Source organism: Mucilaginibacter sp. FW306-07-L (assembly GCF_058782065.1).
Genome location: NZ_JBYSXI010000001.1, coordinates 1,901,227 through 2,016,569, shown reverse-complemented (window position 1 = coordinate 2,016,569; position 115,343 = coordinate 1,901,227). Strand labels below are relative to the sequence as shown.

Sequence of the window (115,343 nt, the reverse complement as noted above, 5' to 3'; positions counted from 1 at the left end):
TTGTGTATACACAACAGGGTGATTATCAGCAGCAAAATTATAAGCCGGGTTCTGTTACCATAATTGCTTATGGTTTCTATCATTTATCTGGGCCTGTCATCGCTAACAAGCTCGTAAGCAACCTACCCATCCTGACGGCCGGCCCTAAGACCGGCACGGAAGCGAGCAACTTCACTGATCAGGACCTATTTGGTCTTTCAACTCCTGAGGTTTACCGCGATCCCGGTTACCCGGAAAAGCCGTGAGCTCTTACCTCACGTTTTCACCCTTACCTTTGCAGGCGGTATATTTTCTGTGGCACTTGCTGTCGCCGGCTGCCGGCGCCTTCCCGTTAGGAAGCAGGATGCTCTGCGTTGCCCGGACTTTCCTCCCCGCTAAAAGCGAAGCGATAGAACGTTTTGCAGGTGTAAAGATAGGGTTTTAGTTTGGTTCGTAGTTCATAGATGATGGTTCATGAGTTGTAAAATCAAACCGATAAACCCTATTTCGATGTACCATTAGCTATGATCCATAATCAAAAAATTATTCACACACCTTCAAATCCTTCTCAACCTGCTCTACGCTGATCAAGCCATTTTTATTGCCGAATGAATTGCCCAGGTAGGTAGTAACCTCAGCTATTTCAATAGGGGAAAGGCCGGATGGGGGCATTTTGTTATCATACATTTTGCCGGATACGCTGATAAAACCACTCATGCCGTTTTGTATGATGCAGGCTAACTTATTTTTGTTTTTGCTGATGTAAGCGGTATCGGTAAGTGGCGGTATCAAAGCCGAAAGGCCTTCACCTTTGGTGCCATGGCAGTTCTGGCAGTTTTGCTGGTAAAGCAGCTTACCGCTGGTATAGTAGCGGGTATATTCTATTTGACTCTCGTTTTGGCATGATACAGCTATGGTTAATATAACCATTAAGCCCGAAAGAATTATACCGGCTTTTTTCATTTGCCTTGCTGTTCAGGGTCGGCACGCAGGGTTTTAATATCTTTAATCAATTTGGCAACTTCCTTTTCATCAGTGCCGATATATGATCCGCGAATGCGTTTTTGTTTATCAATCAGGATGAAATAACCATCGTGAATAAATTTTTCTTTGGCATCCTCGCGCGGTGTAGTTACTAAGTAGCTTCTTGCTAAATTATAAGTTTGCTCTTTTTGCCCTTGCACCAGCCACCATGTATTGCCGGTTATATCAAGCGCGTCGGCATATTTTTTCAGCACGGGTACGCTGTCATATTTAGGATCGATGGTAAACGAAAGAATACTTACATCACCGGCATCTTTAAACGCTTTGTATACGTTAAGCATATTACGATGCATCACCGGGCATATAGAAGGGCAGGTGGTAAAGAAAAAATCGGCCACGTAAATTTTACCATCCAGGCTTTTATCCGTAATGCTATCACCATATTGATTTACGAAGCTGAATGAGGGTATGGTATGGTAAACCGTATCAGTTTGTTGCTGCCCGTTAACCGTTTTGGTTACTGCCTCGCGTTCGCCATATATAGGTAGTTTTTTATCGCCGGAATTATTGAACTTGCACGAGCTTAGTGCAACTATCGCTATTAAGGGTATAAATAAATACTTCATTATTATTTATGGGTTAATAAAAACTGCCAGGATGCTTTAATGGCTTTTTTAGTTACTGAATCCACTTCCGCGATCTTTATTTTTTGGCCTGCCAGGTATTTTATCGCTTCATCATGTGTTTTTTTGGAATAGTCCGGCTCAAATTTATGCATCCAATCGCCCATGGCTTCATCGGCATTTTCAAGTTGTTTGCTCAACAGCGAAGCCGAATCTTTAACCGCTGGCATAGTACTTACCTTGGCCATACTGTCCAGCTTGGTTCTGTTCTCCATAATCATACTCTCGTAATTCATTACTTCGTTATGGATATCCATCACCTCATTAAACAATATTTTCTCCTGCGCTTTATTTTTCTCAGCATCGGTGCATCCTACACCTAAAAAAACAGGCATCAGCAAATAAATAATCTTTTTCATCATAAATAAGTTAAGCAAATATAGGCAACTTATTCTCTGATAAAAGCAATGTAATCTGTAGTTGGTAGCTCAATTATCCCGGTGCTTTTTAATAGCTGGCCTATTTGCGCCCGGTGATGGGTGCCATGGTTTACAACATGCGTTATAATATTGAACAGGCTATCCGCATAAGGTACGCCTTTAGTGGTTTTGTAATGAATAACCTCATCCCACTGATCGTCTTTTATGTTGGAGAGAAATACCGTCCAATCATCATGGTTTTGGTTAAGGGTAGGGCCAAACATCATAGGTTTCCAGCCGGGCCAGATTTGCAGGTCGGGTGAATTATCAAACCCTTTGCAGCGGTTTAACCAGCTTTGTTGTGTAACCAGCAGGTGTGCCATTATTTTTATAGCATGTTGCGGCGCGGCCGGCCGGATGAGCATATCATTGAACAACTGGTTGCAATGATAATCATAGTCAAAAAGAGTTATAAAGTGCTTTTTTAAATTTGGCATAACACAAATGTACTTCACACATAATGCTGTAATAGCCTTCATAATGTCAGTATTACCTAATTAACAATCTGATAACAACAATTGTACAGTAATTTGACAATACAAAAGTAGATTTACTAAACCAAAGCGAACTACTTATGAAAACTTTAAAATTCATCAGCTATCTGTTTGGCCATCTGCGCGAATGGATGGTAATTAAAAGCATGCGTTCATCCTTTATCCATTAATGTATTATAAATTGCTTTGTAAATACAATTTAAATACACATTTTGAGCTGCGTTTTAGCTCAAATTAATGGAAGTATCTGCCTCAAATTCTAAACTGCTCCGGCAATCATTTGGTGATGATTTTGCATGGGGGGTGTCAACCGCCGCTTTTCAAACTGAGGGCTCCTGCGCTCATGATGGAAAGGGTGAGTCTATCTGGGATAATTTTACAGCCCGGAAAGGCAAGATATTAAATGGCGACCATGCCCAAACCGCCTGCGATTTCTACAATTCTTACAAACAGGATATTGACCTAATCAAGCAACTCAACATCCCCAATTTTCGTTTTTCTATCGCCTGGACCCGAATATTACCCGATGGTATCGGCCAGGTTAATCAGCAGGGGATCGACCATTACAACCGGGTTATTGATTATTGCCTGGAAATAGGTATTGAACCCTGGATCACCCTGTATCATTGGGATTTACCCCAAGCGCTTGAAAATAAAGGCGGCTGGACTAACCGTGACGTGGTAACCTGGTTTAGCGAGTATGTTAGCATTTGCGCTAATGCTTTTGGCAAGCGTGTAAAAAACTGGATGGTAATGAACGAGCCTGCCGTGTTTACCGGCGCAGGCTATTTCCTTGGAATTCATGCACCCGGCCGTACCGGGTTGAGTAACTTTTTACCGGCAATCCATCATTCCGTACTAAGCATAGTTGCAGGCGCGAAAATTTTGCGGGAATTATGCCCGGGTATAAATTTAGGCACTACATTTTCCTGTTCGCATATTGAGCCTTATTCAGTTCATCCGCGTAACGTTAACGCTGCCAAACGTGCCGATGCGCTGATTAACCGCTTGTTTATTGAACCTATACTTGGATTAGGGTACCCGATGGATGATTTACCGGTACTGAAAAAACTGAAAAAATACTTTCATCTGGGTGATGAGGATAGATTGAGCTTTGATTTTGATTTTATCGGTATTCAGAATTATACCCGCGAGATTGTTAAGTATTCGTTTTTTACGCCGTATTTAAGTGCAAAGTTAGTTAAAGCTGAAAACAGGGGAGTACCCTTAACTGATATGCGGTGGGAGGTATACCCGCCTGCTATATACGAGGTGGTTAAAAAGTTTAATGCCTACAAGCAGATCAAAAAGCTAATAATTACCGAAAATGGGGCGGCGTTTCCGGACAGGGTTGAAAATAATACTGTAAATGACACTAAGCGGGTAGCGTATCTGCAAACGCATTTACAGCAACTTTTAAAAGCTAAAAATGAAGGCTATAAAGTTGATGGTTACTTTGTTTGGACGTTGACCGACAATTTTGAATGGGCCGAGGGTTATCATCCGCGTTTTGGATTGATCTATATTGATTTTGCCACCCAAAAGCGTATCATCAAATCATCCGGTAAGTGGTATGCTGATTTTTTAAAAGATATCGTTTAGCAGTTCTTCGGAATTCTTACAAAAAAAACAGTACCTGCTGGTTTGGCTTCTTCAAACCAGATTTCGCCATTGTGTTTTTCGATAATCTGCCTGCAAATGGACAGGCCTAAACCCGATGATGCCTCGCCGGAGGTACCTTGCCTTTTTGCATCGGTAAAAGGGTTGAAAATATGGTATTTTAAATTATCAGGAATGCCAATGCCTTCATCCTGAACACTTATTAATACATGATTTTCCAAGGCGGAAACCGTGATTTTTATTGTTTTATTATTCCCGGTGAATTTAATGGCATTGCTGATGATATTGGTAACAACACGTGTAATTTGCGCCCTGTTTATCAAGGCCTTAGCTTCATTAATACTTGGTTCAAAAAATAATTGTTGTTCTTTTTCTAAAGCCTGGTATTTAAGGGTGTTTATCGATTCGCTTAAAATATGATTGATATTGGCTACCTGAGTGGCGTTCTCCTGAGAATCAAGGTTAGCGGAATAAATAACATCCTGGGTAAACTCCAGCGAACTGGCTGTGATGTTGCGTATATGGTTAATGTATTCTTTGATCTCGTCAGTAAGTTGGCCGCGCCGCAATATCAGTTCTGTAAGCGAAAAGATAGTAGATAATGGGTTTTTAAGATCATGCGCTATGGCATATAGTGTTTTGCTGCGGTCTAAAGCTTCCAACTGCTCTGCTGCCTGTTTTGATCCTTTAATAATTTGAGGAGTCGCGGATAAATTACCATCATTGTGGCCCCTGGTGTGCTCAAAGTTATTCCCGGTCTTGTTTAAAGCCGACAACGGATTGATGAAATTAGAATCCATAGAGATCCAAGGGGTTCAAATTGTTTTTAAACGGATACTTTAATTTAGCGTATACGTTAAACCTGTAACCAAAGTTTAACCAACGTTAACTAAACGTATTGTTTTCAGATAAATTTTAGGCTACAACCTTAGAATTTAACAATTTGATATAAAAGGTGGTACCACATTCTTCATTGCTTTCAAACCAGATGCTTCCGTTATGCTTTTCAACTATTTGTTTGCAGATGGATAAGCCTAACCCGAATGATTTTTCGCCACCGGTTCCTGGCCGTTTGGCATCGGTAAACATATTGAATATCTGATTTTTTAGTTTATCGGGAATGCCGATGCCACGGTCATTAACCGATATTTTTACACCTTCACTATCTTCAATAACCCTAACATTAATAGTTGAACCGAACAGGCTGAACTTAATGGCGTTGCTGATAAGGTTACTGATAACGCGCCATATTTTTTCGCGGCTGATGTATAGCTCTTTATCATGCATGAGCAATTCCATGGTGATGTCCTGCTTTTTTTCGGCTGCTTTAAAACGCAGTAGTTCCACACTATTACTTACCAGCGCGTTAATTTCAACTTGCTCCATTTTAAGCGGGGCGCTGGTGTTGTTTGCAATTTCCATAATCTCGTTAATCAGTTCTAACGAGTTATAGGAGGTTTCTTTTATCAATTTGACCAGATCCTGCTGCTCCGGGGTAAGGTTGCCATCATCAATCATGGCCGTAGTTAATGATGCAATGCCGCCAAGCGGGTTTCGCAGGTCATGCGCCACGGTGCGTAATATCCTATCCTTTTCACGGCTGTTGATATTTAGTTCAGTAAGTGCATTGGCAAGCACCTGGTTTTGCTCATTGATCTGCTCGTTGAGCTTATTAACTACCCGGTACTCGTTGCGGGAGCGTTTCCAGTTTCTATAAGTTAAAAATATAATCAGCAATAATAAAGCACCGGCACCAAATGCAACTATGAGGTAAACGCGTTGTAAATTATTGTTATTACTAAGCAGGGTTATTTTACGTTCATTTTCATAACTTACAACTTGTTTGGTAATATCACTGGCTATAAGTTCGCTGAGTTTTTTATTGATGGAATCCTTTTTAACATCATAAGCCTGCAGGTGCATTGATGCCTTTTCAAATTGCTTTTGCTTTAAGTAATACTGCGCAATTAAATGGTTCCATTCGGCAACGGCTTCTTCATTTTTTAAAGTATCAAATTGCGATTGTATCGTATTTAAAACCGCTTTAAGCGAATCAATGTAATTACGTTGTAAGTATAGCTTGGCCAGCTTGATCTCCGTAAGCTGAGCGTCGCTATTGTCATTCCCCTTACGTAAGTTAATAGCGATGCTCTTTTTTAGTAAAGATGACGCTTCAGCCAGTTTGCCCTGACGCTGGTATATTTCTGCAATGTTACCATAAACAACACCGCGGGCAACATCGAAATAATCATTCAATACTTTTGGGCGATAAACAGGCTCTTTATCATTTATATATTTTAAAGCCCTATTGAAATAAATTAAGGCGCTATCATTTTTTTGGAGCTTTTTATAGCACAGGCCTATATTATCCAGAACCTCTTGCCTGCGGTAAAACTGAACAAATTCACCTGTTTCATGGCTTTGGCTAAAGCTCTCCTGAAAATATTTGCGGGATAGCTGGTAATTACCCTGCCTAAACATGATAAGCCCCATGCGGTAGGTAAATTCACTTAGCGTGATTTGGTTAAGGGTGTTTTGAGCAGCAAGGTAGGCCTCATAATATTGCTGGTAGGCTTCGGTATAACGTTTCAGGTCAAAAAGCGCGTCGCCTTTTGAAAAGGTTGCCTCTGCTAGGTTCTCCGCGTAATGTTTATCCTTTTTGTTTTTATTAGCATAATACACCATGGTATCAGCATAGGGGAGGCTCTTTTCAATTTCGCCCTGGCCGCGGCGTAACACCATATAGTGCACGCCGTATTTGCGTACATAATCACCAATGGTGGGGTTCACTATGGTTTTAAATCCTGAATCAATATACCGTAAACCCCCGTCGTTTTTACCCATTTGTAAAAGCTTGTTGGCTTTGTTTAGTACGGTATTAAATTCAGGAGTAAACCTGTCATTTTTAGGTTTAGGCTTTTGCTTGCACGAAGCCATTAAAAAAAGCGCTATAATACAAGCCTGCCAATAAAAGCCGTTTGCTTTAAGGTTTAAAGGTTTAAAAAAAATAATCAAGGGGATGTGGGCAATAGTTTATAAACAAATATATATAATTATGTATAAGTTAATCATATTAACAATTAAAAAATACTCAATAATAATTGATCCAGTGTATCAATTATTGTTAAGTAAAAATAAACGTTTGCACCGGGTATGGTATTTATACTAATTTTGGTGGATGGTTACAGTTAGTTTAAACGGAGCTGAATTTTTTGCCTACCACGGCTTTTATCCTGAAGAGCAACTTATAGGTACTAACTATGAGATAGATATTTCGGTAACCTTTGATCCTGTTGCTGAATTAAACGAGGATGAGCTCAGTAATACCGTTAATTATGAAGTGCTGTATGATATTTGCTGCACCGAAATGAAAAAGCCCCGCAAGCTTTTAGAAACGGTTGCCACTTCAATTATCGACCGGTTAAAAGAGCAATTTCAATTTGCTGAAATAATTGATATTACCCTGAAAAAAATGAACCCACCTATGGGCGGGCTAATTAATCATTCGGCCGTACGCATTGCTTATAAAAAAAAGTAGCATCAATTTGTATTGAGTATAAGCGGCGGCTCATCATATTCTATCATACGCTGGCGCTCGTGCAAGGGGATAGGTATTGATTTGTTTGCCGAATAATCATAACTGATACATACAGTTTTGCCTGTTGTGCATATCTCTTCACCGTTTGGTGTTTGTTTAACCAACACATGCATCATATCAAAACTACTGTTACCAATGCGCGTGGTGCGAACATAGCATGATATTTTATCATCAAGCATTAATGGCTTCAGGTAATTAATTTCCGAACGTCCTAAAATAACACCTGCATTTTTTTGATCCCAGTTAATAGCTTCGCGCCAGTAGCTTGAACGGGCTATCTCAAAATAAGTAAGATAGATGGCGTTATTTACATATCCGTAAGCATCCAGATCTGAGAAACGAATAGGTATATCGGTTTTAAATCGGTAGTATGATAGATTTTCAGTCATTATTTGTCAAAAAGTCAGTTAAAGTTTATTAAAAGCGACATATTGTCGCTCGATTTTCCGCTAAAGTGCATTGGTACAACAGTTGAACAGGTTGCAACGAAGTTAATACTTTAAAAAAAATTAAAAACACTTAGGAGGATATAAAAATGACTTTAGTAAAATTTGGTAACAACAGGAACCGTTCAGTTAGTCCATTTTTCAGTGATGTATTCGATTCATTCTTGAATGATTCATTTGTAAGCGACCGTTTAACATCTCGTGTACCGGCTGTAAATATTGCCGAAACAGAAGCTGATTTTCATATTGAGCTGGCTGTACCCGGCCTTAAAAAAGAAGATTTTAAGATCAACCTCGACAAAAACGTTTTAAGCATTGCGGCTGAAAAGAAAGTTGAGGGTGTTGATGAAAGTAAAAAATACAGCAAGCGTGAATATAGCTACAACTCGTTCGTGCGCTCATTTACCTTACCGGAGTCTGCCGATCAGGCCCGCATCGAAGCTGATTATGTTGATGGCATCCTGAAACTTAATATCGCTAAGAAAGAGGAAGCTAAATTACAATCAAGAGAGATCGCTGTAAAATAAGTAAGTTTTGTTTTTCATAATAAAGTTGGTTTGATGTGAGGGCCGCCTGTAAGGGCGGCTTTCTTATTTTATGCTAAGTGGTCATGTTAATATCATTATAACAGGAGCATTGAAAAATATCTATCATTTTAATAGATATTTTATTTAAATCCATCTAACTTAGTATTCATAATTATATAAATAAGATAACATGAGCTTACGATTAGGAGATAAGGCGCCAAACTTTAAAGCGCAAACATCAGAAGGTGAAATAGATTTTTATGAATACCTGGGCGATAGCTGGGGTGTATTATTTTCGCACCCGGCAGATTATACGCCTGTTTGTACAACCGAACTTGGGCGCACCGCATCATTAAAACAGGAGTTTGATAAGCGCGATGTTAAGGTAATCGCGCTGAGTGTTGATGGTGTTGAATCGCACAAAGGCTGGATAAATGATATTAACGAAACGCAGAATGTTGAAGTGAACTTCCCGATAATCGCGGATGAGAACCGGGAGATCGCAGAGTCGTACGACATGATCCACCCCAATGCATCTTTAACCGCTACGGTGCGCTCCCTGTTTATTATCGCGCCCGACAAAACCATTAAACTGATCATTACTTACCCTGCATCTACAGGCCGTAACTTCCAGGAAATATTACGTGTGATAGATTCATTACAGTTAACTGCCAACTACAGCGTAGCCACACCGGCCGACTGGAAAGAAGGGGAGGATGTAGTGGTAGTGCCTGCTATAAAAACCGAGGATATTCCGGCAAAATTCCCTAAAGGATTTACTGAAGTAAAACCGTATTTGCGCTTAACGCCGCAACCAAATAAATAATTTTATTTGGATTAATTATTTTTTATATTTGAAAAGATAGATTTTTCTATTCCGCTCTGATTATCAATTCGTTTTATATTCAGTTTGGTTTTAGTAAATGCTTATTATCAACTATAACTTAATACGAATTTTATATGAAAACTGGAAAAGTAAAATGGTTTAACACACAAAAGGGCTACGGTTTTATTATCACCGATGATGGTAAGGATCTTTTTGTGCATTTTAAGGATGTTCAGGGCGGTGTTAACGCCATAAAGGATAACGACAGCGTGGAATATGAGATAGAAGATGGCAAAAAAGGCCCGCAGGCTGTAAACGTAAAAAAAGTATAAATATTCCATTTCATATTTTAAACCTCTGTGCTACAAGTACAGAGGTTTTTTTATGGAAAATATTTTAAGTTTACTGCCCACAAAACACACCAACTTATTATCTCAATGGCCAACGATATTTCAAGCAAGCAATCGCGCAATGTTGTATTCCTGGTACTGGTAGCCGCGTTAGGCTACTTTGTTGACCTGTATGACCTTATTATATTTTCAATAGTACGCATACAAAGCCTGAAGGATATTGGTGTGCCCGAAGCCGATATACAACACGAGGGTGTGTTTATTATTAATATGCAGATGTTGGGCTTATTGTTGGGCGGTATAATATGGGGCGTTATCGGCGATAAGTTTGGCCGGATCAAAGTATTGTTCGGATCAATACTATTGTACTCTCTGGCGAACATAGCCAATGGTTTTGTGCACGATGTTAATACATACGCTATCATCCGCTTTATAGCGGGTATCGGCCTGGCGGGTGAACTTGGCGCGGGCATAACGCTGGTTACCGAAACATTAAGTAAAGAAAAGCGCGGCTATGGTACCACCATAGTAGCGGCTATAGGTTTGTTTGGGGCGGTGGTAGCATCATTAGTAGGCAAGGAGGACTGGCGTACGGCGTACTTTACCGGCGGCGGACTGGGCTTTGTATTACTGCTGTTGCGTATGGGTACCTTTGAGTCAGGAATGTATAAACGGGCAGAGCAAAGCAGTGTATCCAAAGGCAATTTCCTGATGCTATTTACTAACCGTAAACGCTTTTTCAAGTATATCTGCTGCATTCTTATCGGTGCGCCGCTATGGTATGTGGTTGGCGTTTTAATTACCCAGGCGCCTGAGTTTGGTAAGGAGCTTGGCGCAACCGAACCGCTTAGTGCCGGTACAGGTGTTATGTTTACTTATATCGGCCTGTCCATTGGGGATATTTTCGCGGGTATTTTATCGCAGGTCACCAAGTCGCGTAAGCTAACCATGCTGATATTTCAGGTGGCATCAACTATAAGTGTTGTGGTTTACCTGAGCGCTAAAGGCATAACGCCCGATAAATTTATGTGGCTAAGCTTTATTATTGGCTTTTGCATTGGTTACTGGGCCACGTTCAACACCATTGCGGCCGAGCAGTTTGGTACTAATATACGCTCAACAGTAGCTACTACCGTACCTAATTTTGTTCGTGGTGCATTAATACCTATCAATTTCGCGTTTGATGCTTTGGTTAAACATTACGGCCGTATCACCAGCGGCTATATTATGCTATTTATATTAATCGGCCTTTCGCTTTTTGCATTGAGCCGGTTAAAGGAAAGCTTTAATAAAGATCTGGATTATATGGAAAGCTAACACCCCAACGGGTTAAATGCTTATTCAATTAACAAAATAATTACTTTTGCCCTGATGATAAGCAAAGAACAAGTAGCGGCAGATTACCGTATCATACAAAACGAAATATGCCTTGCACTGGAAGCTGTTGATGGCAAAAGCCGCTTTGAAGAGGAGCAATGGCAGCGCGATGGCGGCGGCGGTGGGCTTACCCGCGTAATACAAAACGGCAACATCTTTGAAAAGGGCGGAGTCAATTTTTCGGCAGTATACGGTCAATTGCCTGATACCATGAAGAAGGCTTTAAAGGTAGAGAATAATGATTTTTTCGCTACAGGGGTATCTATAGTTATTCATCCTAACCAACCGTGGGTGCCTATTATCCACATGAACATAAGGTATTTTGAAATGCCTACCAATGATCCGGAAAAACAACCGCTGCGCTGGTTTGGCGGGGGGATAGACCTTACTCCCCATTACGTGATCGACGGTGATGCGCAATATTTTCATGCTTACCTTAAATCGGTTTGTGATGCTACGCATGCTGATTTTTACCACCGCTTTAAGCAGTGGGCCGATGATTATTTTTTTATCAGGCATCGTGATGAAACGCGGGGTATAGGCGGTATATTTTATGACCGGTTAATAGCAAATGATGAGGTAAGCTGGGATGATATATTTGAGTTTTCTAAAAATCTGGGGCGTTCATTTATTCCTATTTATACCGAACTGGTAGAACGTAACCGCAATACACCTTTTACAGAGCAGCATCAGCACTGGCAATATTTGCGCCGCAGCCGTTATGCCGAGTTTAACCTGGTGTATGATGCCGGTACTAAATTTGGCCTGGAAACCAATGGCCGTATCGAATCAATATTAATGAGCTTACCGCCAACAGCCAAATGGGTATATAATTACACCCCCGAAGCGGGCAGCAATGAGGAGCGCACTTTGTCGTTATTGAAAAAAGGAATTAACTGGACCGAATAATGATAAAACGACTTTTAGTTTCAGCAATAGTGATAGCGTTATGCAGCTCTTTTAACGATACATCATTAAAAGGCCTGTGGCAATACTGTGGCGGCATGTTTAACGGAAAGTTATCCGGCGCGCCAACAGAATATATGTTGCAGCGAAAATACAAAAAGTCGAATTTTGAGGCATTTTTGCTTGAGCCGGGCCAAAAGGCTGTTAAATATGAAGTGGGCGACTATCAGTTAAAAGCCGACACCTGCTTTGAAACGCAAACTTATTGCAGCCAGCCCTCACAAACCCTCAATAAAACCATTACCTACACCTATACCATCAGTAATGATACGCTGAAATTTAAAGGTACTCTACCCAACGGCGCTATGGTAGAGGAGTATTGGAAAAAGGTTAAATAATCGTAACTAAATGCTTAACAGCATATTGTGCACATCGGCTGTTTTTACTAACATCAGTATCAAAAACCATATAAATTCTTAACTTCGCAGGTCGCTTGAGGTGCTCATAACCTAAGGCGGATCAGAGAAGATTTGTACTTTTTATAATATATAATGGCTGACGAAACAGGAAACGACAATCCACAAAGCGAAGACCGTATAATTTCGATTAATATTGACGAACAGATGCGATCCGCCTACATTGATTATTCAATGTCGGTTATCGTATCAAGGGCCTTGCCTGATGTACGCGATGGTTTAAAACCGGTTCACAGGCGTGTACTGTATGGTATGCTTGATCTGGGTTTGGCCAGCAATAAACCCTATAAAAAATCAGCACGTATCGTGGGTGAGGTATTAGGTAAATACCACCCACATGGCGATACCTCGGTATACGATGCCATGGTACGTATGGCGCAGGACTGGAGCCTTCGCTACCCTTTTGTTGAAGGCCAGGGCAACTACGGCTCAATAGACGGTGATCAACCGGCGGCTATGCGTTATACCGAAGCAAGGCTGCAAAAAATTGCCGAGGAGATGCTGGCCGATATCAATAAGGATACTATTGATTACCAGTTAAACTTTGACGACTCGCTGGAAGAGCCTACCGTTCTTCCTTCAAAAATACCTAACCTGCTGGTTAATGGTGCATCGGGTATTGCCGTGGGTATGGCAACCAATATGCCGCCGCACAACCTTACCGAGATAGTAAACGCTACTGTAGCGCTGATAGATAACCGCCAGATAGAAGTTTCGGAACTGATGCAATACATCAAAGGCCCGGATTTCCCTACTGGTGGCATTATTTATGGTTACGAAGGTGCCAAATTAGCTTTTGAAACCGGCCGTGGCCGTATCGTGATCCGCGCACGTGCCGAGATCGAGACTTATAATAACGATCGCGAACGTATTATTGTTACCGAGATACCTTACCAGGTAAACAAGGCGGTAATGATAGAGCGTACCGCCGAGTTAGTGAATGAGAAAAAACTTGAAGGTATATCGGCTATTCGTGATGAATCAAACCGCGAGGGTATCCGTGTAGTTTATGAAATTAAACGCGATGCTAATGCCGCTATCGTACTAAATAACCTGTACAAATATACTTCACTGCAAACCTCGTTCAGCGTAAATAACATCGCGCTGGTACAGGGCAGGCCAATGCTGCTCAATTTGAAGGACATGATCCATCATTTTGTTGAGCACAGGCATGAGGTGGTTATCCGTCGTACCAAGTATGAACTTGCCGAAGCTGAAAAGCGCGCGCATATATTAGAAGGTTTACTGATCGCGCTCGATCACCTGGATGAAGTTATTAAACTGATACGTGGTTCATCAACTCCCGATGAAGCACGAGAAGGCTTAATGGAGAAATTTGGATTAAGCGATATTCAGGCTCGTGCTATTTTGGATATGACCCTGCGCCGTTTAACCGGACTGGAGCGTGACAAAATTAAGGACGAATATGCCGCCCTGATGGAGCAGATCAATTACCTGAAATCAATACTTGCTGATGAAGGCCTGCGCATGAAAATCATCAAAGATGAACTGCTTGATGTTAAGGAGCGCTTTGGTGATGAGCGTAAAACCGAAATGGTGCATTCATCTGCCGAAATGCAGACCGAAGACTTTATTGAGGATGAGGATGTTGTAATCACTATCTCTCACGAAGGTTATATTAAGCGTACGCCGTTAACAGAATATCGTACGCAGGGCCGGGGCGGTAAGGGCTCACTGGGCAGCAACAGCCGCGATCAGGATTTTATTGAGCACTTACTGGTGGCATCAAACCACAACTATATGCTCTTCTTTACAGAGGCCGGGCGTTGTTTCTGGCTGCGTGTGTTTGAAATACCTGAAGGTACCCGTATATCAAAAGGCCGCGCGATACAAAACATAATCAATATTCCGAAAGAAGAGAAAATTAAGGCCTACATTAAATTAACCAGTCTTAAAGATCAGGAATACCTTGAAAATAACTACATTATTATGTGTACCCGTAAAGGTACCATTAAAAAAACCTCTCTTGAGGCCTATTCCCGTCCACGCGCTAATGGTATAAACGCTATCAATATTAATGAGGGCGACTCGTTATTAGAAGCAAACCTGACCAGTGGCAGCAGTGAGATTGTAATGGCGCTTAAATCAGGCCGTGCTATCCGCTTTAATGAGTCGACCGTAAGGCCGATGGGGCGTACCGCTACAGGTGTTCGTGGTATATCACTTGATAATGATAATGACGAGGTTATCGGCATGATTAGTATTGACAACCCTGAAACTACGGTACTGGTAGTATCGCAAAAAGGTTATGGTAAACGTACAGATATTGACGATTACCGTGTTACCAACCGGGGTGGTAAAGGTGTAAAAACACTAAACATTACTGAAAAAACCGGAAACCTTGTAGCCATAAAAGGTGTTACTGATGCAGAGGATCTGATGATCATTAACCGTTCGGGTGTTATTATCCGTATCGCTGTAAATGAACTGCGGGTTATGGGCAGGGCTACGCAAGGGGTGAGGTTGATCACCTTTAAAGGCAATGATGAAATTGCATCGGTAGCTAAGGTAGACCATGATCCGGAAGAAGAACTGACCGCTGTGGAAGGAGCTGAATTAGAAACTCCGGAAACAACTGAGACAGAAAATTCTGAACCACAAGCAGGAGCGGAGGACAAAGCCCCTGAAACTGATAACGAAGAATAATTTGGATGCATTGCCGTAAAGTAATACTAACCGTTTTAATAACGCTGTTTGCCACGCCGTTAGCCTTTAGCCAGTCTGAAGCGCTAAAGACGGTGGCAAACAGCCTTGGTTTTTTTCAGCAGACCAAGGATGTTAACTGGCTCGGCAGGGCAAAAAAATCAATAGACAGTTTAGTTACCAGCCGCAGGGATTCAAACAATATTGAAAAAATAACTTACAGAGGGCTTGTTTACGCAACCATTTTACAGGTTGATACCACAAACCAGCTTAACCAGCCAGGCGATTTTTTTAATACAACGGCGGATTTTGTAGATAACAAACTATCCAGGCATCCCAAGATCAAGCGCTATCCTGAAGAACTGAAATTCATCAGGAAATGCCTGGCGAACGCGGCTATACGCATTGGGTTCAGCTACATGAACAAATCTGATTTTACCAATGCCGAACAATACTTTAGCCGTGCACATTTTTACGACCCATCGTACAAGCCATTAAACGCTTACCTGGCATACTCCAACACAAAACTGGGTAACCTCCAGCAAGCCGCGAATTTTTATAATTCGTTGATTGATGGGGATAATATCAAACCTGAGTATATACAAACCGCTGCCAATATCAATATGGCGGTGGGGGATACCGCAAGGGCACTCTCTATTATTAAACGCGGAAAAACCTTGTTACCCGGTGATAAGTATCTTTTAATGGATGAGGCTAACATCTACAACAACAAAAAAGATTATAAAGCGTTAGAGCCATTATTGCCGAATTTGATTGCCGAGTATAAAAATAATCCGGATGTTATATTTGTAGCTGCCAATTGTTACGATCAATTATCAAAATACAACAAGGCCGAAGAACTTTACCTGCAAGCCATTGAGCTAAATAGTGTCGCATTCGACCCGGTTTTTAACCTTGGCGTGCTATATTACAAAAAAAGCGCTATTGACAAAAAAGAAGATGATGTATTAAAAGATATATATTACGCTTCAAAATGGTTGCAAAAGGCAACCGAAATTTTGCCGACGGATGTTAAAAGCCTGCAATTGCTACAGCAAATTTACCAGCGTACCGGTAACGCAAGGCAACTAAATAAAGTAAGTAATAAACTTAAACAGTTAACTGATAAAGTATCTTATGAAAATTAAATTTTTAACGGCCGGTTTACTGGCCCTTGCTACAACCACAGCCTTTGCACAAAAAGGCGAGCTTAACAAAGCTCAGGAAGAGTATGATAAGTATGAAAAAACTAAAGACGCTATGGCTACTGTTGCTTTAAGCAGCCTTAACAACGCCAAAACATCTATAGACAAAGCTGCCGCCCATGAAAAAACAGCTAACCTACCTTTAACTTTTGCGGTTAAAGGTGTTGTTTACGCGGCATTAGCCTCACGTGATAGCGTGGAAACAACTGCTGCACCTTTGCAAGCTACAGCGGCCGAAGCCTTGAAAAAAGCAAAAGAACTGGATACCAAAGGGGAGGCCAAAGAATTTATCGAGAATGGTAACCGTTACCTGGCTCAATATTCATTAAACCAAGGTGTTAAGCAATATCAAAGCGGTAAGTATGATTTAGCTTATGCCGCTTTTGATAAATACCGCCAGATTTTACCTGAAGATACCAGCGCGATATATTATACGGCATTATCGGCTGCTAACGCCGGCAGAACAGATGCTAAGTATTTACCGATGGCTATCTCCGGTTATCAAAAATTATTGACTACTAATTACACCAAAAAAGAAGATATATACAATGATTTAGCAAGCAGCTACTTAATGAGTAAAGATACTGCCGGTGCTTTAAAAACAGTATCAGAAGGTGTACAAAAATATCCAACTAATGCTAACCTGCGTTCCCGCGAAATAGAGATTAGCCTGGTGCAAGGTAAAGAAACTCAAGCGGTATCAAAAATTGAAGCTGCTATAGCTAACAGCCCTAAAGACAAGGCTTTATACTACTACGGCGGTATAACTTATGCCAAGGTTGCCGATATGGCCGACAAAGATGCCAAGAAAGCAAAAACCGCTGCTGCCAAAGCACCTTTCTTAGCTAAAAAAGAAGAATCTTATGCAAAATCAGCAGAAATGTATAAAAAGGCACTGGAGATAGACCCGAACTATGCTGATGCTGCTTTGAACTTAGGTTTTGTTATGGTTAACCCGGCTATTGATGCTTATAATGCAGCCAATGCATTGCCAGTTAGCAAACAAAAAGAATATGATGCAGCCGTTGCTAAAGCAAACAAATTATTTGATGCGGCAAAACCATATTTGGATAAGGCGGTAACTTTAAACCCGAAATCGCCTGAGGCATTAACAAACCTTAAAACTTATTACTTAGGTAAAAAGGACACAGCTAACGCTAACAAAATTCAAAAACAAATAGAGTCGCTATAATAGCACCAATAGAAGAGGCCATTGAATAAATGGCCTCTTTAAAAATTGCATTACTTAACATAATATTAATTATGAGAATTATAACTTGTTATTTAATATCAAGTTTGAGATGAAAACGCTAATATTTGAAACGCTATAATTATAAGGTATAATCACAATATATCATCTTTGCCATTCAATTATAACCTGTAATGAGTGAGATAAAAACGGAACTGCTAAAAACCAAACAGCATTTTAAAATATTAGACGGACTTAGAGGAATTGCTGCTGTTGCTGTAGTAGTTTATCATTTTATGGAAATTGCCGTACCCGATTATACCAAAAACTTTATTGCTCATGCCTATCTGGCTGTCGATTTCTTTTTTTGCCTTTCAGGCTTTGTAATTGCTTACGCTTACGACGACAAACTGATGCAAATTGGCTTAATTAATTTTTTCAAGCTCAGATTGATCCGTTTGCATCCGTTGGTTATTATCGGTTCCGTAATTGGTTTAATCGCCTTTGTATATGATCCGATGAGTAATCTTCATGAATTATATAGCGGAAAATTGCTGCTGATGTTTTTAGCCTCATGCTTTATGATACCGTATCCGTTGGTGCACGAGCGTTATTTTAACCTGTTCCACTTAAACCCGCCATCATGGTCGCTGTTTTGGGAATATGTAGCCAACATTGTTTACGCGCTTGTAATAATCCGTTTAAAGAAATTCCCGCTTTGGATATTGACTGTAATCGCTGCTATTGCATTGGTCTATGAATCATATCGCTCAGGATTTTTAGGCGTTGGCTGGGGCGGCGATAACATCATCGGCGGTGCTATCAGGGTTTCATTCTCATTTTTGGTTGGCGTGCTGGCGTTTCGTTCCAAATGGATCATTAAGTCAAATTTAGGTTTTATAACAATCAGCTTACTATTATTAGCATCGTTCTTGATTCCGTTTATTGAAAAAATAAACTGGTTTGTAGATCCGTTGGTAGTAATATTTTACTTCCCGTTATTGATAGCTTTAGGTGCCGGTGCGAGCTTGGGTAATTTGACAGAGCGTATCTGTAAATTTTCGGGCGACATCTCCTACCCGCTTTACATGGTTCATTACCCTTTTATCTGGCTGTTTATGAGTTATGTTGAAACTGATAAACCTACCATTAACCAAATGATACCGGTTATAATAACGGGTACTTTAGCAATGATCGCTTTGGCTTATATGGTAATGAAAGCTATGGACATACCTTTACGCAGGTATCTTAAACTGAAATTTATAGATAAGGCGTAAAAAAACTCCCGGTTAATTGCCGGGAGTTTTTTTATTACATTTTAGTAGTATCCTTTTTGGAGGTGTCTGCCGGTACTGGTGCTGACGCGGTATCCGTAACCGGTGTAGCTGCTGAAGTATCAGTTACGGCCGTGGTTGAGTCGACAGCGCTGGTATCTGAACCTGTTGCCTCGCCTTGCGAGTAACAACCTGTAGCTATAGCGCCAACAGTAATGGCAGCCATAGCAAAATTTAAAAATCGCTTTTTCATAGGTATTTTGCTGATATTTTACGTAATAAACAATTACCAGCATAACGCCTGTTATAATTTATTGTTTAAACTGTTATTCAAAAAATACAAAGTTTTAAATTTTTAGTGATCGTTTAGATATATAACAAACACTTATTTAACAGTTTTTTTTGACAAATTATAGCACGTTGTTTAATCTGTTAATGCTATATTTATGCATTATGGTTGTGAGCGAAAATACCCTCAAATGGGCTATGCGTTTTTACCCCCCTCTCCTCTTTCAGCGTATCTGGCTACAAAAAGTTGAACCTGGTTTTACCGGCTTGAGTGTGCGCATTAGCAAAAGCTTTTTAAATATAAACTACAACAAATCTATATTTGGCGGAACGATTTTCGCTGCCGCTGATCCATTTTACCCGGTGCTTTTACATCAGTTATTTACCCATAAAGGCTACAAGGTTATTGCCTGGCTTAAATCATCGGCCATACAATACTTAAAACCGGCACGTACGGCTTTAAACTTTAATATCAGGTTATCCGGTGATGATATTGCTTTAATAGAATATGATCTGATCAATCAGGGTAAGCATGTAAAAAGTTATTCGGTAGATATGTATGATGTTTATGGTGAGCTATGTGTATCGCTCACCAACGAGATCTACCTGCGCAACCTGAACTTTGTTTTTGAAAAGGAGGCTGCTAAATGAGTGTTATGATGAATGATGCCTACTTTACTAATAAAGGTTATGAAATTTCTACGGATAAAACCCGCATCGATATTGAGGGTGTATACAACTACCTCAACACTGAATCCTACTGGGCAAAAGGAATGCCTTTTGAGAAATTAACCACTGCTATTGATAACGCTGTTTGTTACGGTATTTACCACCATGGCATCCAGGTAGGTTTTGCACGTGTGGTTACTGATAAGGCTACATTTGCTTACTTATGTGATGTTTTTATTTTGAATGGGCACCGTGGAATTGGCTTATCAAAGTGGTTGGTTCAAACCATCTTGAACGATACGGAATTACAAGGTTTGCGCCGCTGGTTATTAGCTACCGCTGATGCACATGGCTTATACAAACAATTTGGCTTTGAGCCGATAACTACCCCTGAACGCTGGATGGGCATTTATACCCCTTACACCTTAAAGGCTGATAACATAAAGGAAGTGAAATGAACATTAAAAGATTGATCCTGGAAGGTGAAGGTGTTTCGCTCGATTTTAAAAAGACGATTACCCGATATGAAAAAATCGCTAAAACAATGGTTTCATTCGCTAATAATAAAGGCGGAAAACTATTAGTCGGTGTTGCTGATAACGGGGCCATACTGGGCGTAAAATCTGAAGAGGAAGAAAAATATATGCTTACCAAGGCCGCGCATTTTTATTGCCGCCCGGCTTTGGAGCCTGTATTTGAAGAAGTATACATCGACCATAAAATTGTGCTGGTAGCTGAAATTTTGCCGGGTGATAACAAGCCCCATTACGCACTTGCCGAGGACGGAAAATGGTGGGTTTACATTCGCGTAAAAGACAAAAGCGTGCTGGCAAGTAAAATTGTGGTTGATGTGTTAAAGCGGTCAAATGAAGATCAGGGTGTACTGATCGAGTATTCATCAAAGGAGAAAGCATTGCTTGAATACCTGGATGAAATGGGCCGTATCACTGTAAAACAATTTTGCGCATTGATCAATATCGGCCGCCGCAGGGCACAGCGCATTTTGGTTGATCTGGTTCTGTCCGGCGTTATCTTGGTGCATACCAGCGAAAAGGAGGAGTTTTATACCGCAGCGTAACGAATAGCTTATTACCGGCGTAATCACTATTTTTGCCGGCCCATAATTCCATTCGTTATGAAACAGATCTACCTGAAGTTTAAGCCACACTACCGGGATACTTTAAAACTGGCTATTCCTATTATAATATCACAGGTAGGCCACATCGCTACTCACTTGGCAGATAGCATTGTTGTGGGGCATTTTGTGGGTACGGTAGCGTTAGCGGCGGTATCATTGGTAGGCAGCATATTTATTATTCCGATGCTGATCGGTATTGGCATATCGTATGGCATAACGCCGCTTATTTCGCAGGAGAATGGCCGGGGTAACTTTGAAGAATGCGGCAGGCTGCTTTCAAACAGCCTCATCATAAACATAATTACCAGTTTAGTGCTTTTTACGGCGATGTATTTCGGCTCGGTATACGTGCTCGATCATTTAAACCAGTCGCCCGCTGTTGTTGCCGAAGCAAAGCCCTTTTTTATATTGCTTGGCTTCTCCATCATTCCCCTGCTTATATTCAGCACATTCAAGCAGTTTGCCGAAGGGCTTGGCTTTACAAAACAAGCCATGCAAATATCAATATGGGGTAACGTAATCAATATCATTCTGGGTTTAACCTTTGTTAAGGGCTTATTCGGTATCGAGCCTATGGGCATCCGAGGTGTGGGTTACAGTACTTTGATTGACCGCAGCCTGATGGCGATAGTGATGGCCGTTTACGTTTTACGTGCGCCACGGTTTAAAAAGTATCTTAAAACATTTGTTATTACCCATATTGATAAGGCTCGTGCCTTTAAAATATTAAAGATCGGAATACCTGTATCACTCCAAAGCACCTTTGAGGTTAGCGCGTTTGGCGGCGCAAATATCATGATCGGCACCATCGGCGCTATTGAGCAGGCCGCGCACCAGGTGGCTATTAATATGGCCGCGGTAACGTTTATGGTAGCCACGGGGTTATCCTCCGCGGCTGCTATAAAATCGGGCAATAATATCGGGGCTAAAAATTATAATCAGCTCAGGCTTTCGGCATTGGCAAGCTATCATATTGTACTGATATTTATGGCCTTTACCGCGGTGTTATTTGTTGTAGCTAACCCTTGGTTACCCTGGATAATTACTAATGATGTACAGGTAATCGCTATTGCCTCGCAATTGTTATTGCTCGCAGCCGTGTTCCAGGTTTTTGATGGTGCACAGGTTGTTGGCTTGGGAATATTAAGAGGCATGGGCGATGTAAATATACCTACCCTTATCACTTTTATAGCTTACTGGATTATTGGCTTACCCATAGGCTACCTAATTGGCATCCGAATGGGATACGGTGCTAATGGTGTATGGTGCGGTTTAGTATGCGGACTTGGAGCGGCGGCGATTATGCTGTATTATCGCTTCAATAAAATAAGCAAGAAGCTGGTGCTAATCCCTTAATTCAGAAGTAGATATTGTTAGCAATGCGGTAGGTATTACAGTGTGCTTCAACTATGTCCCGTATTTGAGGTGAGTAGCCCCCACCCATACTTACCTGTACCGGTATACTCCTGCTATGGCATTGTTCAAGTACAAAACGGTCACGCTCCATACACCCTTCACGTGTCATGGCCAGGCGGCCTAATTTGTCGGTTGCTAATACATCAACGCCCGCCAGGTAAAATATAAAATCAGATTTTTGCTGATCGATGATCTGCGGAAGTGTTTGTTGCAAAATGCCCAGGTATTCTTCATCCGTAACTGCATCCGGCAGGCCAATGTCCTTATCAGACCGTTCTTTTCGGTACGGAAAGTTATTAGCTCCGTGCATAGAGAAAGTAAATACGTTTAGCTCCTGTTCAAAAATTTCCGCAGTGCCATTTCCCTGATGGACATCTAAATCAATAATTAAGATAGATTTTGCTAATTTTTTGTTTAATAAATAGTTAGCTGCTATAGCCTGATCGTTCAACAGGCAAAATCCCTCACCCCAATTGCTGCCGGCATGGTGTGTACCACCGGCAACGTTGAAGGCTATGCCATATTCAAACGCGTACCGGCAACCATCAATGGTGCCTTGCGCTATACGGATCTCTCGCTTTACCAATTCGGCAGAAAGCGGGAAACCTGTACGCCTGATCTCCTTTGGAGTTAGCGTTAAATCGCGCAAGCTTGTCCAATAGCCGGCCTCATGCGTAAGCAGGATAACATCCTCCGGGCATTCTCCTGGTGAAAACAGATTGTCCTGCGTGATAACACCTTCATGCAGCAACTGCCCCGGTATAAGCTCATATTTAAGCATCGGAAACCGGTGCCCTTCAGGCAAAGGGAGAACGTATCCGGGATCAAAAGCTATTTTCAGCATTAGTAAAATATTTCGGCAACGTGTTGTTTAATATTATCACTAATATTTTGCAGTGGCAGGTCATTAGCATCAAGGCCAAAAGGGTTTTCTATCTCTTCAGCTATCAACTCTACGCTGGCAAACACAAACAGAATGAACGCTATGAAAGGCACCAAATAATAGCCTAAGGTAAATGCCCAGGCAAATGGCAACGTCATGATGTAAGTAAAGATGAACTTTTTGATGAATACGCTATAGGAAAATGGTATGGGTGTTTTTTTAATACGCTCACAGGCCCCGCAAATATCAGTGAACGAGGTTAGCTCCGCATTTATGCTTATTAGTTGCTCCTGGTTGATAACACCCACCTTATTCAATTTAAAAGCCCGCTCAATAATAGCCGATGCTATCTGATTTGGTACATGTTTATTCGGATTGATATAAATAATATCCTGCTCTTCCGGTTGGTATTTATCGCGCAAATGGTGCATCAGCGAACGGGCGTATAAGGGTATAACAAAATTAAAGAATGCGATATCTTCAGGATTTTCTACCACATGTTTCAGCTTGATGGCCAAATTACGGCTGTTGTTGGTAAGGCTTCCCCATAGTTTACGGCCTTCCCACCACCTGTCATAAGCTGAGTTGATACGGAAAGCCAGTAACAAAGAGAACAAAAACCCTATGGTTTGGTGCACATAGGTGATTTTCGTCAGGGTGTTGTCCTGCGTTATTTTAAACAGATCGGTAAGTATAAATTCTATTGCGGCCGCATATGCGCTCACCGCAACTATCAGCGGAAAAAGCTCACGAAGCGTATCCGCACGATGAAAGGTAAATATAAATCGAAACCACTCCTTCGGGTTATAGTTTATCATATACTTGATTAAATATTAATTACTTTGATTGCTTCACCTAAAGCCTGACAAGCGATATAAACATTATTATATGTATTATACAATGGTACAGCACTGAGCCTGATCACATCCGGTTCGCGCCAGTCGCCTATGATGCCTTTGCTCACCAAATAGTTGAAAATCTCCTTAGCCTTATAGTTACATATTACCGATAACTGGCAGCCACGCGCTTCAGCATCACCAGGTGTAATGATCTTGTAAATTTCACGGCCTTGTGATTGGTTTATTTCATTGATCAAAAACTCAAAATAACCTGTTAACAACAAGCTCTTTTCTCTGAGCACATTGATGCCGCCGGCTTTTTTAAATATATCCAACGATGCTTTATGTAAAGCTAATAGCATTATGGGGCTGGTGCTCACCTGCCAGCCTTCGGCACCGATGGCGGGATCAAAGCCGGGTTGCATTAAAAATCGCTTGTCTTCACGGTATCCCCACCAACCGGCAAAGCGTTTAAGCGCTGTATTTTGATGGTGCTTTTGATGTACAAAAATGCCGCTGATACCACCCGGACCTGAATTCATATATTTATAGGAACACCAGCACGCAAAATCAACATCCCAATCGTGTAATTGCACCGGCACATTACCTGCCGCATGTGCCAGGTCAAACCCGGCATAGGCCCCTACCGTATGGGCTGCTTTGGTGATAGTTTGCATATCAAACACCTGGCCGGTATAATAATTAATGCCTCCAAAAAGCAATAAAGTCAATTCATCTTTATGTTGATCAATAGCGTTTAGTATGTCCTCAGTGCGTAAGGTATGTTCACCGGCTCTCGGTTTAATTTCAATAATTGCATCTTGCGGCTCTCTGTCGTAAAATTTAACCTGGCTTTCAATGGCATATTGGTCTGATGGAAAAGCACCGGCTTCCATCAGTATTTTATAACGTTTATTTGTTGGATTATAAAAACTTACCAATAACAAATGCAGGTTTACTGTAAGTGAATTCATCACCGTAACCTCGCTGGTTTCGGCACCAACTATGGGCGCTACAAGTGCCGCAACCTCTTTATGATAGCTAAGCCAAGGCTTTTCACCATCAAACCAACCCTCAACGGCTTTGCTTTGCCAGGCATTTAATTGTTCTGTTAGATAGTGCTGTGCTGATTTGGGTTGTAATCCCAAAGAGTTACCGCATAGGTAAATCGCGTCGTGTCCGTTATGCTGGGGTATTAAAAACTCATTTTTAAAGCCTCCCAACTTATCAGCGGCATCAAGCTCATGAGCAAATTCTGCGGTAGTTTGATATTTCATTTAGGTCAATAATAGTAAAATCTGCTAATAAATGTTTACTTATTCGGTTTGCTAACATAAGGGTTTCCCTTTACATAAAACCGGTACGGCAGCAAGGCATCATCACCGGCATAAGCAACCCCTATCCTGGGTGCGGCTTGTACTTCTTCGTCTTTGAACGTCAACCCTCTGTCCTCAATCCATATCGTATCGCCCGATAAGCTAGCCGCATTTATTTTGCGGGATATGCCTAACGCCTTTGCCACAGATCCGGGTCCGGCGGTAATATTGGGTTTAACCACAGGCATATTACGCCTGGCCTGCATAATGTCTAAACCTTCTGTAGGTACAATCGCACGGATCAATACGGCATGTGGTATACCCTCAATTGCTGTTACCACATTAAACATTTCGTGGATGCCATAGCATAGATAAACATAAGCTCGTCCGCCCTGTTGAAACATGGTTTCTGTACGGCCGGTGCGCCTGTTGCCATAAGCATGGGATGCTTTGTCTATAATGCCATTATAGGCTTCTGTTTCAACAATATATCCACCTGTAATTAAACCATCTATATTGGTAAAAAGATACTTGCCCAACAGCTTGCGGCTGATATCAATTACATCGCCCCCTAAGTAAAATGAATGCGGCAACTTCATGCTGAAAGGATGTTTTTTAGCATTAGGTTTATCTCATCAGCGCGGTTAAATATCATAATGTGAGTTCCGTTCTTAATAATTTGTGAGCCTGCGGCTTTGCGGCAATCAAAAAGTACATCACTGCTGCCGGTTATATGATAAACATTGTCAGGAATGTTTCTGTTTTGCCAATTGAGTATAGCACCTATTGCCCACTTCATAAATGTGGGCGATGTTTTCCTGAGCATATCCTGAAACAGCATCTGATCATCCCGCTGCATCTTACCAAATGCTATCCTCACCAGGAAGCCCATCGACGTAAATAATTTAGCCGGAATTATTTTATAGAGAGGCACTGCCCTGAAAAACGAAAAGTATGCTGAAGCTTCGTCGCACGACTTAATGCTTGATATTAAAATGGTTTTTCGCATAGGCATGATGTTGGCTATTTCAATAGCAATCATACCACCCATTGAGTTACCAATCAGTATTGACTCCGGCTGTATATTATATTTATTTATAAGCTTTTGTGAATAAGTAGTTAAAATATCTGTAGCGGTTGGTTCAATCCAGTTTACGTAAGTAACATCATGCCCATCAAGATCAATGTTTTTATAAATACGGCAATCGGCACCCAAGCCGGGAATTAAATATACCCGGCTCATTAAAAGCGGATCAGCTTAACTATCTGCTCTAGGTAAAGGGCATCTGTTTCATCAAATTCATTAAGTTCGGCGCTATCAACATCAAGTACACCAACTACATTATCACCTGATAATAGCGGTATAACGATCTCTGAACGCGATAAGGAACTGCAAGCGATATGGCCCGGGAATGCTTCTACATCCGGCACTATTAAAGTATGCTGTTGAGCCCATGATGACCCGCATACACCCCTGCCTTTGGCAATGCGCGTACAGGCTACCGGACCCTGGAACGGGCCGAGTACTAATTGCTCATCCTTAACTAAATAAAATCCAACCCAAAACCACTTAAACTGTTCTTTTAAAGCGGCAGCAACATTGGCCAGGTTGGCAACAAGGTCTTTTTCACCATAAAGTAAAGCTTCAATTTGCGGAATCAGCGTTTCGTATTGTTCCTGCTTGGTTCCCTGTTCTGTAATTTTTAAATCCTCAGCCATAAGGCAAATGTAAATAAGCTTGTGGTAAAGTAAAATAAGCCGATTATCATATTTATAAAGTTTAATTTAGCCACGATGATTGTAAGTATTACCATTGTTAGATACAAAAAAGCCTTTATGCCCCTGGCTTTGTTTGCCATGGCCATACACCGCTTACCCTTAATGCTGCAACAGGGCTGTACTTTCTGGAAGTTATTAGGTACGGGCCGTAACGGTACATTTGACCTTACACCCGATTGGCGGCAATGGGGATTGCTGGCTGCATGGAATAACCCTCATGATTTTGAACGTTTCCGAAAAAAATCCTTTATTGCAGGCTGGTGGCGGCGTTTTTGCAGCGAAAGCTGGACGGTGGTATGTGAACCCTTGCAAAGTCACGGCAAATGGGATGGCAAAGACCCCTTTAGAAGCAGTATTCCTGTAAAAGAGTATAACGGGCCGGTCGTCGTGTTAACAAGGGCTACAATACGCCTTAATCAGCTTAAAAGTTTTTGGGCTAATGTTGATGGCGTAGCTAAGCTGATGAAAGACGCGTCTGGTTATATTACTTCTGTTGGCGTAGGCGAAGCACCGGTTTACCGCCAGGCCACTATCTCTTTTTGGCAAAGTGAAGAACTAATGAAAGCCTTTGCCTATAAAAGTAAAGAACACGCCGAAGTGATCAAGAAAACGAGAATGGAGAACTGGTACAGCGAGGAGCTGTTCGCACGCTTTAGGCCGGTTGCCAGTTACGGTACAATTAATGGCATTAACCCTTTAAAAGATTTATTATAATATGAGAATTATCGCGGAATTACCTCATCCTGAGTTTAAAATATCCATTCTTAATATGAACAACAAGTTCATTGTAAAAATGGAGCAGGGCAGTTTAGAACAGAGTTACAAGATACCCGAAATGGATTTGACCGATGGTGTTAACAGTGTTTTTGAAGTGCTTGATGAGGAGTTTTTAAACAAAGTTGCCGCCCGGTTTTTAGAAATGCGCACTGATTTTAAGGATGCATATTTCAGATATAATTATTAAAGTAATAGTTTTTATGTTAAATGTATCTCATTGAATATAAATTATTAATGAATTTAAAAATATCAAAGCCAAATTTTATTTGGCACTCTTTAATAGCTTATCTACAACCCCTACTAATCCTGTTGATGCCTTCTCTGCAATAGGTATTACATTACGGATGTGCACATCGGGTAATTTAGGATCGATGATATATTTGACTACATCATGCTTAACGTAATTTACTAAGCCTGCTGCCGGGTAAACTGCGAGGGATGTGCCAACCAAAATAAATATATCGGCTTGTGCACAAAGTTTGGCAGCGGGACCGATCATCGGTACATCTTCTCCAAACCATACTACATGCGCGCGTAGTTGCGAACCCAATTCGCACTTCTCTCCCATTTTTATTTCCCAACCATTTATGGGATAGGTAAGATCAGGGTTAAGGCTGCTTTGCGATTTGGTAATGATGCCATGCAAATGCATCACATTAGTTGACCCGGCACGCTCATGCAGGTCATCAATATTTTGAGTAATGATGGAAACCTTATACTTCTCCTCTAAAGCGGCAAGCGCGTAATGCGCGGCGTTAGGTTTAGCTTCTAAAACAGATTTTCGGCGCATGTTATAAAACTCCTGTACCAGTTCTGGGTTACGCCGCCAGGCTTGCGGTGTGGCCACATCCTCAATGTTATGCCCTTCCCATAGTCCATCACTATCTCTAAAGGTTTTAAGGCCGCTTTCGGCGCTTATTCCTGCCCCGGTTAATACTACAATATGTTTCATCATCTCAAATATAAATAAACAAAAAAAGCGGCCCTTAAATGGAACCGCTTGTAAATTATTATTGCTACAATTTACATGGCAAGCTCGTGCCTGCCGCGTAAAATGGTGTATTTGTTTTTCGCTAATTCAAAGCCGCCGTAAAGCAATAATCCGAAAATAACATCACTCATAACCATGTTACGCAAAAATGGTAAGGCACTGGTTAATGAAGTTATGTAACCGCTTATATCATGCGTGTAAAAAGTACCGTAAAGAAAAGGCAGGTCTGTAATCAGCCAAAATATTAATGCCGAAGCTACAGAGCCGGCCAATACATTGAGCACATTCACTTTTTTGATAAATGAGCCGATGAAAACGGTTAACGCAAAGCACAAATAAGTTACCACATCAAACCATGAAAACAGCGTAACATGCCTGGTATAGAGGTAATTAATGCCAATATTACTTATAAACAACACCAGCAAAGGTACCAGGTACGATTTCCATTTATCGTTAAAATAAGTACCGGCAAAAAGGGCCACCGCGCCAATGGGTGTAAAATTACTTAACTCCTGAAAGTTGTAGGTAACAAAACGCATGGCAATAGCGCCAATTATCATTAATATAAGTACCGTGTTACGGGTGTTCATGTTTATTTTCGGCATTGTAATTATTTATATGCGAAATTAGCGATAATATAGCAATTAGTATACTGCAATGTTAGTTGCTTGTGAACACTATTTTGCCTGGTATCAATCCTGTTGTTACACTGTCCTTGCGTACACCGTTGGTGCCGAAAATATATAGCTTACCGTTTGAAGAGTAATCTTTAGCATCAGCAATATAAACCTCGTTGTTTATAGGGTTAACTGCAAGGGCATAAGGAGCGCCCAAAGTGGTATTATCAGTTACAAAGCTAGGATTAACAATCGCGTCAGTAGCGGTGTTATAAACCTGGATCTTGCCTGAACCTGAAATTATATAAGCTGAATTGCCTGATACAGTAATCGGGCTTCCATAACCTACATCAGCCGTTTGGCTTGATTTTACTACATCGGTAGCACTGTTTATGATAGTAAGCGCCGGTAAAATTTTGTCGTAATCACCGTTCGAAATAACGTAAATATCACCCCCTGCATCAGCAGCGAGGCTAACCGGGTTAGCGGGCACCTCAATTTTTTTGAGCTCCGTGTTTGTATTCAGATTAATAACCGAAACCGTTTTGTCCGGATTGCCAAAATCAAGTCCGCCGGAATTAGCTACGTAAAGTTTACCATTGGCGATAGCCATTTGCTCAGGATTGCGCCCAACATTAATGAATTTTTCAATTTCAAGGCTGGCTGTATCCAGTACGGCTACCGTGTTATCATAAGAAGTGATGTATGCTTTGTTTTTGTAAAAGGCCACATACCTCGGCTGGCGATTTACGCTGCCGTTTTTTATGTCGATATGTTTGATCAGCTTGCCTGTTTTAGGGTTGATGATTTCCAGCGTGCTTGATATGTTAACAGTAATATACATCTTTGATCCGTAAATAGCGGCATCATTAGCTATTGAGCCGATGTTTGTGCCGTTAACCGCTGAAAATACATCCGCGATGGCTTTCCGGGTATCGGTATTATAAAAGGTTAATGAAGCATTACTTGCCGACGGGGAGCCTTGATTTACAACGAACACACCATTGCCTAACATAGGTGTTTGATCTATAGGTTCGTCATCCTTACTACATGATGCAATAAGTAATGACAGTGCGGATAAAAGTAATAAGTAGCTGTGTTTAAATGATTTCATATTGATATATTAAATTGTTAATTGAAAGGTTAAACGTAGGGATCGCGATGGCATGGGGTAGCTATTAACGATCACATAGTTGCTGTTAAACAGGTTGTTTACTTCGGCAGCAGTATGTATGCTTTTGCCATACAAACTAAAATCATAAGTAACCGAAGCATCGCCAACCTGGTAGCCTGCCACATAATAAGCCGGTATGTTATTGCTTAAATAGTATCTCGGTGATGACAGGATGTGGTTATAAAATATGCCGAAGCCATGATGCTTTACACTAGCGTTCAGGGCAAGTGTATGCCGCGGCGTGTATGGTATCTGTTCACGGTAAAACGAATCATTTACGTTACTTACATCAATAGCTCTTTGGTAAGTATAAGCCGCAGAGAATGATCCAGCCCATCCGTATACCGGCGTAAAGGTCGATTTTAAATTCAGGTCAAGCCCGCGCATATCTACCTTGCCTATATTACGCACACTGATAATTTCGGCGGAGCGGCCCGGAAAAGTGAATAGCTTGTTTTTAATGTTGTAATAATAACCATCGGCACTAACTGATAGATGTTCCAGAAAGCCGTCGAAATTCTTTGAATACACGGCACCAAAATCATACTGCCTCGCCTGCTCGGGTTGAAGATTGCGTGGCTGCACAGCGTAATAATATTGTTCGGATAGGTTTGGATAGCGGTACAGGTTCTTATAAAATGCCCGTAGCGTTAACGCGTCATTTTTAAGCACCCTATAGTTAACTACAATTGTCGGACTAAATGCTGATCTGGATTTGGCAGCGGCCGCCGTCTGCGTATCATCATTAAGATAAGTATTGAGCAAGCTGCCCTGCAACGTAAATCTGCCCGCGCTAAAATTACTGGCGAGTACATTGTATAACGATAGCCGCTTAGGAAATGCGTATTGGTAAACATCAATATCCATATCAACCAGCGATATATCTGACGCGTAGGATACTTCCCAGTTTTTTAAAGGCTTGTATGATAGCGCTGCCGATTGGTACAACTCACGCTGGGTATAATGTTCGTTTGCGCCGCCGTTATTGTTTAAAAAGTAGGCATCGGTGTAATGCTGATAATTATGCGATGCCTTAGTGCTTAACAGCAAGTGCAAACTGTTTTTCCATAAGCGCTCATAAGCGGCTTGGATAAAGGCATCCTGGTTTACCAAATGCTGATCCTGGTAAACGGCATTCAAAATTACGGGACCGGGTAAGCCACGGCTGGTATTGGTATAATTAAAATGGAGGCGAAATTTGCTGCTGTCGCTATTGCTGTAATAAATACCGCCATCAATTTGTTGTGCTGCCACAGTACTGTTAACACGCCTGCCAATGGTATCGCGCCCGCCAAAATTACTTTTAAAGCGATAGTTTCCATTAGCATTCTGGGTATAGCCATTTAAAACAAACGACCAGCTATCGCTTAAACGTTGCTGCCATTGCAGGTATGGGTTTACCAAGCCGAAGCTGCCTGTACGGATACCGGTGATAATTTTATAAGGTTTTGATGCGCTTAACTGAGGTCGTGTTGTTACCAACGATATTATAGCAGAGTTGGTGTATGAGCGTGCTGGTAAGCAAATCTCTAAAGGCTGAGCTATGTATAACGCAATTTGCTGCAGATTGAGTAGATTAAACCTGCCCAGGTCTATCTGCCCTGTTTGCGCGTCATTCAGCATAATACCATCGTACAAAACGCTGGTATAGTTAGCCCCCATCCCTCTTACCGATACGGTTTTCAGGCCGCCGATGCCGCCATAATCACGTACATTAACGCCCGAAAAATTGCGAACCGCATCAGCTACGCTAAAGGCGCTGTATTTTGAAAAATCAGATGAGCTGACAATCTGCACCGGCAGTGTTGCAGGTACCAAAGTTGTGGTATGGCCTTGTATGTTAACTTGGTTCAGTTTGGTAGTTGTATCTGTTTGCCCTGTAGCGGTTAAGCAAAACAAGCTGAATATGCAGGCCATTGTTACCGCTTTAACTGAGCGGTTGTATTTTAAAACAGATAGTATGTTGATCAGCATTTGGGCTACACAGTATATTGCAGGGGAATGCGACGGATGAATACACCACCGTACAGCGGTATACCATTCAAGCTCCAATCCCCGAAAGCTTTGAATAATTATTACTTATGGCAGGTCTTCTGACTTACTCCCCTCTTGCCCCGGCCTTCCCACAGTTAAACTACAGTGGCATTTGATGGGGCTTTGGTTACAGAGCTTACAGCTGCGGGACAGTTGCGGAGTTGCACCGCATTCCCTTTTAATTTGTGAAGCAACAGATGATGCAACACAAAACCAAAAGCGCACAAATGTACAATAAATAGCCGCATGTTTAAGCGGTAATATACATTAGTGCCATTCATGTTTTTTAATTTAAACAAAACTCATTTTCTTACAGGTTGTTATAGAGTTATCTACTTAAAAAACAAACAGCTATGTCAAACACAGCATTACAATTAGCTAATCGCTATAAAGGCCCGGTCCTTGAGGAAGAGCCTATAAATTTAACCTGGCCCGAGCGTTATATCTCAATTGCTACAGGCGTAAAATTGGGTATATCAGGATTTAAAAATTTATTTAAAAGCCCTTTTTCAAGTATCATAAAGCTTGGGGCGGGTGGTTACTTACTTACACGAGGGGTTACCGGCCATTGTGAGCTATATACCCGCATAGGCAAAACTACTACTGATGATGTGGTGAACGTTAACATACGCTCGTCATTTGTGGTTGATAAACCACGTGTACAGGTGTATGAGTTTTGGAGGCAACTGGATAACCTGCCTTTATTTATGAAGCATTTGGAAAGTGTGCAGATACTGGATAACAACCGCTCGCACTGGGAGTTAAAATTACCGGCCAATGTAGCTAAAGTAAGCTGGGATGCTGAGATAGTAAAGGATGAACCCGGCTACATGATCGGCTGGAACTCGTTACCCGGATCAATTATTGATAATGCCGGCAAGGTACGTTTTAGAGATGCCGAGAACGGCGGAACGCTGATTGATGTAGTAATTACTTATCAGCCACCAGCAGGAGGATTCGGCGCTGCTATCGCACACGTCATAAATCCTGTATTTAAAAATATGGTTAATGCAGATGTGCAAAACTTTAAGCAATACATGGATATTGACAACGATACTCGCGAGATATCTTCAAAAGATGATTTCGTTGTATTATCATAGTAAAAAAACACATTAGTAAAAAGTCAAACTGTTATTTACGGTTTGACCTTTTTTATATTAAATTAAAAGCGCGTGCGTATTCAGTAAACTCAAAGCTGCTTGAGATGTTGAGTTTTTGCTTAATGTTACGCCGGTGTGTTTGTACGGTTTCTGCGGAGATAAAAAGCTCTTCAGCTATTTCAGGTGAGCTTTTGCCTTTGGCTACTAATTTCAGGATACTTACCTCCCGTTTACTTAATGATGAAAAGCGCTCCGCATGCTTCTTCAGAAACTGATTTTCCTGTAATAAACGTTCGGCTTTGGGCTCCACTTCCTTCATGTTTTCAATTGGTAGCGCTATGGTTATGGTGAGCAAAGGCTTGCCATCATCATCGCGCATAAATATACCTGTTGATGTAATATGCCAGGTCCACTCATTCTTTTGCGCGAACTTTACCTGCTGAAAATAACTAAAACTTTCATTCAGCTTGTTTTCCTGCAACAGCAATTCCATTTTTGGCAGTAAGCCTTCCATGTATTCCATATTAAAATACTGCGGATAGTAAGCAGTACCCATTTCCTGTAATTCGTTAAGGGTAACACCTAACAAATTCAGGCCTTTGGTACACATGTATACCACTGAAAAGTCGGCAATGTGATGAATAATGGTTACACCCGGCATCATTTCCGCATAAGGTGCAAATTCATTGATCTTATCAATAACAGGTTTGGGCAGCTTCAAATTGGTTGGTGGGCTTAAATTTGCCTTAATATGTAAATAATATTTATAAACTAAAATATCAGGCAAATAAAAAACGCCCGGTATTTTACTACCGGGCGTTTTTTAATGTAAAACGTTGCTAAACAGAACTATTTTACTGCGTCAATAATTGCTTTGAATGCATCAGGGTTGTTCATAGCCAAGTCAGCTAATACCTTACGGTTTAAACCGATCTCTTTAGCGGCTAATTTGCCCATTAATTGCGAATATGAAATTCCGTGCTGACGGGCACCTGCGTTAATACGCTGTATCCATAAAGCCCTGAACTCTCTTTTTTTGGTTTTACGGTCGCGGTAAGCATACTGTAAACCTTTTTCAACTGTGTTTTTTGCAATGGTATAAACCTTGCTGCGTGAACCCCAATAACCTTTGGCGAGGTTCATGATTTTTTTACGCCTTCTTCTGGAAGCTACGGCGTTTACTGAACGTGGCATGTGTTGTTGTTTTTGGTAGTGAGTGCCGCTTAACGCGAACTTTGTACTCTAATACCTGGTTAAAAAAAATAGTTAATTACTTGCCGATACAAAGCATACGTTTTACGTTACCCATGTCAGCATCAGAAACTAAACTGGTGTGACCTAAGTTACGCTTACGTTTGGTTGACATCTTGGTTAAGATGTGGCTTTTGTATGCGTTTTTTCTGGCAATTTTACCGGTTCCAGTAAGCTTAAAGCGCTTTTTAGCACTGGAATTGGTTTTCATTTTTGGCATAACTCTTATTTATTTGTGTTTAGACGTTTTCGCAACGTTTTATTTTTATTTCGAATATCGAATTTGCGATTTCGAATATATTTTTTTCATCCGCACATCTGCATATTCACGCATATGTACATTAAAGCCTTATTTTTTAGCGCCTTTAGGTGCAACGGTTAAAAACATACGTTTACCTTCGAGTTTTGGCAATTGCTCTACTTTACCAACCTCTTCAAGTGCTTGTGCAAATTTCAGCAAAAGTATTTCACCCTGCTCTTTGTAAACAATTGAACGGCCTTTAAAGTGTACGTAAGCACGCACCTTCTCGTTCGACTCCAAAAACTTCATCGCATGCTTGAGTTTAAATTCAAAGTCATGATCATCAGTATTAGGGCCAAAACGTATCTCTTTAATAACGGTTTGTTTGGCGTTGCTTTTTATCTCCTTCAGCTTTTTCTTCTGCTCGTAAATAAACTTATTATAGTCTGTTACTTTACAAACAGGCGGGTTGGCGTTTGGCGATATTTCAACAAGGTCAAGCTCCTGCTCAGTGGCAATGGCGAGTGCGTCACGTAGTGAATACACGCCGTTTTCTACATTATCACCAACAAGACGAACCTCTTGTGCCTTGATGAACTGATTGATGTTGTGTTCGGCCTCTTTTTTCTTGAAAGGGGGCCTTGGTCCTCTGTTGAACGGTCTGTTTAAAGCCAAGTTATACTTTTATTTCTTTAGTTATCTGTTTTATAAATTCCTCTACACTCATGCTACCCAGGTCTCCCTGGCCATGTTTACGAATTGAAACCACATTCTCCGCAGCTTCCTTTTCGCCAACAATTAGCATGTAAGGGATCTTTTTAACTTCAGCATCGCGGATCTTTCTACCGATCTTCTCATCTCTGAAGTCAATTAGCCCGCAAATATCGGAATCTTTTAACACATCCGAAAGTTTTTTTGCATATTCTTCATATTTTTCAGATATAGGGAGAATTATGTATTGCTCCGGAGAAAGCCATAGCGGAAAGTTACCGGCACAGTGCTCAATAAGCACGGCTACAAAACGTTCCATTGAACCAAAAGGTGCACGGTGGATCATTACCGGGCGGTGCTTCTGGTTATCGCTGCCGGTATATTCAAGTTCAAAACGCTCAGGCAGGTTATAATCTACCTGTATAGTACCCAGTTGCCATTTGCGGCCAAGGGCATCCTTTACCATAAAGTCAAGTTTAGGGCCGTAAAAGGCCGCTTCGCCAAGTTCAACTACGGTTTTTAAGCCTTTTTCGTCAGCCGCTTCTTTTATCGCGTTTTCGGCAAGTGCCCAATTCTCGTCAGTACCTATGTATTTGGTTTTATTTTCCGGGTCACGCAGTGATATCTGTGCTGTGTAGTCCTCAAAACCAAGTGCGCCGAAAACGTATAATACAAGGTCAATAACCTTTTTAAATTCTTCCTTTACCTGGTCAGGGCGGCAAAATAAGTGGGCATCATCCTGCGTAAAGCCGCGCACACGGGTTAAACCATGCAACTCGCCGCTTTGCTCGTAACGGTATACGGTACCAAACTCCGCATAACGTACCGGAAGATCCTTATACGAACGTGGTTTTGATTTATATATCTCGCAATGGTGCGGGCAGTTCATGGGCTTTAACAGGAACTCCTCTCCTTCCTGCGGTGTTTTTATAGGCTGGAACGAATCGGCACCATATTTTTCATAATGCCCCGAGGTTACATACAGGTTTTTATGCCCGATGTGCGGGGTAATTACCTGCTCATAACCTGCTTTGGTTTGTGCCTTTTGCAAAAAGCTGGTCAAACGTTCGCGCAGGGCGGCACCTTTAGGTAACCACAATGGCAAGCCCATGCCTACCTTTTCAGAGAAGGTAAACAGCTCCAATTCTTTACCCAATTTGCGGTGGTCGCGCTTTTTAGCTTCCTCCAGCATGTGCAGGTATTCGGTAAGCTCGCTTTGCTTGGTAAAAGTTACACCGTAAATACGGGTAAGCTGTTTACGGCTTTCATCGCCACGCCAGTAGGCACCGGCAACGCTCATTAATTTAACCGCTTTTACAAATCCTGTATTCGGAATATGAGGGCCACGGCAAAGATCGGTAAAGTTGCCCTGGGTGTAAAAAGTAATGGCACCGTCGGGCAGATCCTTGATCAGGTCGAGCTTGTACTCATCACCTTTCTCGGTAAAATATTCAATAGCATCGGCTTTGCTAACCGGCTTACGGATAAACTCCGATTTAGCCTTAGCCAGCTCGATAACCTTGTCTTCAATCTTTTTAAATTCTTCGGATGAGAATTCGCGGTCGCCAAAGTCCACGTCGTAATAAAAACCTGTTTCAATAGCCGGGCCGATACCGAATTTGGTACCCGGGTACAAGGCTTCTAAAGCCTCGGCCATTAAGTGGGCTGATGAATGCCAGAAGGTTGATTTACCATTGGTATCATTCCAGGTCAGGAGCTTAATGCTGCTGTCTTCCTCGATAGGGCGACTGGCATCCCAAACTTGGCCGTTTACTTCGGCTGCTAATACGTTACGTGCTAAACCTTCGGAGATCGACTGCGCGATCTGCATGGAAGTGATTCCTTTGTCGTATTGACGAACGGAACCATCAGGGAGTGTAATATTAATCATCTACAACTATGATTCGGCCTTTTCATATACTGATAGGGCCAGTTTATATAAATAAGTTTTTCAAAAAGATCGCCTACTAACGCGACCTGTATGTTATCCAGCAAAAATATAATTAATTTATTAGCTCACCTATCTGTTGAAAATAAAATTACGGGCTAACAACAAAGCCTCCCTTTTGGGGAGGCTTGTTAAAATAGAAAACAGAAATATTAAAATGTAAACTCGGCCAGTACCGGAAAATGGTCTGACGGGAATTTGCCGCGGTAGCTATCAGTTAATATGCCCCAGCGTTTAACATCGGCCGTACCGGTTGTAAAAATATGATCGATAATGCCATCCTTATCCAATGCCTTTCCGAAGTTATTGAACGATGCGTTGAAGATGTAAGGATGTTTAGCTAATTTATAGGTATCCTTTAAGTAACCTGAAGTAGCCAAACGCTGATACCAGGTGCTTTCATGGTCGCCGTTAAGGTCACCGGTAAAAATAGCTTTCTCGTTGCCGGCTATCTCTTTTATCTTTTTCAGGATAAGTTTGCTGCTTTCCTCGCGGGCGATTTTTCCCTGATGATCAAAGTGCGCATTAAAGAAATAAAACTTTTTTTTGCTCTGCTTATCAAGCAGATATACCCACGAACATATACGGTTGCAGCAGGTAGCATCCCAGCCTAATCCCGGTTTGTCCGGCGTTTCTGACAGCCAGAAATCACCTTTCTTTAATACCTGGAAACGATCTTTTTTAAAGAAGATGGCCGAGTGCTCTCCTCCTTCTTTACCATCATCACGGCCTGCGCCATAACGCTCATATTCAGGCAATGCCTTGCTCAGGTCCTGAAGCTGATTAGCACGGCCTTCCTGCGTACCTAACACGTCAAAATCATGAAAGCGGATAAGTGCTGCGGCTACCGGCGCGCGGTTTACCCATAAGTTGCCGGTATCGCCGGCGTTATCAAAACGTAAGTTGAACGAGCCTGCAATTAAATGCTGTGCCTGCGTTGCACCGCTTGCCATTAAAAGCAATGCCGAAACAAATAAGTGTTTAATTTTCATAGTACTGTGTTATTTAATTTTACCAGCCGGGGTTTTGACCAAGTTTTGGGTTTATTAGCCTTTCGGCTTCAGGTATTGGGTAAAGATAATATTTATCATCCCACTTACGTGTTACGTTTGTAAGCCAGGTAAGCTCGTTATTGCTATTTAGACGTTGCGGGTTTACTGATCCGGTTGATAAGTTATCCGCTACGCTTACATAAGTAACACCGGCTATAGCAGTTGGCATGGTACGGTAAAAGGCTACATCAAGTACACCATCGCCATTCAGGTCTATAGGTGTATTAAGCTCTGGCACATAGATGCCATTCCAGGTTTGATCCATTAACTCACCCCGTTTCCAACGAACTATATCATTAAAGCGGAAACCCTCGAAAACCAGTTCTATACCCCGCTCACGTCTGATCTCCAGTAACGAAGGGTCACTTATTTCCGGAAAATAATTGGTTTGCAAATATGTATCAACCGTTGTTGGCTTAGCGCTTGTGTTGCCCGTTATGCCTGCCCGGCGGCGCAAGGCACCAACAGTAATATTCCAATCCGCATCAGTAAGGGTACCAAGCTCAGCCTTTGCTTCGGCATAATTCAGTAACACTTCAGCATAACGTATTGATGGTATTGAATTGGTGTTGCGCGTACCACCATCCATTGATATATCGTCAAGCGTAAATTTTATTGGATGATAACCTGTATACGTGTATGAAAATGCAGGAGGAGTTAACTCTTGTTTGGTGCCGTTTAAACGGGTGTAGTTTCCCATACGGATAGTTTGCTGCAAACGCAAGTCACGGCCTTTAATTTCTTCGGCAAACTGCATCGTTCTATAACCTGTTTTTTCGGTAAACGGTGTACCATCTATAGTTAAGTACGTATTTACAAAAGTACGTATCAGGCTAAGGCGATCCCCATAGGTGGCGCTTGTCCAATACCAGTTGGCATCGTTAAAAACGCCCAGAGCAGGATCAACAACGGCAGCCAGCATTACTTCGTTACTAACAGGTGTAGTGCTGGTAAATAGCTGACGGTATGCTTTATCGGTACCACCGGCTGTATTTAGCGAGAACGCATTTGCATCAATTACCATTTTAGCGGCATCAGCCGCCTGTTGCAATAAACCATTGGCTGATGATTCCAGTTTATATTCGTTGTGGTATTTACGGAAAGTACCTTCAAACAAGCATACCCTTGATTTAAACGCGTAAACTATGTTTTTGGTGATCTGAGTACGCGATGCATCATTTGTTGTGGTAATATTTTGCGCGGCATAGTCTAAATCGGCTATAATGGAATCAACCACAAGTGTGCGCGAATCGCGGCCTGCATAAAGCTTCGGATCATCTTCGGCCATTGGGGTGTTAATCCATGGCACATCGCCAAAACGCTTGAGCTTGTCAAAATAAAACCAAGCACGAAAAAACCGGGCCAATCCATTAAAATGACGGCGCTTATCTTCAGGTATTTGAGGCCTTACGTTATTCATTATAAAATAATTGATATTTCTCAAGGCAGACCAGTAAGTCCATGACCAGCCTGTGCTTTGTTGTGGGCCATAAGCTCCGGGCCGTAAAAAATCAGGAACCGATGTGCGGGCAGCGTAATCGGCCATGGCATCACCCCGAACTAAGGCGCCGGCATCAGGCAATATTTCGTAAAAGGAATTAGCATATAGCTGCAAACCCTCAACACTACCAAACACGGCAGGTGGAGTAGCTGCTGATTGTGGTTCCTGATCAAGCTTTTTACAACCAGCTATTATAACCACCGCCATTGTTAAGCTCAACAGTACCTTATTGTATTTAAATTTTATGGAAAACATATTTAACCAGATTAAATTGTTTGTATTACTTGATTAAAAAGTTGCTGTTACACCAAGGGTAACACTTTTAAGTATCGGATAATTGTTGCCGTTGCCGCTACTACCATCTGTTAATATGCGGTCAGATCCGTTAATGCTTTCAGGGTCAATATCTTTGGTGATCTTGTACAAAGGCGACCATGTTAACAGGTTCTCTCCTGAAACAAATACACGCAGGTTGCTCAACTTAATTTTTTGGATAAGCGGCAGTGGTAAATTGTAACCCAACTGAATGTTTTTAAGGCGCAGATAGGCCGCGTTTTGCAGATATTTGGTTTGAGCCTGCGTTAACTCACCTGATCCGTTTTGCGCAGTGTAACCACGGTAGCGCGGAAAGTATGCATTCGGATTATCCTCTGACCAGATATTACCGATCATGGATACCGGTATTTTGTTGTAAGGCCTGTTATACTGACCCCAAAATACGCTGGCTTCTGAACCCGGATACCAATCGCGTTTACCTACACCTTGTAAAAAGGCTGAGAAAAAGAAGTTGTTCCAGTCAGCGTTTAAGCCAATGCCATAAGTATAACGGGGAGTTGAGTTGCCTATAATTCTGCGGTCACCTGGGTTATTAGCGGTTTGCAAGCCATTATCTATAATACCATTACCATCAAGATCTGCAAATTTGATGTCGCCCGGCATTAACTGGCCGGTTGTTGAAGCTTTAGTAATTATTTGTGTTGGTGAGTTTGCGATATCTTGAGCCGAGGTGAAATAACCCAGCGTAGTATACCCCCAAATTTCACCAAGTGTTTGTCCTGTATAGTAATCGCTTAAACGCTTATCTGTGTTATTGTATTTTGTGATTTTAGCCAGATAATCAGATAAAGTAAGCCTCACGCTGTAGTTAAATGGCTTACTGCCTACATCAAAACGATCATGCCAGTTCACGGTTACTTCCCAGCCTTTGGTTTGCAAGTCGGCATAGTTACCTTTTGGTGGTTCTGCTCCAAATACACCAGGTACTGTTGGGCCGGTAGTGTACATGTTCTTAGTATCGCGTATGTAAGCGTCAGCACTGATGTTCAACTTATCGTTTAACAAACCCAGATCCACACCAAGGTTTTTTGTGCGTGATGTTTCCCAGGTTAAGGCATTAGGCAATACAACCGGATTGTTGGTACGCTGTGGTAAAACACCATTTAATATTCTGCCCGAACGTACAATGTCCAATGTTTCCTTAAAGCGGTATGAGCCGATGCTGCCATTACCTAATGATCCGTATGATCCGCGAATTTTGAAGTTACTGATCAGGTTTTTCGATACATCAAAAAACGGCTCTTCTGATACTCTCCAGCCGGCTGAAACTGACGGAAAGAAGGCGTAACGCTGATCGTTAGGGAATTTCGACGATCCATCGTAACGGCCGTTGGTTTCAATTAGGTATCTGTCTTTATATGAATAATTTAAACGATAGAAACCACCCAATATGGCCCATTCTTCCCAACCGCCTTTTGGCGTTATACCCTGGCCTAAAGCAAGGTTAAGGTCGGTAGCATCCTCCTGCAATAAGCCGTTACGGGTAACCTCCTGGTGCTCAAAGGTTGATTGCTCGTAATTGTAACCGGCAAGCGCTTTAAAATAATGGCCTCCTTTTAATTTCGGCTCATATTCGCCGTAAATATTGGTAGCTATATATTTTGTGTTTTCGGCAATCTTTTGCAGGTCGTTATAAGCGGTGCCCACATATTGTATAACACCCGGTCGGGTACTGTAAGGTACCGGAACACGTTTACGGTCCTGCCCGTTGTCAGTATTTTGGAACGTGAAGTCACCTTTTACACGGAATACGTTATCATAAAAGTGCGCGTTAAAGCTGGTTGTGTTACGGAATACACGGTTATTCATATCTATACCGTTTTTACCATAGTAAAGATCGCCTACCGAATAAGCCGCCGAGTAGGTTAAAGTACCATCAGGGTTAAATAACGGAACCATGGTATGGCCTTCGTCAGCAATGTTACGCCATATACTGCCACCCTCGCCTACGTTAAGCGGGTTATGGTATTTCATGTTGGAGTAATCGGCGTTATTGCTGAGGGTTAACCACGGGTATACCTGTAATGAACCTTTTGCACGCAGGTTATAAATATTATAATCATCACTGTTATAACGGAACAAACCATCCTGAGCGAAATAACGGCCGGTGATCAGAAAGTCAGCCTTGCCGCTGTTACCTGATACTGATAAGTTATGCTCACGTGAACTGTTATGATCTTTATAAAGCAATTTGTACCAATCTGTATCACCATAATACTCATAATCACCCGTAGCGTTTACAATGGTGGTAGGCAATGATGGATCGTTATTCCGCTTTTCAAGCTCAGCCAGGTAAGCCTGAGAGAACTTAACCGTTTTGTTGATATTTTGCGGCGTTTGCGAATAATCATTCCAGGCACTCCATGCATCATTAAACATTTTGGCAAATGTATAACCATCGGTTACAAACTCAGGCACGGTAGTCGGGCTCTTTATCGACTGGTTGAAGGAGTATGTTATGCTGGTTTTTTCTTTGGATGGATTTTTAGTGGTGATCAATACCACGCCAAAAGCACCACGCGCACCATATATAGCCGCGGATGAAGCATCTTTAAGTACGGATACGCTGGCCACGTCGGCCGGATTGATACGGCTTGGGTCGCCCTCAACACCATCAACCAAAACCAACGCGTTACCACCCTGGCCAATGGAAGTTATGCCACGTATGTTAAACGTTGGCGACTGCACCGGTTTGCCATCAAGCGGTACAATGTTAAGGTTAGGTATAGTACCCTGCATACCTTGAGATAAGTTAGGTAACGAACGGTTTTCCAACACTTTTGAAGTAACCTGATCTACCGAACCTGTAAGGTTTTCCTTTTTTTGAGTACCGTAGCCTACAACCAATACCTCATTTAACGTACCTGTTTGGCCGGTAAGCGCGATGGTATTGAGTTGTGTAGTTTCGCCGCCGTTTATGCGCACACCCGGTATGCGTTTTGATTCGTATGAGATAAAGCTCACAACTACGGTATAGGCTCCCTCTTCGGCTTCAATGGTGAACGAGCCGTCGGCCTGTGTTTGTACGCCTTTATTACTTTCAACAAGCATAATGGTAGCACCCGGTAAAGGCTCTCCTTTTTCGTCAACCACCTTGCCTGATATTTTACCAGGCGAAGCCATCGGTTTTTCCAGCTTTTTAAACAAGGTAATAGTGCCTTGTACCTCTTCTTTAAAACCGATAGGCGTATTGCCTAACAACTTTTTAAGTACGTTGTAAATACGCTCGTTGTTAAAATCGCGGTCTTTAATTTTAATGTTATTCAGATTGACCAATTGCGGATCGTAGGCAAAATCTATTTTCCCGGCTTGTTCAACCTTTTTTAATGACGCGGCAAGGGTTTCATTTTTTAATGAAACGCTGATACGTTTTTCAAAAATCTGGCCTGATGACGGCGAGGCGCTCAGCACTCCCGAGCAGGCAATTAATGCGGTGTAAATCAGTAACGTAATACGCATAGCTTTAGTTAAGCGACGTAAGTTTTTTTTCATACATTTGATTTCTTTAGTGAATTTTAATTAAGAAACTAAGGGCAAAGCTGTTAGGGCTCAATCTGTCAGCAATGCAAGCATGGCCGGTACTGCTTCAGTTCCGGCTTTTTTACAATTGTATCAGTAAATAATTACCTCATTATTATTCCTCCTGTAGTGATTTTGATGTACTGAGCAAATGATGCGTAAGGTTTCATCAAGCGTGCGCGATGTATTGATTTGGATATTGTAGCGATAGTTAGCAGCGGCTTTACTACTGCTGGTAAGCTGCACGCCATAGGTGTTAGCTATAGCAAAGGCCAGTTCATTAAAAGTGGCTTTGTTTAATATCAGCTTGCCGCCTGTCCATGATCTTACCGCTGAAGCATCAACTTTTTTTAATGCAGAATTACCGGTGGTTGCATTATAGCTTACCTGCATGTTTGGTGTGAGCATGCCCAGTAATTTTTTATGATTGTTTACCTGAACTTTACCGGTGCGTACGGTTACAACCGCTTGTTTTAAAAGATGATATGCCCTTACGTTGAATGATGTGCCCAATACGCGGGTGGTAATATGCTTTGTTTTTACCAGGAACGGCCGCTGTGGATTTTTGGTTACCTCAAAAAAGGCCTCGCCCTCGTCAAGGTAAACATAACGTTGCTGCTGATATTGAAAGGTATTACTGATGCGCAGCTCACTTTTAGCGTTAAGCCATACGGATGATCCATCCGGCAGGCTGATCTTTTTTACTTCGCCGGTTTTAGTTTTGATAGAAGTAAAACTCTCGCTGCCCTCGTTTTTAACAACAGTGGTAATGCTTTTTTTGCGGATAAATAGTGATACCGATACCATTACAATGGCAATAGCCGCGGCATATCTCATCCATTTTATTCTGCGTAATTTGGCCGGTGGTTTATTTATTCCCGCATGTATATCCCCATGGATCTCTGTTTGCAAACGCTCTTCATCAGCCGCGCTCAGTTCATGCCAGTCCTTGTAGGAGGCATACCAATCGTCAACCAATTGTTTCTCGGCTTCGGTGGCTTCGCCTTTAAGGTAGCGGTCAAATAAATTTTTTAGTTCGGCTGGCGTCATTCAGTACTTGTGCTTTTGTAATTAAGTTGCACAACTACCGCCTTACTACTTCAATTTCAGGTGAACGTTAGGTTAACTTTTTGTAAACAGGATGCCGATGAGCATCATGCTGCCCATATAGCGTTCAGGGTATTCAACCTTAATACGTTTTTTCAGGCGTTTAAGCGCTTCAGTAATATTGTTGGATACCGTTTGTTCGGCCAGGTTGAGGCTCCCGGCTATTTCTTTTACCGAATAACTGTCACTTCTCAGCAAAAAGCTGTTCTTCATGTTAACTGGCATTTCTTCCACTTCTTCGCTAACTATACGTTCCAGGTCAAAGTAGGTTGATAAGTTTTGGTGCGAATGCAACATTTGCGTTATGCGTTCGAGCGCGTTGTCAATTGCCTGCTGCTTAATATTTTCGGAGCGGTAATAATGCAGCACTTTCATTTTTACAGCGCCGTAAAGGTATTGCTTTAAAGTAGTGGTAACGCTAATGATATTATGCTTTTGCCAAATATCAATAAAAACATTTTGTACAATGTCTTTAGCTGCCTCCTCATCGCTCACTCTGCTATAGGCTGATAAATAAAGGCCTTTCCAATAGCTATTATAGATATGATCAAAGGCCTGAATATTGCCAAGTTTCAGCAGTTGCAATAACTCTGTTTCACTGTAAATATGATTACCTGTGCGCATGCCCAAATGTACATTTGCAAGGTAAAGGGAATGTTAAGTTTAATTTATTGTGTATAACTTACACTTGTTTAAACAGATAAATTATTTGCCGTATTTTTTTAAAATATCGGGCACTTCATCAAGCGTAATAATCAGCTCATGGTTGTAAACGCGCTTTAAATAATCCTTGTCTATCGCGGTTAAATGGCCGGTATGCCATTCCATCCACCATGACCATATCGTTCCGTCGACCAAACATTTATCCGGATCGGGCGGTATGCCGCATTCATGGTAAGCTATCGGGATATTTCTGCTGCTTATTAGCCTGGCTTGCTTATACATGGCAGTATGCGGGTTGTCATCGCCATAATCATCGGCACCTACAATATCAACATAAGCATCACCCGGGTACCAGGCTGAGTCGGGTTTTGAGGTATAGCAAAACACCCAGATCAAATTATTCAGCTTTTCCTGCTTAACAAAGTAATTATACATGGTTATCCATAGCTTTTTTAACGATTCGGGGCCTTGTTTGCTCCACCAAAACCAACCGCCGTTCAGCTCATGAAACGGGCGCCACAATACCGGTACTTTTGCTTCTTTAAGTTTTTTTAGCAGGCGGGTCTTTTCCTTCAATTCCGCCCACATAGCCAAATTTTCAGGCGTGCCTTCCTCAAAGCATTTTTCAATATCAATCTGTTGTTTTGAGTTATCGTACCCCTGCCCCTTTGTTGGTGCGCCCCAATGCCACATAATTGTTGGGATGCCCCCTTTACGCCACCATTCAATAGCGTGTGTTACTTCGTTCTCGTTTTCGGCACTGTCAATAAAATCCATGCCCCGTATGGCAGGTTGTTTACCAGTTACCTCCTGCAAATACTTTAACTCGCTTTCGCCCCATTTAACATCCATTTGGCCGGCTAATGTTTTTTTGCCGTTAATATCCAGCAGGTAGTTGTAAAGTGCCCGTGCTTCGCCGGAGGCTTTTTTGTTTGACAGCTTTACCGGAGATTGCGCGAATGATAAAGCCCCAATGCCTATCATTATACAAGTAATCAGTGATTTTTTTATTTGATTTTTTTCTATCATTTATCGGTTAAAAGAAACACTAAAATAGGCTTTATAACAATATACTAATGGTTCAATTACAGATCATCTTTTTTAATCCTGATACCGCCCGGCTGATAATCTTTAGCTAAGTATTCAGCCGGAATTGCGGTTGTATTACCATCGCGCACCGCGTTATATCTTGGCGACATTAATTCTATGCCTGCATCATTAAATACATCCTGAATATTAGCATGCAGATCTGAGTAAATCCGGGCTTGTTTATTCGGAGATTTTGTAAAAGCATTTATGCTGTAGCTCACATAAAAATCATCAAGACTGGTTTGAAATACATACGGCAATGGTTCTTTTTCAAGTAAGGACGTACGTGACGCGGCCTCGATCAATAATTTGTGTACATCCCGCCATGCAACATCGTATCCGCAGGTAATGGTGGTATGCACTATTAAGCCTTTATGCGTTGCATCGCTACTGTAATTTACTGTATGATTACTCATAACTGTAGAATTAGGTATCGATATGATCTCATTTTGAATAGTACGTATACGGGTTACCAGCAAGTTTTTCTCAATTATATCTCCCGTTACCTCTCCTATTTTAACCCTGTCGCCAATTTTAAAAGCACGCATATAAGTAAGTACCAAACCTGCAACAACGTTGCCTAACGCGCCCGCTGATCCGAACGTAAAGAGTACACCGACAAATACAGATACCCCTTTAAATATGGGCGACTCGTTACCCGGCAGATATGGAAATATAACTACGATCATGAATGCCAAAACCAAAACACGGATAATTTGATAGGTCGGGTTTGCCCAGTCAGCATAAAAACCAGGAATAGTTAGCTGGCCACGCTCAATTTCAAGCTTTATAAAATTAAAGAATCTTAAAACGTATCTGAATACGACTATTAATATAATGATTGTGATCAGGTTAGGTATATAATTCCATATTGCCTCCCCAATTTTGCGTAACGGACTAAGTATGTATCCCAGTAATGCCGCTGATATATCGCGGGTAAACGGAAAGATGCTGAACAATATAGTGAGTGCAAAATATACGGTGATCAATATAACTATCCACCTCACAAGGCCTATCGCTGTATTAATTAACCCAAGTTGCCTTGCCGGTGTAAGTAATTGGTAGTTGCGTATGTGGACACCTTTTTTTGATACCCGGTCATTCAATGCCAGCTTACCTGTAAACCATCTGAATAAGCGATTTATAAAATAGATGAGCAAACTCAATACAGCGATAACCAGTAAGGCCAGCAAACCTTCTTTCACCAGGGTTTGTATACTTGTTTCATCGCGATGAATAACTACGGCACGGCCAATTGTGGCGCGTAGTTTTTGAGCAAGTTCTGTTCTTGATGTGTTCTCCCAAAGGGCATCCATGTCAGAAACCGACATGATCATTTCATCTCCGTATACAATATCAGTAGTTTGCTCCGCTTCGCTGATTTTTAACGAGTCGGCACTAAAGCGATAATTGTCGGCAAGTAATATTAAACGGTGTTGTACCGCTTCGGCGCGGTCTTTAGCAGTAAAGCTCCCCTGTTTTAAATAGATAGAAAATAAGGTGTCCCGAAAGGGTTGTACTACAAAGCCCTTTACATATCTTCTGAGTGAATCAACCTGTTGTTTTTGCCTGATTATCCGTAGGGAGTCTTTTTGCTTTAAGGCGTTTAGCTGTTTTACTAAGCCCAGGCGTTCATCATCATTTCCGGATAGTTGGGATACTTTTAATTCAAGCTCATTCCGTTTTAATGAATCCGCTACCCTTTCTGCCGATAACTGTTTTACGCTGTTTAGTTGGTTGTTAACCCTATCATTGTGTATTGTATCAATTTTACTTACGGTTGTATCCGCTGGTTGTGCGGCAACCGCGGATATCTTAAAAAACAACAGCAATAAAACGGGTAAATATTTGGACATATACAATATTAACTAATTTATAACAACGGTTAACCTGAAAACTTTGTTCGATAAAGCGCACCTTAAAACAAAAAAGCCGCCTTTATGGGGCGGCTTTTGGAAAGTTTTATACTTTATTTTAAACCGTTATGGTTTCGCCAATGGCAGGTAATAACAGGGTTATTCCTGCTTGTTCAAAACGCTGTTTGGCATCTTCGGTATCGATCATAATAAAGCCAAAGGTGTTGTAATGTACACCGATAACGGTTTTAACGCCCACCATTTTAGCGGCTTCAATCGCGTCATCAATACCCATGGTCAGGTCATCGCCTATGGGTAATATGGCATAATCAAGATCAGCCCAGCGTGGCACCAGTTGCATATCCAGTGTTAAAGCGGTATCACCACTGTAATAAAAGTTGCCTTCATCGCTTTTTACAGCAAAGCCTGTAGCTACACCGCCATAACTGCCATCGGGCATACTGCTTGAGTGTACTGCGGTAAAGCATTTAACCTTACCAAAATCAAGCGCCAACTGCCCGCCCGGGTTTAGCGGATGCGTATTGCTAACGCCATTATTGTTAAACCAGGTATGCACCTCAAAGCTGGCGATAACCTTTGCGCCGGTGCGGTTGGCTATGCTCTCCACATCGGCCATGTGGTCAGAGTGCCCGTGCGATACAAAAATATAATCAGCAGGTACAGCGTTTACATCAACGGTTTTCGCCAGTTCGTTTGGTGTAATAAAAGGGTCGAAAAGTATATGCTTACCGCCTAGTTGTACGGCGAAGCATGCATGTCCATAATAGGTAAATTCCATATAGTTAATTGTTTAATTAAAATCTTATTCTGTTGTTTAAACAAGTATTTTAACCTTTTGTTGCGATTAATTGTTCACTAACCCGGTTATGTACGGATCGGTAAAATCCCCGGCGAAATGAAGTATATTATCCAGGTAGCTGAACTCTTCCACCTCATGTGTTGTGGTTAGGATCACCGTTTTCATGCCCGCGTTCTTAGCGGCCTCCGCTCCTTTGGGCACATCCTCAAACACCAGGCAATCCTGCGGCGAAACCTGCATCAGTTCAGCGGCTTTTAAAAACGTTTCGGGGTGCGGCTTGCTGATGTTTACATCATCGGCACTAACAACTACGGGAATATATTTGCGGATGTTCAAACCATCCAGCACAAAATCAATATTAAACGGAATAGCGGCCGAACCAATAGCCATGAGGATGCCCTTTGCATAGGCCTGCTCTAAAAACGCCTGCAATCCGGGCAGTAGTTTTAGCTCCGGTAAGAAAGCTTTTTGATAGCGCTTTTCTTTTTCCAGCGATAGCCTGTCCATTTCGTCCGTAGTAAACCGCCCCTCGCCAAACATCCGTACCAGTAATTCGTGATTTTTGCCATACATGTTTTGCTTAACCTGTTCACGGGTAAAATTACCGCCAAGGTCGTTGTTTAATATTTCTTCCCAGGCCAGGGTATGGTACCACATATCATTGATCATAGTGCCGTTTAAATCAAATATTATCGCTTTCATAGTTTGTTTTGCTGTACAGGGCGCTAAGGTAATTCAATACCTTTAAACCATATGATACAAGTTTTAACATTTACTTTTAGCCTGTAATTTGAATTATTATAGTAAAACCTCCATGCTTTTTATCTGTATTATTTAACTAATAGCGCTAAACTTGTTAATATCGCAACATAAAATACATCACCTGTGCAAAGCTTTTTAAACGAGAACTTTTTGCTGACCAATGACACCGCCCGCAGGCTGTATCATGATTATGCAACGCATCTCCCTATTATTGATTACCATTGCCATTTGCCGCCACAGGAAATAGCGGAGAATAAAACTTTCCGTAACCTGACGGATGTATGGCTTAAGGGCGATCACTATAAATGGCGGGCCATGCGCACCAATGGCGTAAACGAGGAATATATTACCGGCAATCGCAGCGACTATGAAAAGTTTGAGCAATGGGCGGCAACTATGCCTTATACCCTGCGCAACCCATTGTATCATTGGAGCCACCTTGAACTGGAACGTTATTTTGGTATCAGCGATATTTTTTCACCGGCAACGGCAAAACATATTTATGAAACAGCTACAGCCCTGTTGCAGCAACCTGATTTTACCACCAGGGCATTGATTAGCCGGATGAATGTAGAGGCTATCTGTACTACGGATGACCCTGTAGATGCCCTGCAATATCATCAGCAGTTAAAGAATGATGGCTTTGAGGTAAAGGTGTACCCCACATTCAGGCCGGATGAGGCAATGAATACAGCGAGCCTTGAAAATCTGAATGCATATATTGATAAACTTGCCGCTGTTGCCAATGTGGACATCAACAGTTACGACAGCTACCTTACAGCGCTAAAAAGCAGGCACGACTATTTTGCCGAAAATGGCTGCGTATTATCTGACCATGGCATTGACTATGTTTATGCTGATGACTATACTGAATCTGATGTAAGATCAATTTTTGATAAGATAAGAGCAAACCGGCAAATCACCCCGCACGAAGCAAGCCGGTTCAGGTCAGCATTATTGTTTGAGATAGCTTGCTGGAACCACGAAAAAGGCTGGGTGCAGCAGTTTCATATCGGGGCGGTACGTAATATTAACAGTAAGGGCATGAATTTACTTGGCCCTAATACCGGTTGGGATGGCATTGGCGATTTTGGCCAGGCCTCCTCACTTGCCCGCTTTCTGGATAAGCTGAACATAAACAACTCGCTTGCCAAAACCATAGTTTACAATCTCAACCCTGCCGACAATGAAGTAATAGCCTCCATAACAGGTTGTTTTAATGATGGCGAGATAGCAGGCAAAATGCAGTTTGGCTCAGCATGGTGGTTTCTGGATCAAAAGGACGGTATCACCAGGCAGCTTAATTCACTCTCCAACATCGGCCTTATCAGCCGCATGGTGGGCATGCTTACCGATTCACGCAGCTTTTTATCTTATCCGCGTCATGAATATTTCAGGCGGATACTATGTAACCTTTTTGGCGAGGATATTGAAAATGGCGAACTGCCTGCCGACATAACATGGACAGGGAAGATAATCAGCGATATCTGCTATCATAATGCACGCAGCTATTTTAAGTTCGATTATTAATTATTCGGCCACATCGCCGAACAGGCCGCTGCTCAGGTAGCGGTCGCCACGGTCGCAGGCTATAAATACGATAATACCGCTATCCAACGTTTTGGCCAGATTAATAGCCGCAGTACAAGCGCCGCCACTGCTCATGCCGGCAAATATGCCTTCCACTTTGGCCAGTTTGCGTGTCATGGCTACGGCTTCGGCCTCGTCAATATCAATAGTTTGGTCAACATTGGCCGGGTTAAATATTTTAGGCAGATAAGCCTCAGGCCAGCGGCGTATACCGGGGATAGACGATCCCTCTGTCGGCTGGCAACCTACAATTTGTATGTCCTTGTTCTTTTCCTTTAAGTATTTTGAACATCCCATTATGGTACCCGTAGTGCCCATCGCGCTTACAAAATGGGTGATTTTACCATCAGTATCCCGCCAAAGCTCAGGGCCGGTGGTTTTATAGTGAGCCATGTAATTATCGGTGTTGGCAAACTGGTTTAGTAAAAAATAGCCAGGTGTTACGCCCTTCTCTTCCGCATAATCGCGGCAAATCTCAATATTTTCAAGCAAGGTAACTTTGGCACCGTAGGCCTCCATGGTCAGGGTACGCTCACGGGTTGAATTGGCAGGCATTACCAGTTCTATATCCAGATCAAATAAACGGGCTATCATGGCCAAAGCGATACCGGTATTACCGCTGGTGGCTTCAACCAGTTTGGTACCTTCTTTAATATCACCTCGTTCAATGGCGCTGCGTATCATGTTTAGTGATGCCCTGTCCTTAACGCTGCCGCCCGGGTTATTGCCTTCTAACTTGGCATATATCTCAACATTGGGGTTAGGGTTAAGCTTTGCCAGTTTAACCAGTGGTGTATTGCCTATTAAATCGGTAACTGATGCCATTTCAATATCTATTCTTGTGTAACGTTTTGTATGGTGATCTTAGGGATATGGTAAACCGTTGAGTAAGGTGCTACGCTGCTGGTTAGCCACACATTGCCGCCTATAACGCTATCATGCCCTATTACGGTATTGCCGCCCAATATGGTAGCACCGGAGTAAATGATCACCCTATCCTCAACATTAGGATGCCGTTTAATGCCCGACAGGCCTTTACGTACGCTTAAAGCGCCAAGCGTAACGCCCTGGTAAAGCTTTACATATTTGCCGATAACGCATGTTTCGCCTATTACAATACCGGTACCATGATCTATGTGAAAGTACTCGCCTATTACCGCGGCAGGGTGTATATCAATACCCGTTTTGGAGTGGGCATGTTCTGTTAAGATCCTTGGTATAAACTGGATATTGAAATTGTATAAAATATGCGCGATGCGGTAAAAACAGATAGCATAAAATCCAGGATAGGTGCGTATAACCTCAAATTCACTCTGAGCCGCAGGGTCGCCATCATATATAGCCTGAATATCGGTATTAAGAGTATTATATAACGATGGCAGGTTATTAAAGAATTCCTGTGCTACAATTTTGCCTGTGTCGGCATCCGCATGGCCGCCTGTGCTTAAAATTACGGTAAGCTCATCGCACAGGATAGATGAATAATCTTTTAATTCGGTTACAGAGTCAAATTCAAGTGTTGAATGTTCAGGATATAGCAAATATATAACCTTGAGCGCCCAACTTGCTATCATATCATTTGATGGGATAACCTGTTTCGCTCGTGGCTTACTCAGTAGTTCTATGTAAAAATCGTCATTCATATTGTTTGGTGGTTCCGTTTGACGGTAATAGCAAAAGTACACTTTTACTTAATTACCCAATGTCATGCAAAAAACAAATAGAACTTTAGCAATACAAATGCCTTTTAGAACGCGTTTAATGTACTTAGGAATACGGCTACGATCACGACAGCCTGCCATCTTGCTAAAAGAATTTATTACATAATCAGGAACAAATTAAGGTTTGTTTTATATAATTTTGAGGTTACAACAACATTACCTAAGCGAATAGCTTTAATGTTCAGGCATATAATGGTGATGGATTAATGTTTACAAAGAATGGAGAACCCGGCGTTAGCCTCAAAAAATGGCAGTATTGCTGATAACCTGTTATTACAGATACTTTCGTCATCTGCCTACGCTACAGCTATATATGTGAGTGAGCATTTACATATAGGTTTTGTAAACGATGGTATGTTGCGAATTTGGGGTAAAGACCGGAACGTTTCAGGCAAAGCGTTAGAGGATGCTATTCCTGAAGCTAAAGGCCAGCCTTTAATTGATTCAATAAAGCAGGTTTGGCGTACCGGCGTAACCTATAATGCTGAGAATACACCCGCTGATATATTGATAGACGGTGAATTGCAAACCTTTTACTTTGATTTTGAATACCGTGCTATAAAAAGTGATACCGGCGATGTATACGGCATTTTGCATACTGCGGTTGATGTAACTGAAGAGGTAAGGCAGGACAAAATAATTCACGAAAAAGAGAACCACGAGCAGGAACTATTTGAAGAGCTCGCGGCCTCAAACGAGGAGCTTACCGCTATTAACGAAGAGTACTTAGCCACCAACGAGGAACTCTCTGCTACTAATGAAGAGCTCACGGTTACCATTGAAGAGCTCGCGCAATCGCAAATGGATCTGCGCTACAGCAAATCAAAGGTTGACCAGATACTGAATTCATTAGCGGCCCCGGTAGTAGTGTTGCAAGGGCCTCAGTATATTATCACCTCGGTAAATAAGGCATTACTTAAACTATGGAATAAAACTGCAGAACAGGTTATGGGCAAGCCTATGCTTGAGGTGTTCCCGGAGATGAACGAGCAGGTATTCCCCAAGCTATGGAAGCATGTACTCGAAACCGGAGAAACGGTAATTAAGAAAGAGATTGAAGTATATTACAAAGATGCCGTTGAAGGAGAAAGACGCTTTTTAGCTGATTTTCATTACCAGCCGCTTCGCGACCTGGAAGGTAACGTAAACCGCGTATTGGCTACCGTAATTGATAATACCGAACAGGCACGGGCTCGTAAAGAGGTTGAGAAGGCGGAAGAACAATTGCGGCTGGCCATTGAATCGTCGCAAATGGGTACCTGGAATATTGATGCAAAAACCTATGAGTTTTTACCATCCATCAGGATGAAAGGCTTTTTTGGCTATGCTGAAGATGAGTACATGAGTTATAATGATGCACTTGCGCTGATAACTGATGATTACCGCGATAGTGTAAAAATTGCCATGCGTAACGCTATAAACAAAGGTATTCCGTTTAACGAGGAGTTCAGCCTGCGTGTTCGCAACAGCCAGCAGTTGCGCTGGTTCAAAGCTACCGGCAAACTGTATGAAGATAAGGTTGACGGCAATAAATATTTCTCGGGCACGCTGCTTGATATTACTGAAGCTAAGGAAGACGATCTTCGTAAAAATGATTTTATAGGCATGGTAAGCCACGAGCTTAAAACGCCTATTACCTCGCTGAACGCTTACCTGCAGATGCTCACAGCCAAAGCTTTAAAAGCGGAAGATGTATTTACAGCCCATGCACTGGGTAAAGCAGGCATACAGGTTAAAAAAATGACCTCGCTTATCAACGGCTTTCTTAACGTATCACGCCTTGAATCAGGAAAGATCTACCTTGAAAAACAGGTTTTTGACCTGGAGAAACTGGTAACTGAAGTGGAGGATGAGATGAAAATAGTGCATACCAGCCACCCGATCATTTTCAACCTGTGCAAACCTGTTTTTGTAGAGGCTGACCGGGAAAAGATTGGTCAGGTAATCAATAATTTTTTAAGTAACGCTATCAAGTACTCGCCCAAAGGCAGCCCTATTGAAGTGATATGTACCGAAACAGATGGCAGTGTACGTGTTACGGTAAAAGATAAAGGCATTGGCGTTCAATCACAGGATAAGCTAAAGCTATTTGATCGCTTTTACCGGGTTACCAGTTATCAAACCCAAACCATTAGCGGTTTTGGTATAGGCTTATATTTATGCGCCGAGATCATCCGCAGGCATGAGGGTGTGATAGGTGTTGACAGCGAACCCGGCAAGGGCTCAGGCTTCTACTTTGAATTGCCTGCTGTAAATCCCCAATAACGAGAATTTTAATTTATAAACACTCAATACCACGCCCAAAAGCGTGGTATTGTTATTTTTGCCACATGGAGATCGAAGAAAGAATACAATCGTCAGAAACCCGCATGTTCAGGCCCATATTTCCGGGTGCTACTAATCATTATGATACACTGCATGGGGGTAACGCCATGTTTATGATGGATGAGGTGGCTTTTATGGCGGCTACCCGCTTTAGCCGCAAACGGGTAGTAACGGTATCTTCAGATCGTATTGACTTTAATAAGGCTATCCCGGCAGGTACTATTATCGAACTTATAGCACGGGTTATACATGTAGGTAATACGAGCTTAAAAGTATTGGTCGAAATTTTTATTGAAGAAATGTATTCCGAACATCGCGAAAAAGCTATTACAGGTACATTTACCTTTGTAGCTATTGATGAGCATAAAAACCCGGTGAAGGTTTTATAGTTACGTTTATAATCATTACATCAGGCTAACTATGCTAAAGGTATCGGCACTCTACATTTATCCCATAAAATCATTAGGTGGCATTGAGCTGCAGCAAGCCGAAGTTACCGACCGGGGCTTGAAATACGACCGCCGCTGGCTGCTTGTTGATGCCGAAAACCGTTTTATGACCCAGCGGGATTATGCCGCGATGGCCTTATTAAAAGTCGCGATATCAAATGATGGCCTGCTTATTACGAATAGTACAAATGATAATACCATAAAAATTCCCTTTGAGCCGCAAACTGATGACCGGTTTGAGGTTACCATTTGGGAAAGCACCTGCCCCGCCGTTAGGGTAAGTAATGAAGCTGATGCCTGGTTCACCGCCGCATTAAATAAAACCTGTAAGCTGGTTTACATGCCCGAAGATACCCGCCGTCAGGTAGACACACGCTATGCCCACCATGGTGAGATCACCACATTCGCGGATGATTACCCGTTTTTAATGATCGGCGAGCAATCACTTAATGATTTAAACAGCCGCCTGTCCACTCCCCTGCCCATGAGCCGTTTTCGGCCCAATATTGTATTTAGCGGCGGCGAGCCTTATGCCGAGGATCTCATTAATAATTTTACTATTAATCATATCCATTTTCAGGGCGTAAAGCTCTGCGCCCGCTGCGTAATGACTACTATTGATCAGGATACCGCAAAAAAACACAAGGAGCCACTAAAAACGCTGGCCGGCTATCGCCGTAAGGGGCAAAAGATCATGTTCGGGCAAAACGTTATTCATAAAGGCACCGGCATTATCAGCGTTGGCGATGCAATAACCAACATTACCCTGCATAATGACGAGCGGTTTTTGGTATGATACACCGGCTTGTTATTAATATTACTACAAAAAAGGTATTGTTTATATATATCATATATCTTTGCAACTTGTATCTTTAATCGATGCTATCAAAAAAAACCAAGTACGCTATAAAAGCATTAGTTATCCTGGGTAAAAACACGGATAAGCCGCCTATGCAGATCTCGAAAATTGCCGAGCAGGAACGCATACCTAAAAAATTTTTAGAGCAAATACTGCTCGACCTGCGTAACGCCGGTTTTCTATACAGTAAAAAAGGTGCCGGGGGCGGGTATAGTCTTAATAAAGATCCTAAAGATATTTACCTGGTAAGCATTATGCGCATTACCGACGGCCCTATTGCCATGGTACCTTGCGCCAGCTTGAATTTTTACCATAAATGCGATGAATGCCACCAGGAAACCACCTGCGGCATACGCAGTGTTTTTGTTGATGTGCGAGATGCTACGCTCAAAATATTATCTGAAACCAGCGTAGCTGATATTATAGCCCGCGAGAATACGCTGATTACCAATATTTAACAAAACAATAAGTTTCATGTTATTGTAATTTTGACTTAATGTCTATTATTTCCGTATAGAATATATATATTTGTGTCATTATGAAAATTACTTATATTTATATGCAAATGATGTACTGCTGCTGGCAGTAGTAGACAACAGGCTATAAGTATAGATTAAGCGATATCAACGCCTCTTTAGCCATAAGCAAAGGGGCTTTTTTATAAAATAACCACCAACATAATTATGCAAAGCTTCAGAACAGAACTGGAGAACCCTGTAGTTGAAAAAGATATTATAGACCTTGAACGGAAAATAAGGCTGTTCAAGGAAGGTAAGATACACGACGAAAAGTTCAGGAGCCTGCGCCTCGCGCGAGGTGTTTACGGTCAGCGCCAGCCTGGCGTGCAAATGGTACGCATAAAGCTGCCCTTTGGTAAAGTCACCTTTAAACAGTTGCTTACTATTGCCGATATATCTGACGAGTATGGCAGCGGTAACCTGCACCTTACTACCCGTCAGGATATTCAGATACACTATGTAAGTCTTGACCGTACGCCCGAACTTTGGGCAAGGCTTGAGCAAGACGACATAACCCTGCGCGAAGCCTGTGGTAATACCGTACGTAACGTAACTGCCGCCCCTACCGCCGGTATCGACCTAAAGGAACCCTTTGATGTATCGCCATACGCGCATGCCACTTTTGAGTACTTTTTACGCAACCCTATCTGCCAGGAAATGGGGCGTAAGTTCAAAATGTCATTCTCGGCTACGGATAGTGATGAGGCTTTCAGCTATATACATGACCTGGGTTTTATCCCAAAAGTAAATGCCGATGGCGAACGCGGCTTTAAAGTATTACTGGCAGGCGGACTTGGTGCCCAACCTTTTTTAGCAAGCGCTGTAGAAGAATTTTTGCCTGAAGATCAACTGATCCCATATATAGAATCGGTTATCCGTGTTTTTGATCGTTATGGCGAACGTAACAATCGCAACAAGGCCCGTTTAAAATACCTGGTTCAAAAGTTAGGTTTAGATGAAGTGCTGCGTTTGGCTCAGGAAGAGCGTATAGCCAACAAGGTAAAAACTTATCCTATTAACCGCGAGGCACTCCCCCAGCCTGCTTTACCCGATACTGCTGTTTATGCTGATGCACAACCGGTAAACCCTTTGCGTTACGAGCAATGGCTGGCTACCAATGTATTTGAGCAAAAGCAGGAAGGTTTTTATGGTGTTTACCTAAAAGTGCCTGTCGGCGATATTGATACCGCTACCGCACGTAAATTGGTTAATGTATTAAAACCATTAGTTGCGGATGAACTGCGTATCACTCAAAATCAAGGACTATTGTTAAAATATGTACGTAAAGAAGCACTAATTGCTTTATATAACGGCCTGACCGAACTGGAGCTATCAGCACCCGGTTTTGATAGTGTGGCCGATGTAACCACCTGCCCCGGCACGGATACCTGTAACCTGGGTATCTCTAACAGCATGACTATGGCTCGTGTCCTCGAAAATGTGATTTACACGGAATACGAAGATCTGATTTATAACCGCGAGATCAAGATCAAGATCAGTGGTTGCATGAACTCCTGCGGACAGCATGGTTTAGCGCATATTGGCCTACATGGCAGTTCGTTAAAAGCCGGAGCTAAAGTTTTGCCATCAGTACAGGTAATGCTTGGCGGTGGTACCGTTGGCAATGGCGTTGGCCGTGTGGCTGAGCGTGTGGTAAAGGTGCCTGCAAAAAGGGCTACCAGTGTTTTACGCTCGTTATTGGATGATTATAAAGCAAATTCCATTACCGACGAAACTTACCACGGCTACTATGACCGTCAGGGTAAAGATTATTTTTATCGCTTACTGAAACCCCTTGCCGATCTGACCAACTTAACTGAAGAAGAATTTGTTGATTGGGGTCATGAGGAAACGTTTGTAACCGCTATTGGCGTAGGCGAATGTGCCGGTGTAGTGATCGACCTGGTAGCTACCCTGCTATACGAATCAGAAGAAAAGCTGGGTTGGGCTAATGATGCTTATACCGAAAGCCGTTGGGCTGATGCCATTTACCATGCTTACAGCGTGTTTGTAAGTTCGGCTAAAGCGTTATTGCTTGATAAAGGCGTTAACAGCAGCACACAAGCAAGCGTTATCAAGGAGTTTGACGCGCAGTACGTTGAACCAGGCGAATTTGCGCTTGATACTACATTTACTGATCTGGTTTTACAGATCAACAAAAACGAACCATCTGAGGAGTTTGCCACCGCCTACCTGGCACAAGCGACTCAATTTTTAAATGAAAGCAAAGCAAAAAGGGAGGCTTTGGTAAAATAATGATTAACAATACACAACATATTACACCACGCATCACCTTAGTGGGTGCCGGTCCCGGCGATGCGGATCTGATCACAATAAAAGGTATCAAGGCATTAAAAACTGCTGATGTAGTTTTGTACGATGCTTTGGTGAACGATGAATTGCTGGACTTGGCTCCTGCACATGCTATAAAAGTTTACGTTGGCAAACGTTCCGGCGATCAAACACATTCACAAGCCAGTATCAATCAGTTAATGGTTGATTATGCTTTTAATTATGGCCATGTGGTTCGTCTTAAAGGTGGCGATCCGTTTGTATTCGGTCGTGGGTTTGAGGAGATCGAGTTTGCTGCACAGCATAATATTCAGGCGCAGGTTGTGCCGGGTATTTCCAGTTCCATCGGTGTGCCCGAGTTACAGCAGATCCCGGTTACGCACCGCGGTTTGAGCGAAAGCTTTTGGGTAGTAACCGGTACTACGGCCAATGGTAAAATATCATCAGACCTGATGGATGCCGCAAAAAGCAGGGCAACTGTTGTGGTGCTGATGGGCATACACAAGCTGGCAGAAATAGCAGAGATATTTAAAGCGGAAGGCAAAGCAAAACTACCGGCAGCGGTTATTCAGAGCGGCACCACCGTAAATGAAAAGATAGCCATTGCCACGGTAGAAACCATAGTTGATGCTGCCGCTCAAAAAAGTATCAGTTCACCGGCTTTGATCGTATTTGGTGAGGTAGTATCATTGCATCCTGATTTTAAACAAATTAAAGCATTGTATGGCTCACTTGCCTGAAGATAGTAACGTAAAACCTGTTGAGCAAAATAAAAGTAAGGGCAACCAGTTGTTCCCTGTTTTTATTAAGCTTAATGATTTGCATACCGTAATTGTTGGTGCCGGTAACGTTGGTTTAGAAAAACTAACGGCCGTGCTAAAAAACAGTCCGTATGCAAAGGTTACCGTTATAGCCAAGGCAATTATACCTGAAATTCATGCACTTGTTGCTGAGTATTCAGGCGTTACCATTATCAACAAGGCTTTTACTGAATATGACCTGAACGACGCGGATATTGTAATTGCCGCTACGGACGATAGCGATCTGAATAAATACATCCGCCAGGCCGCGCATGACCGTAAGTTATTGGTTAACGTAGCGGATAAACCAGACCTTTGCGATTTTTATTTAAGCTCCATTGTACAAAAAGGCGATTTAAAAATAGCCATATCAACCAATGGCAAATCGCCTACGGTGGCCAAGCGTATAAAGGAATTCCTGAATAAGGAAATACCCGATGAAATAGACGATACTTTACAGCAAATGAGTAAATTAAGAAATTCACTTAAAGGCGATTTTGCCTATAAAGTGCGTAAACTTAATGAAGCTACAGCCGTACTTGCTGAAACCCAAAAAGCAGCACCAAACAATAAATTGTATGTACGCTGGCTTATTTGGTTAACCTCTATTGCTTGTATCATTATTGCCCTGATCTCGGTTTGGAACAAGGAACCTGGGTTTCAAAGCTATGTACAAAACATCGACCCAATGTTTTATTATTTCCTGGGCGCCGGGTTTGTTTTTGCTATGATCGATGGATCTATCGGAATGTCATACGGCGTAACCTCACAAACTTTTTCAATATCTATGGGCATACCACCGGCTTCGGCAAGTATGGGGGTGCATTTATCAGAAATATTAAGTTGTGGTATAGCAGGCTGGATGCATTACCGTATGGGCAACGTAAACTGGAAATTATTTAAGCTGCTGATTATTCCAGGCATTATCGGTGCAACCACGGGTGCTTACTTGTTGTCATCATTAGAACACTACAGCCAATACACAAAGCCTTTTGTATCTTTATACACACTGATATTGGGTTTGGTGATACTATCAAAAGCATTTAAAAGTGCCACCAAAAAATCCGCCGATAAAATAAAGAAGATTGGCTTATTAGGTTTGGGTGGTGGTTTTATAGATGCTGTAGGTGGTGGAGGTTGGGGCTCTATCGTATTATCTTCGTTAATAGCCGGAGGCAGACACCCACGCTTTTCTTTAGGGACAGTAAAACTATCAAGGTTTTTTATAGCTATATTAAGTTCAGCCACCTTTATTTTTATGCTTAGCGGCATACAATGGAATGCTGTAGCAGGTTTAATTATTGGCAGCGCTATCGCATCTCCCATAGCTGCTAAAATATCCAACAAAATATCAGCAAAGGTAATTATGGTTGCCGTAGGTATTATTGTTGTCCTTGTCAGCTTTAAAAATATTTATGGTTTTATCGAAAAAGTACTAAGTTGATATGAGTGAGCTAACTCAATATATAAAACAAGAAATAGCAGGGTTAAAACCGGTTGAGGCCTTGCGTTTTTTAGCGGGGCATTTTCCGGGCGAGGTTGTTTTTTCAACCAGCTTTGGTTGGGAAGACCAGGTGATCACCCACATGATCTTTACCAACAACTTGCCTATAAAGGTTTTCACGCTCGAAACGGGCCGGTTATTTCCGGAAACTTATTATGTATGGAACCGCACCATGGAGATGTATGGCAAGCCTATACATGCCTACTACCCTAACCATGAAAGGTTGGAAGCCATGGTAAACGCCAAAGGCCCCAACAGCTTTTACGAATCGGTTGAAAACCGTAAGGAATGCTGTGGCATACGCAAAATTGAACCACTACAAAGGGCGCTGTCAGGTAACAAATGCTGGGTAACCGGTATTCGTGCCGATCAATCAGCCAACCGCCAGTTTATGGATAACGTGGAGTTTGATGAAGGCAACAACATCATTAAATACCACCCGATTTATAGCTGGACGCTTGATGATGTTAAAGCATACATCAAGCAATATAATGTACCGTATAATACACTGCATGATAAAGGCTTTCCAAGTATTGGCTGCCTGCCCTGCACACGGGCCGTAATGGAAGGCGAAGATTTTCGCGCCGGACGCTGGTGGTGGGAAGATCAGTCAAAAAAGGAATGCGGCCTGCATGCTGTAAAATAATATATAACCACCAAATGAGTACTAACAACCACCTGGATTACTTAGATGAGCTTGAAGCAGAAGCGATATACATTCTGCGCGAGGTGGCCGGGCAATTTGAAAAACCCGCGCTGCTGTTTTCGGGCGGAAAGGATTCTATCACCCTAGTTCGATTGGCTGAGAAAGCCTTCCGTCCCGGTAAATTTCCGTTTCCGCTCGTACATATTGATACCGGCCATAATTTTATTGAAACTATTGAATACCGTGATAAAATGATCGAGCGCCTTGGCGAAAAATTGATCATAGGCCACGTGCAGGATTCAATTAACGAGGGTAAAGCTATCGAACAAAAAGGTAAAAACGCCAGCCGTAACGCCTTACAAACCGTTACTCTGCTCGATACTATAGCCAAACACCAGTTTGATGCCTGTATTGGCGGTGCCCGTCGTGATGAGGAGAAAGCCCGTGCTAAAGAACGTATCTTTTCGGTACGTGATGAGTTTGGCCAATGGGATCCAAAACGCCAGCGACCTGAGTTATGGAACCTATACAATGGTAAAATACATAAAGGCGAAAACGTTAGGGTATTCCCGATCAGTAACTGGACCGAGCTTGATGTTTGGAACTATATCCGTCGCGAAAAAATAGAACTTCCTTCCATATACTTCGCGCATGAGCGCGATTGTATCACCCGCAATGACCAGTTGATGGCCGCCTCTCCTTTCCTGAATATGGATAAAGATGATGTGGTAGAGCGCCGCAACGTACGTTTCCGTACCGTGGGCGACATGACCTGTACTGCTGCTGTTGAATCATATGCTTATCAGATCGATGACATTATTAACGAGATCAGCGAATCAAAAATAAGCGAGCGTGGCGCACGTATGGACGACAAGGTATCAGAAGCGGCCATGGAAGACCGCAAGAAAGGGGGCTATTTTTAATATGGATATTTTAAAGTTTATAACCGCGGGTAGTGTTGATGATGGTAAAAGTACCCTTATAGGCCGCTTGTTATATGATAGCGAAGCGATATTAGCCGATCAGTTAGAAGCGCTGCACGCCTCGAACCGTAAAAATGATGATGGCACCATTGATCTGGCCATATTAACCGACGGCCTTAAAGCCGAGCGCGAACAAGGCATTACCATTGATGTGGCATATAAGTATTTTAATACGGATAAACGCAAATTCATCATAGCTGATGCGCCTGGCCATATACAATATACCCGTAACATGGTTACCGGTGCAAGCAACGCCGGGTTAGCTATTATCCTGATCGACGCGCGTAAAGGTGTTATTGAGCAAACTATACGCCACTCGTTCATTGTATCCTTATTAGGTATACCGCAGGTGGTGGTTTGCGTTAATAAGATGGATATGCTCGGTTACAATGAAGAGGCATATAATCAGATAGTAGACGATTACAAGACACTTGCCAAAAAAGTTGAACTGAACAACGTTAAGTTTATACCAGTCAGTGCTTTAAAGGGTGATAATATTGTTCATGAATCAACCAATATGGTCTGGTACAAAGGCGAAAGCTTACTGAGTTACCTGGAGAATGTTGATATTAAGATAGACAATTCTGCCGCTCATGCACGCCTGCCTGTGCAATGGGTTATTCGCCCGCAAACTGATGAACTGCATGATTACCGCGGTTACGCCGGGCGTGTGGCAAGCGGTACTTTCAGGGTGAATGACGAGGTAACCGTATTACCATCAGGCTTTACCAGTAAAATTGCCAGGATTGAACAATTAGATGCTGAGCCGGCTTACGCCAGTACGGGCATGTCTGTTACTATACACTTAGCTGATGATATTGATGTAAGCCGAGGCGACCTATTGGTAAGCAGTGCCGAGCAACCGCAGGTAGCGCAATTAATTGAAGCCGACCTGTGCTGGATGGATACCCGTCCGCTGGACACCACACATACTTATCTTATACAGCATAATAGCAAGGTAACAAAATGCCGTGTGAGCGAAGTACTGTACAAGATGAATATCAATACGCTTGAAAAGCAATACGACGAAGATTTTAAGCTGAATGATATCGGCCGCATCATAATTAAAACGGCTGATGCACTGGCATTTGATGCTTACCAAGCCAACAAAGCCAATGGCGGCGCTATTATTATTGATAGCCGTACCAATGTAACTGTAGGCGCGCTTATGTTAAGGTCAGTAGCTGAATAATACTTACAAATTAATGTAAAGCAAAAGGCGTGGATGTAAGTTCACGCCTTTTGTTTTTTGACGATACCTCAATCAGGCAGGGATAAAAACAACAAAGCCCCCTTTTGCAGGAGGCTATTGTTTGCTATATATGTTAATGGGTTGTCGTCTCTGGTGTTGAGATTATTTTACTTGTTGAAAGTAGTAAACCGCTGAAGTTGGAGCAACACGAACTAATATCTCGCTCTTTTCATTCTTCAGGTCAACAAAGTGTTGAACGCCATCACCTGTGTTCAGTTCAATTACCTGACCGATGGTGTAATCTTTATAACGTGAAGCGATCTCTTTTTGAGCACGTGCTGATATAGATTTGTATGCAACTTGTTTGGTAGTACCCATATAATCGCCGTTCAGGTTGTAAAATGCCGTCATTTTAACGCCCTCTAAAGTAAACTCAGCTTTTTGAGTGCTTTCAGTTACAGTCCAGGTAACGTTTTCAGCGCCGCTGTAATCTGATTTGAATTGATTGATAACAGCGTATGATACGTTAGCGTTTTTGTCGTCGTCTGCTGTTACTTTTTTATCGGCTGCAAAAGCACCTGTAACTAATAAACCGATAATTGCTGGTATAACTAATAACTTTTTCATTGTCTTGTTGTGTTAAATTTTAAATCCACAACAAATATCAGGTTTAAATATGAATTATGTAAATAATGTTTAATTTTTATAAAAAATCAATAATAATATACTTTTAATTTTAAATGTTTTAAAAATTAAAAGCTTAGATAGTGTATAATTTACAATATCATAAAATTTCAGTCCATACCATAGTGTAATAAGTACAATAAGCCAGTCAGTCAAATGTCAAACACGGCCCAGGTTAACAGTTTTAGCAGCTCAAAATTGGCTTAAAAGAAAAAGCGTTTTAAATTTTGTGAATTATTTATTTTGAAGCTCTTTAATATAGCTTAAAAAAAGGTGCAGGGCTTCCCGTTTCTTATCCGTAAGTGAATAATCAATTTTATTAAGCAGGTAATCTTCAATATCAAAGTCATTACGATGAGGCAATTGCTTGAACAGTTCCGGCCTGCTGTCTAAACCAAATTTCAGGGTAGCATTAAAATCCTGAATAAAATCAATTGGTATGGGCTTGTTTGATATCCAGGCGGCAAATACGAAAGGCAAGCCGGTAAATTTTTGCCACTCCTCGGCTAAATCATATACATAAGCATACTTGTCCGCTTTGCCAAAGGTCCTGTCGCCTATCTGTACAAAGGCGGTATCAGTTTCCATAGATAAGCTGTAGTCCTGTGCGTCAACAATAAGTTCAGGCCTAACCTTCCAAAAGTTTTTGAGTAACACCCTCGCCAGGTTATTTGAGCTGCGCGATTCAGGATCAAGCTGTATGCGTTTAACATCATGTATCTCGCAATTGCTGAATATAAATACCGAAGCTACTGCCCCATTGGCACCAATACAATAGTCGGACACGATGTGCCACTCAGGCATATTTAAGGTAGCGGCAACGGGTATTAAACCAATATCCGCTTCGTCGTCAATCAGCTTTTGGGCGCAATCAGCCGGAATATCTAAACTAAGATCAATTTTATTAAAGAAATCGGTATGCTGTATACCGTATATAAAGGGCGTGGTGTTAGTATAGCTAACCGCCGAAATTCTAATCTTTTTCACAAATACCTCAGGCCTGCTTTAAGTGCAGGGCATTATTAAAGTCAACAATCTCAAATTTTTGGCCGTCAAAGGTAACCTTATACAACACCAGGTTTTGGTGCGGAAAGGTATCCATTTCCGTAAGCGGCCGATCGGTAAGCAAACACATCAGCAGCCTCATGGCGCGGCCGTGCATACATACCAAAACATTTTTTTCTTCAGGATAAGATAAGATCACCTTTATAGCTTCCTGCTGCCTTAACTTAACCTCATTAGGGCTTTCGCCGCCTTCTATTTTGGCATCCAGGTTACCATCAAGCCAGTTACGCATCAGGTCTAAAAATGCCGCTTTATTTTCGGGCGTGCTGGGTTGCCCTTCCAGTCTGCCCCAAGCCAATTCATCAAGCCCGGCAAGCTTTTCAAAGGGAATACCTAAGTCAATAAACTTTTGAATGCTTTGCTGCGTACGCTTTAATTCAGAAATATAGATCTTATCAAACGGGACTTGTTTATAGGCCTCATAAAACAAAGCGGCCTGCGCCCGTCCTTCGTTGTTCAAATCAGTGTTCATCCCCCGCCCCTGCACAATCCCCTGTTTATTCAGGTCGGTTTGCCCATGGCGTACAATATATAGTGTTTTTTGTATCATTCTTTTTTTAAAGCGAAAAGCGATTTTAGCTTAAAGCTTAAAGTCCAAAGCATAAAGCTTACACTCTTTTGTAAATCAGCTTTGAGCTTTTACTTTTTCGCTTTTACCCTTAACCTTTCCGCTTTTACCTTTATGCTTTTAGCTTAAATAACCGCTTTTACCTCAATTAACCACCGGAAGTTTATAGAACTTAGGTTTAACTTCTTCGGCAAACACATGGTCTTTAAAATCGGTAACTACGTTGTATAAAGTGTCACGTTCAATGGGGTGACGGCCAACCTGTTTAATCAACTCAACCAGTTCCTTGGTGCTCATGGCCGGGTGCTGCTCTTCCGCGCCTGCCATGGAATATATTTTGGTGGTATCGTCAAGTGTACCATCAATATCATCCACACCAAAATTTAGGGAAAGCTGTGCGGTATTCCTGCTGATCATGGCCCAGTAAGCCTTAATGTGATCAAAGTTGTCCAAATAGATACGTGCTATGGCGTAATTACGCAGATCTTCTAACACGGTCGACTCTGGCACGTTTGACATCTGGTTATCCTGATTACGGAATTTAAGCGGGATGAATGTTTGGAAGCCTCCTGTTATATCCTGCAATTGGCGTAGCTGCTCCATGTGGTCAACCCGGTGCCAGTACTTTTCAATATGGCCGTACAGCATGGTAGCGTTTGAGCGCATACCCAGCTTATGCCATTCCTCGTGTATCTGTAGCCACTGGTCGCCGGTACATTTGTCTTTAGCGATCAGGTCACGCACCTCAGGATGAAATATCTCCGCACCACCACCCGGCATTGATTCCAATCCGGCCTCCTTCATCAGTTGCATACCCGTAGCGTAATCAATTTTAGCCTTTTTGAATATATAATGGTATTCAACAGGCGTTAAGGCCTTAACATGCAGATCAGGGCGATGTTGTTTGATACGGGTAAAGAGTTCGGTATAAAAAGGTACATCATATTGCGGCAATACGCCGCCTACAATATGCACCTCGGTAACGGGCTCGTTATCATATTTCTTGACGATGTCGAGCATTTCTTCCATGGTATACTCCCACCCTTCGCCACGCTGTTTTATCAGGCGCGAATAAGAGCAGAATTTACAATCGTACACACAAAGGTTAGTGGGTTCGATATGGAAGTTACGGTTAAAATATGTTTTGTCGCCATGTTTGGCGTTGCGTATATAATTTGCTAAAGTGCCAAGATAGCCGAGTTCAGCTTTTTCATATAACAGCACACCCTCGTCAAAGCTGATGCGTTGCAGGTTGAGTACCTTTTGTGCAATGTCTTTTAAATCAGCAGATAAGTTTGGATCATTCAGTATTACCTGTAAACTATCTGTGTTATGCATTTAATAAAAGTTTATCAAAGGTAGTAAAATGCATAAATACTACAGGCATAACGCTACCTTATTCCGTAAACCTACCCGTAATTGACATTGTTTTTACATAGGCGTTGCCACATCTAACAGTTATCAGCAACTTAATTTTTCCTTTTTACATAGGTTGATGAAAAGCCATCATTCACATTATCAGCCAGTACGATGGTATCCTTAACCATTTTGGTGATCACAAGCGGCAGTGCGTTAGCCGCTGTATCAGGATTGATGATATATAACGGATCAGTTGAAAAGATGGTTTGGCCTTTACTGATGGTATAACGGTATTGCTGCGTAATCTGATTATTCTTGTAAAACAGCAATTCGCCGTTCTTAAACTCAATATGTAATATATACCGGGCGGTTTCGGGCGTTGTGGTTACGCCGGCAAAGCCACCGGTTGTTCTTTTCCAGTCCCACTGCCCGCTAAGGCTTTCAGGATCAATGGCGTTATCATCCTTAGTTATACGAGTGGCTTTACATGCAAAAACAGAAACCGCTATTAAAACCATTAATATTACATTTTTCATTATTCAGGTTTTTTATCAATACGTACATTTACCGCCGTACGCTACAAATATTGCTATGAAAATTGAAACCATCGCCATACATGCCGGTAATCACCCTGATAAATCTTCGGGCGTGGTTATACAGCCTATTACCCTTTCAACCACATTTATAAAGGATGAACAGGGCGAATACCTTTCAGGCCACATTTACAGTCGTTCATCAAACCCTAACCGGACATCGTTAGAGAATGTTTTGGCACAACTTGAGGGCGGCGCTGATGCCGCGGCTTTTTCATCCGGAAACGCGGCGGGCATGGCGGTATTTCAATCACTGCAACCGGGCACGCACATTATTTTGCCTGATGATATGTACCACGGCCTGCGCAACCAAGTTAAAAACCTTTTCGCCGGTATCTTAGAGTTTGATTTTATTGATGTGAACGATGAAACAGTTCTCCAACAACACATAAAACCAAATACAGGCGTTATCTGGATAGAAACCCCATCAAACCCGTTATTAAAACTTTCTGATATAAAAAAAGTGGTTAGCATAGCTCATGCCAAGGGTATAAAAGTGGTATGCGACAATACCTTCGCAACTCCTATCTGCCAGCAACCACTTGCACTGGGTGCCGACCTGGTAATGCACTCCAGCACCAAATACTTTGGCGGCCACAGTGACCTAATGGGCGGCGCATTAATAACATCTGAAAAAAGCGACTGGTGGCAAAAGATACGTCAGGTACAGGAAATGGGCGGCGCTATCCCCTCACCTGCTGATTGCTATTATCTGGTAAGGAGTATAAAAACACTGCCCTATCGTGTACGTGGGCATGTAAGTAACGCGCAGCAAATAGCGGATTTTCTGGAAGGTCATGATAAGGTGGAGCAAGTATTATATCCCGGATTGGCCTCGCATCCGCAGCACGAACTGGCATCGGCACAAATGAGCTTATATGGTGGGATGCTGTCATTTTTAGTTAAAGGCGGCCAGCAGGAAACAAGTAAGGTAATTAATGCCCTCAAACTATTTACCCAGGCCACCAGTTTGGGTGGTGTAGAGAGCCTGATAGAACACCGGGCGTTAATTGAAGGGCCTGATACCAAAACGCCGCGCAACCTGCTTCGGGTATCTGTCGGGCTGGAGCATGTTGATGACCTCTTTGCTGATCTTGACCAGGCTTTGGAATGTTTTTAGCGTTTAAAACAAATAAAATTTGGATTTATAAATATCTTTAACATACATTTGCAACAATATTTGGCAGCAAATATTTAAGATCATTCCCCTCAAAAAGGTTTGGTTTATAAAGAAGCGGCGAGAGAACAGGCTCAAATACCCGCTGGCAACCCTTCAGCAACTGAAGAAGGTGCCAATTCCTGCCCCGGAAGAATAACCCCGGGAAATATAAATTAACAAACAAATGAAAAGTTTATTTAGCATTCTCGAAAACGTAGTACAGTATAATCAATATGGTTTAAACCGTTGTTGCTGTATGCGCATGTGTTGCTGCTAAGCCACACTAATTAACACGCTAACCACTTCTGTATGTACGCGTGTAACCGAACGGGATACTTATATCCTGTTGCTAAACAAACAAAACATTAACCTTTTATAAATTAATCCCAAAAAATCATGTCTGCTACGAACCTTAAATTTGAGACTTTACAATTACACGCCGGTCAGGAAGTTGATGCCACTACGGGCGCACGTGCCGTACCGCTGTACCAAACTACCTCATACGTTTTCAACAATGCCGAGCATGGCGCAAACTTATTCGCGCTAAAGGAATTCGGTAACATATATACCCGCCTGATGAACCCTACTACCGACGTGTTTGAGAAACGCGTAGCGGCATTAGAGGGCGGTGTTGCGGCTTTAGCCACTGCATCAGGCCAGGCAGCTCAGTTTTTAGCGTTGAATAACATTCTTCAAGCCGGTGATAACTTTGTAACCTCACCATATTTGTACGGCGGTACTTACAACCAGTTCAAGGTATCGTTTAAACGGCTGGGCATTGAAGCCCGTTTTGCCAAAAACGATTCGGCAGAAAGCATTGAAGCCTTGATTAACGAGGGCACCAAAGCCATCTACCTGGAAACCATCGGTAACCCTGAATTTAACATTCCTGATTTTGAAAAGATAGCGGCCGTTGCCAACAAGCACGATCTGCCTTTAATAGTTGATAATACTTTTGGTGCTGCCGGTTACCTTTTTCGCCCGCTGGAGCATGGCGCGCACATTGTAGTACAATCAGCCACCAAATGGATCGGCGGACACGGCACCAGCATTGGCGGCGTTATTGTTGATGGCGGTAATTACAACTGGGGCAATGGCAAATTTCCGCAGTTTACCCAACCGTCCGATGGTTATCATGGCCTGGTATTTAATGATGTATTTGGCATCGGCGGCCCGTTTGGCAATATCCAATACATCATCCGTGCGCGGGTTGAAGGCCTGCGCGACTTTGGCCCGTCACAATCGCCATTTAATTCATGGTTGCTGATACAGGGTTTGGAAACCTTGTCGTTACGCGTTCAGCGCCATGTTGATAATACGCTTGAGTTAGCCAAATGGCTGGAGCAGCATCCGTTAGTGGCTAAGGTAAACTACCCCGGCCTTACATCATCCCCTTACCATGATCTTGCAAAAAAATACTTGCGTAATGGTTTTGGCGCGGTATTAACCTTTGAGGTTAAAGGCGATAAGGCTAATGCCTCTGCCCTGATAGATAACCTGCAACTGGTAAGCCACCTGGCTAACGTGGGCGATGCCAAAACCCTGATCATCCAACCATCGGCAACCACGCATCAGCAATTAAGCGACGCTGAACAGCTTGCCGCGGGTGTTACTCCCGGTTTGCTGCGTGTAGCTGTAGGTATTGAGCATATTGATGATATCAAGGCTGATTTTGAACAGGCATTAGCCAAAATTGAACAGGTGCGATAACCTTTGTAATAATTTATAATGATGCTCCCGGTGTAAACCGGGAGCCTAATACATACTAATGAGTACTGAAATATATAGGCATACACAAAAATTTACACTTGAATCGGGCAAGGAACTGCATGAGCTGGAAATAGGTTTTAACACCTATGGCAAGCTGAACCAAACCCGCGACAATGTGATCTGGGTTTGCCATGCGCTAACGGCCAATTCGGATGTGCTTGATTGGTGGAAAGGACTGTTTGGCGCCAAAGACTTTTTTAATCCGGAGGAGCACTTTATTGTATGCGCAAATATTTTAGGTTCACCTTATGGTACCACAAATCCGCTAAGCAGTAACCCGGTTACCGGGCAGCCTTATTGCTTGGATTTCCCTGAAATTACCATACGTGATATGGTGAAAGCACACCGCCTGTTAGCCGCACATTTGGGTATAAACCATATTGAAGTTTTAATAGGTGGATCATTAGGCGGGCAGCAAGCCATGGAATGGGCTATTGCCGAGCCGGAAAAGATCAGGAATTTGATCCTGATCGCTACTAATGCCAAACATTCGGCCTGGGGCATCGCCTTTAATGAGTCGCAGCGCCTGGCCATCAGCGCCGACCCGACCTTTTATGATAACACACCGCAAGGTGGTGCTAACGGTCTTAAAGCCGCGCGCAGCATAGCCTTATTATCATACCGGGGTTACAAAACCTACAACATTACCCAACAGGAAGATAACGATAACCTGACCGATAATTTTAAAGCAGCCAGTTATCAAAATTACCAGGGCCAAAAGCTGGTTAACCGCTATAACGCTTACAGCTACTGGTATTTGAGTAAGGTAATGGATTCGCACAACGTAGGGCGTAACCGTACCAGTGTTAATAATGCCCTGAGCTTAATTACAGCAAAAACACTGGTTGTCGGCATTACGTCAGATGTTTTGTTCCCGGTTGATGAGCAACGGTATTTGTTTCAGCATATCCCCAAAGCGGCATTTGCTGAGTTCGACTCGTTTTACGGGCACGACGGATTTTTAATTGACACAGAAGTATTAACTAACATTATCAGATCATTCCTGAAAACTGACGTTAAAGGAAAAATTATTGAATTGCAACAAATAGCATAATGAGCAAAAAACTTACTATAGGATTGTTTGGTTTCGGAGTAGTTGGACAAGGTTTATATGATATCATTAAAACAAAAAACCTTAATCTGGAGATCGTTAAGATCGCTATTAAAAACCCGGAAAAAGAACGTACCCTGCCTGCCGAATTATTTACTACCGACAGGAATGAAATACTGAACAACCCGGAAATAAATACTGTTATCGAACTGATCAACGAAACAGATGCCGCTTTTGAGATCGTATCTACTGCCCTTAAATCAGGTAAAAATGTGGTATCGGCCAGTAAAAAAATGATCGCGATGTACCTGGATAAGTTATTGGCTATACAGCATGAATACGGTACCTCATTATTATATGAGGGAGCGGTGTGTGGCAGTATCCCGATCATCCGTAACCTGGAAGAGTATTACGATAACGAGTTATTGCACTCTATCTGCGGTATTTTCAACGGTTCATCAAACTACATTTTATCCAAAGGCTACCTGGAGAATTTGGATTATAACAGCGCGTTAAAGCAGGCGCAGGATCTCGGCTTTGCCGAAACCGACCCAACTATGGATGTGGGTGGTTATGATGCCAAGTTTAAACTGGTGATAGCCGCCGCTCATGCCTATGGGGTGATTGTAAAGCCGGAAGAGGTGTTGAACATTGGTATTCAAAATCTATCAGCCAATGACCTGCAATATACCCGCGAAAAAAACCTGAAGATAAAGCTGGTTCCGGTAGCTAAGGAATTGGACGACCGCCATGTGGCCCTGTTTGTATTACCCAAACTGGTAACCGAAAGCGAATTTTTGTATAATGTAGAATATGAATATAACGGTGTAATTGTACAGGCAGCCTTTGCCGATCAGCAATTCTTTTTTGGTAAAGGCGCGGGTGGCCACCCAACAGGCGCGGCCGTACTATCAGATGTTGCCGCCTTGCGTTACGACTATCATTACGAATATAAAAAAGCCAAAGAAAAAGGCAGCTTAAAATTCACCAATGACATTAAGCTAACTGTTTACCTGCGTTATAACGATGAAAGCCTGGTTAAGGAATTGGATTTTGAGCACATATTTGAAAGCTATACATCCGATGGCTTTAAATATATTATCGGCAAGGTAAATCTTCAAAATTTGATAGCTAACCAATCTCGTATTGTTGAAAGTAAAGCGTTCATTGCCTTTGCCGATCAGTTAAGCGGTGTAACCCTGGCTGCAACAACAAAACAACAAACAGCCGAACTGGTATAAATCAGCAAAGTATCTCATAACAAAAGCTCCGAGTGATCGGAGCTTTTTGTTTGATTAGCTTTTTATTAACCGCTGTATCTCATCCAGCTTCATCAATGCCTCCACCGGGGTGAGTGTGTTTACGTCGAGGTTATTCAGCGTGTCGCGTATTTTTACCAGAACCGGGTCGTCTATAGAAAACATTTGCATTTGCACGGCCTGTTTCTGCACCTTGCGTATACTTTCCTTTATATGCTCACCTCCGGTCCGTTCAGCTTCCAGTTTTTTCAATATATCATTAGCGCGGCTCAGTACCTTTTGCGGCATACCGGCCAGTTTCGCTACGTGAATACCAAAGCTGTGCTCGCTGCCACCGGGTACCAGCTTACGTAGGAATATGATCTGCTGACCAACCTCTTTTACCGATACATTGAAATTTTTGATGCGGTTAAACGAGTTGCTCAGTTCATTTAACTCATGGTAGTGTGTCGCGAATAAGGTTTTTGCCTTAGCCGATGGATGGTTATGCAGGTACTCGGCAATAGCCCAGGCTATGGAAATACCGTCGTAAGTTGAAGTACCACGGCCGATCTCGTCCAGCAGGATCAGGCTACGGTCGGATATATTGTTCAGGATGCTGGCCGTTTCATTCATCTCCACCATAAAGGTTGATTCGCCGGACGATAAATTATCCGATGCGCCTACCCTCGTGAATATCTTATCAACCAAGCCTATAATGGCATCCTTAGCCGGTACAAAGCAGCCCATTTGCGCCATTAGCACAATAAGCCCGGTTTGCCGCAGCAATGCCGACTTACCCGCCATGTTTGGCCCGGTGATAATGATCACCTGCTGGTTATCCGAATCGAGGTAAACATCATTAGTGATGTATGATTCGCCCAACGGCAATGTTTTTTCGATAACGGGGTGCCTTCCGCCTTTGATGTCTATCAATCGGCCATCATTCATTACCGGCTTGGCATAATGGTTTTTGATGGATATGTGTGCGAAGTTGAGCAGCACATCCAAACGGGCGATCAGTTGCGCGTTTAATTGTATGGGCTTGATGTATTCGGCAAGCGAGTAAAGCAGATCATTGTACAATTGAGTTTCAAGCACCAAAATCTTTTCTTCGGCACCTAAAATCTGCTCTTCGTATTCCTTTAGTTCAGGCGTAATGTAACGCTCGGCATTTACCAGGGTCTGTTTACGTATCCACTCGGTAGGTACTTTATCCCGGTGCGAATGGGTTACCTCCAGGTAATAACCAAATACATTGTTAAATGATACTTTAAGTGAGGGTATGCCGGTTAATTCGGCCTCACGCTTTTGGATCTCCAGCAAATAGCCCTTGCCGCCAAAGGCTATCTTACGCAGGCGGTCAAGTTCCTCGTTAATACCTTCGTTAATTACCGAGCCTTTTATCAAGGCTACCGGTGGCTCCGGGTAAAGTTCTTTGTCAATCTTCTCGCATATATAGGCACAGGGGTTTAACTGTGCACCAATGGTTTGCAATGGCTGGCTGCCTGATGCTTCGCTTATCTTCTTGATCTCACCAATAGCTTGCAACGCCTTTTTAAGCTGGCATATTTCGCGTGGATTAGCTTTTTGCAAACTTATTTTTGAGATTAAACGCTCCAGGTCGCCTATCTGGCGTAAATGCTGTTGCAGGTTTTCGCGCAGCTCTTCATGCTGGATCAAATGCTCTACTACATTCAGCCTGTCGGTGATAGGTTTTAGTTCCTTCAACGGCATCACTATCCAGCGGCGCAACAAGCGGGCACCCATGGGCGAGCAGGTGTTGTCAAGCACATCAACCAAGGTATGGGCATTTTCGTTAGACGAGCCGACCAGTTCAAGATTGCGAATGCTAAAGCGGTCAAGCCACAGGTAGCGGTCTTCCTCTATCCGGCTGATGGCCGATATATGCTGCAGGTTACGATGCTCAGTTTCGTTTAAATAATGCAGCGCTACACCGGCGGCTATTATACCCAGGTTCAGTTTATCGATACCAAAACCTTTAAGCGATTGTACACCGAAGTGTTTAAGCAGGGTTTCATAAGCATAATCTCCGCTGTAAGGCCATTCATCCAGCGTGTAGGTATAAAAGCGGTCGCCATAAATATCCTTAAAATCATGCTGGCGGCTCTTGGGGTAGATCACCTCGCTCGGCGAAAAACTTTGCAGCAGCTTATCAATATAACCGCTGTTGCCCTGCGCCGTTAAAAACTCACCGGTAGATATATCGATAAGCGCTATGCCAATGCTGTTTTTCTCAAAATAAAGGGAGGCTAAATAATTATTGCTTTTTTGCTGCAGGATGTTGTCGCTGATAGCAACCCCCGGTGTAACCAGTTCGGTAACGCCGCGCTTAACAATGGTTTTGGTGGTTTTTGGGTCTTCCAACTGATCGCAAATAGCTACACGCTGCCCTGCCCTTACCAGTTTTGGCAAATAAGTTTCGAGCGAGTGGTGCGGGAAACCAGCCAACTCAATATGTGTAGCCGCGCCATTAGCCCGCCTCGTAAGCACTATACCCAGTATACCGGCGGCTTTTATAGCATCCTCGCCAAATGTTTCGTAAAAATCGCCCACGCGAAACAGCAGCAGCGCACCCGGATACTTAGCCTTTATGGCATTGTACTGCTGCATTAACGGGGTTTCTTTTGTAATTGCTTTAGCCAAATCTATTACCTCAGTTTTTAACCTGATAAAGTTAGCCTCTTGCCCCGACTTTATTCAGGTTGTGGAAAAAAGGTTTTTATTAACAAGTGCCGGGCAAAAATCCCGTTAGTTGATTGCAATAGGTGTTTTCACCCTTTTTATTCCCGTTTAAAAAGTAAGCGTTATGGGTTTTTGAACTTGCGGTTTACCCTGCTACCGGTGCTAACTTTACAACGTGGTAATACCTAATACCCTCACATAGCAGTTTATACATCTACCTATAACTACTATGCTATGCCCGCGGTTTGTGCTTGAACCGCGGTGCATGCATGGGAGTTTACAAAACCGAACTGTTAATATAACACCATGTTTTGGTAAAATACTTATGCTATATCCTGCTAATTTAAGGCCATCAATAAACCTTAAATAATGAAGCATACTTACTATTTGTTTACCGCCCTGATAATTGTTTTCTCCACCTCTTTTACTGTTGACAATGGCTGGGTGCCCTTGCTGGATGCTAAACTGAGCAAGTGGGAAACCTACCTGAGCTATCGCCATAAAAACGGTTATAAAGGCGATATGCCGCTTGATGAGAAAGGCAAGCCGGTTAAACCGATAGGCTACAATAAAGATAAAACTGGTGTATTCACTATTGATAAAAGCAGCCGCGAACCGGTACTACATGTAAGCGGTGAAATATACGGTTGCCTGTACACAAAGCAATCATTTAAAAACTACCATTTAAAGCTGATGGTGAAGTGGGGCGATAAAAAGTGGGTACCACGGTTAGATGAACCGAAGGATTCGGGCATTATATATCACTCTAATGGCCCGGCCGGGGTTGATTACTGGCGGTCGTGGATGTTAGGACAGGAATTGCAAGTAATGGAAGGCGGCTGCGGCGATTACTGGTGCATTGCATCCTCCGCAGGTTATATAACCACTAAGAAAACACCCGCTAAAAAAGATACCATGGTGTATGACCCTGCCGGTGTAAAAACCTTTATGGGGGCCGGTAATAATTTTGTACAGCAAAGCCATAACTATGAAAAGCCGAACAACGAGTGGAACACACTTGAACTGATATGCTTTGGCGATAAAAGCGTACACATACTCAATGGCCATGTGGTTATGGCCCTGAGCGGATCGTCATACAAAGATGGTAATGCCTACAAACCCCTCACCGCCGGCCGCCTGCAAATACAGAGCGAAGCTGCCGAGGTTTATTACAAGGATATCTATATAAAATCCATTAAAGCGCTGCCCGATCAGTATAAACAGTATTTCAAATAGGCATGGTGATTAAAAGTTGACCGATATAATTATTTTTATTTACTTTGTATTTAAAAGTACTTTTTAATATGAAATTTAATATTGGTTATTTCTTACTATTCTTATTACTGTTTGCAATAGAATGCCTGATAGCCATTTACATGCATGATGCCATCATTCGGCCCTATGGCGGCGATTACCTGGTGGTTATGCTGGTGTATTGCCTGGCAATGGCTTTTGTAAACAAACCGCCGGTAAAGGTGGCCCTGGCTTCGCTCCTTTTTGCTTATCTGGTTGAGTTTAGCCAGTATCTTAATCTTGGGGTACGGCTCGGTCTTGGTCATTCAAAGCTGGCCATGACGGTTATAGGCTCCTCATTTAACTGGATAGATATGCTGGCCTACACGCTGGGCGCTATAACCATAATTATTATTGAACTATTAAGATCACCAAGAAATACAGCTTTATGAGCACAAAAACATTTGTAGCCAAACATTCTATAGTGCGCCAGATATGGGGCAATGCCGATACCGTACTGTTTATTTTTGCCGGTGCCGCCGCCGAGTTCGCACTCAATAAGGCGGTAGATTGGTTATATTATACCGGGCGGTTGCCCGCTGATCCGTTAGACAGGTTGTTCTCAACCGTTGCCTACTCCCGCTCCATAATTTTCGCTGATGAAGATGCGGCACTGCAAGCCATCAGTAAAATCACCGCGATACATCAGGGCGTTGAAAAAAGCCGTAGCGCGCAAATACCTGATTGGGCTTACCGCGATGTGCTTTTTATGCTGATTGATTATTCCATCCGTTCGTATGAATTGCTGCAGAGAGCGCTAAATATCCGCGAAAAGCAGGAAGTATTTGATGTTTTCTATCGCATGGGGCAACACATGGGCCTGAAACAACTACCGGATAGTTATGCGGAATGGCTGCTTGCCAGGCAGCAGCACCTGCAGCAAAACCTCATTAAAAGTAACTTTACCATTGATCTGTATAAGCAATACCGCAAGCACCTTGGCTTTTTGCGTTATCAGCTTGTACTGGGTGTGCAATATGTGCTGGTACCAACCCTTGTTAAACAGATGCTCTCGCTAAACAACAGATGGTGGATCAAGCCTGTATTGTTGATTTACAAAAAACTCAAGCATATTAATCTGGCTGAAATAGCAAAAGGTTTACTGCTTCCTGTTAAATACAAGCGGCAGATCGCCCAGTTGAATATTAAGTAAGTGTCTGCCATTTGTCATACTCATAAACCGGTAAACTAAATTGCCCGGCGCATCGTAAATGTGTTAAACAATTTATTTTGATGAAGAAGTTAATTATAAATACCCTAACGGTGATCGTGGTATTATTTACCGCAGTTACTACCAACGCTAAACCTAAGCCTACAACTGAAAAGGCCACTTTTGGTATGGGCTGCTTTTGGTGTACCGAAGCTATATTTCAGCAATTAAAAGGCGTAAAAAAAGTTGAATCCGGTTATTCGGGAGGTACGGTGGCTAATCCGACTTATGAAGATGTTTCTTCTGGAGAAACCGGCCATGCCGAGGTGATCCAGGTTACCTTTGACCCTGCCGTTATCAGCTATAAGGATTTGCTTGAAGTTTTCTGGAAAATGCATGATGCTACTAGCCTTAACCGCCAGGGTGCGGATGTGGGCACACAATACCGCTCGGTTATATTTTACAGCAATGCCGACCAAAAAGTGTTAGCCGAAAAATATAAGAAAGAACTGAACGACCAAAACGCGTTTGGTAAACCGGTAGTTACACAAATCGCTCCGCTTAAAAACTTTTATAAAGCTGAAGATTATCACCAGAATTACTATAAACTGAATGGCTCAAAACCATACTGCCGCATAGTAATTAAACCTAAGATGGATAAACTGGAAAAGATATTTAAAGCGAAGCTGAAGCAATAAGGGGCATATTGCCCATTTTAGTAACACTTGTACGGCATATCATATATTATTTACATATTGGCTTTAATTTATATAAATAATATGATACAGATTAACGAATATTTTGAGGGCTCAGTTAAGTCGCTGGCTTATACATCAGCCGAAGGCAAATCAACCATAGGGGTTATTGAACCGGGCGAATATGAGTTTGGCACCTCACAGCACGAAACAATGCAGGTAATAGAAGGCGAACTGCATGCCTTGCTGCCCGGCAATGTTGAAAGTTGGCAGGCTTACACAGCCGGTCAGTCTTTTGAGATTGAAGCAAACCGGCAATTCAAGATAAAAGCAGCTACCCAGGTATCGTACTTGTGTAAATACAGATAATAAAAAACGCCGTTTCTATTTTGGAAACGGCGTTTTTTGTTTAGAGGAATTTCTCCGGTTATATAATCAGTTTGGCTACTCCCCCGTCGGCACGCAGAGCGGTACCATTAGTGGCTGAAGAGAGCGGACTTGCTACGTAGGCTACCAAATTGGCTATCTCGTCTACATCGGCAAAGCGTTGTATTATTGAAGACGGACGGGCTGTTTTAAAGAAGTCGCGCTCAGCATCTTCAAAAGTAACCCCCTTGCCTTTCGCTAACTGCCCAACAAACTCGCTTACGCCTTCAGATTTTGTTGGTCCGGGTAAAACAGAATTTACCGTAACATTGGTGCCCTTGGTTAGTTCAGCCAGGCCACGGCTTATAGTGAGTTGGGCGGTTTTGGTGGTGCTGTAGTGAATCATCTCTTCCGCCACATTAATACCCGACTCGCTGGAAATAAAGATGATACGTCCCCAGTTTTTCTTTAGCATTTTAGGGAAGTAATGCCTTGAAAGCCTTACACCGCTCAATACATTTACCTCGAAAAACCGCATCCATTCATCATCTGTTATTTCTTCAAAAGGCTTGGGCTCAAAAATGCCCGCGTTATTAACCAGTATATCTACCTCATCGATCTCTTTAAACAAGGCATCAACCTCAGCCACTTTTGAAAAATCAGCCGCCACGCCTTTTACGTCAGCACCTTCAACTTCCTTTTTTAGTTTAATGATGGCCTCATCAATACGCTGCCGGCTGCGGCCGTTTATGATAACTGAAGCACCTTCAATAAGTAACCGTTTTGCTATGGCATAACCTATGCCTTGTGTTGAACCGCTTACCAAAGCGGTTTTTCCTTTTAGTTGCAAATCCATCGTGTATATTAATTTATACGCCTTTCATCAGGCAAAGCAAGTTAGGCTATGTTTAACAAAACCATGTTAACCGAGTGTAAAACCTTGTTTAGTTAACCTCTGCGTATGTTATTCGCAGTTAACTTTTTCATAAACAACGCTGTAATCAGCTTTAGAATCCGTTTGTTCGCGCCCGCTTTTGGCATTTACTTTATATGGTTTTTGCGTTAGCTTATCGCCGGGGAAGTTAAACTCAACGGCCATGGTATCTTTAGTTCCTTCCTGCATGTAAGTCCATACGGCTTTAATAACGTTTCCGTCCTGTGTGCCTTCCAGCGTGCCTTTACGAGCGTCTTTTTCCTTGGGCAGCCACTGCATATCACCGGTAACTTTGTTGCCATCAATCATTAAATGAATTTTGGTGCTATCCTGTTTCTTAGTGCCTTCGGTGTGTAAAAAGCATATATGGCCGGGTGCTGCCGTTGTTTGCGCAGTTGTATCATTTGCCGCGCTGTCAGCGGCTATACTATCTGCTGTTTTGGTGTTAGGGTTTGAATTACAGGCCGCGAATATAACGGCGATGCCCAAAATTTGGAATGGTTTAATATTCATTTGAATAGTATTGAGTTTGTAGAGATACAAATTACCGCTGATAAATGTTCTTATGTGCTAATAACTTTTAATTCGGCATTAATTGTTTTTTGGCACAATTATAGCAAGGGTTAATACAAATAATTTAAAAGAAATAATATTATGAAAAGAGTAAGTTTAATAGCATTGGCAGTGAGCGCGACATGTGCGTTTGGCTATGCAAAAGTTACGACAGATCAGAACAACCATAACAACCGTATTGCAACAGCTTATTACCAGGTTGATGGTATGCAGCAAGATACTGTACCGACAACTAAAAAGGGTACTAACAAACAGGTTAAGCCAAGTACAACTACTCCTGGAACAACCCCGGTAAATCCGGCTAACCCTAACCCGGGCAGCCCGAATACAAACCCTGTAAACCCGGCTAACCCTACAGCACCAACAACTACGCCGAACACAACACCTTCAACCAGTCCGACTCCGGTGCCTAACAACCCGACGAGTCCGACTACGCCTCCGGCAACCAGTCCAACAACACCAACTACCAGTCCGACTACTTCGCCAACAACCAGTCCGACCACGCCAACAACTTCACCAACAGGTACCGGTAGTGGTATGGGTACAGGTACTACCACAGGAACCGGCGGAATGTCACCTCAAAAATAATTTGATATTCTATAGCCAAAAAGCGGTGTTTGCACTTAATGCAGGCACCGCTTTTTAGCTATAAAAGTTGCACGTTCAGGCGTTGAAAGATAACAACAATTAGTTATGATGTTAAAAAACAAGTATTGTGCATAAAAAACAATATAAAAATGTAAAAAACTATTCTTTTGTTTAATACAAAGGGTTATGTTTGTTTTTAACAAATAACGTCAGTATAGACATTTACTTAGTAAAACAAATTAAATCTAATTATGGCAACAAAAAGCGAAGGCGCAATCACAGCCTATTCAGTAAAAACCAAAACCAAAAACGTTCCTATCGTTGATCCGGTAATCGACATAAAAGCCGGCCGTTACATTGCAACCGGTAAAGATAAAGACGGTAACAAACTTGCCGCTATATTGGGTAAGGCTAAGGCTGAAGAACACATTAAAAACGGTGCAGCCAAAAAAGGTACCGGCTGGGAATAATATTTATTTCTGATAACACACCTTATAAAAATGCCTGCATTTATGCGGGCATTTTTTGTTTACGTGCTTTTATTACAATAGATCGATTTAGCTATTCTTTAAAATAAAAGACACATTGAAAATGTGCCTTTATTATTAGGTTTGCGATTGGATTTGCGATGTAAAGATGCATAAAATGGCTCTTATTTACAATAAGTTAATATTGTAAATTATTAACACTGCACATTATAAATCCTTATTTAGCTTCATATCAATCAATTGGATTGTTAACAAGCCTGTTTCTAAAATTTTTCCTCTATTCCTAATCCAAAAAGCGCGAAATCATATTTTACCGGATCGTCGGCATCAAATTCCTTTAATTTATCGGTAAGCTCAACAGCAGTTTGCCAGTCAGTTTGCTTACGGTTAATAAGAAGTAATTTGCGGGCTACCCTGTCTACATGTAAATCACAAGGGCATATTAAGTCTGCCGGTTTAATACGGTTCCAGATGCCAAAATCAACACCACAATCATCCTTACGCACCATCCAGCGCAAAAACATGTTCAGCCGCTTACAAGTTGATTTTTGTAAGGGTGAGGACACATGTTTTTTAGTACGATGCGGGTAATCAGGTAATGAAAAAAAGTATGACCGAAAATGGTTTAAAGCCTTTTCCGCATTCCAATCAGTTGAACCGGCGGGCATAAAAGCGTCCTCAAGAGAAACAAAACGTTCATAATGCTGCCTGAAAAAGGCTATAAAATACAGCGTATCTATATCGTTAAACGTACGGTGCTTAAAGCTGAGCAGCTTTTTCAAGTCAGGCTCCTCATGGTTTATAATAAAATCATACGGCGCGCCATCCATCAGGCTGATCAACTCCTTGCATTTTTTAATAATGGTTACCCTTTGCCCCCAGGCCAGGGTTGCCGCCCAAAACCCCATTATCTCCATATCCTGTTGCTTGGTAAACATATGTGGTATGCTCACCGGGTCAGGTGCAATAAACTCGGGACGATTATATTGGGCAACTTTAGTGTCGAGGAAAACTTTTAGCCCCCCTTCCCCCTGAAGGGGGAGTTTTTGAAACTTGCTTTTGAGCATAAATTAGAGTTCCCCTTTAGGGGTTAGGGGTTTAGTGCTTGTTTTAAATCATCCAGTAAATCATCAATATCCTCTACCCCTACGCTCAGGCGTAACAGGCTATCCACAACACCAACTTTTTCACGCACCTCTTTAGGGATGGAGCCATGCGTCATGGTAGCCGGGTGATTGATCAGTGATTCTACACCGCCCAATGATTCGGCCAAAGAGAATAGCTTGAATGAAGACGCGATTTTAAAGGTATCTTCTAACGTAGCATCTTTTAGGGTGATGGATATCATGCCGCCAAAATCGCGCATCTGCTTTTTAGCGACTTCATGCCCTGGGGCATCCTCAAAACCCGGCCAGTATATTTTACCTACTTTCGGATGATCCTTTAAAAACTCAGCTACTTTACGGCCGTTTTCGCAATGGGCTTTCATGCGCAGGTGCAGGGTTTTTATACCGCGTAATACCAAAAAGCTATCCATCGGTCCTGGTGTGGCACCACAGGCATTGTATATAAACCAAAGTCTTTTGTACAAATCCTCATCATTCAGCATCAGTGCACCCATTACCACATCCGAATGGCCGCCAATGTATTTGGTTACCGAATGCATAACGATATCGGCACCCAGGTCAATCGGGTTTTGCAGGTATGGCGAAGCGAAGGTATTATCAACTACCAGTTTAACATTTTTCTCTTTGGCTATCTTACCAACGGCTTCAATATCCACTATTTGCATAGTTGGGTTGGTTGGTGTTTCCACCCATATCAGTTTGGTATTATCGTTAATATAATTGCAGATGTTCTCCGGATCGGCAAAGCTGATAAAATGAAACTTGATACCATAGTTAGCGAATATCTTAGTAAAGATGCGGTATGAGCCACCATACAGATCATCGCCTGTAATCACCTCATCACCCGGTTGCAGCAACTTCATCACCGCATCTGTCGCACCCATACCACTTGAAAACGCAAGACCATATTTAGCATTCTCCAGTGCTGCTAAACAATCCTCCAACGCCTTGCGTGTCGGGTTTGTACCACGTGAATATTCAAACCCCTTGTTATCACCAGGCGAAGCCTGCCAGTAAGTGGAGGTTTGGTATATCGGCGTCATAATGGCACCTGTAGTCGGATCGGGCTCCTGCCCTGCATGTATTGCTTTGGTTGCGAATTTCATATTATTGAATTTGTATGTTCACCATTGAGGTTTGTACTTCATGGTGTTAGTTTTTAAAAGTAATAAAATCCGTATTACTCCCTAAACAAAAAATGCCGGTGATTAGCCGGCATTCTCTTATATGATATTTAAATTACTGTCCTTGTGCTAATGAGTAGCCTGGTTTTCCATCAAATATAGTCAGCATCTCTGTTGAACATACCCGGATGCTATCAGATAATTCAGCCGCGATAGCAAATACATCACGAGGTGTTAAAGTTGTACCATCAGTTTTTTCGTAACGGATACGTGATTGGTTAACCAACTCGGTAAATATAGATCCGGTAGGCCATACCTGTGTACCACGGTTTGATATCATTACCAGCTTGAATTTGTCGTTCAGTTTTGATTTGGCTATTTCCGCAATTTCAGCAGGCTGTAAGCCCGTTTCAATAAAAATATCTACACCCTGAATTTCTTTGGTAATATTAGGCGCAGTATCTGTTATTTTGTTTTGTGCAGGTTTGGTAATCGGCTTGCGTATCTCAAAATTAGGTTGCGCTACTATGCTGCCATTAGCAGGTACCTGGCCTAAATTAGCAATAATGGCCTCGGCAAAACCTTGTGTATTTACTGATTGGGTTGAGCGGTCGCCAAAATCACCAGTATGTATGCCTTGTTCAAGCGTATAAAGCAATGAATTTTCAATTGAAGCGGCATGTTCCATTAAACCCAGGAAGCGAAGCATAGAAATACCGGATAGCAATAAAGCGGTAGGGTTAGCTATACCACGACCGGCAATATCAGGCGCGGTGCCATGTACAGCTTCAAATATGGAGATGTTGTCACCAATATTAGCTGAGGGCGCAAAGCCTAAACCACCAACCAGGCCTGCACAAAGGTCAGACACGATATCACCCTGTAAGTTGGTTAATACGATGGATTCAAATAATTCCGGACGTGAAACCAGTTTCATGCACAGGTCATCAACAATAATGTCTGATACTTCAATCTGCGGGTATTCTTTGGCTATCTCATAAAAGGTTTCCAAAAATATACCGTCAGTAAGTTTCATGATGTTGGCTTTGTGGCCGCAAGCCAGTTTTTTCAAACCTTTGCGCTTAGCCATTTCAAAAGCATAGCGTATAACTTGTGCCGACCCCGGGCGTGTTATAATACGGCGGCCTACGGCAACATCATTTGTTAACATGTGCTCAATACCACCATAAGTATCTTCAATATTTTCGCGGATGATGGTGATGTTGATATTCATACCTGCTTTTGAAAACACCGTATCAACACCGTTAAGCGTGCGGAAATCGCGCTGATTAGCATAAGTGTTCCATACCTTACGGGCGGTAACATTTATGCTTTTAACACCTTTGCCTTTTGGGGTTTCCATAGGGCCTTTAAACAAAATACCCAAAGTTTCAATCGTAGCTTTCGCCTGTTCGGTCATCCCGGTTGAGTGCCCTGCATCAAAGTATGATTTGCCCATTTCAACAAATTCATAATCTAATTCCACGTTTGCCGCGTTAAATATTTTTAATACGGCGTCCATTATTTCCGGTCCTATACCGTCGCCATTGGCTACTGCTATTTTTGTCCTCATTGAGTATTATTTAAATGTTCAAACAACTTATTTAAAAAACGCTGCAAATATAGCGCTTTTAAAGCTTTGTTTTAAGCTTGAACAGTCAAATTAGTATAAGGTTTGGGCTGTTTAGGTTAAGATTGTATCATACTTTGCCACCGATAGTTAATATCCACTAAATAATTATTTTCATAAAACTTATGGCTTAGTAAAGAGACGAAGACCAATAAGGACTTTTACACCTTAACTAAAATGCGTTTATTTGCAGGTAACAATGAAAGCATTTTACGGCGATTTAAAATTAGGGATACTGGGCGGCGGCCAGCTTGGGCGTATGTTGATACAACAGGCTATAAACTACAATGTTACGGTTAAGGTGCTCGATCCTGACCGTGAGGCACCATGCCGCAAACTGTGTGAAGAGTTTACGGTAGGCTCGCTTAGCGATTACGCAACTGTTTATAATTTTGGCAAAAAAGTTGACCTGCTGACCATCGAAATTGAAAAGGTAAATGTTGACGCTTTGGAGCAACTGGAGCGCGAAGGCGTACTGGTTTATCCGCAATCGCGCGTGATCAGGCTGATACAGGATAAAGGCTTACAAAAGCAATTCTTTAAAGAGAACGATATCCCAACCGCTGAATTTCAAGTTATTTCATCGCCCGAGCAATTAAAGAACAGCGTAATACCGTTTCCATACATACAAAAACTCCGTAAAGATGGTTATGATGGCAAAGGAGTATATAAGGTAGTAGGCGAGGATGATCTTGCCGGTGCCTTTACCGAACCAAGTTTGGTTGAGCGCTGGGTTGATTTTGAGAAAGAGATTGCCGTAATAGTTGCCCGTAATGAAAGCGGCGAGATCAAAACCTTCCCGATGGTGGAGATGGAGTTTAATCCGCAAGCCAACCTGGTAGAGTTTTTAATTGCCCCCTCTACCCTTTCCTTTGAGATACAGCAGGAAGCCGAACAGATAGCTAAAAAAATAGCCGATGATTTAAAGATAGTTGGTTTGTTAGCCGTTGAGATGTTTTTAGATAAGAGCGGAAAGATACTGGTTAATGAGTTGGCGCCACGCCCGCACAACAGCGGCCATCAAACTATTGAGGGCAACACCGTGTCGCAATTCGAACAGCATCTTCGTGCCATATTCAATCAGCCGCTTGGTGATACCGCTTGCCTAAATAACGCTATTATGATCAATGTGTTAGGCGAGCCCGGCCACGAAGGTCCGGCAGTTTATCAGGGGATTGAAAAGGTATTGAAATGCGCGGGGGTAAATATTCATTTATATGGAAAAGCCCTAACCAAGCCTTTTCGTAAGATGGGCCACGTAACCATTGTTGATACTGACCGTGAACAAGCTATAGAAAAAGCACGATTTGTGCAGAAGACGTTGAAGGTTATTTCATAGGGCTAATTAAACGCTCTTACCTTTAAGTCATCAATATAGAGACTACATGATCGGAACTTTATTTAGTTTAATTTTAATCGTTTCCTTATTTATAGGAGTAGGTTTTGGATTAATTTTTCTGATCAAAAAAATCATGTATAAGAAGAAATAAATATGAATCCCCAAATAGGAATAATTATGGGCAGCAAATCAGATCTTGGCGTAATGCAGGATGCTGCCGATGTGCTTAAAGAATTAGGCGTTGCTTATGAGATCACCGTGGTATCTGCTCACCGTACACCTGATCGTATGTTCAATTACGCTAAAGAGGCCGCGGGTCGTGGTATTAAGGTGATAATAGCCGGTGCCGGTGGTGCCGCGCATTTACCGGGTATGGTAGCTTCATTAACGCATCTGCCTGTTATCGGTGTTCCGGTAAAATCAAGTAATTCTATTGATGGCTGGGATTCTATACTATCCATCCTGCAAATGCCAAACGGTATTCCGGTTGCTACAGTAGCCCTTAACGCGGCAAAAAATGCGGGCTTGTTAGCAGCTCAGATCATCGGCATAGCAAATGAAACCGTTACCAATAACCTGATCGCTTACAAACAGGAACTTGCCAATAAGGTAGAAGAATCCGCAAGGGAGATGGAAGGTTAACCCCTACTAAATCTTCTCCAAAGGGAAAAACTTGCTGATATTAAAGCCCTCCCTTACGGGGAGGGTTGGGCGGGGTTCAGTTCAACGATGGATTTTCAGGAAAGTTGGCAATGTGCGCGTAACGGTTGCCAAGGTTAATAACCACCTCACGCCACAGGTTATGTTCGCTGTTGGCAAAAATCAGGTCGGCATCAAAACGATTGGCTACTATCCAGGTATCTTCTATCAGTTCCGCGTCTAACTGCCCTGGTGTCCAGCCTGAATATCCGGCAAAAAATTTGATTTCGCTTTCATCTAACTGATAGCCATTTATCAGTTGCTTCACTTCTTCAAAATCGCCTCCCCAAAAAATATTGTCCCATATCTCAATACCGCCTGAAATTTTTTGCGGGCAGCGATGTATAAAATGCAGTGTATTTTTAGCGACCGGCCCACCTTCATAAACAGGCAATTCGGAATAAAATACTTCTGGCATTATATCGCCAAGCATCATTTCGGTCTGGTGATTTAGTACAAAACCCATCGCTCCTTCTTCTGAGTATTCGGTCAACAATATTACTGATCGTTTAAAGTTGGGGTCCATCATAAAGGGCTCTGATATTAATAACCGCCCTGCCGCTGCTGATATAGTATTAAGCATAAGGTTTATATTTACTTAATTATTTAACAATATTTGCCTGTTAATGTTCGTGCACTAAATTACATTATAACTGTATGTACGGTTTAATAAATTTGTAAGTTTGCATTGATGGATAACGAACGGATACAAAATTTACGTCAGGAATACAGTGCCGCAACTTTAACGGAAGACAGCACTAATGAAGACCCTATAAAACAGTTTGATAAGTGGTTTAATGAAGCCCTTGCTGCTGAAATGCACGAACCCAACGCCATGACACTGGCCACGGCCACGCATGACGGCCGGCCATCGGCACGCATAGTATTGTTAAAAGGTTATAATACGGATGGTTTTAAGTTTTATACTAATTACCTGAGCCGCAAGGGTCGCGAAATGGCCAAAAATCCTTTAGCATCATTAGTGTTTTTTTGGGGGCCTTTAGAGCGGCAGATCCGTATTGAGGGTACGATCGAGAAGCTGAATAAAAATGAATCTGAAGCTTATTTTCATTCACGTCCAAAACTAAGCCAGATTGGTGCCGTAGCATCTCCGCAAAGCCAGGAAATTGAAAGCCGCGATGTTTTAGAAAGCAAAATGCGCCAGTTAGAGGCCGAATATGAAAACAAAGATGTGCCTAAGCCATCGCACTGGGGTGGTTATGTTTTAAAACCTACACTGATAGAATTTTGGCAGGGCCGCCGCAGCCGTTTGCACGACCGTATAGTTTACAAAAAGACCGACAAAAAAAGCTGGAAAAAAGTTCGCATAGCACCATGACGTTTGATGATATAAAGGATTTATTGGTAGCTAAACTTGGAGCCGGTGTTATTGCTGGTGAAGAACGTACCGGCATGCAACCCGCTTTATTAATTACCCCGAATAGTATTGTTGATGTGTGCCGCGAACTGCGCGACAACCCAAAAACATACTTCGATTTTCTATCGAGCCTGAGCGGGGTTGATTACGGGGTTGAATCGGGTAGGTTTGGCGTGGTTTATCATTTGGCATCAATCCCCTATCGCCTGCAACTTACATTAAAAGTTAGTATTGAACACGATAGAAACAGCGACGAATTACCCGCCGTTAAAAGCGTATCAAACGTTTACCGCACTGCCGATTGGCACGAGCGTGAAGCATACGATCTGTTAGGTATTTATTTTGAAGGCCACCCTGATCTGCGTAGAATACTCCTGCCTGATGACTGGGAAGGTTACCCTTTAAGAAAAGACTACAAAGCCGCTGAATATTATAAGGGCATCAAGATAGATTAAGCGAAATCTCGAATTTCGAATGTTCAATTTCGAAATTGACTTGTTGTAGACTAATGTAATTATGCTAAAATGGATAAAGTAGAGTTACAAAACCGTACTAAGAAATTTGCGGTCGACATCATGAAATTTTGTAGTGAATTACCAAATTTGCGTGCGGTTAATATTCTTGTTAATCAGTTATTACGTAGTTCGTCTTCAGTTGGAGCAAATTATCGTTCTGCCTGCAAAGGTAAATCAACGGCAGACTTTATAAACAAAATAGTGATTGTTGAAGAAGAGGCTGACGAATCAATCTATTGGCTGGAACTCTTAGAAGAATGCGGCTTAGTTAGTAATGATAAGTTATGTAAGTTGAAAGCCGAAGCAAGGGAACTAACTGCTATTTTTACAGCTATAGGTAAAACAGCAAAAGAAAATCAGCAGCGTAATAAAAACAAATAAATATATTCGAAATTGAACATTCGAAATTCGAAATATGAAGATGCTTTAAATAGGTATCATCAAAAAATAGCTCAGGCGGCTACGGAAGACATGATTTTAAATGTCGGGCCGCAGCATCCGTCAACACATGGTGTTTTGAGGCTGGAGTTGATAACCGACGGTGAGATAGTTAAGGAAGTTATACCGCATTTAGGCTATCTGCACCGTTGCTTTGAAAAACATGCGGAAAGCCTTACCTATCAGCAAACTATACCATTTACTGACAGGATGGATTACCTGGCATCTATGAATAATAGCCATGTTTGGGTAATGGGTGTTGAACGTATGATGGGCATTGATAAGGAAATACCTAAACGTATCGAGTATATCCGTGTTTTGGTATGTGAGCTAAACCGCATTGCCTCGCACCTGATCGCTATTGGTACCTATGGTATTGATATCGGTGCCTTTACGCCTTTCCTGTGGTGCTTTCGTGACCGTGAACATATTATGGGTTTGCTGGAGTGGGCATCAGGTTCGCGCATGCTATACAATTACATTTGGGTTGGAGGCTTGTTTTACGATCTGCCGGTTGGCTTTGAGGAACGCTGCCTCGAGTTTATTGAGTATTTTAAGCCAAAAATGGTTGAGCTTAATCAATTACTTACCGATAACCAGGTGTTTATTGAGCGTACCGCCAACGTAGGCGTATTACCTATGGATGTGGCCTTAAACTATGGCTGCTCAGGCCCTATGTTGCGGGGTTCAGGGTTAAAATGGGATTTAAGGCGTATAGATAATTACTCTGCTTATCCCGAACTGGATTTTGATATACCAGTTGGTAAGGGTGAGATGGGTACACTTGGCGATTGCTGGGACCGCTATAAGGTTCGTGTGGATGAAATAGCTGAATCAGTAAAAATTGTGGAGCAATGTATTGAGCGCCTGCTGAAGGAGTTAAAACGCACACCTGATTTTGATCCTCGTGCAAAGCTTCCCCGTAAAATTACACCCAAGGCGCAGGATTACTACATGCGCGGCGAAGGTGCTAAGGGCGAACTGGGTTTTTATTTTATTGCCGATGGCAAGTCGGAAGTACCGTTCCGAGCCAAATCACGCGGACCGAGCTTTAATAACCTTTCGGTATTGCCAGAGATTGCCAAAGGTGTAATGATCGCCGATTTAATAGCCATTATTGGCTCGATAGATTTTGTGTTAGGCGAAGTAGACCGATAGACAATAAAAAAAGCCCTGTACAGCAATACTGCACAGGGCTATCATCAAACACACTTAAAAAATTAGATGTAACGATTGATCAGGTTTTCCAGGTACTCCTGTTTTCCGCTGATTACTTGGGGCTCACCGTTTTCAGCAGCATAATTTCTTAGCTCTTCTAACGATAGTTTACCTTCTTCATATTCTTTACCCTTACCGCTGTCAAACGAAGCATAACGTTCTTCACGGATCTTTTTGTAATCTGATTTTTGAAGGATATTGTCAGCCGTGATCAACGCGCGGGCGAATAGATCCATACCGCCAACATGTGCGTAGAACAGATCAGCAGGATCAGTTGAGTTACGGCGGATCTTGGCATCAAAGTTTATGCCCCCACCCTGGAAACCACCGCCTTCAAGAATGATCAGCATAGATTCAGTCAGTTCGTTAATATCATTCGGGAACTGGTCAGTATCCCATCCATTCTGGTAATCGCCGCGGTTAGCATCTATTGAGCCTAACAAGCCCGAATCAACGGCAACCTGCAACTCATGCTGAAAGGTATGGCCGGCCAGTGTAGCATGGTTTACTTCCAGGTTCAGTTTAAAATCATTCAGCAGATCATATTTCTGCAAAAAGCCTAACACGGTAGCCGCGTCATAATCATACTGGTGCTTGGTTGGCTCGCAAGGTTTAGGTTCAATAAAGAAAGTACCTTTAAAGCCTTGTTTACGGGCATAATCCTTCGCGGTATGTAAAAAGCGTGCGAAATGCTCCTGCTCGCGTTTCATATCTGTGTTAAGCAAGGTCATGTAACCTTCGCGGCCACCCCAGAATACATAGTTTTCTCCACCTAAAGCGATGGTAGCATCTAAAGCGGCTTTAACCTGTGCTGCACCATGTGCCAGTACATGAAAATCAGGATTGGTTGATGCACCATTCATGTAACGTTTGTGGCTAAACAGGTTTGCCGTGCCCCAAAGCAATTTTACACCGCTTTCAGCCTGCTTTTGCTTAGCGTATTCAACAAGTGCCTGTAAACGGCGGTCGTTCTCATTAATATCGTTGGTATAATCAACCACATCAACATCATGAAAACAATAGTAAGGCAGGTTCATTTTAGTGATGAATTCAAATGCCGCGTCCATTTTATCTTTCGCGCGTTCAACCGCGTCTGCTTTCTCATCCCACGGAAAAACGTGTGTAGCACCGCCAAACGGATCGCCGCCATTACCTACAAAAGAGTGCCAGTAAGCACATGCGAATCGTAAATGATCCTTCATCGTTTTACCTGCAACCACACGATCAGCTTCGTACCACCTGAACGCTAAGGGATTGTCGGATTCTAATCCTTCAAACTGTATCTGGCCAATGCCTTTAAAAAACTCTTTGTTTCCTGTTACTATGCCCATTGATTATTGTATTTTAAATTAATAATTGATTTAATTGATCGTGGCTATCTTGCTTCCCAACAGCGCTTTCCACTCCTGATAAATTTGTTCCATGTTATGGCCTGATTGCGGTTCAACGCGTTTGATAACCTGCATGCCTGTAAACGCTTCTTCCGCTGATTTAAATATTCCTGCCCCAATACCGGCCCCTAATGCCGCGCCTGCACTGCCATCATTGCTGTAGAGTTCAACAGCTACACCAGTCACATTCACAAATACCTGGGTAAACAGGTCACTTAAAAACAGATTGCTTTTTCCGGCACGAATAACGGTCGGGTTCATGCCATTACCGCGCATGATATCCAAACCATATCTGAAAGAGCAGGCTATCCCTTCCTGCACGGCCCTGAATATATGGCCGCGGGTATGTATGTTAAAGTCGATATCGTTAAAATGCGCGCCAACCAATTTGTTGTTAAGCATACGTTCGGCACCATTACCAAAAGGCAATACCCGCAGGCCATTGCTGCCTTCGGCTATTTGTTCAGCCTCGGCATTCATTTGCGGATAGCTTAAAGTAGCTCCAAACATTTTTTTAGCCCAGCTATACATGCTGCCGGTGCCATTAATACAAAGCAGTATGCCTAAACGCTTTAACTCATCGCTGTAATTAACATGTGCAAAGGCATTTACGCGTGATTGCTGATCGTATTCCAAACTATCAGTTACGCCATAAATAACGCCCGATGTACCCGCTGTCGCAGCAACCTCGCCCGGATCAAGCACGTTAAGTGATAGCGCGTTGTTGGGCTGATCGCCGGATTTATAAGTTACAGGTATACCTGCAGGAATATCAAGTTCGCTGGCAATACGCTCACTTACTACACCATGTGATGAAAATACCAGGTGCACCGGCGGAAACAACTTGTCATCAAAACCAAAATATTCTTTTACCTCTTTTGATAGCTGTTCGTTCTTAAAATCCCAGAATATACCTTCGGATAAAGCGGATACTGATGTAGTAACCTCCCCTGTCAGCTTCATGGCAATGTAATCCCCCGGAAGCATGATCTTATCTATCTTGCTGTAAATATCCGGTTCGTTCTGTTTAACCCAAGCCAGTTTTGACGCGGTAAAGTTACCTGGTGAATTAAGCATGTTGGCCAGGCAAACATCTTCGCCTATGGCTTCAAAGGCTTCATCGCCAATATTCACCGCACGGCTATCGCACCATATAATACTGTCTCGCAATACATTCTGATCTTTATCTACCAATACCAAACCATGCATTTGGTAGGCAATACCTATAGCTGCTATCTGTCCCGGCTCATACTTACCGGTGGCATGGCATTTAGCCAAAGCCAGCTTTACATGCTTCCACCACATTAATGGATCCTGCTCAGCCCAACCGGGTTTTATAGATTTTATCGGTGATTCTTCATCCGGATATTGAGCGGCGGCAAGCACTTTTTGGGTACCCGAGTTAACAATACAAACTTTTATAGATGAGGTGCCTATATCAATACCTAATAGCAGCATGTTTAGCAGGATTATAATGGTTGTGGTTATAAGTTATATTAAGCAACGAATTTAAAGTTATTTTTTATAAATGCAATCGATTGCACAAAAATATATTATTTACATTTAACCAACCATGAAAGCCAAAAAGAGAACGACCATATACGATATTGCTGAAAAGCTTAATATTACTGCGTCATCCGTATCGCGGGCGCTTAATAATAGCAGCCATGTAAATGAGGAAACCAAGAAACTGGTTTTAAAAACCGCGGCCGAACTTAATTATAAGCGTAATATACTTGCATCCAACTTACGGAAAGGGGAATCAAAAACTATTGGCATTGTTGTTCCACGTATTAATCAGAACATATTTTCAAATGTTATAGCCGGTATTGAGGAAACCACCTACAGTAAGGATTATAACCTGATCATCTGCCAGTCGAACGAATCGCACGAAAAGGAAGTAAAATCAGTTAATGCGCTTATTAACCAGCACGTTGATTGCATTGTTATATCAGTTGCAGCCGAAGGCAGTGATTACTCTCATCTGCAAAATGTGATTGACCATGGCATCAAGCTGATCCAGTTTGACCGTGTGGCTGACGAACTTGAAACCCTGAAAGTATTAAATGATAATTACCAGGCATCCTTAGAGGGCATAACCCACATGATTGAACAGGGCTATAAGCGTATTGCTTTGCTCGAAGGTCCTCAAAACCTCGATATATTCAGGCAGCGTAAACTGGGTTACCTGGAGGCGCTAAAATTGCATAACCTGCCGGTTATTGATGAACTCATCATTGAAAATGCATGGACAAAAGAACTTGGTGCCGAGGCTACACGGGAGTTGCTGAATATACCCGAACCACCCGACGCGATATTTGCTTCAACGTCTGACTTTTCGGCACTGGGCGTTTTAGAGGTAGCAACCTCAATGGGCATTAAGGTTCCTTCTGAATTGGGTATTTTAGGTTATTCTAACGAGCCTTTTACAGAAATGACCAGCCCATCAATCACCACAATAGACCAGTTTAGCCACTACATGGGCAAAACCATCGCCAATTTATATTTTCAGGAGTCGGAAAATAAAGAATCGCCTGTGGTGCCGCGAACAATCAGTGTTAAGCCGAAGCTCATTATCCGCGCGTCAACCTCCAGGCGATCTTATCAATAAACTTACTGGCCCTTTACATTCATTTTTAAGGTATATATACCTTTTGACGCGGTGATGAAAAGCACATCCCGGTTTTTACCGGCAAAGGTAACATTGCCTGTCCATTGTTCGGGGATGGGTATGTTAAACAATTTTTCGCCCTGCGGATTGTATACCGTTACTCCTTTACCGGTAAGGTAAATGTTGCCCTGGTTATCCAATGTCATCCCGTCCGATCCTTGTTTAATTAGCAACACCCGGTTGGTTAATGAACCATTCTTCTCAATGTTAAAGCGATAAGTTTTATTATCCCCTATATCGGCAACGTATAAATATTTACCATCGGCATTACCTACAATACCATTCGGTTGTTTAAACTGGTCGTTAGCAACAACCGCCTGTTTGCTGCCTTTTTTCAGAAAGTAAAGTTTTTCGCCATCCAGTTCAGATGATTTATGCAGCCAGTAATCACGCTGGTAATACGGATCGGTAAAATACAGATCACCGTTAGGCAGCACCCAACCGTCATTCGGGCCGTTAAAGCGTTTGCCATTAAAGTTGGAAAGCAATACTTCGTGCCCGCCCTTTTTATCAATTACCCATAATTCATTCTTTTCATCGGCACAAGCTAACAAGCGGCCCTTATTATCAAAGAATAAACCATTGCTCCGGCCGGTTTTATCCATAAATACGGTGAGTTTGCCATCGGCGCTATACTTCCATATCTTGTCATTGGGCTGGTCGGTAAAATATACGTCGCCATTCTTATCTGTAGCCGGGCCTTCGGTAAATTCAAACTGACGTGATACCAATGCCGGTTTTTGCGTGGTATCATATAAAGGCTTCTGCTGCGCCATAGTTACCAGCGGACTTGTGATAGATAATGCACTGATAAATAGTAAAATGATTTTCTTCATATCAAGTTTAGTTTAAAGGTTTTTAATTACCCGGCAAGCATTTCCGGCTGCAAAAACATTAGCGGGTACATCCTTGGTTACCACACTGCCAGAACCTATGGTAGTATTATCGCCAATGGTAACTCCCGGACAAATTATGGCTCCCCCGCCTATCCATACATTATTACCAATGGTGATGGGTTTGGCAAGTTCAGGCCCTTTTATACGCTCTTCGGCTATCAACGGATGAGTAGCGGTGTACACTTGTACGTTAGGGCCAAACTGTACATTATCACCTATGGTCACCAGGGCGCAATCCAATATTATGCAGTTAAAGTTCATGAATAAGTTATCGCCGGCAATAATATGGGTTCCATAATCACAATAAAACGGCGGCTGTATATCAATGGTTGAGCATTTGCCTAAAAGCTGTTTTAATACTGCTGTTTTTTCTTCCATTGGCGATGCTATCATTTGGTTATATTGATGCATAAGTTGCCGGGCTCGTGTACGCATTTCGGTTAACTCAATATCGGCAGCAACATATAGCTCTGCGTCGAGCATTTTTTGGAGTTCGGTTTTCATTGCATGCTAATATATGTATTTGGCGTATCGCATAAATAATTGAACAACAATATTACTTTAATCAGGTTAAATAAATACTAAATTTGTTAGTATGAAACATTCCGGTAACGCTGATTTGCCCCTTCACTATGGTTATGTACCTGTTTGGCTTGCCGAGCGTATGGCTAAACTTGGTTTGGCCATAGTTGAAAACATTGTGGCTGATTATGGTAAGCATGAAGTTGTACGCCGTTTAAGCGATCCGTTCTGGTTTCAAAGCCTGGGTGCTGTGATGGGTATGGACTGGCATTCATCAGGCATTACCACTTCTGTAATGGGTGCATTGAAAAGGGCTGTGAATCCTTTAAGCCGGGATTTGGGCATATACATTTGTGGCGGTAAAGGCAAACACTCCACCAATACACCTGCCGAATTATTAAAAGTGTGCGAAACCACCGGGCTTAATGGTAACGAGCTGATACGCTACAGCAAATTAAGCGCTAAGATTGATAACACAGCCGTTCAGGATGGCTTTCAACTGTATACACATAATTTCATTTTAACTGATGATGGCCGGTGGTGTGTGGTACAGCAAGGTATGTGTGCTGATACTAAAACCGCAAGGCGTTACCACTGGCACTCACAGCAATTGCCATCATTTATTAACGATCCGCATACGGCTATTTATGGGCAAAATGCCGGTTACATCCTCAATCTTGCGGATAGCACAGCGGCTCCATCCCGCGACGGCATTATGCATATAGCAGCCGAAAAGCCGGAATTAATGCTGAAGGAGATCAAGCGCCTGGTTATGCCGGCTCATCATGATGTTCGCGCTGAGAACGTAGATATGAAACGTCTGGGTAGTTTGTTATGGCTGGCACATGAAAAACAACCGGCGGATTTTGAGGAATTACTTTTACTACAAGGGCTTGGCCCCCGCACGCTGCAATCATTAGCTTTAGTGAGCGAAGTGATCCACGGCACACCGTCACGGTTCAAAGATCCGGCCCGCTTTTCATTTGCACATGGCGGTAAGGATGGGCATCCGTTCCCGGTACCTACCAAAGTTTATGACGAAACCATCAGCGTGTTACAAAATGCTGTGCAGCGTTCAAAACTGGGCAATAACGATAAAAACGAAGCTATAAAGAGATTATCAAAAATTGCAGCGAACGCCGAGAAAGACTTTACCGCCAACGCTGACTTTGAAAAGGTGATAGAACGGGAACGGCGAGAATCGTGGAAGTATGGCGGCCGTACCGTATTTAGTAAGGAACGGCCGCCTATGCAGCAACAGCTTAAATTATTTTAAACTGGCGCTTATATTTTTTGCAGAATCAAGATGTGCCTTTAATTCAGCTATATGTTTATTGGCAAATTTATTAACCGATACTATCCGGATGCTTGAACCGCTGCTGTAAAGCTTTACCGCTTCTTCATGGTCTTTAACCATCATATCTATATACTTACGGTCAAACTCTACGCCTGTATTTTTAGCCAGTTCGGCTATCGCCTGTTGCTTTTTTAGGCTGATGGTATCATTAGTTGAGATCAGGTTGCGGTTCTCTAGATTTTTTAGATCCTCATTCACCGCGTTGTGCTGTTCAACAAGCATGGTAGCAAACTTAACCACACGTGGGTTTTTTGAAGTGGTTTTAGCAATGTTAGATGCCTCAACCTCTGCAATGCCCGATTCGGCCGCGTTACGGATAAAGGCAAGCGCGTCATCATCAACGGAAACCTGCTGGTTATAGTTATTAGCTTTACGCTTATCCTTACATGCCTCTGTACCAATTAATACTGATAATAATAAACCCGCGGCAAGTGCTCTTCTCATGGTATAAATTGTATATCTATTGTTAACATAACAATAATATATCATTTAGGTTTACAAAAATCTGACAAAGTGCGGGTTGTTTTAAGCGAGGTTACGACCCGCATTCACAATACCATATACTGTTCTGATAGCTAATTTGTTATACACTTCGGTTAACTCACTGTTGCTATTTTTATTAAGCTGATTAAGGGCATAATGTTGTATTACCACTAAAGGCAACACTATTTTTTCGCGTATAGCGATTGACCGGCGCTCAACCGGGTAGTCAGCCATTAAAACCTCAGCACCGGTTAATTCAAGTAACATGCTTTTAGTTAGCTCAAATTCATCCTTCAGCATTTTCCAGAATTCGCCAAACTTTTCATCGTTCTCCAGGTAAGCGGTTACCCTGAAATCTGATTTCGACATGGCCATCATACAGTTATCCAGCATGGTACGGAAAAAACCGGAGCCGCTATATAACTCCTTAACCTGATCCCACTTGCCTTCGTCCTTCATTTTTTTAAGTGAAGTACCAACGCCATAAAAACCGGGGATGCTTTGTTTTAGCTGGCTCCAGGCAGTTACAAAACTGATGGCGCGTAAGTCTTCCAGTCTGAGTTTGGAGTCAGAGTTACGCTTTGTGGGGCGGCTGCTGATGTTTACCAACGACAATAGTTTTATCGGGCTGAATTTTTCAAGGTATTCCACAAATAGCGGATGCTCACGCAGGGCCATAAATAATTTATAGCTTTCATCAGCCATATCGCTGATCAGTGCCTTATGCCCGGCATCCAGCAGATCGTGCTGGTTAGGGTGCAAGGCCGATACGATGCCCGCGTGTATCAACTGCTCCATGTTAAAGCGAGCCGTTTCAACCGAGCCGTATTGCGAGCTGACAGTTTGCCCCTGTATGGTAAGCTGTATGTGTTTGTTAGCGATCTCCTGCCCCATTGACGAGTAGAAGCGATGTGTTTTACCACCGCCACGTGCCGGCGGGCCGCCCCTGCCATCAAAAAATGCCAGGTCGATACCATACTTACGAGCCATAGCGGTAAGCTCAACCTTGGCTTTATAGATCGACCAGTTGGCCATCAGGTAACCACCATCCTTGGTACTGTCAGAGAAACCAAGCATAACGGTTTGTAAGTTATCGCGCTGTTTAAGATGCTCCTTGTAGAATGGATGGGTATACAATTTTTCCATTACCCCGGCCGCATGTTTCAAATCGTTTACGGTTTCAAACAGTGGCACAAAATCAATGGTCAGATGATCTTTCTCCCAGCCGCTCCACAAAAATAAGTCGATCAGTTGTAAAATATCTGATGCTTGCTGGCAATTACTGATTATAAAACGCTGGCAAGCTTTTTCGCCGTTATTAAGCTGTATTTTTTTAACCAGGCGGATGGTATTTAAAGTATCCTTGGTCATTTCATCCGCATTGTCCGGACAAATAAAATCAGCTTCGTTAAATTTAATGCTCTTTAGTTTTTTAGCTTCATCAAGCTCAAAGTATTCGGGCTTAATACCGGTTTCGCTTATTTGCTCGCTGCCGTATTTAAATACGCTGCGCAGTACACGGCTATCCTGCCTGATGTCAAGCGTAGCAAAATAACAGCCGAACAGGCGTACTTTACGTATCATGCCTTCAACAATATCTAAAAACAGGCTATCGTGATCCTTGATCAGGGTATCGCGTATTGAGTTGAGCAGTTCAAGCAATTCGTCCTGCACATCATGCGGATCGCGTTGCGGGTTAAAGGCATTTTGGTATAACAGTTTCTCCAGGCTATCCAGCTTTTTATCAAACCCACGGAAGGTGATACGGCGCTTTAATACCTTGTAGTCACGATAGTAACATCTGAACAATACCTGCCTTAATATGCGCACAACCGAACGCGTGGTTTCGGTAACAACGTTGGGGTTACCATCGCGGTCGCCGCCCGGCCAAAAGCCCAGTTCAAGTATTTGATTTTTAGCGGCTATATCTATATCAAACTCATCCTGTAAGGTATTTTGTATGCCTGATAACGCATGGTAAAAAATATTTTCCAGGAACCAGATCAGGCTGGTAGCCTCGTCAACCGGTGTGGGCGATGTTTTGTTAAAGAATGGTGTTTTGCCCAACTGCTGCAACAACTCATCAATAGTGTTAATATCGTTATGCTTTAAAGCCTCGATCAGATCCGTCATGATGCCAAGCACTGTACCCGGATAAAACTGGGTTGGATGCGCGGTAAGCACCAGCCTTAACGACATTTCTTTCAGCTTTTCGCTGATGTCTTTACGGGCCTGGTCGCTGATATTGGTTTGTTGTAGCAGGCTTTGCAGCGTACCGGCATCCGCGGCACGGCCTATCTTGCCGAATGATGAATCCTCAATAGCATCAAAAAGTACCACCTGGCGCTCTATATACTGCAGCAGGCGGAACATGCGGTTGACCTGCTCCTCGTGATCGATATCGGGAACGTTCTTACTGAAGAACGAGTTAATGATCTCTTCAGGCGAAAGGCCTTCGTTTACTCCCTGTTCGCAATGCGCGGTAAAAAAGGGCAGCAATATGCCTATTTCTTTAACCTGGTAAAACGGAAGTGTTTGAAATAAACTGTTATATAACTCAAAGCGGGCAACAACCTCGTTATTAAAAGTTGCTTCTCTTTGGCTTAATTTTAACGATGCGGACATAGTTATTGTTGAATATTTGGGGCAAAACCAGCCGGTACACGATTGTACCCAGCCATTATCGCCGTGAATTTAAATAAAATCAGCAAAAAATGGCTTGTTTGTTAATATTTATGCGTGTTTGGCAATCAAAAAGTGAAAATAGTGGTATAAATACTATCCATAATAAAATGTGTAAATTTGCAAAGTGGCACTGAGCATCCCCAACCCCATCAATGATTCGCAGCAACGTGAGGTAAAAAGTTTTTTTTACAGTCAGTACTTTTCGGATGGATTGCGCTATACCGCAGGCATTTTATTCCCCTCGCTCCTGCTTTTGCAATTTGATTTATTGGATATTGGCTTTACCTTGTCGTTGGGTGCATTATGTACCTCAGTTATTGACAGCCCTGGCCCTGTAGTGCATAAACGCAATGCTATGGGGTTAGGTAATGTTTGCCTCTTTTTAGTGTCGCTCATCACCGGCTTTGCGCGGCTTAATATCATCGCCCTTGGCTTGGAGATCACCTTGTTCAGTTTTATATTTTCGCTGCTTATTGTGTATGGTAACCGTGCCGCATCAGTAGGTACCGCTGCCCTGCTGGCTATGGTGTTTATGATGGGTAAGGATACGCAGCCTAACGAAATACTAACGGTTAGCCTAACCCTGCTTGCCGGGGGCACATGGTACATGCTGTTCAGTTTATTATTTTTCAGGATCAGACCGTACCGGGCGGCACAACAAACGCTGGGTGAAAGCATTGGCGATATAGCCCGTTTCCTGCGTATTAAAGCTGATTTTTATGATGTTAATACTGATATTGACGAGAACTACCGTAAACTGGTTGCCCAGCAGGTACATGTCAGCACTCATCAGGACGCGGTAAGGGAGATACTATTTAAAAGCCGGATCACCGTAAAGGAGTCCACCAATGCCAGCCGTATACTGGTGCTTACCTTTGTTGATCTGGTTGATATGTTTGAGCAGGTAATGGCTACCCATTACGATTACGGCCATATCCGCGATAGCTTTAAAGATAGCGGCGTGCTGCCCGCTATAAACAAGATCATCTATAAAATGGCTGACGAGGTGGATAATGTTGCCTTTATGGTGCTTTCTAACCTGCGCAATAAAAGGGTGCTTGACCTGAGCAAGGATCTGGAGCACATTAAACAACTGATAGATGAAGCAGGAAATAAAACTGGCGGCAGCAACCTGGTTCTAAAAAAGATCCTCATAAACCTGCGCGATCTTAACCAAAAGATCCATAACATATACGATTATTATAACTCGAGTTCATCAAAACTGCTTTTTGAGAAGCAGGGCAAAATAGAGTATTCCAAATTCGTAACCCATCAGGATTATGCCCCGCATATATTCTTTGATAATTTAACCTTGAACTCTACGGCGTTTAAGCATGCCATGCGGGTATCATTGGTATGTTTTGTGGGCTTTGTTATCGCTAAGTTTTTTGCGCCGAGCCATCATAGTTACTGGATTTTGCTGACTATCATCGTGATCCTGAAACCGGGTTTCAGTTTATCAAAAGAGCGTAATTACCACAGGCTGATAGGTACTATTGTTGGCGGTATTATAGGTGTGTTGATACTGGGCTTTATCAGTAATACCAATGTTCTGTTCGGGCTGATGATCGTTTTGATGATCGGCACTTACAGTTTTACAAGGCTAAATTACATTGTAAGCGTGATATTCATGACCCCCTTTGTGCTTATCATGCTTAAATTTATTGGCATAGGTGGGTATAATATAGTTCAGGAACGCATACTGGATACCATTATAGGTTCATCTGTAGCGTTTATAGCCAGTTACTTTGTGTTTCCGTCCTGGGAGTTTGAGCAGATCAAGGAAAACTTGCGCGATGTTATCCATGCTAATGCCAACTACCTGGCAAAAATAGGTTACAGCATCGCGGGTAATGCAATAGATGTTACGGAATATAAACTTGCCCGTAAAGATGTGTTTGTACAATCGGCCAACTTATCAGCGGCTTTTCAGCGCATGACTTCGGAGCCGAAGAGCAAGCAACTAAAAATAAAGGACGTGCATAAGTTTGTGGTACTGAATCATATTCTATCATCCTATACCGCCACCATAGCTGCCGCTATTATGCGGCAGAATGTACACCGTGCCCGGCCGGAAGCTATACGTTCCATCAAGAAAAGTATAGCGGTACTTAACGATGCCAGTAAAAAGCTATACGGCCCGGCTGCCGAATTTAAGATAGAAAAACAGCTTACCGAAGAACCATTAACGCAGCAAGCGCCACCATCAGCAGATGATAACCTGCTTAAAGAGCAACTTGACTTTATCAATAAAATAAGTAACGACGTTATTAAAATTACCGACAGTATTTTACAATAACTGCGTGGCTAAATTAGCCAGTTCGCTACGTTCCCCTTTTTGCAGGGTAATGTGCGCATATAGCGGATGGTTCTTAGCTTTATCTATCAGGTAGGAAAGGCCATTACTTTCAGCATCCAGGTATGGGGTGTCTATCTGGTAAATATCCCCGGTAAACACGAATTTGCTGTTCTCACCCGCCCTTGATATAATGGTTTTTATCTCATGCGGGGTCAGGTTCTGTGCCTCGTCAACAATAAAAAAAATCTTGCTCAGCGTGCGCCCGCGAATAAAGGCCAATGGTGTAATGGTTATTTTATCATTGCTTACCAGTTCATCAATTTTGGTCTGCATCTTTTCATCACCGGCAAACTGATCTTTAATAAATTTGAGGTTATCCCAAATAGGTGCCATATATGGATCTATCTTTGACTTTACATCACCCGGCAAAAAGCCAATATCTTTATTACTGAGTGGCACTATGGGGCGGGTAACGTATATCTGGCGGTAATATTTACGCTGTTCCAGCGCGCTGGCTAAAGCCAGTAAGGTTTTGCCAGTACCCGCGTTGCCCTGTATGGTTACCAATTTTATATCAGGGTGCAGCAGCGCGTGTATGGCTAATGCCTGCTCGGTATTACGTGGAAAAATGTTTAGTACCGGTTGTTCTGTAACCTTTTCTAACTGTAAACTATTGGCATTATAAAATGCCGGGGTAGCTGTTTTTTTGGTATTGAAAATATAAAAATGGTTGCTTTTGTAGATAGCCGGATCAAGCATACCGTTTGACAGGGTTAGCTGCCTGTTAAGCTGGCCAACAAATTTTTCGGTAGTTTTATCAACTGCTGTAACGCCGGTATAAAGCTCACCAACATTTTTAATCTTGCCCGTTTCGTAGTCTTCGGCATTAATATTAATTGATTTGGCTTTGAGGCGCAGGCAAATATCCTTTGATACCAATATTACTTTTTTATCAGGATGCTCTTCCTGAACGCTTAACGCGGCATTCAAAATGCGGTGGTCGGTTTTTGCAGAACCGAATATTTTTTCAGCATCTTTTGAGGACTTGGCATCCATAATAACTTTAAAACGGCCCAGCCCCTTTTTATTAAGCGGAGTCCACTCATTAAGCAGGTTATCTCGCGATACCTCATTGATCAGCCGCAAAAAACTTCGTGCTTCAAAGTTGCGGGTATCGTTACCGTTCTTTTTATTATCGAGTTCTTCAAGTACCTCAACCGGTATTGCAACATCGTGTTCCTGGAAGCTCTCAAAAGCGTTATGGTCGTATAATATAACGGATGTATCCAGTACAAATATCTTTTTTTGTGAAGCTAACCTGCTCCTGCCTTCCTTTGCCATATCCTACTAAAGTAGGAATTAATGTTGCAGAAAAGCAAGTACTTAAACTACCTAAAGATGCATGACTAACGCATTAAGCATGAGTTTGCACTGGCCAATTCCGCGTTTTAGTTGATTAATGAGCTATATACGGTGATAAAATTATTCCGTATCTGTAAACGGATCGCCACCGATAAATATCATGGTATTGGTTGCTTTAGCGGGTGAGCCTGATGCCCCCATGGCAAATGATTTGGTTACTTTTTTACCATCATCATAAGTAAAGGTAATGGCATGGGCCGTAATTTTATAAGTACCCTTAGCGCTGGTAACTTTGCCCGCGCTGGCATTTGGTGTTGATATGCCGCTGTTGCTGCCGGCAGTAAAATGCGTAGCATCAACAAAATTGATCTTGCTGATGGTTAGGGCCATGGTACCATTGCCATAATCGCCGCCGGAGGCCTTTTCATAACCCTTTTTTAATGGCAATGATGCACTATAAGCAAATGCCGGAAACCAATTGCCTGCTCCAAGTTTATAATCATTAGTTTGATGTTTTGAATTGGTAAGGTAAAAAATAGCGCCTGTTTTTTTCCAGGTTCCCCAGGCCTTTGGGCGCGATTTTTTCGATGAGGCTACATCAAGGGTTTCAACAGGCTCGTCGCCAACTTCAAGGTATTCGCCGTTTTTAAAAAGCACCACTAACTCAAAACTAATGGCTGCCGGATAACCACTTATAGCCCGAAAATACCAACCCTCGATAGCCGGTGCCACATTAGTGACATTTAATTTATCATGATTACTTGAGGAATAGCCTGACTGAGATGTTGAAGTAATAATAATAAAGGCTGTTAAAACAGATAAGATGATGGTTTTCATGGTATGATGTTTTTGGTAAACAGATAACATAATAACTATCAAATGGTTGAGTTTATTTTGCAGAACAAAGAATTACCCGAAAAGTAATATACTACTAAATAAAAAAATGGTGTAAAAGCAAAACGGAAGCCTCCTCTGTTCGATTCAGCTTCCGTTTTTAACCTTGTTCCGGCCTTAGCCATCCTGAGGCATCAAGTTTTGTGTAATCTTTGATCGACCGGTTCTCACTTTCTTTCTTTGCAGATTTCAGCTACCTTCACAGTCACTACTTCTCGTCGCTTATGCTCCATAGAGCGCCGCGATTTCTGTAATACCTCGTTTACTTGTGCGTTTTTAAAATCACTTTCGTTATTCATCTTTCACACAGATCAGGAAACTTTCTCGTCAGGCTCTTCCTGAGATTTGCCGTTCCAATTTTAGTTTGCCTGTAAGGTTATCAAAGTACGTCGTTCTTGATAATACTAAGGTAGCCATAAGGTTAATGCTTGTCAAGTATTTTATCAAAGTAATTATCAACCTGTTTTGCACATTTAACCAACACATCATGTACTTAATTATCAGTAACTTATATGTATATATATATATTATTAACATGGTCAATATCACAACTATTACCTATTTACCTGATTATTAACTAAAAACCTTTAGGTCGGGTACTGTAAAAAATCAATAATCATCATCGTCATCATCAAATATGCCTGCTGCCTGGTTATAAGCGGCCTGCAATTCTGCATAAGCATGATTATCGCGCTTTTCACGGGTAATGCGCATACCGGTTTGATAAGTTGCTATAGCGTCCTCTTTACGGTTAAGCGCTTCATACAGTTTACCTAAATGGTAGTAGGTGCCCGTATAACCGGGGTGATTAGTCGTCAGATCCTCATAGTAAGCAAGTGCTTTTTCGGTATCATTCAACCTTAAATATTCTGTAGCCAGCGCGTATTTTAAAAATTCGTCGTTAGGCTCATTTTTTATAAACTCTAAAAGTTTTTCTAATCTGCTAACCTGCATATATAAATTAGTGTGGTAAAATTAAAATCAACATGGCTTAGCTATGTTGTTGTGCCGGCAAAAATAAGGTTTAATGTGGCAAACACGGAATTTGAAATATATCCTGTCAGCACAATTTCGTATATTCGGCTCAATTTAGTCAAGGCTAATTTAGGTAACCGTATGGCAGCCGTAACTACATAAATTTTAAACAAACGTGCCTGAGCATGGTTTTGCTGATGTAATTACAGTTTGGTAAAGTTCGGATTAGCTAATAACTCAATAAAATTAAAGCGTAGAAGAATACACACGGCACCGGCCGAAGGGTTTTGCGATGGGAAATAACATGAAAAAAATTGAGCTGGATATTGTTGGGCTATCATACAGTCAAACACAATCCGGCGCGTATGCCCTTGTTTTGGGCGAAATAAATGGCAGGCGCAGGTTACCGATCATCATCGGCAGCTTTGAGGCACAGGCCATAGCTATCGAGATTGAAAAGATGACCCCCAGTCGTCCGCTTACGCACGACCTTTTTAAAACCTTCGCGCAGTCGTTCAACATCAGTGTGCAGGAAGTGATCATATATAACCTGGTTGATGGTATATTTTATGCCAAGCTTCTGTGCAGCGATGGCAAGCGCACTATGGAGATCGATGCCCGAACATCCGACGCGATAGCTATCTCAGTAAGGTTTAGCTGTCCTATTTATACGTACGAATTTATCCTATCAACCGCGGGTATTGTTATTGAAGGTAATGAATTTGTGTACCTTGAAAATATTAACGACACCACCGAGGAGAAGCAAACAGTTTCAGCATCAGCAAGTAACTATGCCTCATTAAGTGAGGATGAACTGCGTACCCGCTTGCAGGAAGCCCTGGGCGAAGAGGCTTATGAAAAGGCCGCCAAACTGCGCGACGAACTTAATCGCCGTAAATCATCCTGATAAATATCAGCTATGACATTGAAAAGCGCTGCTTATACGAGTGGCGCTTTTAACGTTAATCCTCATAAACGCTTTCTATTATCCCGATATTTCGTTACTTTCCGCTTTTGAAATTAACTGACTTTTTATACTACTCAAGCCCTTATGAATATTAAGTTTCGCTTAATACTGATGAACTTTATGCAGTTTTTTATCTGGGGGGCGTGGTTGCTCACCATAGGTGCATACTGGTTTCAAAACAAACATTGGTCGGGCGCGCAGTTTGGCGCTATATTTTCAACCATGGGCATATCAGCTATATTTATGCCTGCATTAGCCGGTATTGTATCTGACAGGTATATCAACGCTGAAAAACTCTACGGCATAATGCATATTGGTGGCGGCCTGGTGCTTTTTTGCCTGCCAATGGTAACCAATCCGTTCACATTTTTTTGGGTGATGCTGATCAATATGTTCTTTTACATGCCTACGCTTTCTTTGTCCATAACCGTAGCTTATTCGGCCCTTAAAAACGAAAAAAAGGATGTGGTGGTTGATTATCCCCCTATCCGTTTTTGGGGTACAGTTGGTTTTATCGTGGCATTATGGGTAGTAAGTATCAGCAAAAATGAAACATCGGCTAATCAATTTTATATAGCCGGCAGCGTGGCGATGGCTTTAGGATTATACGCGTTTACCCTGCCGAAAGCCAGGCCAATGCTCAATAAAGCTACGGGGGTACTTGCATCCGGCAGCTTAGGATTAAACGCGTTCAAGCTATTACGAGATCCGCGTTTCGCCATCTTTTTCGCTTTTTCGCTATTGCTTGGCGCGGCTTTGCAGCTAACTAATGCTTACGGCGATACCTACATACATGGCTTTGCCGAGGTAGAAGCCTACAAAAACACCTGGGCAGTAAAATACCCGGCCATTATCATGTCTATATCCCAGTTTTCTGAAACGATATTCATCCTGGCTATTCCTTTCTTTTTGCGCAAGTTTGGCATCAAATACGTAATGTTGTTTAGTATGCTGGCCTGGGTATTGCGTTTCGGATTGTTTGCCTTTGGTAATCCTGCGGATGGTTTGTGGATGATCGTTTTATCGTGCATTGTGTATGGTATGGCGTTTGATTTTTTCAATATATCAGGCTCTCTGTTTGTTGAAACCCAAACCACGCCCGAAATTCGCGGCAGCGCACAAGGTTTATTTATGATGATGGTTAACGGCTTTGGTGCCGTATTTGGCAGTTTAGCCAGCGGTTTCCTGATCGATAGATTTTTCACCAATCCTGATAATACTAAGGACTGGAATGGTATATGGCTTACCTTCGCGGGTTATGCGCTGGCCATAGCGGTTGTATTTCCGTTTGTGTTTAAGTACAAACATAATGCCGCCCTTAAACACGCTATTGAACATGCTTAAAGTAAGCGCTACGAAAAACGAAGCAGGCTCCTTATTTGGGAGCCTGCTTCGTTTTTTAATAATCTATCATTCAAATTACATCGAGAATATTTTGTAAGCCAATGTAAGGTTGAACAAATTGATGCGGGCTTTTGAATTGCCCTCATTATAAGTTTGTTTGGTCAGGCCATACTCGTAACGCAGATCGATAGACAGTTCGCGGATGTCAACACCGGCACCTACCTGCCAGGCAAAGTTTTGGTTTTTAATATCAGTAAGCGTAACCGCGTTACCTACCGCGTTGCCAAAGCTTTGATCGTCGCTTATTTTAAATGAAATAAGCGGACCGGTATAAAAACGGCCGCCAAAACCTAATGCACCAACCTTGGTACCTACTAATAAAGGCACGTCAATACTGGTAAATTTTACGTTGTTAACAGTGGTTACACCGGCATTTTCCTGCTCTATTTTCACGTTTTTACCGGTAAGATATAGTTCGGGTTGAAAGTGGAAGCCTAAACCTCCTACCCTTGCCCAAAAACCGCCAAGGTAACCGGCACGGTTGGCACCGTCAAAATTATTATTTGATAGACCGAAGCTTGACAGGTTGACACCCGCTTTAGCGCCAAACTGAAAAGTTGGGATAAGCTGCGCTGACGCGAAATAAGTAGCCCCGAAAAAGAAGGCCACTATAAGTGTAAGTTTTTTCATGAGTGGTTTATTTTGTTTTTAACAAAGTGATTGAAAATTTGTGCTAAGTAACAGTAATTACATGAAAAATGTGTGATATTTTTTCCGCATCAAGCTAAATCTTCGATATCACTGCCAATTTGACAACCAAACACACTTTGGAACAGGCATTGATATTTGCGATGTACCGATCATTATTAAAATTATAACATTATAGAATTATGCAAGAAAAAGGCACAATTTCAATCCACACCGAGAATATTTTCCCGATAATTAAAAAGTTTCTTTACTCGGATAACGAGATCTTTTTGCGTGAGCTGGTATCAAACGCGGTTGATGCTACACAAAAGCTAAAACGCCTTTCGTCATTAGGCCAGTACAATGGCCCGGTTGATGACCTGCGTGTTGAGGTTGCTTTTGATAAGGATGCCAAAACCATCACCATATCTGATAACGGTATTGGTATGACTGCCGAAGAGATCAAGAAATACATTAACCAGATCGCATTTTCAGGCGCTACTGAATTTATGGAGAAATTCAAGGAAGCCAAAGATGCCAATGAGATCATCGGTCGTTTTGGCTTGGGCTTCTATTCAGCGTTTATGGTGGCCGATAATGTGGAGATTCAAACCCTATCCTACCAGGATGGTGCTAAACCGGCTTTCTGGGTATGCGACGGCAGTACCGAATTTGAAATAGGCGATGGTGTGTTGGAGGAGCGCGGTACCGAGATCACCCTGTATATTAACAGCGAATCGGAAGAATTTTTAGATAAGCACAAGCTTCAGCAGATATTAGACAAATACTGCAAATTCTTACCTGTGCCAATTAAATTCGGCACTAACGAGCAGGAAGAAGAAGATGGTGTTGACGAGGAAGGTAAACCGAAATACAAAACCACTGAAGTTGACAACATTATAAATGATACCAACCCCATCTGGACCAAAGCACCGAACGAGTTAAAGGATGAGGATTACCTGAAATTCTACAAGGAGCTGTATCCGTTCTCTGAAGATCCGCTGTTTTGGATTCATTTGAATGTGGACTATCCGTTCAACCTAACCGGTGTACTGTACTTCCCTAAATTAAAAAATGATTTTGAAGTACAGCGTAACAAGATTAAACTGTTCTCGCGCCAGGTGTTTATCACCGATGAGGTAAAGGATATTGTACCTGAGTTTTTAATGTTGCTGCATGGTGTAATTGATTCGCCGGATATTCCGCTTAACGTATCGCGTAGCTTTTTACAGGCCGATAGCAACGTTAAAAAGATCAACAACTACATCACCAAAAAAGTTGCTGATAAACTGACCGAAATATTCAAGCAAGACCGTAAAGCATACGAAGAAAAATGGAGCAATATTGGCCTGTTTGTTAAATACGGTTTTGTAAGTGAAGAGAAGTTCTACGAAAAGGCTAAAGATTTTGTATTGTTAAGCAATACTAACAACGAAAACTTTACGCTGAACGAATACAAAGAAAAGGTAGAAGCGACTCAAACCGATAAAGATGGCCAACTGGTATACATTTATACCAATGATGCCGCCAAGCAGGATTCATTTATACAATCAGCCAATAAAAAAGGTTATGATGTATTGTTGATGAACTCTCCTATTGATAATCACTTCATCAGCCACCTGGAGCAAAAGCTGGATAAAACATCACTTAAACGCGTGGATGCCGATGTAGCTGATAAGCTGATTAAAAAAGATGATGCACCTGAAACAGTATTGACGGAAGAGCAAACCACCAAAGTTAAAGAGATATTTACCAAAGCCATTAACAAACCAGCCTATCGTGTTGAACTGGAAAGCCTAAGCCCTGACGAGTTACCGGTAACAGTAACTATGGACGAATTTATGCGCCGCATGAAAGATATGGCAGCTATGGGCGGCGGTATGGGTTTCTATGGCAATATGCCCGATAACTATAAGGTGATAGTAAACGGCAATCATAAACTGATCAGCCGGATATTGGAAGCCGAAAGTGATGATGCACAATCGCAATTGGCTAAACAGGCATTTGATTTGGCCCTGCTATCGCAAGGCTTATTAACCGGCCCTGAACTTACCGAGTTTGTTAACCGCAGCGTTAACCTGATTTAAGTAGCATTAGCCTAATACAAACCAAAAGCTCCCATGAAATCTAATTCATGGGAGCTTTTATTTTAATGCAATTTTATCAGTGAAATCAATCTAAGAAATCCTCAATTAAAATACTTTTGAATAACGTGCAGCATTTCGTCAGTAATTTTGCCGTTGGTGGCTAATAGCTCACGGGTTTCTATAACCTCGTCACCGCCTTTAAAGTTTACTACTTGCCCGCCGGCTTGTTTAACAATTACAATACCCGCGGCAACATCCCAGGCGTTAAGGTTATATTCATAAAAAGCACCAAAGCGCCCACAAGCTGTATATGCCAGATCAACCGCGGCAGAGCCTATGCGGCGCAAACCATGGCAGCTTTTCATCAGTTCGGCAAATAATTGGATATACTGATCCTGCTTGCCAAAATCATAGTAAGGAAAACCTGTCGCTAATAAACTACATTCGAGTGTTGGCGTATTACTCACCCTGATCTCCGTACCATTAAGATAAGCCGGTGCACCTTTCCAGGCATAAAAGCATTCATCCAGGTTAACCTCATAAACCACGCCTGCAACCAGCTCATCATACTCCTTTAAAGCAATGCTGATAGAAAATATAGGCAAGCCATGTATAAAATTGGTTGTACCATCCAGCGGATCGATGATCCAGTTGTACACCTGACCTATTTTGGTTGATGTTTTCTCTTCGGTAATAAAACCGGCAATGGGCAGTATTTTTTCAAGCCCGGCAACCAATTGCTGCTCAGCGGTTTTATCCACGTATGATACCAGGTCATTAAGGCCCTTGTATTCTATTTTATCCGTACTAAAGGTTTTTCTTTCCTGGCGGATAAAATCACCAACCTGTTTAGCCAGTTCAACCGTGCTTAATACAATTTCCTGCAAGTTCATATCTATGTATTTTTGAACGTATTATTTATGCCGACTGCTCTTTTTTATTATCGCTTCTCGCAATCAATATCGCCCCGCCAATAACCATAAACAACGAAATCATTTCGGCCTGGGTAAATGATATACCGAACAAATGGTATTTTGTATTGACACGGATAAGCTCTATAAAGAAACGCTCAACTCCTGCCAATATTAAATAGATACCGAAAAGAGCACCAGGTTTGGTTATTTTTTTACGCAAACCCCAAATCACCAAAAACAGAATAAGGCACATAATTACCTCATAAAATGGTGTAGGGAAAACCGGTT

General features: G+C 42.3%; 111 protein-coding genes, 1 other RNA gene and 2 riboswitches (1 of these 114 running past the window's edge). Of the genes, 53 read left to right on the top strand and 59 right to left on the bottom strand.

Annotated features, from left to right (window positions below):
• Window positions 1–24: 24 nt before the first annotated feature.
• From rnpB to AC3WJC_RS08865, 5 genes are all read right to left on the bottom strand, one after another.
• Window positions 25–405, bottom strand: an RNA gene (rnpB, locus tag AC3WJC_RS08885) — RNase P RNA component class A.
• Window positions 406–522: 117 nt separating this feature from the next.
• Window positions 523–942 (bottom strand): c-type cytochrome, encoded by a 420-nt coding sequence (locus tag AC3WJC_RS08880; RefSeq protein WP_492398725.1) that lies wholly within the window; start codon window positions 940–942, stop codon window positions 523–525.
• Entirely contained in the window at window positions 939–1,589 is a 651-nt protein-coding gene (locus AC3WJC_RS08875) for an SCO family protein (RefSeq protein WP_492398724.1), read from the bottom strand. Before AC3WJC_RS08875 ends, AC3WJC_RS08880 begins: the two co-directional genes overlap by 4 nt.
• 2 nt (window positions 1,590–1,591) lie before the next feature.
• The gene (locus AC3WJC_RS08870; RefSeq protein WP_492398723.1) at window positions 1,592–2,008 is read right to left on the bottom strand and encodes a hypothetical protein; all 417 of its coding nucleotides are present in this window, start codon (window positions 2,006–2,008) and stop codon (window positions 1,592–1,594) included.
• A 26-nt stretch (window positions 2,009–2,034) separates the two neighbouring features.
• Window positions 2,035–2,502, bottom strand: a complete 468-nt coding sequence (locus AC3WJC_RS08865; protein WP_492398722.1) for a DinB family protein — start codon at window positions 2,500–2,502, stop codon at window positions 2,035–2,037.
• A 294-nt stretch (window positions 2,503–2,796) separates the two neighbouring features.
• Here AC3WJC_RS08865 and AC3WJC_RS08860 point away from each other — a divergent pair, with 294 nt between their 5' ends.
• Entirely contained in the window at window positions 2,797–4,161 is a 1,365-nt protein-coding gene (locus AC3WJC_RS08860; protein WP_492398721.1) for a GH1 family beta-glucosidase, read from the top strand.
• On the opposite strand, the gene AC3WJC_RS08855 is transcribed toward AC3WJC_RS08860, so the two are convergent.
• Window positions 4,158–4,979, bottom strand: coding sequence for a sensor histidine kinase (locus AC3WJC_RS08855; RefSeq protein WP_492398720.1), 822 nt, complete (start codon window positions 4,977–4,979; stop codon window positions 4,158–4,160). The genes AC3WJC_RS08860 and AC3WJC_RS08855 overlap by 4 nt on opposite strands.
• Before the next feature lie 115 nt (window positions 4,980–5,094).
• The gene (locus tag AC3WJC_RS08850; RefSeq protein ID WP_492398719.1) at window positions 5,095–7,116 is read right to left on the bottom strand and encodes a tetratricopeptide repeat-containing sensor histidine kinase; all 2,022 of its coding nucleotides are present in this window, start codon (window positions 7,114–7,116) and stop codon (window positions 5,095–5,097) included.
• Between the two features lie 241 nt (window positions 7,117–7,357).
• Here AC3WJC_RS08850 and folB point away from each other — a divergent pair, with 241 nt between their 5' ends.
• A complete protein-coding gene (gene folB / locus AC3WJC_RS08845; RefSeq protein WP_492398718.1) occupies window positions 7,358–7,717 on the top strand; it encodes a dihydroneopterin aldolase in 360 nt (119 codons plus the stop codon).
• Window positions 7,718–7,719: 2 nt separating this feature from the next.
• Here folB and AC3WJC_RS08840 read toward each other — a convergent pair whose 3' ends face one another.
• Entirely contained in the window at window positions 7,720–8,166 is a 447-nt protein-coding gene (locus AC3WJC_RS08840) for an acyl-CoA thioesterase (RefSeq protein ID WP_492398717.1), read from the bottom strand.
• 146 nt (window positions 8,167–8,312) lie between these two features.
• On the opposite strand from AC3WJC_RS08840, the gene AC3WJC_RS08835 reads away from it, so the two are divergent.
• The 10 genes from AC3WJC_RS08835 (at window position 8,313) to AC3WJC_RS08790 (ending at window position 19,020) form a co-directional block, all read left to right on the top strand.
• The gene (locus AC3WJC_RS08835) at window positions 8,313–8,750 is read left to right on the top strand and encodes an Hsp20/alpha crystallin family protein (RefSeq protein ID WP_492398716.1); all 438 of its coding nucleotides are present in this window, start codon (window positions 8,313–8,315) and stop codon (window positions 8,748–8,750) included.
• Between the two features lie 190 nt (window positions 8,751–8,940).
• Entirely contained in the window at window positions 8,941–9,576 is a 636-nt protein-coding gene (locus tag AC3WJC_RS08830; RefSeq protein ID WP_492398715.1) for a peroxiredoxin, read from the top strand.
• A 134-nt stretch (window positions 9,577–9,710) separates the two neighbouring features.
• Window positions 9,711–9,908 carry a cold-shock protein gene (locus AC3WJC_RS08825; protein ID WP_492398714.1) on the top strand — a complete coding sequence of 66 codons (198 nt, stop codon included), beginning with the start codon at window positions 9,711–9,713 and terminating at the stop codon, window positions 9,906–9,908.
• A 105-nt stretch (window positions 9,909–10,013) separates the two neighbouring features.
• Window positions 10,014–11,243, top strand: coding sequence for an MFS transporter (locus AC3WJC_RS08820; protein WP_492398713.1), 1,230 nt, complete (start codon window positions 10,014–10,016; stop codon window positions 11,241–11,243).
• A 54-nt stretch (window positions 11,244–11,297) separates the two neighbouring features.
• Window positions 11,298–12,212 (top strand): oxygen-dependent coproporphyrinogen oxidase, encoded by a 915-nt coding sequence (gene hemF / locus AC3WJC_RS08815; protein ID WP_492398712.1) that lies wholly within the window; start codon window positions 11,298–11,300, stop codon window positions 12,210–12,212.
• Window positions 12,212–12,607: a hypothetical protein gene (locus tag AC3WJC_RS08810; RefSeq protein WP_492398711.1), complete on the top strand. Its 396-nt coding sequence runs from the start codon at window positions 12,212–12,214 to the stop codon at window positions 12,605–12,607. Before hemF ends, AC3WJC_RS08810 begins: the two co-directional genes overlap by 1 nt.
• Window positions 12,608–12,760: 153 nt before the next feature.
• Complete coding sequence (gyrA, locus tag AC3WJC_RS08805; RefSeq protein ID WP_492398710.1) at window positions 12,761–15,352, top strand: DNA gyrase subunit A; 2,592 nt, start codon at window positions 12,761–12,763, stop codon at window positions 15,350–15,352.
• Window positions 15,353–15,357: 5 nt separating this feature from the next.
• Window positions 15,358–16,497 (top strand): tetratricopeptide repeat protein, encoded by a 1,140-nt coding sequence (locus AC3WJC_RS08800; protein WP_492398709.1) that lies wholly within the window; start codon window positions 15,358–15,360, stop codon window positions 16,495–16,497.
• The gene (locus tag AC3WJC_RS08795) at window positions 16,487–17,746 is read left to right on the top strand and encodes a tetratricopeptide repeat protein (protein ID WP_492398708.1); all 1,260 of its coding nucleotides are present in this window, start codon (window positions 16,487–16,489) and stop codon (window positions 17,744–17,746) included. The genes AC3WJC_RS08800 and AC3WJC_RS08795 overlap by 11 nt, the downstream gene beginning before the upstream one ends.
• A 191-nt stretch (window positions 17,747–17,937) precedes the next feature.
• On the top strand, window positions 17,938–19,020 hold the full coding sequence (locus AC3WJC_RS08790; RefSeq protein WP_492398707.1) for an acyltransferase family protein: 1,083 nt from the start codon (window positions 17,938–17,940) through the stop codon (window positions 19,018–19,020).
• 34 nt (window positions 19,021–19,054) lie between these two features.
• Here the strand turns inward: AC3WJC_RS08790 and AC3WJC_RS08785 are convergent, their stop codons facing one another.
• The gene (locus tag AC3WJC_RS08785; protein ID WP_492398706.1) at window positions 19,055–19,270 is read right to left on the bottom strand and encodes a hypothetical protein; all 216 of its coding nucleotides are present in this window, start codon (window positions 19,268–19,270) and stop codon (window positions 19,055–19,057) included.
• Window positions 19,271–19,470: 200 nt separating this feature from the next.
• Here AC3WJC_RS08785 and AC3WJC_RS08780 point away from each other — a divergent pair, with 200 nt between their 5' ends.
• The 4 genes from AC3WJC_RS08780 to AC3WJC_RS08765 are packed head-to-tail and all read left to right on the top strand — an operon-like array spanning window position 19,471 to window position 22,468.
• On the top strand, window positions 19,471–19,956 hold the full coding sequence (locus tag AC3WJC_RS08780) for a DUF4442 domain-containing protein (RefSeq protein ID WP_492398992.1): 486 nt from the start codon (window positions 19,471–19,473) through the stop codon (window positions 19,954–19,956).
• Window positions 19,953–20,432: a GNAT family N-acetyltransferase gene (locus AC3WJC_RS08775; protein ID WP_492398705.1), complete on the top strand. Its 480-nt coding sequence runs from the start codon at window positions 19,953–19,955 to the stop codon at window positions 20,430–20,432. The genes AC3WJC_RS08780 and AC3WJC_RS08775 overlap by 4 nt, the downstream gene beginning before the upstream one ends.
• On the top strand, window positions 20,429–21,052 hold the full coding sequence (locus AC3WJC_RS08770) for an AlbA family DNA-binding domain-containing protein (protein WP_492398704.1): 624 nt from the start codon (window positions 20,429–20,431) through the stop codon (window positions 21,050–21,052). Before AC3WJC_RS08775 ends, AC3WJC_RS08770 begins: the two co-directional genes overlap by 4 nt.
• A 57-nt stretch (window positions 21,053–21,109) precedes the next feature.
• Complete coding sequence (locus tag AC3WJC_RS08765) at window positions 21,110–22,468, top strand: MATE family efflux transporter (protein WP_492398703.1); 1,359 nt, start codon at window positions 21,110–21,112, stop codon at window positions 22,466–22,468.
• Between the two features lies 1 nt (window position 22,469).
• Here the strand turns inward: AC3WJC_RS08765 and AC3WJC_RS08760 are convergent, their stop codons facing one another.
• The 6 genes from AC3WJC_RS08760 to AC3WJC_RS08735 are packed head-to-tail and all read right to left on the bottom strand — an operon-like array spanning window position 22,470 to window position 27,285.
• Window positions 22,470–23,372, bottom strand: a complete 903-nt coding sequence (locus tag AC3WJC_RS08760; protein ID WP_492398702.1) for a histone deacetylase family protein — start codon at window positions 23,370–23,372, stop codon at window positions 22,470–22,472.
• Complete coding sequence (locus AC3WJC_RS08755) at window positions 23,372–24,229, bottom strand: bestrophin family protein (RefSeq protein ID WP_492398701.1); 858 nt, start codon at window positions 24,227–24,229, stop codon at window positions 23,372–23,374. The genes AC3WJC_RS08760 and AC3WJC_RS08755 overlap by 1 nt, the downstream gene beginning before the upstream one ends.
• Before the next feature lie 8 nt (window positions 24,230–24,237).
• On the bottom strand, window positions 24,238–25,527 hold the full coding sequence (kynU, locus tag AC3WJC_RS08750) for a kynureninase (protein ID WP_492398700.1): 1,290 nt from the start codon (window positions 25,525–25,527) through the stop codon (window positions 24,238–24,240).
• A gap of 35 nt (window positions 25,528–25,562) precedes the next feature.
• Window positions 25,563–26,165, bottom strand: coding sequence for a DNA-3-methyladenine glycosylase (locus tag AC3WJC_RS08745; RefSeq protein WP_492398699.1), 603 nt, complete (start codon window positions 26,163–26,165; stop codon window positions 25,563–25,565).
• Window positions 26,162–26,809, bottom strand: a complete 648-nt coding sequence (locus tag AC3WJC_RS08740; protein WP_492398698.1) for an alpha/beta hydrolase — start codon at window positions 26,807–26,809, stop codon at window positions 26,162–26,164. The genes AC3WJC_RS08745 and AC3WJC_RS08740 overlap by 4 nt, the downstream gene beginning before the upstream one ends.
• Window positions 26,809–27,285: a GAF domain-containing protein gene (locus AC3WJC_RS08735; RefSeq protein ID WP_492398697.1), complete on the bottom strand. Its 477-nt coding sequence runs from the start codon at window positions 27,283–27,285 to the stop codon at window positions 26,809–26,811. Before AC3WJC_RS08735 ends, AC3WJC_RS08740 begins: the two co-directional genes overlap by 1 nt.
• A 75-nt stretch (window positions 27,286–27,360) precedes the next feature.
• On the opposite strand from AC3WJC_RS08735, the gene AC3WJC_RS08730 reads away from it, so the two are divergent.
• Complete coding sequence (locus AC3WJC_RS08730; protein WP_492398696.1) at window positions 27,361–28,059, top strand: DUF3291 domain-containing protein; 699 nt, start codon at window positions 27,361–27,363, stop codon at window positions 28,057–28,059.
• A 1-nt stretch (window position 28,060) separates the two neighbouring features.
• A complete protein-coding gene (locus AC3WJC_RS08725) occupies window positions 28,061–28,309 on the top strand; it encodes a hypothetical protein (RefSeq protein ID WP_492398695.1) in 249 nt (82 codons plus the stop codon).
• Window positions 28,310–28,384: 75 nt separating this feature from the next.
• Here the strand turns inward: AC3WJC_RS08725 and AC3WJC_RS08720 are convergent, their stop codons facing one another.
• From AC3WJC_RS08720 to AC3WJC_RS08705, 4 genes are all read right to left on the bottom strand, one after another.
• Window positions 28,385–29,074, bottom strand: coding sequence for an SIR2 family NAD-dependent protein deacylase (locus tag AC3WJC_RS08720; protein WP_492398991.1), 690 nt, complete (start codon window positions 29,072–29,074; stop codon window positions 28,385–28,387).
• A gap of 71 nt (window positions 29,075–29,145) precedes the next feature.
• Window positions 29,146–29,718 carry a DUF6580 family putative transport protein gene (locus tag AC3WJC_RS08715; protein ID WP_492398694.1) on the bottom strand — a complete coding sequence of 191 codons (573 nt, stop codon included), beginning with the start codon at window positions 29,716–29,718 and terminating at the stop codon, window positions 29,146–29,148.
• A 55-nt stretch (window positions 29,719–29,773) separates the two neighbouring features.
• Window positions 29,774–30,844 (bottom strand): DUF5074 domain-containing protein, encoded by a 1,071-nt coding sequence (locus tag AC3WJC_RS08710; RefSeq protein ID WP_492398693.1) that lies wholly within the window; start codon window positions 30,842–30,844, stop codon window positions 29,774–29,776.
• Window positions 30,845–30,853: 9 nt separating this feature from the next.
• Window positions 30,854–32,878, bottom strand: a complete 2,025-nt coding sequence (locus AC3WJC_RS08705) for a TonB-dependent receptor plug domain-containing protein (RefSeq protein ID WP_492398692.1) — start codon at window positions 32,876–32,878, stop codon at window positions 30,854–30,856.
• Window positions 32,879–32,970: 92 nt separating this feature from the next.
• Window positions 32,971–33,171, bottom strand: a riboswitch (cobalamin riboswitch).
• A gap of 120 nt (window positions 33,172–33,291) precedes the next feature.
• Here AC3WJC_RS08705 and AC3WJC_RS08700 point away from each other — a divergent pair.
• On the top strand, window positions 33,292–34,038 hold the full coding sequence (locus tag AC3WJC_RS08700; RefSeq protein WP_492398691.1) for an SRPBCC family protein: 747 nt from the start codon (window positions 33,292–33,294) through the stop codon (window positions 34,036–34,038).
• Between the two features lie 52 nt (window positions 34,039–34,090).
• Here AC3WJC_RS08700 and AC3WJC_RS08695 read toward each other — a convergent pair whose 3' ends face one another.
• The 14 genes from AC3WJC_RS08695 to AC3WJC_RS08630 all read right to left on the bottom strand — a co-directional run bounded on the left by AC3WJC_RS08695 (window position 34,091) and on the right by AC3WJC_RS08630 (window position 50,834).
• Window positions 34,091–34,759: a helix-turn-helix transcriptional regulator gene (locus tag AC3WJC_RS08695; RefSeq protein WP_492398690.1), complete on the bottom strand. Its 669-nt coding sequence runs from the start codon at window positions 34,757–34,759 to the stop codon at window positions 34,091–34,093.
• 128 nt (window positions 34,760–34,887) lie between these two features.
• Complete coding sequence (gene rplT / locus AC3WJC_RS08690) at window positions 34,888–35,232, bottom strand: 50S ribosomal protein L20 (RefSeq protein WP_492398689.1); 345 nt, start codon at window positions 35,230–35,232, stop codon at window positions 34,888–34,890.
• A gap of 76 nt (window positions 35,233–35,308) precedes the next feature.
• Window positions 35,309–35,509 (bottom strand): 50S ribosomal protein L35, encoded by a 201-nt coding sequence (rpmI, locus tag AC3WJC_RS08685; RefSeq protein WP_173413919.1) that lies wholly within the window; start codon window positions 35,507–35,509, stop codon window positions 35,309–35,311.
• A 129-nt stretch (window positions 35,510–35,638) separates the two neighbouring features.
• Window positions 35,639–36,205 (bottom strand): translation initiation factor IF-3, encoded by a 567-nt coding sequence (infC, locus tag AC3WJC_RS08680; protein WP_492398688.1) that lies wholly within the window; start codon window positions 36,203–36,205, stop codon window positions 35,639–35,641.
• Window position 36,206: 1 nt separating this feature from the next.
• Entirely contained in the window at window positions 36,207–38,132 is a 1,926-nt protein-coding gene (gene thrS / locus AC3WJC_RS08675; RefSeq protein ID WP_492398687.1) for a threonine--tRNA ligase, read from the bottom strand.
• A gap of 209 nt (window positions 38,133–38,341) precedes the next feature.
• Window positions 38,342–39,181 carry an endonuclease/exonuclease/phosphatase family protein gene (locus tag AC3WJC_RS08670; RefSeq protein WP_492398686.1) on the bottom strand — a complete coding sequence of 280 codons (840 nt, stop codon included), beginning with the start codon at window positions 39,179–39,181 and terminating at the stop codon, window positions 38,342–38,344.
• A gap of 19 nt (window positions 39,182–39,200) precedes the next feature.
• A complete protein-coding gene (locus tag AC3WJC_RS08665) occupies window positions 39,201–40,949 on the bottom strand; it encodes a RagB/SusD family nutrient uptake outer membrane protein (RefSeq protein WP_492398685.1) in 1,749 nt (582 codons plus the stop codon).
• Between the two features lie 81 nt (window positions 40,950–41,030).
• Window positions 41,031–44,570, bottom strand: a complete 3,540-nt coding sequence (locus tag AC3WJC_RS08660) for a SusC/RagA family TonB-linked outer membrane protein (protein ID WP_492398684.1) — start codon at window positions 44,568–44,570, stop codon at window positions 41,031–41,033.
• Window positions 44,571–44,690: 120 nt separating this feature from the next.
• Window positions 44,691–45,647: a FecR family protein gene (locus tag AC3WJC_RS08655; RefSeq protein WP_492398683.1), complete on the bottom strand. Its 957-nt coding sequence runs from the start codon at window positions 45,645–45,647 to the stop codon at window positions 44,691–44,693.
• A gap of 72 nt (window positions 45,648–45,719) precedes the next feature.
• Window positions 45,720–46,328 carry a sigma-70 family RNA polymerase sigma factor gene (locus tag AC3WJC_RS08650; RefSeq protein WP_492398682.1) on the bottom strand — a complete coding sequence of 203 codons (609 nt, stop codon included), beginning with the start codon at window positions 46,326–46,328 and terminating at the stop codon, window positions 45,720–45,722.
• 81 nt (window positions 46,329–46,409) lie between these two features.
• On the bottom strand, window positions 46,410–47,351 hold the full coding sequence (locus AC3WJC_RS08645; protein WP_492398681.1) for a glycosyl hydrolase: 942 nt from the start codon (window positions 47,349–47,351) through the stop codon (window positions 46,410–46,412).
• Between the two features lie 101 nt (window positions 47,352–47,452).
• On the bottom strand, window positions 47,453–49,312 hold the full coding sequence (locus AC3WJC_RS08640) for a mechanosensitive ion channel family protein (RefSeq protein ID WP_492398680.1): 1,860 nt from the start codon (window positions 49,310–49,312) through the stop codon (window positions 47,453–47,455).
• Between the two features lie 118 nt (window positions 49,313–49,430).
• Window positions 49,431–50,111 (bottom strand): metal-dependent hydrolase, encoded by a 681-nt coding sequence (locus AC3WJC_RS08635; protein WP_492398679.1) that lies wholly within the window; start codon window positions 50,109–50,111, stop codon window positions 49,431–49,433.
• A gap of 66 nt (window positions 50,112–50,177) precedes the next feature.
• The gene (locus AC3WJC_RS08630) at window positions 50,178–50,834 is read right to left on the bottom strand and encodes an HAD family hydrolase (RefSeq protein ID WP_492398678.1); all 657 of its coding nucleotides are present in this window, start codon (window positions 50,832–50,834) and stop codon (window positions 50,178–50,180) included.
• A gap of 183 nt (window positions 50,835–51,017) precedes the next feature.
• Here AC3WJC_RS08630 and uxaC point away from each other — a divergent pair, with 183 nt between their 5' ends.
• Window positions 51,018–52,424 (top strand): glucuronate isomerase, encoded by a 1,407-nt coding sequence (gene uxaC, locus AC3WJC_RS08625; RefSeq protein ID WP_492398677.1) that lies wholly within the window; start codon window positions 51,018–51,020, stop codon window positions 52,422–52,424.
• Here the strand turns inward: uxaC and cysM are convergent, their stop codons facing one another.
• Together cysM and AC3WJC_RS08615 are read right to left on the bottom strand one after the other, a co-directional pair.
• Window positions 52,425–53,309, bottom strand: coding sequence for a cysteine synthase CysM (cysM, locus tag AC3WJC_RS08620; RefSeq protein WP_492398676.1), 885 nt, complete (start codon window positions 53,307–53,309; stop codon window positions 52,425–52,427).
• An 8-nt stretch (window positions 53,310–53,317) separates the two neighbouring features.
• Window positions 53,318–54,127, bottom strand: coding sequence for a serine acetyltransferase domain-containing protein (locus AC3WJC_RS08615; RefSeq protein ID WP_492398675.1), 810 nt, complete (start codon window positions 54,125–54,127; stop codon window positions 53,318–53,320).
• A 297-nt stretch (window positions 54,128–54,424) separates the two neighbouring features.
• Between AC3WJC_RS08615 and AC3WJC_RS08610 the strand changes: the two genes are divergently transcribed.
• The 10 genes from AC3WJC_RS08610 (at window position 54,425) to AC3WJC_RS08565 (ending at window position 65,773) form a co-directional block, all read left to right on the top strand.
• Window positions 54,425–56,470, top strand: coding sequence for an ATP-binding protein (locus tag AC3WJC_RS08610; protein WP_492398674.1), 2,046 nt, complete (start codon window positions 54,425–54,427; stop codon window positions 56,468–56,470).
• A 65-nt stretch (window positions 56,471–56,535) separates the two neighbouring features.
• Window positions 56,536–56,919 carry an acyl-CoA thioesterase gene (locus AC3WJC_RS08605; protein ID WP_492398673.1) on the top strand — a complete coding sequence of 128 codons (384 nt, stop codon included), beginning with the start codon at window positions 56,536–56,538 and terminating at the stop codon, window positions 56,917–56,919.
• 31 nt (window positions 56,920–56,950) lie between these two features.
• A complete protein-coding gene (locus AC3WJC_RS08600; protein ID WP_492398672.1) occupies window positions 56,951–57,775 on the top strand; it encodes an MOSC domain-containing protein in 825 nt (274 codons plus the stop codon).
• A gap of 83 nt (window positions 57,776–57,858) precedes the next feature.
• Window positions 57,859–58,296, top strand: coding sequence for an RrF2 family transcriptional regulator (locus AC3WJC_RS08595; protein ID WP_492398671.1), 438 nt, complete (start codon window positions 57,859–57,861; stop codon window positions 58,294–58,296).
• A gap of 225 nt (window positions 58,297–58,521) precedes the next feature.
• Window positions 58,522–60,612, top strand: a complete 2,091-nt coding sequence (locus tag AC3WJC_RS08590) for a ferredoxin-like domain-containing protein (RefSeq protein ID WP_492398670.1) — start codon at window positions 58,522–58,524, stop codon at window positions 60,610–60,612.
• Complete coding sequence (cobA, locus tag AC3WJC_RS08585) at window positions 60,612–61,388, top strand: uroporphyrinogen-III C-methyltransferase (protein WP_492398669.1); 777 nt, start codon at window positions 60,612–60,614, stop codon at window positions 61,386–61,388. Before AC3WJC_RS08590 ends, cobA begins: the two co-directional genes overlap by 1 nt.
• Window positions 61,372–62,892 carry a TSUP family transporter gene (locus AC3WJC_RS08580; RefSeq protein WP_492398668.1) on the top strand — a complete coding sequence of 507 codons (1,521 nt, stop codon included), beginning with the start codon at window positions 61,372–61,374 and terminating at the stop codon, window positions 62,890–62,892. The genes cobA and AC3WJC_RS08580 overlap by 17 nt, the downstream gene beginning before the upstream one ends.
• 1 nt (window position 62,893) lies before the next feature.
• The gene (locus AC3WJC_RS08575; protein ID WP_492398667.1) at window positions 62,894–63,598 is read left to right on the top strand and encodes a phosphoadenylyl-sulfate reductase; all 705 of its coding nucleotides are present in this window, start codon (window positions 62,894–62,896) and stop codon (window positions 63,596–63,598) included.
• 14 nt (window positions 63,599–63,612) lie between these two features.
• Complete coding sequence (cysD, locus tag AC3WJC_RS08570) at window positions 63,613–64,521, top strand: sulfate adenylyltransferase subunit CysD (RefSeq protein WP_492398666.1); 909 nt, start codon at window positions 63,613–63,615, stop codon at window positions 64,519–64,521.
• Between the two features lies 1 nt (window position 64,522).
• Window positions 64,523–65,773, top strand: coding sequence for a sulfate adenylyltransferase subunit 1 (locus AC3WJC_RS08565; RefSeq protein ID WP_492398665.1), 1,251 nt, complete (start codon window positions 64,523–64,525; stop codon window positions 65,771–65,773).
• Between the two features lie 162 nt (window positions 65,774–65,935).
• Here AC3WJC_RS08565 and AC3WJC_RS08560 read toward each other — a convergent pair whose 3' ends face one another.
• From AC3WJC_RS08560 to AC3WJC_RS08540, 5 genes are all read right to left on the bottom strand, one after another.
• The gene (locus AC3WJC_RS08560) at window positions 65,936–66,400 is read right to left on the bottom strand and encodes a hypothetical protein (protein WP_492398664.1); all 465 of its coding nucleotides are present in this window, start codon (window positions 66,398–66,400) and stop codon (window positions 65,936–65,938) included.
• Window positions 66,401–66,691: 291 nt separating this feature from the next.
• Window positions 66,692–67,444, bottom strand: coding sequence for a menaquinone biosynthetic enzyme MqnA/MqnD family protein (locus AC3WJC_RS08555; protein ID WP_492398663.1), 753 nt, complete (start codon window positions 67,442–67,444; stop codon window positions 66,692–66,694).
• 7 nt (window positions 67,445–67,451) lie between these two features.
• Window positions 67,452–68,072: a histidine phosphatase family protein gene (locus tag AC3WJC_RS08550; RefSeq protein WP_492398662.1), complete on the bottom strand. Its 621-nt coding sequence runs from the start codon at window positions 68,070–68,072 to the stop codon at window positions 67,452–67,454.
• Between the two features lie 162 nt (window positions 68,073–68,234).
• Window positions 68,235–69,428 carry an aminofutalosine synthase MqnE gene (mqnE, locus tag AC3WJC_RS08545; protein WP_492398661.1) on the bottom strand — a complete coding sequence of 398 codons (1,194 nt, stop codon included), beginning with the start codon at window positions 69,426–69,428 and terminating at the stop codon, window positions 68,235–68,237.
• A gap of 131 nt (window positions 69,429–69,559) precedes the next feature.
• Entirely contained in the window at window positions 69,560–69,985 is a 426-nt protein-coding gene (locus AC3WJC_RS08540; RefSeq protein WP_492398660.1) for a hypothetical protein, read from the bottom strand.
• Between the two features lie 55 nt (window positions 69,986–70,040).
• Between AC3WJC_RS08540 and AC3WJC_RS08535 the strand changes: the two genes are divergently transcribed.
• From AC3WJC_RS08535 to AC3WJC_RS08520, 4 genes are all read left to right on the top strand, one after another.
• Window positions 70,041–71,162, top strand: a complete 1,122-nt coding sequence (locus AC3WJC_RS08535; protein WP_492398659.1) for a trans-sulfuration enzyme family protein — start codon at window positions 70,041–70,043, stop codon at window positions 71,160–71,162.
• 101 nt (window positions 71,163–71,263) lie between these two features.
• Window positions 71,264–71,376, top strand: a riboswitch (SAM riboswitch).
• Between the two features lie 221 nt (window positions 71,377–71,597).
• Complete coding sequence (locus tag AC3WJC_RS08530; protein WP_492398658.1) at window positions 71,598–72,911, top strand: O-acetylhomoserine aminocarboxypropyltransferase/cysteine synthase family protein; 1,314 nt, start codon at window positions 71,598–71,600, stop codon at window positions 72,909–72,911.
• 58 nt (window positions 72,912–72,969) lie between these two features.
• A complete protein-coding gene (locus tag AC3WJC_RS08525) occupies window positions 72,970–74,025 on the top strand; it encodes a homoserine O-acetyltransferase family protein (RefSeq protein WP_492398657.1) in 1,056 nt (351 codons plus the stop codon).
• Window positions 74,025–75,263, top strand: coding sequence for a homoserine dehydrogenase (locus AC3WJC_RS08520; protein ID WP_492398656.1), 1,239 nt, complete (start codon window positions 74,025–74,027; stop codon window positions 75,261–75,263). Before AC3WJC_RS08525 ends, AC3WJC_RS08520 begins: the two co-directional genes overlap by 1 nt.
• 54 nt (window positions 75,264–75,317) lie before the next feature.
• Here AC3WJC_RS08520 and mutS read toward each other — a convergent pair whose 3' ends face one another.
• On the bottom strand, window positions 75,318–77,894 hold the full coding sequence (gene mutS / locus AC3WJC_RS08515) for a DNA mismatch repair protein MutS (RefSeq protein WP_492398655.1): 2,577 nt from the start codon (window positions 77,892–77,894) through the stop codon (window positions 75,318–75,320).
• 441 nt (window positions 77,895–78,335) lie between these two features.
• On the opposite strand from mutS, the gene AC3WJC_RS08510 reads away from it, so the two are divergent.
• The 5 genes from AC3WJC_RS08510 to ppnP all read left to right on the top strand — a co-directional run bounded on the left by AC3WJC_RS08510 (window position 78,336) and on the right by ppnP (window position 81,473).
• Complete coding sequence (locus AC3WJC_RS08510; protein ID WP_492398654.1) at window positions 78,336–79,202, top strand: 3-keto-disaccharide hydrolase; 867 nt, start codon at window positions 78,336–78,338, stop codon at window positions 79,200–79,202.
• Between the two features lie 68 nt (window positions 79,203–79,270).
• Entirely contained in the window at window positions 79,271–79,651 is a 381-nt protein-coding gene (locus tag AC3WJC_RS08505) for a ribosomal maturation YjgA family protein (RefSeq protein WP_492398653.1), read from the top strand.
• Complete coding sequence (locus tag AC3WJC_RS08500; RefSeq protein ID WP_492398652.1) at window positions 79,648–80,412, top strand: oxygenase MpaB family protein; 765 nt, start codon at window positions 79,648–79,650, stop codon at window positions 80,410–80,412. The genes AC3WJC_RS08505 and AC3WJC_RS08500 overlap by 4 nt, the downstream gene beginning before the upstream one ends.
• Before the next feature lie 80 nt (window positions 80,413–80,492).
• On the top strand, window positions 80,493–81,107 hold the full coding sequence (msrA, locus tag AC3WJC_RS08495; protein ID WP_492398651.1) for a peptide-methionine (S)-S-oxide reductase MsrA: 615 nt from the start codon (window positions 80,493–80,495) through the stop codon (window positions 81,105–81,107).
• A gap of 81 nt (window positions 81,108–81,188) precedes the next feature.
• The gene (gene ppnP / locus AC3WJC_RS08490) at window positions 81,189–81,473 is read left to right on the top strand and encodes a pyrimidine/purine nucleoside phosphorylase (protein WP_492398650.1); all 285 of its coding nucleotides are present in this window, start codon (window positions 81,189–81,191) and stop codon (window positions 81,471–81,473) included.
• 58 nt (window positions 81,474–81,531) lie between these two features.
• Here the strand turns inward: ppnP and AC3WJC_RS08485 are convergent, their stop codons facing one another.
• Both AC3WJC_RS08485 and AC3WJC_RS08480 read right to left on the bottom strand, forming a co-directional pair.
• Window positions 81,532–82,326: an SDR family NAD(P)-dependent oxidoreductase gene (locus tag AC3WJC_RS08485; RefSeq protein WP_492398649.1), complete on the bottom strand. Its 795-nt coding sequence runs from the start codon at window positions 82,324–82,326 to the stop codon at window positions 81,532–81,534.
• 108 nt (window positions 82,327–82,434) lie between these two features.
• On the bottom strand, window positions 82,435–82,917 hold the full coding sequence (locus AC3WJC_RS08480) for a hypothetical protein (protein ID WP_492398648.1): 483 nt from the start codon (window positions 82,915–82,917) through the stop codon (window positions 82,435–82,437).
• A gap of 141 nt (window positions 82,918–83,058) precedes the next feature.
• On the opposite strand from AC3WJC_RS08480, the gene AC3WJC_RS08475 reads away from it, so the two are divergent.
• Both AC3WJC_RS08475 and AC3WJC_RS08470 read left to right on the top strand, forming a co-directional pair.
• Entirely contained in the window at window positions 83,059–83,565 is a 507-nt protein-coding gene (locus AC3WJC_RS08475) for a hypothetical protein (protein ID WP_492398647.1), read from the top strand.
• A 251-nt stretch (window positions 83,566–83,816) separates the two neighbouring features.
• A complete protein-coding gene (locus tag AC3WJC_RS08470; protein WP_492398646.1) occupies window positions 83,817–84,035 on the top strand; it encodes a hypothetical protein in 219 nt (72 codons plus the stop codon).
• Window positions 84,036–84,316: 281 nt separating this feature from the next.
• On the opposite strand, the gene AC3WJC_RS08465 is transcribed toward AC3WJC_RS08470, so the two are convergent.
• The 3 genes from AC3WJC_RS08465 to AC3WJC_RS08455 form a co-directional block, all read right to left on the bottom strand.
• A complete protein-coding gene (locus AC3WJC_RS08465) occupies window positions 84,317–85,120 on the bottom strand; it encodes a TIGR02757 family protein (protein ID WP_492398645.1) in 804 nt (267 codons plus the stop codon).
• Between the two features lie 23 nt (window positions 85,121–85,143).
• The gene (locus AC3WJC_RS08460) at window positions 85,144–86,286 is read right to left on the bottom strand and encodes a cystathionine gamma-synthase (protein ID WP_492398644.1); all 1,143 of its coding nucleotides are present in this window, start codon (window positions 86,284–86,286) and stop codon (window positions 85,144–85,146) included.
• 133 nt (window positions 86,287–86,419) lie between these two features.
• A complete protein-coding gene (locus AC3WJC_RS08455) occupies window positions 86,420–87,877 on the bottom strand; it encodes an NADP-dependent isocitrate dehydrogenase (RefSeq protein ID WP_492398643.1) in 1,458 nt (485 codons plus the stop codon).
• A gap of 256 nt (window positions 87,878–88,133) precedes the next feature.
• Between AC3WJC_RS08455 and AC3WJC_RS08450 the strand changes: the two genes are divergently transcribed.
• A complete protein-coding gene (locus tag AC3WJC_RS08450) occupies window positions 88,134–89,273 on the top strand; it encodes a 5-(carboxyamino)imidazole ribonucleotide synthase (RefSeq protein ID WP_492398642.1) in 1,140 nt (379 codons plus the stop codon).
• 153 nt (window positions 89,274–89,426) lie between these two features.
• Complete coding sequence (purE, locus tag AC3WJC_RS08445) at window positions 89,427–89,915, top strand: 5-(carboxyamino)imidazole ribonucleotide mutase (RefSeq protein ID WP_492398641.1); 489 nt, start codon at window positions 89,427–89,429, stop codon at window positions 89,913–89,915.
• Window positions 89,916–89,991: 76 nt separating this feature from the next.
• Here purE and AC3WJC_RS08440 read toward each other — a convergent pair whose 3' ends face one another.
• Window positions 89,992–90,555: a YqgE/AlgH family protein gene (locus tag AC3WJC_RS08440; protein WP_492398640.1), complete on the bottom strand. Its 564-nt coding sequence runs from the start codon at window positions 90,553–90,555 to the stop codon at window positions 89,992–89,994.
• 108 nt (window positions 90,556–90,663) lie between these two features.
• Here AC3WJC_RS08440 and pdxH point away from each other — a divergent pair, with 108 nt between their 5' ends.
• The 4 genes from pdxH to AC3WJC_RS08420 all read left to right on the top strand — a co-directional run bounded on the left by pdxH (window position 90,664) and on the right by AC3WJC_RS08420 (window position 93,461).
• The gene (gene pdxH, locus AC3WJC_RS08435; RefSeq protein WP_492398639.1) at window positions 90,664–91,311 is read left to right on the top strand and encodes a pyridoxamine 5'-phosphate oxidase; all 648 of its coding nucleotides are present in this window, start codon (window positions 90,664–90,666) and stop codon (window positions 91,309–91,311) included.
• Window positions 91,308–91,805 carry an NADH-quinone oxidoreductase subunit C gene (locus AC3WJC_RS08430; RefSeq protein ID WP_492398638.1) on the top strand — a complete coding sequence of 166 codons (498 nt, stop codon included), beginning with the start codon at window positions 91,308–91,310 and terminating at the stop codon, window positions 91,803–91,805. Before pdxH ends, AC3WJC_RS08430 begins: the two co-directional genes overlap by 4 nt.
• A 69-nt stretch (window positions 91,806–91,874) precedes the next feature.
• Window positions 91,875–92,246 carry a four helix bundle protein gene (locus AC3WJC_RS08425; protein ID WP_492398637.1) on the top strand — a complete coding sequence of 124 codons (372 nt, stop codon included), beginning with the start codon at window positions 91,875–91,877 and terminating at the stop codon, window positions 92,244–92,246.
• Window positions 92,247–92,336: 90 nt separating this feature from the next.
• The gene (locus AC3WJC_RS08420) at window positions 92,337–93,461 is read left to right on the top strand and encodes an NADH-quinone oxidoreductase subunit D (protein WP_492398636.1); all 1,125 of its coding nucleotides are present in this window, start codon (window positions 92,337–92,339) and stop codon (window positions 93,459–93,461) included.
• Window positions 93,462–93,523: 62 nt separating this feature from the next.
• On the opposite strand, the gene xylA is transcribed toward AC3WJC_RS08420, so the two are convergent.
• Entirely contained in the window at window positions 93,524–94,852 is a 1,329-nt protein-coding gene (xylA, locus tag AC3WJC_RS08415) for a xylose isomerase (protein WP_492398635.1), read from the bottom strand.
• Window positions 94,853–94,882: 30 nt separating this feature from the next.
• Window positions 94,883–96,370 (bottom strand): xylulokinase, encoded by a 1,488-nt coding sequence (locus AC3WJC_RS08410; RefSeq protein ID WP_492398634.1) that lies wholly within the window; start codon window positions 96,368–96,370, stop codon window positions 94,883–94,885.
• A gap of 115 nt (window positions 96,371–96,485) precedes the next feature.
• Here AC3WJC_RS08410 and AC3WJC_RS08405 point away from each other — a divergent pair, with 115 nt between their 5' ends.
• Window positions 96,486–97,523 (top strand): LacI family DNA-binding transcriptional regulator, encoded by a 1,038-nt coding sequence (locus AC3WJC_RS08405; protein ID WP_492398633.1) that lies wholly within the window; start codon window positions 96,486–96,488, stop codon window positions 97,521–97,523.
• 2 nt (window positions 97,524–97,525) lie between these two features.
• Here AC3WJC_RS08405 and AC3WJC_RS08400 read toward each other — a convergent pair whose 3' ends face one another.
• Together AC3WJC_RS08400 and AC3WJC_RS08395 are read right to left on the bottom strand one after the other, a co-directional pair.
• Entirely contained in the window at window positions 97,526–98,419 is an 894-nt protein-coding gene (locus AC3WJC_RS08400; RefSeq protein WP_492398632.1) for an SMP-30/gluconolactonase/LRE family protein, read from the bottom strand.
• Window positions 98,420–98,431: 12 nt separating this feature from the next.
• Window positions 98,432–98,983: a sugar O-acetyltransferase gene (locus tag AC3WJC_RS08395; RefSeq protein ID WP_492398631.1), complete on the bottom strand. Its 552-nt coding sequence runs from the start codon at window positions 98,981–98,983 to the stop codon at window positions 98,432–98,434.
• Between the two features lie 91 nt (window positions 98,984–99,074).
• On the opposite strand from AC3WJC_RS08395, the gene AC3WJC_RS08390 reads away from it, so the two are divergent.
• Window positions 99,075–100,277: a DUF763 domain-containing protein gene (locus tag AC3WJC_RS08390; RefSeq protein ID WP_492398630.1), complete on the top strand. Its 1,203-nt coding sequence runs from the start codon at window positions 99,075–99,077 to the stop codon at window positions 100,275–100,277.
• Here the strand turns inward: AC3WJC_RS08390 and AC3WJC_RS08385 are convergent.
• Window positions 100,269–100,802: a DUF4142 domain-containing protein gene (locus AC3WJC_RS08385; RefSeq protein ID WP_492398629.1), complete on the bottom strand. Its 534-nt coding sequence runs from the start codon at window positions 100,800–100,802 to the stop codon at window positions 100,269–100,271. The genes AC3WJC_RS08390 and AC3WJC_RS08385 overlap by 9 nt on opposite strands.
• Window positions 100,803–100,883: 81 nt before the next feature.
• Window positions 100,884–103,466, bottom strand: a complete 2,583-nt coding sequence (locus AC3WJC_RS08380) for a phosphoenolpyruvate carboxylase (RefSeq protein ID WP_492398628.1) — start codon at window positions 103,464–103,466, stop codon at window positions 100,884–100,886.
• Between the two features lie 184 nt (window positions 103,467–103,650).
• Between AC3WJC_RS08380 and AC3WJC_RS08375 the strand changes: the two genes are divergently transcribed.
• Entirely contained in the window at window positions 103,651–105,825 is a 2,175-nt protein-coding gene (locus AC3WJC_RS08375) for an FUSC family protein (protein ID WP_492398627.1), read from the top strand.
• On the opposite strand, the gene AC3WJC_RS08370 is transcribed toward AC3WJC_RS08375, so the two are convergent.
• The 3 genes from AC3WJC_RS08370 to AC3WJC_RS08360 all read right to left on the bottom strand — a co-directional run bounded on the left by AC3WJC_RS08370 (window position 105,817) and on the right by AC3WJC_RS08360 (window position 109,035).
• Window positions 105,817–107,166 carry a PhoH family protein gene (locus AC3WJC_RS08370; protein ID WP_492398626.1) on the bottom strand — a complete coding sequence of 450 codons (1,350 nt, stop codon included), beginning with the start codon at window positions 107,164–107,166 and terminating at the stop codon, window positions 105,817–105,819. The genes AC3WJC_RS08375 and AC3WJC_RS08370 overlap by 9 nt on opposite strands.
• 141 nt (window positions 107,167–107,307) lie before the next feature.
• Window positions 107,308–108,024, bottom strand: a complete 717-nt coding sequence (locus AC3WJC_RS08365; protein ID WP_492398625.1) for a hypothetical protein — start codon at window positions 108,022–108,024, stop codon at window positions 107,308–107,310.
• Between the two features lie 666 nt (window positions 108,025–108,690).
• On the bottom strand, window positions 108,691–109,035 hold the full coding sequence (locus AC3WJC_RS08360; RefSeq protein WP_492398624.1) for a tetratricopeptide repeat protein: 345 nt from the start codon (window positions 109,033–109,035) through the stop codon (window positions 108,691–108,693).
• 325 nt (window positions 109,036–109,360) lie between these two features.
• On the opposite strand from AC3WJC_RS08360, the gene AC3WJC_RS08355 reads away from it, so the two are divergent.
• Both AC3WJC_RS08355 and AC3WJC_RS08350 read left to right on the top strand, forming a co-directional pair.
• The gene (locus tag AC3WJC_RS08355; RefSeq protein WP_492398623.1) at window positions 109,361–109,963 is read left to right on the top strand and encodes a bifunctional nuclease family protein; all 603 of its coding nucleotides are present in this window, start codon (window positions 109,361–109,363) and stop codon (window positions 109,961–109,963) included.
• Between the two features lie 144 nt (window positions 109,964–110,107).
• Entirely contained in the window at window positions 110,108–111,367 is a 1,260-nt protein-coding gene (locus tag AC3WJC_RS08350; protein ID WP_492398622.1) for a nucleoside permease, read from the top strand.
• 75 nt (window positions 111,368–111,442) lie between these two features.
• Here the strand turns inward: AC3WJC_RS08350 and AC3WJC_RS08345 are convergent, their stop codons facing one another.
• A complete protein-coding gene (locus AC3WJC_RS08345) occupies window positions 111,443–112,057 on the bottom strand; it encodes a porin family protein (RefSeq protein WP_492398621.1) in 615 nt (204 codons plus the stop codon).
• 200 nt (window positions 112,058–112,257) lie between these two features.
• Here AC3WJC_RS08345 and htpG point away from each other — a divergent pair, with 200 nt between their 5' ends.
• On the top strand, window positions 112,258–114,141 hold the full coding sequence (htpG, locus tag AC3WJC_RS08340) for a molecular chaperone HtpG (RefSeq protein ID WP_492398620.1): 1,884 nt from the start codon (window positions 112,258–112,260) through the stop codon (window positions 114,139–114,141).
• Between the two features lie 101 nt (window positions 114,142–114,242).
• On the opposite strand, the gene AC3WJC_RS08335 is transcribed toward htpG, so the two are convergent.
• Complete coding sequence (locus tag AC3WJC_RS08335) at window positions 114,243–115,034, bottom strand: inositol monophosphatase family protein (RefSeq protein WP_492398619.1); 792 nt, start codon at window positions 115,032–115,034, stop codon at window positions 114,243–114,245.
• Window positions 115,035–115,059: 25 nt separating this feature from the next.
• On the bottom strand, window positions 115,060–115,343 hold the 3' portion of the coding sequence (locus tag AC3WJC_RS08330; RefSeq protein WP_492398618.1) for a prolipoprotein diacylglyceryl transferase. 874 nt of this gene lie beyond the right edge of the window; 284 of the gene's 1,158 nt are visible here — the last part of the coding sequence; its start codon lies off the right edge, out of view; it ends in the stop codon at window positions 115,060–115,062.

What these genes read in the sequence shown, in the direction of transcription:
- AC3WJC_RS08505 (WP_492398653.1), top strand. Translation starts at nt 79,271, where the DNA reads ATGAAATTTAATATTGGTTATTTCTTACTATTCTTATTACTGTTTGCA.
- mqnE (WP_492398661.1), bottom strand. Translation starts at nt 69,428, where the DNA reads ATGCATAACACAGATAGTTTACAGGTAATACTGAATGATCCAAACTTA.
- xylA (WP_492398635.1), bottom strand. Translation starts at nt 94,852, where the DNA reads ATGGGCATAGTAACAGGAAACAAAGAGTTTTTTAAAGGCATTGGCCAG.
- AC3WJC_RS08530 (WP_492398658.1), top strand. Translation starts at nt 71,598, where the DNA reads ATGTCTGCTACGAACCTTAAATTTGAGACTTTACAATTACACGCCGGT.
- cobA (WP_492398669.1), top strand. Translation starts at nt 60,612, where the DNA reads ATGATTAACAATACACAACATATTACACCACGCATCACCTTAGTGGGT.
- AC3WJC_RS08460 (WP_492398644.1), bottom strand. Translation starts at nt 86,286, where the DNA reads ATGAAATTCGCAACCAAAGCAATACATGCAGGGCAGGAGCCCGATCCG.
- AC3WJC_RS08595 (WP_492398671.1), top strand. Translation starts at nt 57,859, where the DNA reads ATGCTATCAAAAAAAACCAAGTACGCTATAAAAGCATTAGTTATCCTG.
- AC3WJC_RS08450 (WP_492398642.1), top strand. Translation starts at nt 88,134, where the DNA reads ATGAAAGCATTTTACGGCGATTTAAAATTAGGGATACTGGGCGGCGGC.
- AC3WJC_RS08350 (WP_492398622.1), top strand. Translation starts at nt 110,108, where the DNA reads ATGAATATTAAGTTTCGCTTAATACTGATGAACTTTATGCAGTTTTTT.
- AC3WJC_RS08710 (WP_492398693.1), bottom strand. Translation starts at nt 30,844, where the DNA reads ATGAAATCATTTAAACACAGCTACTTATTACTTTTATCCGCACTGTCA.
- AC3WJC_RS08635 (WP_492398679.1), bottom strand. Translation starts at nt 50,111, where the DNA reads ATGGAATTTACCTATTATGGACATGCATGCTTCGCCGTACAACTAGGC.
- pdxH (WP_492398639.1), top strand. Translation starts at nt 90,664, where the DNA reads ATGGATAACGAACGGATACAAAATTTACGTCAGGAATACAGTGCCGCA.
- AC3WJC_RS08760 (WP_492398702.1), bottom strand. Translation starts at nt 23,372, where the DNA reads ATGCTGAAAATAGCTTTTGATCCCGGATACGTTCTCCCTTTGCCTGAA.
- mutS (WP_492398655.1), bottom strand. Translation starts at nt 77,894, where the DNA reads ATGCAGCAGTACAATGCCATAAAGGCTAAGTATCCGGGTGCGCTGCTG.
- AC3WJC_RS08360 (WP_492398624.1), bottom strand. Translation starts at nt 109,035, where the DNA reads ATGCAGGTTAGCAGATTAGAAAAACTTTTAGAGTTTATAAAAAATGAG.
- AC3WJC_RS08550 (WP_492398662.1), bottom strand. Translation starts at nt 68,072, where the DNA reads ATGATACAAAAAACACTATATATTGTACGCCATGGGCAAACCGACCTG.
- AC3WJC_RS08355 (WP_492398623.1), top strand. Translation starts at nt 109,361, where the DNA reads ATGAAAAAAATTGAGCTGGATATTGTTGGGCTATCATACAGTCAAACA.
- AC3WJC_RS08715 (WP_492398694.1), bottom strand. Translation starts at nt 29,718, where the DNA reads ATGCCGAAAATAAACATGAACACCCGTAACACGGTACTTATATTAATG.
- AC3WJC_RS08465 (WP_492398645.1), bottom strand. Translation starts at nt 85,120, where the DNA reads ATGCTCAAAAGCAAGTTTCAAAAACTCCCCCTTCAGGGGGAAGGGGGG.
- thrS (WP_492398687.1), bottom strand. Translation starts at nt 38,132, where the DNA reads ATGATTAATATTACACTCCCTGATGGTTCCGTTCGTCAATACGACAAA.
- AC3WJC_RS08485 (WP_492398649.1), bottom strand. Translation starts at nt 82,326, where the DNA reads ATGGATTTGCAACTAAAAGGAAAAACCGCTTTGGTAAGCGGTTCAACA.
- AC3WJC_RS08665 (WP_492398685.1), bottom strand. Translation starts at nt 40,949, where the DNA reads ATGGCGGTGGTTATAATAGCTGGTTGTAAAAAGCTTGATCAGGAACCA.
- AC3WJC_RS08430 (WP_492398638.1), top strand. Translation starts at nt 91,308, where the DNA reads ATGACGTTTGATGATATAAAGGATTTATTGGTAGCTAAACTTGGAGCC.
- AC3WJC_RS08835 (WP_492398716.1), top strand. Translation starts at nt 8,313, where the DNA reads ATGACTTTAGTAAAATTTGGTAACAACAGGAACCGTTCAGTTAGTCCA.
- AC3WJC_RS08540 (WP_492398660.1), bottom strand. Translation starts at nt 69,985, where the DNA reads ATGAAAAATGTAATATTAATGGTTTTAATAGCGGTTTCTGTTTTTGCA.
- AC3WJC_RS08615 (WP_492398675.1), bottom strand. Translation starts at nt 54,127, where the DNA reads ATGAATGACGATTTTTACATAGAACTACTGAGTAAGCCACGAGCGAAA.
- AC3WJC_RS08575 (WP_492398667.1), top strand. Translation starts at nt 62,894, where the DNA reads ATGAGTGAGCTAACTCAATATATAAAACAAGAAATAGCAGGGTTAAAA.
- AC3WJC_RS08480 (WP_492398648.1), bottom strand. Translation starts at nt 82,917, where the DNA reads ATGAATATTAAACCATTCCAAATTTTGGGCATCGCCGTTATATTCGCG.
- AC3WJC_RS08780 (WP_492398992.1), top strand. Translation starts at nt 19,471, where the DNA reads ATGGTTGTGAGCGAAAATACCCTCAAATGGGCTATGCGTTTTTACCCC.
- AC3WJC_RS08825 (WP_492398714.1), top strand. Translation starts at nt 9,711, where the DNA reads ATGAAAACTGGAAAAGTAAAATGGTTTAACACACAAAAGGGCTACGGT.
- AC3WJC_RS08650 (WP_492398682.1), bottom strand. Translation starts at nt 46,328, where the DNA reads ATGCGCACAGGTAATCATATTTACAGTGAAACAGAGTTATTGCAACTG.
- AC3WJC_RS08740 (WP_492398698.1), bottom strand. Translation starts at nt 26,809, where the DNA reads ATGAGCCGGGTATATTTAATTCCCGGCTTGGGTGCCGATTGCCGTATT.
- AC3WJC_RS08640 (WP_492398680.1), bottom strand. Translation starts at nt 49,312, where the DNA reads ATGTCCAAATATTTACCCGTTTTATTGCTGTTGTTTTTTAAGATATCC.
- AC3WJC_RS08800 (WP_492398709.1), top strand. Translation starts at nt 15,358, where the DNA reads ATGCATTGCCGTAAAGTAATACTAACCGTTTTAATAACGCTGTTTGCC.
- AC3WJC_RS08880 (WP_492398725.1), bottom strand. Translation starts at nt 942, where the DNA reads ATGAAAAAAGCCGGTATAATTCTTTCGGGCTTAATGGTTATATTAACC.
- AC3WJC_RS08720 (WP_492398991.1), bottom strand. Translation starts at nt 29,074, where the DNA reads ATGAAACATATTGTAGTATTAACCGGGGCAGGAATAAGCGCCGAAAGC.
- AC3WJC_RS08610 (WP_492398674.1), top strand. Translation starts at nt 54,425, where the DNA reads ATGGAGAACCCGGCGTTAGCCTCAAAAAATGGCAGTATTGCTGATAAC.
- msrA (WP_492398651.1), top strand. Translation starts at nt 80,493, where the DNA reads ATGAAGAAGTTAATTATAAATACCCTAACGGTGATCGTGGTATTATTT.
- AC3WJC_RS08670 (WP_492398686.1), bottom strand. Translation starts at nt 39,181, where the DNA reads ATGAAAATTAAACACTTATTTGTTTCGGCATTGCTTTTAATGGCAAGC.
- AC3WJC_RS08420 (WP_492398636.1), top strand. Translation starts at nt 92,337, where the DNA reads ATGATTTTAAATGTCGGGCCGCAGCATCCGTCAACACATGGTGTTTTG.
- AC3WJC_RS08580 (WP_492398668.1), top strand. Translation starts at nt 61,372, where the DNA reads ATGGCTCACTTGCCTGAAGATAGTAACGTAAAACCTGTTGAGCAAAAT.
- AC3WJC_RS08810 (WP_492398711.1), top strand. Translation starts at nt 12,212, where the DNA reads ATGATAAAACGACTTTTAGTTTCAGCAATAGTGATAGCGTTATGCAGC.
- AC3WJC_RS08455 (WP_492398643.1), bottom strand. Translation starts at nt 87,877, where the DNA reads ATGAGGACAAAAATAGCAGTAGCCAATGGCGACGGTATAGGACCGGAA.
- AC3WJC_RS08345 (WP_492398621.1), bottom strand. Translation starts at nt 112,057, where the DNA reads ATGAAAAAACTTACACTTATAGTGGCCTTCTTTTTCGGGGCTACTTAT.
- AC3WJC_RS08705 (WP_492398692.1), bottom strand. Translation starts at nt 32,878, where the DNA reads ATGCTGATCAACATACTATCTGTTTTAAAATACAACCGCTCAGTTAAA.
- AC3WJC_RS08785 (WP_492398706.1), bottom strand. Translation starts at nt 19,270, where the DNA reads ATGAAAAAGCGATTTTTAAATTTTGCTATGGCTGCCATTACTGTTGGC.
- AC3WJC_RS08590 (WP_492398670.1), top strand. Translation starts at nt 58,522, where the DNA reads ATGCAAAGCTTCAGAACAGAACTGGAGAACCCTGTAGTTGAAAAAGAT.
- AC3WJC_RS08440 (WP_492398640.1), bottom strand. Translation starts at nt 90,555, where the DNA reads ATGCTTAATACTATATCAGCAGCGGCAGGGCGGTTATTAATATCAGAG.
- rpmI (WP_173413919.1), bottom strand. Translation starts at nt 35,509, where the DNA reads ATGCCAAAAATGAAAACCAATTCCAGTGCTAAAAAGCGCTTTAAGCTT.
- AC3WJC_RS08565 (WP_492398665.1), top strand. Translation starts at nt 64,523, where the DNA reads ATGGATATTTTAAAGTTTATAACCGCGGGTAGTGTTGATGATGGTAAA.
- AC3WJC_RS08370 (WP_492398626.1), bottom strand. Translation starts at nt 107,166, where the DNA reads ATGGCAAAGGAAGGCAGGAGCAGGTTAGCTTCACAAAAAAAGATATTT.
- AC3WJC_RS08830 (WP_492398715.1), top strand. Translation starts at nt 8,941, where the DNA reads ATGAGCTTACGATTAGGAGATAAGGCGCCAAACTTTAAAGCGCAAACA.
- hemF (WP_492398712.1), top strand. Translation starts at nt 11,298, where the DNA reads ATGATAAGCAAAGAACAAGTAGCGGCAGATTACCGTATCATACAAAAC.
- AC3WJC_RS08840 (WP_492398717.1), bottom strand. Translation starts at nt 8,166, where the DNA reads ATGACTGAAAATCTATCATACTACCGATTTAAAACCGATATACCTATT.
- AC3WJC_RS08385 (WP_492398629.1), bottom strand. Translation starts at nt 100,802, where the DNA reads ATGAGAAGAGCACTTGCCGCGGGTTTATTATTATCAGTATTAATTGGT.
- AC3WJC_RS08335 (WP_492398619.1), bottom strand. Translation starts at nt 115,034, where the DNA reads ATGAACTTGCAGGAAATTGTATTAAGCACGGTTGAACTGGCTAAACAG.
- AC3WJC_RS08820 (WP_492398713.1), top strand. Translation starts at nt 10,014, where the DNA reads ATGGCCAACGATATTTCAAGCAAGCAATCGCGCAATGTTGTATTCCTG.
- kynU (WP_492398700.1), bottom strand. Translation starts at nt 25,527, where the DNA reads ATGAAATATCAAACTACCGCAGAATTTGCTCATGAGCTTGATGCCGCT.
- cysD (WP_492398666.1), top strand. Translation starts at nt 63,613, where the DNA reads ATGAGTACTAACAACCACCTGGATTACTTAGATGAGCTTGAAGCAGAA.
- AC3WJC_RS08730 (WP_492398696.1), top strand. Translation starts at nt 27,361, where the DNA reads ATGATTGTAAGTATTACCATTGTTAGATACAAAAAAGCCTTTATGCCC.
- AC3WJC_RS08875 (WP_492398724.1), bottom strand. Translation starts at nt 1,589, where the DNA reads ATGAAGTATTTATTTATACCCTTAATAGCGATAGTTGCACTAAGCTCG.
- AC3WJC_RS08655 (WP_492398683.1), bottom strand. Translation starts at nt 45,647, where the DNA reads ATGACGCCAGCCGAACTAAAAAATTTATTTGACCGCTACCTTAAAGGC.
- cysM (WP_492398676.1), bottom strand. Translation starts at nt 53,309, where the DNA reads ATGGCATCAGTTACCGATTTAATAGGCAATACACCACTGGTTAAACTG.
- AC3WJC_RS08790 (WP_492398707.1), top strand. Translation starts at nt 17,938, where the DNA reads ATGAGTGAGATAAAAACGGAACTGCTAAAAACCAAACAGCATTTTAAA.
- AC3WJC_RS08755 (WP_492398701.1), bottom strand. Translation starts at nt 24,229, where the DNA reads ATGATAAACTATAACCCGAAGGAGTGGTTTCGATTTATATTTACCTTT.
- AC3WJC_RS08600 (WP_492398672.1), top strand. Translation starts at nt 56,951, where the DNA reads ATGCTAAAGGTATCGGCACTCTACATTTATCCCATAAAATCATTAGGT.
- AC3WJC_RS08855 (WP_492398720.1), bottom strand. Translation starts at nt 4,979, where the DNA reads ATGGATTCTAATTTCATCAATCCGTTGTCGGCTTTAAACAAGACCGGG.
- AC3WJC_RS08765 (WP_492398703.1), top strand. Translation starts at nt 21,110, where the DNA reads ATGAAACAGATCTACCTGAAGTTTAAGCCACACTACCGGGATACTTTA.
- AC3WJC_RS08605 (WP_492398673.1), top strand. Translation starts at nt 56,536, where the DNA reads ATGGAGATCGAAGAAAGAATACAATCGTCAGAAACCCGCATGTTCAGG.
- AC3WJC_RS08500 (WP_492398652.1), top strand. Translation starts at nt 79,648, where the DNA reads ATGAGCACAAAAACATTTGTAGCCAAACATTCTATAGTGCGCCAGATA.
- htpG (WP_492398620.1), top strand. Translation starts at nt 112,258, where the DNA reads ATGCAAGAAAAAGGCACAATTTCAATCCACACCGAGAATATTTTCCCG.
- AC3WJC_RS08870 (WP_492398723.1), bottom strand. Translation starts at nt 2,008, where the DNA reads ATGATGAAAAAGATTATTTATTTGCTGATGCCTGTTTTTTTAGGTGTA.
- purE (WP_492398641.1), top strand. Translation starts at nt 89,427, where the DNA reads ATGAATCCCCAAATAGGAATAATTATGGGCAGCAAATCAGATCTTGGC.
- AC3WJC_RS08860 (WP_492398721.1), top strand. Translation starts at nt 2,797, where the DNA reads ATGGAAGTATCTGCCTCAAATTCTAAACTGCTCCGGCAATCATTTGGT.
- AC3WJC_RS08395 (WP_492398631.1), bottom strand. Translation starts at nt 98,983, where the DNA reads ATGAAAACCGAACTCCAAAAAATGCTCGACGCAGAGCTATATGTTGCT.
- AC3WJC_RS08775 (WP_492398705.1), top strand. Translation starts at nt 19,953, where the DNA reads ATGAGTGTTATGATGAATGATGCCTACTTTACTAATAAAGGTTATGAA.
- AC3WJC_RS08475 (WP_492398647.1), top strand. Translation starts at nt 83,059, where the DNA reads ATGAAAAGAGTAAGTTTAATAGCATTGGCAGTGAGCGCGACATGTGCG.
- AC3WJC_RS08735 (WP_492398697.1), bottom strand. Translation starts at nt 27,285, where the DNA reads ATGGCTGAGGATTTAAAAATTACAGAACAGGGAACCAAGCAGGAACAA.
- AC3WJC_RS08425 (WP_492398637.1), top strand. Translation starts at nt 91,875, where the DNA reads ATGGATAAAGTAGAGTTACAAAACCGTACTAAGAAATTTGCGGTCGAC.
- rplT (WP_492398689.1), bottom strand. Translation starts at nt 35,232, where the DNA reads ATGCCACGTTCAGTAAACGCCGTAGCTTCCAGAAGAAGGCGTAAAAAA.
- AC3WJC_RS08745 (WP_492398699.1), bottom strand. Translation starts at nt 26,165, where the DNA reads ATGAAGTTGCCGCATTCATTTTACTTAGGGGGCGATGTAATTGATATC.
- AC3WJC_RS08865 (WP_492398722.1), bottom strand. Translation starts at nt 2,502, where the DNA reads ATGCCAAATTTAAAAAAGCACTTTATAACTCTTTTTGACTATGATTAT.
- AC3WJC_RS08510 (WP_492398654.1), top strand. Translation starts at nt 78,336, where the DNA reads ATGAAGCATACTTACTATTTGTTTACCGCCCTGATAATTGTTTTCTCC.
- AC3WJC_RS08560 (WP_492398664.1), bottom strand. Translation starts at nt 66,400, where the DNA reads ATGAAAAAGTTATTAGTTATACCAGCAATTATCGGTTTATTAGTTACA.
- folB (WP_492398718.1), top strand. Translation starts at nt 7,358, where the DNA reads ATGGTTACAGTTAGTTTAAACGGAGCTGAATTTTTTGCCTACCACGGC.
- AC3WJC_RS08535 (WP_492398659.1), top strand. Translation starts at nt 70,041, where the DNA reads ATGAAAATTGAAACCATCGCCATACATGCCGGTAATCACCCTGATAAA.
- gyrA (WP_492398710.1), top strand. Translation starts at nt 12,761, where the DNA reads ATGGCTGACGAAACAGGAAACGACAATCCACAAAGCGAAGACCGTATA.
- AC3WJC_RS08365 (WP_492398625.1), bottom strand. Translation starts at nt 108,024, where the DNA reads ATGAAAACCATCATCTTATCTGTTTTAACAGCCTTTATTATTATTACT.
- ppnP (WP_492398650.1), top strand. Translation starts at nt 81,189, where the DNA reads ATGATACAGATTAACGAATATTTTGAGGGCTCAGTTAAGTCGCTGGCT.
- AC3WJC_RS08525 (WP_492398657.1), top strand. Translation starts at nt 72,970, where the DNA reads ATGAGTACTGAAATATATAGGCATACACAAAAATTTACACTTGAATCG.
- AC3WJC_RS08410 (WP_492398634.1), bottom strand. Translation starts at nt 96,370, where the DNA reads ATGCTGCTATTAGGTATTGATATAGGCACCTCATCTATAAAAGTTTGT.
- AC3WJC_RS08725 (WP_492398695.1), top strand. Translation starts at nt 28,061, where the DNA reads ATGAGAATTATCGCGGAATTACCTCATCCTGAGTTTAAAATATCCATT.
- AC3WJC_RS08660 (WP_492398684.1), bottom strand. Translation starts at nt 44,570, where the DNA reads ATGAAAAAAAACTTACGTCGCTTAACTAAAGCTATGCGTATTACGTTA.
- AC3WJC_RS08405 (WP_492398633.1), top strand. Translation starts at nt 96,486, where the DNA reads ATGAAAGCCAAAAAGAGAACGACCATATACGATATTGCTGAAAAGCTT.
- AC3WJC_RS08630 (WP_492398678.1), bottom strand. Translation starts at nt 50,834, where the DNA reads ATGAAAGCGATAATATTTGATTTAAACGGCACTATGATCAATGATATG.
- AC3WJC_RS08390 (WP_492398630.1), top strand. Translation starts at nt 99,075, where the DNA reads ATGAAACATTCCGGTAACGCTGATTTGCCCCTTCACTATGGTTATGTA.
- AC3WJC_RS08520 (WP_492398656.1), top strand. Translation starts at nt 74,025, where the DNA reads ATGAGCAAAAAACTTACTATAGGATTGTTTGGTTTCGGAGTAGTTGGA.
- AC3WJC_RS08400 (WP_492398632.1), bottom strand. Translation starts at nt 98,419, where the DNA reads ATGAAGAAAATCATTTTACTATTTATCAGTGCATTATCTATCACAAGT.
- AC3WJC_RS08470 (WP_492398646.1), top strand. Translation starts at nt 83,817, where the DNA reads ATGGCAACAAAAAGCGAAGGCGCAATCACAGCCTATTCAGTAAAAACC.
- AC3WJC_RS08380 (WP_492398628.1), bottom strand. Translation starts at nt 103,466, where the DNA reads ATGTCCGCATCGTTAAAATTAAGCCAAAGAGAAGCAACTTTTAATAAC.
- AC3WJC_RS08645 (WP_492398681.1), bottom strand. Translation starts at nt 47,351, where the DNA reads ATGATAGGCATTGGGGCTTTATCATTCGCGCAATCTCCGGTAAAGCTG.
- AC3WJC_RS08770 (WP_492398704.1), top strand. Translation starts at nt 20,429, where the DNA reads ATGAACATTAAAAGATTGATCCTGGAAGGTGAAGGTGTTTCGCTCGAT.
- AC3WJC_RS08850 (WP_492398719.1), bottom strand. Translation starts at nt 7,116, where the DNA reads ATGGCTTCGTGCAAGCAAAAGCCTAAACCTAAAAATGACAGGTTTACT.
- AC3WJC_RS08795 (WP_492398708.1), top strand. Translation starts at nt 16,487, where the DNA reads ATGAAAATTAAATTTTTAACGGCCGGTTTACTGGCCCTTGCTACAACC.
- AC3WJC_RS08700 (WP_492398691.1), top strand. Translation starts at nt 33,292, where the DNA reads ATGTCAAACACAGCATTACAATTAGCTAATCGCTATAAAGGCCCGGTC.